Here is a 115,343-nt window from a genome sequence, read left to right on the forward strand (position 1 = left end):
GCACGGTGTGGATCCTGGACGGCCTCGAAGTGACGACGGTCGGCAACATCGCGAGCCGGCTGTCGGAGGAGGGCTCCGGTCTGGCCATCACCTCCGCGCAGGTCACGGGAATCGCCGCCGCCCTCTACGTGGCGGGTGCCTGCTCGGGCGCGCTCTTCTTCGGATGGCTCACCGACCGGTTCGGCCGCAAGAAGCTGTTCATGGTGACGCTCGCGGTGTACCTCTGCGCGACGGCGATGACAGGCCTGTCCTTCAGCGCGTGGTGGTTCTTCCTCTTCCGCTTCCTCACCGGCTTCGGTATCGGCGGGGAGTACGCGGCCATCAACTCCGCGATCGACGAACTGATCCCCTCGAAGTACCGGGGCCGGGTCGACCTCATCATCAACGGCAGTTACTGGCTGGGCGCGGTCGGCGGGGCGCTGCTGTCGATCGTCATGCTGAACACGGACTACTTCCCGAAGGACCTCGGCTGGCGGCTCACCTTCGCCCTCGGCGTCGTCTTCGGCCTCGTCATCCTGCTTGTACGACGGCACGTACCGGAAAGCCCGCGCTGGCAGTTCATCCACGGGCACGGCGAGGACGCCGACCGGCTCGTCGGCTCCGTGGAGCGGGAGATCGAGAAGGAGAAGAACGAGAAGCTCCCGCCCCCGGCCGGTGAGATCACGATCCACGAGCGCAAGAGCATCGGCTTCGGACTCATCGCGAAGACCGTCTTCCGCAGCTACCCCAAACGCGCGGTGCTCGGACTCTCCCTGTTCATCGGGCAGGCGTTCCTCTACAACGCGATCACCTTCGGCTTCGGAGCCATCCTCACCACGTTCTTCGACGTCGAGAGCGGCCACACCGGGTACTACTTCGCGGTGATCGCGGCGGGCAACTTCATCGGCCCGCTCCTGCTCGGCAAGCTGTTCGACACGATCGGCCGGCGCGTCATGATCGCCGGTACGTACATCCTGCCGGGCATCCTGCTGTTCATCACGGCCTGGCTCTTCGACCGGGGCTCACTCACCGCCAACACTCTCACCGCGTGCTGGTGCGTCGTGCTGTTCTTCGCCTCGGCCGGGGCGAGCAGCGCCTACCTGACGGTCTCCGAGGTCTTCCCGATGGAGACCAGGGCCATGGCCATCGCCTTCTTCTACGCGATCGGTACGGCGGTCGGCGGGATCAGCGGCCCCCTCATCTTCGCCGACCTCACCGAGTCGGGCGTCCCTGGCGACACCGCTCTCGCCTTCTGCATCGGCGCGGGTCTGATGTGCGCGGCGGGTGTCGTCGCGGCGTTCCTCGCGGTGGACGCGGAACAGCGCTCCCTGGAGGACATCGCCGAACCCCTTTCCCAGACGGAGAAGAGTGGCGGCCCGTCCCCTGCGGGAGGTGCGCCGGGGTGAGGCGCGGGGCCGGACCGGAGGCGGCCCCCGGCGCCTTCGGCAGCGGGAAGGGCGCCCAGCGGTGCGGCCAGGGGCTCCGGGCCGCCTCCGGTGCGCGTAACCACCGCGTCCGCGTCCAGCCGGGAGCCCGCGCCGGAATCCGGTTGGCGGACCACGGCGACCGCTGCTACGTTCCCGGAGGCCGTGCGAGAGAACGAGGAGGTGGTACCCGTGAACGCAGTATCGACATGGGTGCTCCCTCCGGGGTCACGGCCGGACGGCAGGTCGTCCGGGAGCGCCGCTCTGAGCACTCCCGAAAGGCATGACCATGCAGTTCACTTCCGAACAGCGCCTCGACGACGGCGTCCTCGCACGCGAATTCACCCTCGGCGAGATCCCCGGCACCCTGTGGACGCCTGAGTCCGCCGCACCGGCTCCGCTGATCCTGATGGCCCACAACAACGGTCTGCCCAAGGCGGAACCCCGGCTCGTGGCCCGGGCCCGCTTCACCGCGCGGTGCGGTTACGCGGTGGCTGCCATCGACGCCGCCGGGTGCGGCGGCCGGCCCCGTTCCGCCGCCGACGAGCGGGCCCGCGCCGAGCTGCGCCGGGCGATGCGGGCCGGGGAGCCGCTCGACGGGATCTTCGAGTCCTTCATCGGCCCGCTGGTCGAGAAGGCTGTCCCGGAATGGCGGACCACCCTGGACGCCCTCCTCTCACTGCCCGGGGTCGGCGGCCCGGTCGGGTACTCCGGGTGGATGGCTCTCGGTATCCGGCTGGCGGCGGTCGAGCCGCGTATCGCGGCCGCCGGTTTCTTCGCCGGGGGGTACGTGCCCCGCGCCCAGTGCGAGGAGGCCCGGCAGATCACCGTTCCGCTGCTGATGCTGCTGCAGTGGGACGACGAAGGGAACCCCCGTCAGCGGGCCCTGGACCTGTTCGACGCCTTCGACAGCAGGGAGAAGACGCTGCACGCCAACACGGGCGGCCACACCGGCACCCCGTGGTTCGAGGTGGAGGACGCGAACCGGTTCTTCGGCCGGCACCTGAAGTGAGTCCTCGGCCGGGACCCGGAGCTGGTCTTCGCCCGGGATCCGGGGCGGGACCGGGCCGTAAGGCCGGCAGCGGACGGTGAGCGGCGCCGGGCGAGGTGCTGCTCGCCCGGGACGGGTCCCGGCTCCGCTCGGTCCGGTTCTCCGCACCGCGGGCCTCTGCCGAACCGGCGGGGGGCCGCGGTGCCCGATCGCGGGGACCGGGTTCCCGCGAGGGCGCCCACCCCGCTGTGCGACTGCACAAGGGACGGAGGTGACTGCCCGTCAGGTCCCGGCCGGTCTCGCTGTGGTCCGTGCCGTGGACGCAGAGCCGTGCCGGTCCTCGGGGGCGGTTTCCCTCCGGCAGGCCCTTGCCGGTGTCGTACCGTGACGGCTGACGTTCTTTGCCCAAGGGGTGCGAGAGTATGCGGACCGGAGCAGGGTGAGGGCGGCACGGGCCGACCCCTGGAGTCCGTCCGTACTGCCTGGGAGAGTCATGACAAGCAGGTTCACCGAGCTGGCCGTCGACTGCCACGACCCGGAGGGACTCGCGGCCTTCTGGTGCGCGGTCCTGGACTTCAAGGTGATCGACCGGGACGAGGGAGCGGTGGAGATCGGCTCCTGGGTGCCGGCCGTCGAGGATGTCCGGGCCCGTCAGATGCCGCCCACCCTGCTGTTCATCCAGGTGCCCGAGGACAAGGCCGTGAAGAACCGGCTTCACCTCGACATCAGCCCGATCGACGGCAGCACCGAGGACGAGGTGGCCAGACTGCTCGGCCTCGGTGCCACCAGGGCGGACGTGGGCCAGGGGCCGGGCCGGAGCTGGGTGGTCATGGCGGACCCGGAGGGCAACGAGTTCTGCGTCCTTCGCACCCTGGCGCCGTAGGACCGGGGCGCGGTTCTCCGGTGAGCCGGCCGGTGCGTTCCGGGCTGCTCGCAAGCGTCTGACCGGACAGGCCGTGGAGGGGCCCGGTAACGGGTCCTCGCCACCGCCCCGGCCAGGTGGCCCCGGGCCGCTCCCGTGCCGCCGCAGGACCGGGGCACACGCATCACGCGGGCGCGACACGCACGGCAGCCGGTGCCGGCGCTCCCTGCGCCCGCCCCGCCGGCTTCCGCTCCCGGCGTCCCGTCGGCGGCACGGAAGCCGTAGCCCGGTGCGGCCGGGACTCCCGAGAGCGCTCGCGCGCCGCCCGATCCGGCCGAACCTCAACGCCCGCGGACATGGGGCGGCCCACGCGACACCTCCCTGACCGGCGCCGCCCCGGACGGAACGGTGCCGCGCCACCATGGGCAAGACCCTCGTCCGCCGTACCGTCCCGTCGCCGCCAGGGCGGAGTCCGCCGGGGCCGAGAAGCTCGCGGCCGGGATCAAGGAGGCGCAGGACCCGGAGACGGGGCCCCGTCGGCTTGGCCGGTCTCGTGGGGTGAGGGGGTGCCCTCCGAGGGGGCCGCGGACCACCCCGCGCACGGCATGGGCGGCATGATGGCGGCGGAGGACGTGGACGGCCTGGGAAAGGCGTCCGGCAAGGCGTTCGGCACCGCCTTCACGCAGATGAGGACCGGGCACCACAAGGGTGCGGTGGAGATGGCGAAGAGGGAGAAGGCCGACGGCGCCCCTCCGGCGCCAAGAAGACGGCGGGTGCCGCCATCGCCTCCCGGACGGCCGGGACCACCCGGAAGAACAGCCTCCTCGGCAAGAGCTGACCCGCCTGCCATCAGGGCCGTACGTGCGGGCCTGCGTGTACGGCCCTGTCGTGTCCCCTTCCTCTCCTCCCTCTCCTCATCCTCGCGGAATACCCCAGGGGGGTATATGGTTTCCGGTGTGGACCTCGCAGAGGCGGATCACTCCGGACGGACAAGGGGATGACGGTCATGGATCACAGCGCACACCACGCCGGCACCACGCACGACCACGACGCGCACCGGACACCCGGAGCCCACGGCGGCCACCACATGGGCGGGGTCACGTGGAGGACCGCCATGAAGGCGACGCTGCACTGCCTGACCGGGTGCGCCATCGGTGAGATCCTCGGCATGGCGATCGGCACGGCCCTGCTGTGGGGCAACGTCCCGACCATGATTCTGGCCATCGTGCTGGCCTTCGTGTTCGGCTACTCGCTGACCCTGTTCGCGGTCCGTAAGGCGGGCTTGGGCCTCAAGGCCGCGATCAAGGTGGCGCTGGCCGCCGACACCGTCTCCATCGTCGTCATGGAACTGGTCGACAACGGGATCATCGCCCTGGTCCCCGGGGCGATGGACGCGCACCTGGACGAGGCCCTGTTCTGGACGTCCCTGCTGGGGGGTTTCGTGATCGCCTTCCTGCTGACGACCCCGGTGAACAAGTGGATGATCGGCCGCGGCAAGGGTCACGCGGTCGTCCACGCCTACCACTGACTCCGAGCGGTTGAAGCTGCCCGGCTGCCCTGCTGCCCGGCCGTCCGAGCCGATGTGCCGCCCGCGTTAACGCGTTGCCAACTAGTTTGCTAGGGCGGACAGTTGGGAAGCATGCGCTGCGTTGCGTCTGGAGGGCAGCAGAGATGAGAGTGACACTGTCCGTCGATGTCGGGGACAAAGACGTGGACGGAGCCCACGACGACCTCTACCAATGGCTCCGTCAGGACCCGGACCTGCGTGCGTTCGTCCGCCGTGAGTATCCCGCCGCCCCGCCGGACGGGGCCATGGGCGCCCTGGGGGAGCTGATCTCGCTGCTGCTGGCCCCCGGCGGTCCGACGGCGGCCGTGGGCGCGGCCGTCGTGGTGTGGCTCCAGGGACGCCGGGGCAGCCAGACGGTCACCCTCACCCTGCCGGACGGCACCCAGGTCGTGGTCTCCTCCGAGAAGGTGCGCGGGCTGACCGCCGAAGGCACCAGCGAGCTGGCCGAGCGGGTCGCCGCGGCGCTCCGGCAGGAGCGGGACCCCCGCCCGGTGCCGGGAACGCGCGGGGCGGAAGGGCCGGAGGAGGCGCAGGACGCCCGGGATGCAGAGAGGGCCCGGGAGGCAGAAGGGGACCGGGGCGCGGAGCGGGCCCGAGAGCCGGAGGGGTCCCAGGGGGCAGGTGGAATCCGGATGCCGGGAGGCGCCCCGCAGGGCACGGGGCGCGCCGGCCCGTCCGGAGAAGCGGGCTGACCGTGTTACCGGGAGACGCGAAGGACCTGCCGGCGAGAGCGGATCTGACGGCACCCGGCTGCCACGCGCTGGTGGTCGGGGCAGCCGCTCACCCGGGAGAACTGCTGCCCGCTCTGCCGTCCGCTCTCCGGTCGGCCCAGGACGTGGCCGAGACCCTCAGTACGGTGTGCGGCATGGGCGACCGGGTCACGCTGCTGACCGATCCGGCCTCGCCGGGCGACGTCCTGGAAGCGCTGACGACGGTCATCGCCCGGGCCGAGCCCACCGAGCAGCGGTACGAGCGCGGAACCGTCCTCCTCTACTTCGTCGGGCACGGGCTGCGAGGGCCCGGCCGACAGCTGTACCTGGCCACGGCGAGGACCAGGTCCCTGACCGACACGGCGCACTCCGTCCCCTACACGGAGATCGAGCGCTACCTGAGCGACGCCGCCGCCGACCCGGTGGTGATCCTCGACTGCTGTTTCGCCGGGAACGCCCAGGAGCCCGCCCGGCCGGCCGCCGCCGACCCGTTCGCCGGTGCCCGGCCCACCGGCAGCTACCTGCTCGCCTCGGCGATGCGCAACGCCTTGGCGTACGCCCCGCCGGACGCGGAGCACACCCTCTTCAGCGGCCACCTGCTCGCCCTGCTGAGGGAAGGCGATGCCGGCGGCCCGAAGTGGCTGACGCTGGGCGGCGTCTACCGGCTGCTCGACCAGCGGCTCCAGGGCAGCGCCGCCCGCCCCTACGGCGGTGGTACCGCGCGCATGAGCGAGCTGGCCCTCACCGTGAACCGGCGGTACGAGCCGCTGCCGGACCCGCACACCGCGCAGCGGGCGGCCGACGTCCCGGACCCCGACGCCGTCTGCCCCTACCCCGGCATCCTCCCCTTCCTCCCCGAGCAGCACCGGCTCTTCTTCGGCCGTGAGGAACTGACCCGGGAACTGCTGCACCGCGTCCGGCAGGCGCGACCCGGCGAACCGGTGGTCCTGGTGGGACCGTCGGGAGTCGGCAAGTCCTCACTCCTGAGGGCAGGGCTCGCCGTGGTCGCGGAACAGGCAGGTCTCGGTCCTGTGCGACTGGTGCCGGCGCCGGGTGACAGACCCTTCCGCAGGCTCACCGAGGAGTGGGCGGCGGCGGTGGGCAGGACGCCTTCCGACGTCGTACGGGATCTGGAGCGCGCGCGCTTCAGCCGGCCCGCGGAGCCGGGGGACGGGACCGGGGCCGGGCGGGCGCCGGGGCTCCTCGTCATCGACCAGCTCGAGGAGTACTTCACGCTCTGCCAGGACGAGGCCGAACGCGGGCGGTTCGCCGCCGCCCTCACCGCGGGAGCGGACGAGGAGCAGAGCGCGGGCGCGGCGGCGGGTCCGCGTATCGTCCTGGCGCTGCGTGCCGACTACTACGGCGATGCCCTGAGCGACCCCCGTCTGGCATCCGTCGTGCGGGCCGGCCACTTCGCCGTGCCCGCGCTGACCGACGAGGAGGTGGAGGCCGCGATCGTGCGCCCGGCGGAGCACGCCGGCCTGCGCTGGGAGGAAGGCGTCCCACAGCTCCTGCGGCGCGATGTGAACGAGGAGCGGCGCACCACGGGCGACGCGGCGGCGCTGCCCTTCCTCGCCTACGCCCTGCCCGAGATCTGGCTGAGGCGCCGTGGGCCGACTCTGACGTACGCCGGGTACGCGGCCGTCGGAGGCATACGGGGCGCGGTGGCCACGGCCGCCGACAGGATCCACGATTCCCTCGACGACACCGGCCGTGCGGCTCTGCGGAGCCTCCTGCTGGCCATGGTCCACGTCGCCGACGGCGAGGGGCGGCTGGTCCGCCGCCGGGTGCTCCCCGTGGAGTCGGCCGGGAAGGAGGACCTGCTGCGCCGGCTCGCGGACGCCCGTCTGGTCGTCGTGGACGAGGAGGGCGGGGCGCAGCTCGGCCACGACTCGCTGCTGCACGCGTGGTCGAGGCTGAGCGGCTGGATCGACGAGGTACGGGACGATCTGCTGAGGCTCCGCCGGCTGACGGCGGCGGCGGAGGGCTGGGCCGAGGCCGGACGGAAACCGAGCGGCCTCTACGGGGGCGATGCCCTGGAGGAGGCGAAGAAGCTCACCGCGGAGCACATCCGGCGGGACGGCCGGGTCCCGCCCGCCCGGGGCACCCGGCTGCTTCAGGGGCCGGTCCGGAAAAAGCAACCGGTCCGGAGAGAGCGGCCGGCCCGGGGAGACGTACCGGCGCGGGCGGCCCGGCACATGGACGCCGGTGGTCCGGCCGGTGCGGCCGCGTCCACCGTGGTCCGCGTACCCGTTCCCCCGGTGGTGGGGGAGTTCGTCACCGCGAGTGACCACGCGCAGCGCCGAAGACGCCTCGTCACACGTGCGTGGATCGCGTCCCTCTCGGTCCTGGCCCTGGTGGCGGTGTCCCTCTTCGGGTGGGCCGCCCATGAGAACGAGCAGGCGGAAAGCCGGGAGAAGACCCTGATCGCCAGGGAGCTGGCCGCCCGGGCCGGCGCCCTGCGGGAGCGCGACCCGCAGACCGCGCTCCGCCTGAGCCTGGCCGCCTACCGTACGGCCGTGATCCCCGAGACCCGTTCCAGCCTCTACGCTTCCTCGACGACCGTCACACCGGCCCACCTCGTGCCCGCGAAGCAGTATCGCGAGGCCGTTCTCGGCCTTGCCTACAGCCCGGACGGGAAGGTCCTGGCCGCGAGCCACCGGGAAAGGGAATCCGGCGGCGGCCGGGTCCAGTTGTGGGATGTGTCCGTGCCGACCAGGCCGGCCGAAGCGGGCCGGTTCGAGCTGAAAAGCAGTCCGGTCGTCGCTTTCCATCCGCGCTCACGGATCCTCGCCGCGCAGTCGGCGGACGAACTGACGCTGTGGGACACCGCGGACCCGCGGGAACCGAGACAGCTCGCCCTGGTGCGGCTCGCCCCCCTGCAGACGTACACGCTGGCCTTCAGCAAGGACGGCCGGACCCTCGCGGCGGGCAGCGGGAAGGGACTGCTGCGGCTGTGGGACGTGGGCGACCCCGCCCGGCCCACCCTGCGAGAGCAGCGGACGGTCGCCACGTCGCCCCTGATCTCCCTGGCCTTCACCCGGGACGGGGACCACCTGATCACAGGCAACAGCAACGGCGACGGGGACGCGGAGGGCGAGCAGCCCGCCCAGGTACAGCTGTGGGACGTCGGCGACCCGGACCGGCCCGTGCTGCGGGACACCGAACGGGCCGAGACGGTCATGGCGGTGGCCGCCCACCCCCGCCGTGACCTGGTGGTCGCGACCGGCGGATACGGGAAGGTCGCCTGGTGGGAAGTGAGGGACGGGCGGGAACTGCGACGTGTGGAGGCGGAGGAGTACAGGGACACCTGGGGTGACGACAACGGCGGCATACCGTCCCTGGCCTTCAGCGCGGACGGCAGGTTCCTGGCGGGAGCCGACCGCGACAACGGCGTCAAACGGATCGACGCCACCAGGAAGACGGCGGAACTGGTGGACGGTCTGCCCGGTGTGACGCTGCCGGTGGGCGAACCGTCCCAGTCGGTCGCCTACAGCCCGGACAGCAGGTATCTGGCGGTCGGCGAAGTCGGCGGAGAGGTGCGCCTGTGGCCCGACCGGCCCTGGGCGCCTGCGCTGAAGGGCGGTGTCCACCTCATGCCCCAGGCGGGCACCAGCGCCTTCAGCGCCGACGGCAGGCTGGTCCTCACCTCGCAGTACGAAGGCGAGGGCCGCACGACGAGCGTGTGGGACGTCAGCGACATCGAGGCGCCGAAGATCCGGTACACCCTGCCGGAGGGATGGGAGGCCAAGTTCTTCCTGACGCGCCGCGAGAAGCCGGTGTTCCTGGCCCACCACTGGGCCGGAGGGCTGGAGCACACCCTCCAGATCTGGCAGCTGGAGCCGGGCGGGGCCGTGAGGAAAGGGGCCGGCATCCGGTTCACCGCCGACAACCCGAGCATCGCCGTGAGCCCTGACGGCATGCTCCTCGCGGTGGGCTCGGACGAGGAACCCGTCACCACGCTGTGGGACCTCGGCGACCCGGCAAAACCCGTGCGCCGAGGTGCCGTCGAGGTGAGGGCGAGCAGTGCGCTCGGGAGCTCGGGAAGCCTCTGGTTCGCCGGAGAACAGTCCCTGGCGACGACGGAGGGAGGCCGGCACATCAGGTTCTGGGACGTCTCCGACCCCTCCCGCCCCCGCAAGGGCGGACGCATCAAGGACGCGGCGTCGATGGCCGGCGCGATGTACCACGGCGCGTCCCGGCTGCTCGTCACCGAGGCGGTGGGGGACGAGGTCAGGCTCTGGGACCTCTCCCGGCCCGCGCATCCCGTCAAGGGCGGTGTGCTTCCGGCCGCACCCGAAGGCTACTTCCCCATGGGCAAGGGACGACTGGCGACGGCACTGGCCGACGGGAGCGTCGAGTTCTGGGACGTCTCCGATCCGGCGCACCCCAGGAGGACAGGCCACGACCTCCTGTTCGACCATGCGGTCGGTTCGATCGACATGGCCTTCGACGGCCGCCACGTGGTGACGAGCGGGCCCTATCGTCTGTGGTCCATAGGGAAGGACGGGCGGTGGAACACCCCCGAACTCTTCACGCTGGAGAACGCGCAAACGGTGCACGTGCCGCCCGGGGCATCGCCCGGGGGCTCGCGCTGGCTGGCCGTCACCACGCACGACACCACCGGCATGACGCCGGAGACGACCTACGTACTCGACTTCGACACCGACGGTCTCTACGAGGACCTGTGCGCCTCCTACCCCTCAAGCGTCTTTGAGGAACGGTGGCGTCAGATGCTCCCGCACCTGACCTACCGTGAGTCCTGCGCCTGAAGGCCCGCACCGGGCCGGACCCGACGGCCACCACCGCGCCGGGCGGGGACCACCGGCACCCGCACGCCTCGTGACGGGACGTCCGGCGTCAGCGCCGTCGGTGTCCGTGCCGCCGGTGTCCGTGCCGCCGGTGTCCGTGCCCGTGAGGGGAAAGTCCGCGAAGTCCCTTCGGAACAGGCCCTTCGTTCCTATGATCGATTCTGCCTCCCGGACGTCCGGGAGACCGACAGGAGGAGGGGCTGTGTCGGACATGTCGAGACGCAAGCTGCTGGGGTACACGGGGACGGCCGCGGCGGGGGCCGTGTTCGCTTCCGCCGCTTCCGCCGAGGCCGCGGAGACGGGCACGGACACGGACGAAGCCCGCACCACGGCGACCGAGTTCATGCACGGAACCGATTTCTGGGCCAGCGCGAGTATGGCCGAGAGCGACCTGATGATGGAGATGAGCTTCAAGCTCCGCGTCGACCAGCCGAACGGCTACCCGTCCGCCCAGCACATCACGCCCCTTGAGGTGGCCCAGGCGCTGTCCGCCCTGGCGCAGTCCAAGGGCTGGCCGCCGCTCACCTTCTACGGCACGCCGCCCCCCGTCGCGGTGAACTGACGTCAGGCACGCCCGGCCGCCCGCACCTCCGGTCCCGAACGGTGACTCGGACCGCGCCGCTCACCTGGGCATGGGCCGGAAGTGAAGGCGGCCTTCGCCCGGCCCTCCGCTCCCCGCAGGGATACGGAACCGGCCGGAGGCCGCTGACAGGAGTGCGGTGTACCGCGAGGCCCGGCGCGGAGCGGCCCCGGAAGCACCACACTTCCGGGGCCGGTCCCACACGTGCTCGTCCGCCCGGCGGGAGAAGCCCAAAGGCGGCCCGAGGGCCCGGATCCGGCCCGGTCCGCACGCTCTTCGACCCTCCGCACGAGAGGCGCGGGCCCCGGCACGGCAGCGGTGGCTTCGGCTGCGTACACCGCCCCCACCGACGGCAGCGCCCCGCCGGCCCCGGCCGGCCCGGCACGGGCAGCCCGTCCGCCTGCGGGGCGGACGACCCGGCCATGGCCCCCGGCCCGGAGCCGCGCGGAGCCCCCGGCCCCCTCGGCCCGCACCGTTCCCTCGACCGCCCGGCAGGCCGGAGGGCGGGCCGGAGGGCGGGCGGTCCCGGCCGGGCAGGAACGACCGGACGCCGGGACCGGACGCACCCGCTCCGCCGACAGGCCGGCGCGGTCAGCCCAGCAGACGGCCGAAGTGGACCGCGGAGGGGGCCACGCCCAGGCTCGCCTCGCCGAAGGAGACACTGCCCCGGGCCACCGGGCCCGCGCTGCCGCCCTTGAACAGCCATACGCCGCCCTGACCGGCGTTCTCGTCCGGAGCGGCCACGGCGAGGGTCGCCGGCACGCCCTCGGCGGCACTCACGACGTGGACCTCGCCACCGAACGCGTCACCGTTCTCGTCGACGCCGGGGACGTCCGCCGTCGACTGGCCGATCACCCGGGTTCCGGTGCCGGTGACGCCCGAGGCGCGCCCCTTGAACACCAGCACCCCTCCGGCGTCCTTCGCCCCGCCCACGTCCTCGCCCGGCAGGCCGACGACGACCTCGCCGTAGCCGTCACCGTCCAGGTCCCCGACCGCCGCACTCGCCCCCATCCTGTCGCCGATCTCGTCGGCACCGGGCACCCCGGCCGTGCTCTGGGTGATCCAGGACGGCTTCAGCGCGGTGTTCTGCCCCTTGGGACCTCCGTAGGCGACCGCCACCGCGCCGCCCTTGCTCGGGAAGTCGACGTCGCTGTCCATGCCGGTGGGCTGCCGGGTGAAGACCAGGTCCGGGTAGGCGTCCCCGTTGACCGAGCCGACGGTCACCGTGGAGTGGGTGAGGTAGGTCCCCGGGGCGGCGAGGATCTGAGTCTCCGTGAAGCCCGTGCCGGTCGACAGGTACAGCGACGTCCCGTCGCAGTCCGGCTCGTCGCTGCAGCCGCTGCGCACCAGCAGGTCGTCCTTGCCGTCGTTGTTCATGTCGGCGGCCTGCACGCTCTCCAGGACGCTGTCGACGTCGGCGGGCACGGCCGTACGCGTGCTCCCGGCCGTCCCGTCCGCGCCGATGTCCTCGCTCAGCACGACCTCCCCGCCCCATGGGGCCCGGTCGATCCCGGCCACGTCCGTCCGGCCGTCCCCGTCGAAGTCACCGACCGCGTTCCCCGGGCCGTGGAACTCCACCGCCCGGGTCGCCGGCCCCCGCGCCCCGCCGAACAGGATGACGCTCGTGCCGTCCCCGGCCGAGGCGAGCAGGTCGGTGTATCCGTCGCCGTCGATGTCGGCGGCCGACGCCGCCCCGAAGCGGCCGTTCGCCGTGGCCGCCCCGGGCACCCCGGCCGAGTTCTGGCTGATGATCCGGTGCCGTGCCGGGCTGATGCCCTTCGCGTCACCCGGGTACACGGCTATGTACCCGGCCTTCGCGATGCCCGAGACGGTCCCCTCGGGCACCGGGACGAACAGGTCCTCGTACCCGTCCCCGTCGAAGTCGACGTGCTGCCCCGGCACGGCCGAGGACCCGGCGGCCGCGGCCGTGCCGGAGAAGGTGAGCGGCGCGGCGGCCGCGAGCGCCACGAAGGCCGCTGACGCGGTACGGAATCTGCGGATCTGCATGGTTCATCCCTCTGGGGTGCGAAGCGGTGAGTGGAACAGTGGCCGGCGGGGTGCCCGGACCGCCGCAGCCGTTCCCGCCGGCCGTCGCCCCCGCTCTCCAAGGAAGACGGCCGGCACGGCACAAGGTTGCGCCGGACGCCCGGGAACAAGGCCGCCGTGCCGGTGCGGAGGGCCCGGCACGGCCCTCGACCACGCCGGCAGCACCGCCGGAGCCACCGCCGCGAGCGTGAACACCGCCGACGGCGGCAGCGCCTCGCGGTGGGCCCGTCGGCGAAGAGCCTGGCGAGGACGCTGCCGGCCGGGACCAGCTCCCGGCCCGCCGCCACCCCCTGCCCGGTCCGAGCCGCCACCACCCCGGAAAGCGCCCGACGCGGGCCGGGCCGCCACCCGGCCCTCCACCAGAGCGGCTTCGCAGGGGTCACCTCCCGGCCTCCGGCCAGGTCCGGCCGGTGGCCGTACAGCCCGGAGGCGAAGGCACCGTCGTACCGTGGGGTGCAGAGGGGGCGGGGTGCAGAGGGGCCAGCCCGTCTCCCGGCCGGGCGAAGCGTATCCGGGCCGGCGGGCGGGACGGGCGGCCCGGACAGCCGTCGCCGACGTACGGATCGCAGCCCTCGGCCTCCCCGGACACGGTGGACGGCCGTGTCCGGGGAGGCCCGGCCGCGCACCGGTACGGGCACACCACCGGCGGCCAGGGACGTGAGGAGGGAGACGCGTGTGGGGCTCTCACCGCACGGAGGCGGGGGAAGGACCGTGCCGCGGTGGTCGCGGCACGCGGGCGCCGGCCCCGGAGGGGCACATATCGGCGCCACCACGACGGGCCGTGCCGAGGCCGGCCGCGAGGGCGTTAAGGAGAGTGTGAGATGTCGTATCCGGAACCGCGGTACACCGACGGCGAAGGCGAGATCAGTGCCACCTACCGGCCCGCAGGCACCCCGCCGGACCTGCTGCCCCGCGGCGGCGGAAGCACCCACTACCTGGCGACGTCCGAGACGACGCACGGGGAGTTCGGGCTGTACCGGATCAACATGGGTCCCCGGGCGGGCGGACCCGCCACCCACTTCCACCGGACGATATCGGAATCGTTCTTCATCCTGGACGGCACGGTGCGCATCTACGACGGGGAGCGCTGGACGGACGCCGCCGAGGATGACTTCGTGTATGTGCCCCAGGGCGGCCTGCACGCCTTCCGCAACGACTCGGACGCGCCGGCGTCGATGCTGCTGCTGTTCACCCCGGGTGCTCCACGCGAGGAGTACTTCGAGAAGGTGGCGAAGGTCTCCGACTGGCCGGAGAAGCAGCGGGCCGAGTTCTTCTTCCGGCACGACACGTACTGGACCGGCTGAGGGCCGGGGCGCGGACTCCGCCGGGGCGAGGTCTTCGGGCCGGGTCCGGAGGTCCCGGCCACTCCTCGCCTGCGATCACTCTCGGTTACTATGCTCACTTCATGCCGGAGGCCGGCAGTAAGGGGCGCGGCACCATCGACGGTCTGTTCGGGGAGCGCGGGAGATCGGCTTGCTGGCCGAAACTCCCCAGATTCTCCCCAGCGCTTTTGGCCCGTGTTCCCGGCCCCTAAGCTCCGGAGAAGTCTTCCGTGGATTGCAAGGTTAAAGAGATGGGTGGCCTGGGAAAGTGTTGGAAGAGGTCGTAGCGACCCGCTATGTCACGCCTCTGCGTGAAGGTGGATCGCTCCCCGGGATCGTCGAGGCCGACGACCTGGGCACGTACGTCATGAAGTTCACCGGAGCGGGGCAGGGGCGCAAGACCCTGGTCGCGGAGGTCATCTGCGGGGAGCTGGGCAGGAGGCTGGGGCTGCGGATCCCGGAACTGGTGACCATCCAGCTCGACCCGGTGATCGGTCTCGCCGAGCCGGACCAGGAGGTGCAGGAGCTCCTGAAGGCGAGTGCCGGACTGAACCTCGGGATGGACTACCTGCCCGGCTCGCTCGGTTTCGACCCGCTCGCCTACGAGGTCGGGCCCGAGGAGGCCGGCCGGATCGTCTGGTTCGACGCGCTGATCAACAACGTCGACCGCTCCTGGCGCAACCCCAACATGCTGGTCTGGCACGGCGACTGCTGGCTGATCGACCACGGCGCCACCATGATCTGGCACCACAACTGGCCGGGGGCCGAAGCCTCCGCGGCGAAGCCGTACAACGCGTCCGACCACGTGCTGGCCCCCTTCGGCCCGGACATCGCCGCCGCGGCCGCGGAGCTGGCCCCGCTCGTCACCGAGGAACTGCTCACCGAGGTGGCCGCCGAGGTGCCGGACGCCTGGCTGGCGGACGAGCCCGGTTTCGGGACGACGGACGAACTGCGCCGCGCCTACGTAGCGCCCCTGCTGTCCCGCGCCGCGGGCATCCACGAGCGCGTCGTCATGGAGGCGCCGACGAGGACGCGCCCCTCGCAGGCCCCCGGGTGGCTCACCGAGCACCTCGCCCCCTGGCCCCACCCGACGAAGCAGGACCGCGCCGCGCAGGCGCACACCGGTCCCGCCACAGAGGAGGCCGGCCGATGAGCGGACGCGACGTCTTCGAGTACGCGGTGCTGCGTGTGGTGCCCCGTGTCGAGCGCGGCGAGTGCTTCAACGCCGGAGTCCTCGTCTACTGCCGGGCCAGGTCCTTCGTCGCCGCGCGGACGCACCTCGACGAGCGCAAGCTGCTGGCGCTCGACCCCGCCGCCGACGTGGTCGGGGTACGGGCGGCCCTCCGCGCGGTCGAGGGGGTCTGCGGCGGGGGCGACGCCGCGGGCCAGGCCGCCGGTGACGACGCGGGACGGCGGTTCCGCTGGCTGATCGCGCCGCGCTCCACGGTGGTCCAGCCCGGCGCCGTGCACAGCGGTCTCACCGCGGATCCGGAAGCCGAGATCGGCCGTCTGCTCGACCTCCTGGTGCACTGATCCCCTCCGGCGCCGCCCTCCCCGGACCGCGGGACGGCGGCGCCGCGCGGTGTGACATGCGTCCGTGCCTCCGTGGCCCGTTGACACCGGGTGCCAGGGCTTCTAGCGTCTCGTCTGCTGAAGGTACTAAGCGGTTGCTCAGTTATCGGGAACTTCCTGACGTCCGCTGAGCCGCGATCCAAGGGCGAGGAGAACCAAGCATGTCCACCACCGAGCAGCGCGTCGCCATCGTGACGGGAGCGGCACGGGGCATCGGCGCCGCCACCGCCGTACGTCTGGCGGCCGAGGGCCGTGCCGTCGCCGTACTCGACCTCGACGAGGCGGCGTGCAAGGAGACCGTCGAGAAGATCACCGCCGCCGGGGGCACCGCCCTCGCCGTCGGCTGCGATGTGTCGGACGGTGCCCAGGTGGAGGCTGCCGTCGCGCGTGTCGCCGCCGAGCTCGGCGCCCCGACGATCCTCGTGAACAACGCGGGCGTGCTCCGCGACAACCTGCTCTTCAAGATGAGCGAGGACGACTGGGACCTCGTGATGAACGTGCATCTCAAGGGCGCGTTCCTGATGGCCAAGGCCGTCCAGTCGCACATGGTGGAGGCCAAGTTCGGCCGCATCGTCTCGCTGTCCTCCTCCTCGGCGCTCGGCAACCGCGGCCAGGCGAACTACTCCGCCGTCAAGGCCGGCCTCCAGGGCTTCACCAAGACGCTGGCCAAGGAGCTCGGCAAGTTCGGCGTCACCGCCAACGCCGTCGCGCCCGGATTCATCGTCACCGAGATGACCGCCCAGACGGCGGCCCGGGTCGGCATGGGCTTCGAGGAGTTCCAGGCCGCCGCCGCCACCCAGATCCCGGTGCAGCGGGTGGGCCGTCCCGAGGACATCGCCAACGCCATCGCCTTCTTCACCGGGGACGACGCGGGCTTCGTCTCGGGCCAGGTCATGTACGTCGCCGGCGGACCGCTCAACTGACGACCCGGGAAGGGCAACGGACATCATGACTGTGCAGGACAGTGGCAAGGTCGCGCTCATCACGGGTGCGAGCCGGGGCATCGGCTACGGGATCGCCGAGGCGCTCGTCGCCCGGGGCGACCGCGTGGTCATCACGGGCAGGGGCGAGGACGCCCTCAAGGAGGCGGTCGGGAAGCTCGGCTCCGACCGCGCCCTCGGCATCGCGGGCAAGGCGCACGACACGGGCCACCAGGCGGAGGCCGTCGAGAGGGCCATGGAGGCGTTCGGCCGGGTCGACTTCCTGATCAACAACGCCGGTACGAACCCGGTCTTCGGCCCGATGGCCGAACTCGACCTGAACGTCGCGCGCAAGGTCTACGAGACCAACGTGATCTCCGCGCTCGGCTTCGCCCAGCAGACGTGGAGGGCGTGGCAGAAGGAGAACGGCGGTGCGATCGTCAACATCGCCTCCGTCGCCGGGGTCTCCGCCTCGCCGTTCATCGGCGCGTACGGCATGAGCAAGGCCGCCATGGTCAACCTGACCCTCCAGCTGGCGCACGAGTTCGCACCCGTCGTACGGGTCAACGCCATCGCCCCGGCCGTGGTGAAGACCCGCTTCGCCGAGGCGCTGTACGAGGGCCGGGAGGCGGAGGCGGCGGCGGCCTACCCCCTCGCCCGGCTCGGGGTCCCCGAGGACATCGGGGGTGCCGCGGCATTCCTCACCTCCGGCCAGTCCGACTGGATCACGGGGCAGACGCTGGTGGTCGACGGCGGTATTTTCCTGAACGCGGGCGTCGCCTGAGAACGTCCTGGGACGTTTTGGCACCGATTGACTCAAGTGCCCTGCCAGGCCAGCTGGTTGGCCTGGCAGGGCGCTGCGGTATGGTCTGCCGACCCATGGCTGATCGAGGAGCGTGCACGTGTTCTACCGGGCCAGTCTGCAGGCTGCTGCAGCCCTTGCTTCCCTCTCTCTGGTGGCCGGCTGCGGCCTGTTGTCCGACAGCGGTTCGGAGACGAGCCAGCAGATATCCGTCGGGACGACCAGCTCCCCCTCGACGCTCGATCCGGCAGCGGCCTGGGACGGCTCCTGGGAGCTCATGCGGAACGTGTTCCAGACACTGGTGAGCTTCCCGACCGGTGCGACGAGCCCCGCGCCCGACGCCGCGGAGTGCGAGTTCACCGACAACACGAGCATGGCCTACCGGTGCGAGCTCCGCGGCGGCCTCAAGTTCTCCAACGGCGAGAAGCTCGACGCGGAAGCCGTGAAGTACTCCATCGACCGGATCCTCAAGATCAAGGTCAAGGGCGGCCCGGCCGGCATGCTCGGCTCTCTCGACCGGGTGGAGACCAAGGACGACAACGTCGTCGTCTTCCACCTGAACAAGGCCGACGCCACGTTCCCCTTCATCCTGGCCACCCCCGCGATGTCACTCGTCGCCCCCGGCGACTACCCGGCCGACAAGATCCGCGACGACGGGAAGGTCACCGGCTCCGGTCCCTACGTCCTGGAGTCGTACGAGGCCGGGAACAAGGCCGAACTGACGAAGAACCCGGAGTACAAGGGCTTCGCCGACCGCAAGAACGACGCGGTCACCATCCGGTACTTCAAGGACTCCGAGCCCATGGTGGAGGCCCTGAAGAACGACGAGATCGACGCCACCTACCGAGGGCTGACCGCCGAGGAGGTCGTCGCCCTCGAGGACAACAAGAAGGACAACAACGGCCTCCAGGTCGTCGAGACCGTCGGGGCCGACATCCGCTTCCTCGTCTTCCACCCCGACGACCCGGCGGCCGGCAGGCTCCCGGTCCGCAAGGCCGTCGCCCAGCTGGTGGACCGGGACGCCCTCGTCGCCAAGGTCTACCAGGGCACCGCCGAGCCGCTGTACTCCATGGTCCCCAAGGGCATCGCCGGCCACACCACCAGCTTCTTCGACACCTTCGGCGACCCGGACGCGGACAAGGCCGCGCGGATCCTCGCCGAGGCGGACATCAGCACCCCGGTCCAGATGACCCTCTGGTACACGACCGACCGCTACGGTTCCTCCACCGGGCCGGAGTTCGAGGAGCTGAAGCGCCAGCTGGAGGCGTCCGGGCTCTTCAGGATCAAGCTGAAGAGCGCTCCGTGGACGGCGTTCCAGGAGGGCTTCACCAAGGGGGAGTACCCGGCCTTCGGGCGCGGCTGGTTCCCGGACTTCCCGGACCCGGACAACTTCATCGCCCCGTTCGTCGGCCCGGACAGCGTCACCGGTACGCCCTACCTCTCCAAGGAGATCACCGAGGAACTGCTGCCGGCGTCCCGCAAGGTGAGCGACCGCGGAGCCGTCTCCAAGGAGTTCAAGCGGGCCCAGGAGGTCCTCGTCGAGGACGTACGGCTGCTGCCGCTGTGGCAGGGCAAGCTCTACGTCGCGGCGGGCGAGGACATCGGCGGCGGGGAGCGCGCGCTCGACCCGCAGACGGTTATGCAGCTGTGGGAGCTCTACCGCAAGCAGAGCTGGTAAGAGGGCCGGACGGCTCGGGCGGCGGCGTTGTCGGTGGCAGCCGGTAGGTTCTGTGAGCAAGAACCGATTGCTTACCGGAGGTTGTGGACGTGACCGACACCGACCTGCTGCCCGAGTCCTGGCGCGGCGTCCTCGGCGAAGAGCTGCAGAAGCCCTACTTCAAGGAGCTCATGGAGTTCGTCGAGGAGGAGCGGGCCAAGGGGCCGGTGTACCCGCCGCGCGACCAGGTGTTCGCCGCGCTGGAGGCGACCCCCTACGACCAGGTGAAGGTCCTGGTGCTGGGCCAGGACCCGTACCACGGTGAGGGGCAGGGGCACGGGCTCTGCTTCTCGGTGCGGCCCGGGGTCAGGACGCCTCCCTCGCTGCGCAACATCTACAAGGAGATGAACGACGAGCTCGGCCTGCCGGTCCCGGACAACGGCTACCTCATGCCGTGGGCCGAGCAGGGCGTCCTCCTCCTGAACGCGGTGCTGACCGTCCGGGGCGGCGAGGCGAACTCGCACAAGTCCAAGGGCTGGGAGAAGTTCACGGACGCGGTGATCCGCGCCGTGGCCGACCGGTCCGACCCGGCGGTCTTCGTCCTCTGGGGCAACTACGCGCAGAAGAAGCTCCCCCTGATCGACCAGGAGCGCCACGCGGTGGTGAAGGGCGCGCACCCCTCGCCGCTGTCCGCGAAGAAGTGGTTCGGCTCCCGCCCCTTCACCCAGATCAACGAGGCGGTCGCCGCACAGGGGCACGAGGCCATCGACTGGCGGATCCCCGACCTGGGCTGACCGAGGCCGCCGCGGGCCGTCCGGCCCGGACGCCCCGCGCGGCGGCCGCGGCGCCGCTCCACGCGAAGGAGCCGCCTCGCCGGGAAGGGTCCCCTCGGTCCTGGAAAGGGCCGCCTCACCAGGAGGGGGACGGCGGGGTCTTCCCGGCCCTCCCGCCGGGAGGGCACGCCGGGCCCCGCGCCTGCGGCACGATCCACCGGACAGGATCTAGCGTCGGACCGACCGGGCCCTCCGGCCCGGGCCGGACCGGCATCAGGGAGACCTCTGTCGTGGAGCAGTGGGAAGCGTCGAAGGACACCGTCCTGACCAGGATCGGCCAGGCGGTCATGCTGCTCCACGGCGGGGACCGGGAAGAGGCCCGCAACCGCTTCGGCGCCCTGTGGGCGGAGATCGGCGAGCGGGGCGACGCCCTGCACCGCTGCACCCTCGCGCACTACATGGCCGACACGCAGGACGATCCGGAGGACGAACTCGCCTGGGACCTCCGGGCACTGGCGGCGGTCCGGGCGGCGGACGGCGTACCGCGGGCCGGGCAGCGGGACATGCCCGCTGTACGGGCCTTCCTCCCCAGCCTCCACCTCGGCCTCGCGGCGGACTACCTCGCGCTGCGGCGCCTCGACGCGGCCCGGACCCATCTGGACCGGGCCTGGGAGACGGCGGGGGAGCTCGACGACAGGGACCACCGGTACGGAGCGGGCGTCCGGGCCGCCATCGGGCGCCTGGAGCGGCGGCTGGACGGGCTCGGCGCGGGGGAGTGAGGGGTCAGACGCCGGTGGCGCCGTCGATCCGTTCCCGTACGAGGTCGGCGTGGCCGTTGTGCCGCGCGTACTCCTCGATCATGTGGGTGTAGATCCAGCGCAGGCTGAACGGCTCGCCCCGCCGGCTGAGACCGGCCGACAGGGAGTCCAGCCCGAGACCGGCGACATTCGCCCTGGCCGCCTCGATCTCGGCGAGCCAGGTGGTGCGGGCCTCCTCCCAGGTGTCCTCCTCCGTCACATGGAACTCCCCGTCCGGGTCCTCGGGGGTGCCGTAGAGGGGCGGGACCTCCTCACCCGCCGGCACCTCGCGGAACCGGCCCCGCTCGTTCTCGGCGAGGTGCCGTACGAGACCGAGCAGGGTGAACTCGGACGGGGGCACCGACGCCTGCCGGAGCTGTTCGTCGCTGAGCCCCGCGCACTTCGCGGCCAGCGTCGCGCGGTGGTAGTCCGGCCGGCCCTCCAGCATCTCCCGTTCGGCGGCGTCCAGGGCGGGTGAGGTCCGTTCGTCTGTCGTCATACCGCCCATCGTCGCCCGGTACGCCGGACGGTTCAGCCGAATTGTTCACCGGGCCGCCATGCGGGGCCCGACGCGGCTCGTGGGCTCCCGGCCGTGCTCCTGCGCGGCGCACGTATGCTGCCGGGACCAAGGACGGGCAGATACCGCGGCGATGGGACGGACCGGCCGCGGCGAGGTGACAGGGAGACGTTCGTGAAGGTCGGCTGCATCGGGCTCGGCGACATCGCACGCAAGGCGTACCTGCCGGTACTGACGGCGCTGCCGGGCGTCGAACTGCATCTGCAGACCCGTACCCCGGCCACCCTGTCGGCCGTCGCCGACGCCCACCGCATCCCCGCCGCGCAGCGCCACACGGACCTGGACTCGCTGCTCGCGGCCGGTCCGGACGCGGTCTTCGTCCACGCCCCGACCTCGGCGCACCCGGAGATCGCGGGGCGCCTCCTCGACGCCGGGGTCCCCACCTACGTCGACAAGCCGCTCGCCTACGAACTCGCGGAATCGGAACGGCTGGTGGCCCTCGCCCAGGAGCGCGGCACCGCGCTCGCCGTCGGCTTCAACCGGCGGCTCGCCCCGGCGTACGCCCAGTGCGCCGGACGGCCGCGCGATCTGATCCTCATGCAGAAGAACCGCGTCGGGCTGCCCGAGGACCCGCGGACCATGGTCCTGGACGATTTCATCCATGTCGTCGACACCCTGCGCTTCCTCGCACCCGGCCCGGTGACGGACACCGCCGTCAGGGCGCGGATCACCGACGGCCTGATGCACCACGTGGTGCTCCAGCTGTCCGGTGACGGCTTCACCGCCATCGGGACCATGAACCGGCGGAGCGGCTCGGCGGAGGAGATCCTCGAGGTCTCCGGCCAGGACACCAAGCGGCAGGTGCTCAACCTCTCGGACGTCGTCGACCACGAGGGCCCGACCACCGTGCGGCGGCGCGGCGACTGGGTGCCGGTCGCACGGCAGCGCGGTATCGAACAGTGCGTGCTCCGCTTCCTGGAGGCGGTACGGGCGGGCGAGGCCCTCGACGCCCAGGACGCGCTGGAGACCCACCGGTTGTGCGAGCGGGTGCTCCAGGAAGCACGGGAACAGGCTTCCTGACCCGGGTCCGCTTTCCGGTACGGGAGGCGGTGCCCGGGAGCCGGCGGGCACCGCCGCCCGATGCGTGATCGTGATCCACGGGTGTACAACCCCGTGCGGAATCCGGCTGTCTGAAAGTCGCCGGACGGTGAGCGTCCGGCGGCTTTCGGCACGGAGATGGGGGATCAGGTGGGGAAGAAGCTCTGGAGAGCTGTCGTGGCCGGTGGTGCGGCGGCGGTGTTCACGGGTGTGTCCGCGGTGCCGGCCGGGGCGGCCGAGGGCGGCGTCTCGTTCACCCGTGTCCAGGTGAACGGCGGCAAGCCGATCGTGATCGGGGTGTCGAAGGAGGTCGCGGCGCCCGCCTCCTTCCGGATGGCGACCACCCGTAAGTGGAAGTGGCCTGCGGTGTTCCTGTACCGCGACGGTGCGGACGACCGGCTCTGGCACGCAATCGAGACGAGCGACTGCATCACGGTGGCCTCGGGCGTGTGCGACTTCAAGGAGACGATGTACTTCGACCCGAGCGTATGGGACATGCGCAACAGCGAGGCCGGAGCCTGGAAGGTCGCGGCCGAGGTGTACTTCCAGGGCGGTGGCGGTGACGTCGACGGCGAGGGCCTCACGGTCCACGTCAAGCGCAACTCCCGCCTGACCGTGAACGCCTCGCCCGAACCGGTGTCCAAGGGCAAGACCATCACCGTGACCGGAAAGGTCGCGCGGGCCGACTGGGAGACCAGGAAGTACGCCTCCTACGGAGGCCGCCTGGTGAGCCTGCAGTTCAAGCCCACCGGGGCCGCCCCCTACACCACGGTGAAGAAGGTGTACGCGAACGGCTCGGGTGATCTCAGGACGACCGTGAAGGCGTCCAGGACGGGCACGTGGCGCTGGGTGTACTACGGCAACACCACCACCGGGCCGTCGACTTCATCCGGGGACAACGTCGTGGTGAAGTGAGTCCCCCGGGCTGCCCCTCCGCCTGACCGGCATGCGGCTCCTTTGTCCCGCCGCCGGTCCCGTGGCCCCGCCGCCGGTCCCGTGGCCCCGGCACCGTTCCCGTGGCTCCGCCACCGGGCTTGCGGCCTTCGGCCCGGCATGACTTCCCTGCCGGACCGGAGGCCCGCCCTCGCGGCCGGACGCCCGCTCACGGCTCCCGCCGCGGACTTCCGAGCCGCCGCAGCCCCGCCCGGCCCAGGTATCCGGCCAGGACCGCCAGGGCGCCGTACACCGGCCAGGCGCCCAGCCGGACGTAGAGCGTGGTGCCCACGGCGAGCGGTACGTCGTAGACCAGTGCCCGGCTCGCGCCGGTGCCGATCCGCGGCCCCACCCGGCCGCCCCGCGGGCCGTACACCGCGCTCACCCCCGTGAGGGTGGCGTGCACCATCGGGCGTCCGCTCTCGGCCGCCCGCAGAGCCCCGAGCGAGGCGTGCTGGGCCGGAGCCCAGCTGTGCTGGAAGGTCGAGGTGGAGGACTGGGCGACCAGCACCTGGGCCCCGTCCAGGACCAGCCGTCTGCTCATGTCGGGGAACGCCGTCTCGAAACAGACCAGCGGCCCGATCCGCAGCCCGTCCGCGTCCGGCAGGTCCATCACCACCGGGGTGTCACCGCGCAGCCGGTCCTCGCCCGCGGCCTTGCCCACCGAGGTCGCCCAGCCGAGCACGGAACGGGCCGGGACGTACTCACCGAACGGGACCAGGCGCATCTTGTCGTACCGGTCCCCGGTCGGACCGTCGGGCCCCACCAGGACCGCGGACTTGAAGATGCCGCTGCGGTCCGGGGCGTCGGTGCGCCGGGCGTCCATGTTCACCAGGATGTCCGCACCGACCTCGCGGGAGAGCGCGGCGAGCCGGCCCGTGGTGGCCGGGCTGCGCGTCAGGTCCACACCGACACTGCTCTCGCCCCACACCACCAGGTCGATGTCCTCACCCGTCCCACGGCCCTCACCCGCCTGGAACGTCCCGTCCGACTCACCGCTCCCGTCCGCCCCGTCCGTGAGGGAGCGGGTCAGCTCCTCACTCCGGGCGAACCGGCGTTCGACGCTGCCGGGGCCGCTGATCACACCGGGCTGCACCACCGCGATCCTGGCCGTACCGGCGGTCGACGGTGCGGGTGCCCAGACCTGGACGGCGGCCACACCCACCGCGCACGCGGCCAGGCACGCGACGGCGGCCGTACGCGCCGCAGGCCGGGTGAGCAGCAGGGCGACGGCGGTGTTCACCGCCACCACGAGCAGGCTGACCAGCCACACACCCCCCACCGACGCGGTGCGCAGGCCGGGCCCGGACTGCCACTGGCTCGCCCCCAGCAGGCCCCACGGGCCGCCGAGCCCCTCCCACGAGCGGATCAGTTCGATCATCAGCCAGCCGGACGGTACGACCGCCACGGCGGCCACCGCGCGGGACGGCGCGGGCGTCCCCCCGAGCGCCCGGGACACCAGCAGGCCCCAGGGGGCCCACAACAGACCGAGCAGGGCCGCGAGCACCAGGATGAACACGTGCAGGCTCGGCATCAGCCAGTGGTGCACGGCCAGTATGAAACCCGTACCGCCGAGCCATCCGTCCAGAGCCGCCCGGCGCCCCGTGTCCGCCGACGCGATCAGCAGCAGCCAGGGCACCAGCGCCACGTACGCGAGCCACCACAGCGAGGGCGCGGGGAAGGCCAGGGCCGGGAGGGCGCCCGCGATCAGGGCGCCGGCGCAGCGTCCCGCGCGTACCCGCCGCAGCCGGCCGCCCGGCACCGCCGGGGCGGCCCCGGCACCACCGGCGGACCGGTCCCCCCTGAGCCGCCCGAACCACATCGGCATGTCATGCCCTCCTTGGAGCTCCGGGCAGAAGGGGCGCCCGGCTCGTGGTGTCCGGACACCCCTTCCGTCCGGAGCTCCTGCCCCTGCGGACCGGCCCGGCCGGCCCGTGCGGTGGACCGTCCCGCGCCCCGGTGCGCGGGACGGGGACGCGGGCGCCCGGAGGGCGTGCCGCACAGGCCCGCAGGGCCCGTCAGCAGGGCACGACGGCCACCGGACCCAGGGCGTGCGTCACCGTCGTCTGGGCCACCGGCGAGAGCCCCAGCCCCAGGGACTCGCCCCCCTTGCGCCGCCCGACGACGGTGAGCGCGGCCGTGGCCGACGCGGTGACCAGGGTGCGCGACGCCGAGCCGTTCACCGGCTCGCGGACGACCTCCACCCCGGGGTACTTCCCGGTCCAGCCCGCGGTGAGTTCGGCGAGCGTGCGCTCCGCCACCTCCGCGGCTGCCTTGCGGTCGACGAAGGGCCCGCCGGCCAGGATCGAGGAGAACATCGTCCAGCCGTGCACGATCCGCAACCGGGAGCCCGGCCTCGCGGCGGCGGCCTCGAAGGCGAACTCCAGCACCGCCTCGCTGCTCTCGTCCGCGGCCACCCCCACCGCGATGTCCGGGAACGTCTCGGCGGCCTCCGCCTCGTCCTCGTCGGTCCGGCCGCTGTGCACGACGACCACCGGGCACTCCGCCATCGACGCGGTCGCCAGACTGTTCGAGCCGATCAGCAGCGAACGGAAACCGCCGAGCCCCCGTGAGCCGACGACCACCATCGACGCGTCGCGGCTGAGCGAGGTCAGCGCGGCCGAGGGGAAGTCCAGCGGTGCCAGCGTGGAGGTGGGCAGGCCGGGGGCGTGGCCGGAGGCACGCACGAGCGCCTGGGCGAGCAGCTCCTGCGCCTCCGCCAGCTGCACCTCCTCGTCCGTACGGGAGGTGAGCGGCCGGACGTTCACGATCAGGAGCGGCAGCCCGCGCCGGACGGCCTCGTGAGTGGCCCAGTCGAGCGCCTCCCAGCTGTGCGACGAACCGTCGACGGCGGCGATCACGGGAAGGTCGTGGGCGGTCATACGTGCCTCCAGGTGGCGGCGGGGAGAACTTCCGGGCTCGGCCCGGCCCGCCCGCGGGCGAACGGCCGGACGGGACACCACGATTATCCCTCCCGGGTCCGCCGAAGGCCGGGCGCCCCGCCCCACGGCGCGGCCCCTGCCCCACGGCGCGGCCCCTGCCCCACGGTGCGGTCCTCGCCCCGCGGTGCGGTCCTGTCCCGCGGTGCGGCCCCCGCTCCGCGGTGCGGTCCTCGCCCCACGGCGCGGCCCCCGCCCTCCCGGCCCCGGTGACGCCGCCCCTCTCGCCGGCCGCGGCCTTGTGGGATCTCCTCACCGGTCCCGGCCGCCCTCTGTGCAGACCCCGTAACCCCGCCCGATCGTCCGGTGTGACACCCGGGAAACGGGCGTTCCGTACGGTCACCGGACCAGCGTTTCCCACGAGAGGCCGCCGATGACCGAGCCGGATCCGCAGCCGGGCGCCACCACCCAGGTCCGCACGGTCTGCTCGTACTGCGGGGTCGGCTGCGGGATCGTGCTCGACGTCGGCACGGACCCCGGGGGACGGCAGAGGGTCCTCAGGGCCACCGGCGACAAGGCCCACCCGGCGAACGCCGGCCGCCTCTGCACCAAAGGCGCGACCGGCGCGGAGATGCTGGCGGCCCCCGGCCGTCTGACGTCCGCGCTGGTCCGCGACGACCGCAGCGCGGAGCCCGTACCGCGTCCGACCGGGGACGCCGTCAGGGAGACGGCACGCCGGCTGCGGGCGATCGTCGACGAACACGGCCCCGACGCACTAGCCCTCTACGTCTCGGGCCAGATGACCCTGGAGGCGCAGTACCTGGCCAACAAACTGGCCAAGGGTTTCGTCCGCACCAGCTGGATCGAGTCCAACTCCCGGCTCTGCATGGCCAGTGCGGGCAGCGGCTACAAACTCTCACTCGGCGCCGACGGCCCGCCGGGATCGTACGACGACTTCGAGCACGCCGACACCTTCCTGGTCATCGGTTCGAACATGGCCGACTGCCACCCGGTCCTGTTCCTGAAACTCATGGAGCGGGTCAAGGCGGGTGCCCGGCTCATCGTCGTCGACCCCCGGCGCACCGCGACCGCGGACAAGGCGGGGCTCTTCCTCCGGATACGCCCCGGGACGGACCTGGCCCTGCTCAACGGCCTGCTGCACCTGCTCGTCGAGAACGGCCACACCGACCCGGACTTCATCGCGGAACACACCGAGGGCTGGGAGGCGATGCCGGCGTTCCTCCAGGACTACCCGCCGGACACCGTCGCCCGGATCACCGGTATCCCGGAGGCGGACATCCGCGAGGCCGCCCGCTGGATCGGCGAGGCCGGTGACTGGACGAGCTGCTGGACCATGGGGCTCAACCAGAGCACCCACGGCACCTGGAACACCAACGCCCTGATCAACCTGCATCTGGCGACCGGTGCCATCTGCCGCCCCGGCAGCGGCCCGTTCTCCCTCACCGGCCAGCCCAACGCCATGGGCGGCCGCGAGATGGGCTACATGGGCCCCGGCCTGCCCGGCCAGCGAGCCCTGCCCGACGACGAGGACCGGGCCTTCACCGAAGACCTGTGGGGACTGGCACCGGGGACCCTGCGCACCGACACGGCCGGAGCCGGAACCGTCGACATGTTCCGCCGCATGGCAGACGGCGAGATCAAGGCATGCTGGATCATCTGCACCAACCCCGTGGCCTCGGTGGCCAACCGCCGGACGGCCATCGAAGGACTGGAGGCGGCGGAATTCGTCGTCACCCAGGACGTGTTCGCCGACACCGAGACCAACGCGTACGCCGACGTGGCCCTGCCCGCCGCGCTCTGGGCCGAGGCCGAAGGCGTCCTGGTCAACTCGGAACGCAACCTCACCCTGAGCCGGCGCGCCGTCGACCCGCCGGGGGAGGCGTGGCCGGACTGGCGGATCATCGCCGGGATCGCCCGTGAGATGGGGTACGAGGAGGCGTTCGACTACAGCTCGGCCGAGGAGGTCTTCGAGGAGATCAGGCAGTTCCACAACCCGCGTACCGGCTACGACCTGCGTGGCGTCACCTACGAGCGGCTGCGCCGGGGCCCGGTCCAGTGGCCGAGCGCCGCCCCCGACGGACCCGCCCGCAACCCCGTCCGCCACCTCAACGACGGTGTCAGCCGCCCCCTGACCCTGCGGCCCGACGGCAGCGTGCCCCGGCTGGCCTTCCCCACGCCGAGCGGACGCGCCGTGTTCTTCGCCCGCCCGCACCTGCCCCCGGCCGAGATGCCCGACGACGGCTTCCCCTTCACACTCAACACCGGGCGCCTCCAGCACCAGTGGCACACCCTCACCAGAACCGGAAAGATCGCCAGGCTCAACAAGCTGAACCCCGGGCCCTTCGTCGAACTGCACCCCGAGGACGCGCGGCGGCTCGGCATCGGCGACGGCGACGGCGTCGAGGTCGCGTCCCGGCGGGGCCGGGCCGTGCTGCCGGCCGTGGTGAGCGACCGGGTCCGGCCGGGGGACTGCTTCGCCCCCTTCCACTGGAACGACCTCTTCGGCGAGTACCTCGGCGTCAACGCCGTGACCAACGACGCGGTCGATCCGATCTCCCTCCAGCCGGAGTTCAAGGTGTGCGCCGTGACCCTGGCGAAGGTCGCCGCCGTCACCCCCGCCGCCGCGGGGCCCCACGGCCCGGCCGCCGCCGCGGGGACCCACGGTCCGGCCGCCGTCGTCGTCCCGGCGGGTCCCCCCGCGCCCGCGTCCGTACCCGCGTCCCTGCCGGCGCCCGTGCTCGCGCTCGCGGGTGTGCTCGGTGTCGCGGACACCGCTCCGCCCGTACTGGCCGGCCACGAACGCCGGTACCTGGCCGGGTTCCTCGCCGCACTGGTCCCACCGGTCGCCGGGGTGCCCGTCCTCCCGGACCACGCGCCCCTCACCCCGGAGAACGCCCTGTGGGTCAACGGGATGCTGGCCGGCATGTACTCCCGTACAGCCGGCGGCACCCCGGACGGGAGGACCCCCGCCGTCGCCGCACCCGACCCGGTCCCGGGACGGCAGGTGGTGGTGCTGTGGGCCTCGCAGACCGGGAACGCCGAGGAGATCGCCACCGCGGCGGCACAGCGGCTCACCGCACGGGGCCGGCCGGCGACCCTCCTCGGCATGGACGACAGCCCGCTCGACGGGCTGCCGCACACGGCCGACCTGCTGGTCGTCACCAGCACCTTCGGCGACGGGGACGCGCCGGACAACGGCGCCGGCTTCTGGGCCTCCCTCAACACCCCCGGCACACCCCGGCTGGAAGGGGTGCGCTACGCCGTCCTGGCCCTCGGGGACTCCTCCTACGACGACTTCTGCGGCCACGGCCGGAGACTCGACGAACGCTTCGGGGAACTCGGCGCGGTACGCCTGGTCCCGCGCACCGACTGCGAGCCCGACTACGAGGAACCTGCCGGACAGTGGCTCGAACAGGTCCTCGCGGCACTGGACGGCCCCGGTGACCGGGCCGCCGCCCCGCGTGTGCCGGGCCCCGCCGGAACCGTACGGGACCGCGAGGCCCCGGCCACCGCCGGCGGCGTCCCGGCCACCGCCTCCCGTACCTCACCCGCCGGCGGCCGGCTCGTCGGCAACCGGCTGCTGAGCCTTCCGGGCGCCGTCAAGGAGGTGCGCCGGTTCACCTTCGACACCCACGACAGTCCCGTCCCCCTGCTCTACGGGGCGGGGGACGCACTCGGCGTGATCCCGCTCAACTGCCCCGACCTCGTCCAGGAATGGCTGGCCGTCACCGGCCTGGACGCCGAAGCGCCGGTCGAACTCCCCGGCCCGGGGACGGTACCGCTCGGCGAGGCGCTCCTGCGGCACCTGGACATCACCAGGATCACCCCCGACCTGCTCCGCCTGGTCGCCGAGCGCACCCGGGACGGCCGTACGCTCAGGAAGCTGCTGCGCCCGGACAACAAGGGCGAACTCGCCCAGTGGACCTGGGGCCGCCAGGCGGTCGACGTCCTGGCCGAGCACTCCGTGCGCGCCACCGCCACCGAGTGGACGGCCGCCCTGAACCGTCTGCGGCCCCGCTTCTACTCCGTCTCCTCCAGCCCGCTGACCGACCCCGGCCGGGTCGGGCTCACCGTCTCCGTGGTCCGGTACGAGAACCGGCACGGCCGCATCCGCAAGGGCGTGGCCTCCACCTTCCTGGCCGACGCCGAACCCGGCAGCCCCGTCCCGCTCTTCGTGCAGCGCGCCCCGCACTTCGCACCGCCCGCCGACCCCGCCGCCCCGATGGTGATGGTCGGGCCCGGCACCGGGGTCGCCCCTTTCATCGGCTTCCTCGACGAACGGCGCGCCCTCGGGCACCGGGGCGCCAACTGGCTCTTCTTCGGCGAACAGCGCGAAGCCACCGACTTCTACTACCGCGAGGAACTGGAGTCCCTGCGGCAGGACGGCGTACTCACCAGACTGGACACCGCGTTCTCCCGTGACCAGCGGGCCAAGGTCTACGTCCAGGACCGCATGCGTGAGCACGGCGCCCACCTGTGGAGCTGGCTCCGGGAAGGCGCCCACTTCTACGTGTGCGGCGACGCCTCCCGTATGGCGAAGGACGTGGACACCGCCCTGCGTGACATCGCCGTCGCCCACGGAGGGCTGGGGGAGGAGGCGGCGGCCGCCTATGTGAAGCAGCTCGCCGCCGACAGACGCTACGTACGTGACGTGTACTGACGCCGAGACCCGTGCGGACCGGGCCGGTACGGCCGTTCGCCATCCGGGGGCGGCGCTCCCGGCCGACTCCCGGCTCCCGGCGGCCGGGAGCCCTGGGGGGCCGCCGCCGGGCCCGTGTCAGTTCCCGGCCGCCGCCGCGAACGCCGGCAGATAGGCCGACTCATGGCCTTCCGCCGTCGGGTGCACGTTCGTGGAACTGATCCACGCGTCGCTCGTGCAGATCTCGTGCCCGGCGAACGCGGGCCTGCCGTCCACGAAGGTGAACCCGGCGGCCTCGGCACGGCCCGCGATCGTCTCGTTGAGCAGGTCGGACCCCTGGTTGACCGCCGTCCGCTTGGCGGAGCCGAGCCCGCCGAGGCACAGACCGCCCTCCTTGTAGAGGTACGGGTAGCCGATGACGACGACCTCGGCCCTCGGGGCACGGGCCCGGACGGTGGCGTACAGGCGGTCGAGCTCGGCGGGCAGTTCACCGGTCACGTACTCCCCGGCCTCCGCCAGGGCGCGTTCGCAGGCCGACGTGGTGGAGAGCCGGCAGCTGAGCATGGTGGAGGCGAAACCGGAGTCGTTGCCGCCGATGCTGAGGCTCACCAGTGTGGTGTCGGCGTCCAGTTCGTCCACCTGGTCGCTCAGGACGTCCGGAACGGTCGCGCCGCCGCAGGCCGCGAAGGTGAAGGAGGCGGGATCGTTGGCCTCGGCCCACAGCGCGGGATAGGCGTTGCGGCTCCGGGTGCAGGGCAGGTCCGAGTAGTCACCGGCGCCGGTTCCGGAGGCGTACGAGTCGCCGAGGGCCACGTAGTTCACCCCCGCGGCCGCCGGCACCGGGACCGAGGCGAGCGCGAGGACCAGCAGAGCGGCACCGGCCGTACGGGACACGGACATGGGGACCTCCCGGGAGGAATGGGGAAGGGAGCGGGGGCGCACGGACACCGGGGAACCGGCCCGCGCACCCCCCAACGTCCCTCCCCGGCACCCTCCGCGTCATCGGCGAAATGGCCTGACACCGGACACGGACGGCCCGCCCCGCCGGAGGACGGGTCCGGGGAGGGGCCGGGGCCGACGGGCCGACCGTCGCGGTGTCACGCCCGCCTGAGCCGCGAGAACAGCCCCCGGTGCGCCCAGCCCACCCGGCGCAGGCCCATCACCACGCAGCAGCCGGCCGTGCCGAGGGCGAGGGCGGCCGCGCCGGGCGCAGAGGGCAGGGAGTCCATCACGGCGGCACCGGTCACCACGGTGACGATTCCGTCGAACTGCCAGGCCACCAGGAGGAGTCCGGAGAGGTCACCGAACGGGGTGACGATCGGGAGGAGCAGCCCGAGCGGCAGCTGTGTCTTCATCTCCCGCAGGAACCTGGCGCCCAGCACCAGCACCACCAGACCCGTGACCAAGAGGAACGCCTCCACCGGCTGCTCGGCGGCGAGCGGCCACCGGGCCAGGAGCACCAGGCCGCCTCCCAGGGCCGTCCCGGCCGTGACGGCGACGGCGGGCCAGGCCAGGGTGCGGGCGAACACCCCGCCCCACCACTCGCCGAGCAGCGGGGCCAGGGTCAGCTCGTCACGCAGGCCCCGCCACGTCTCGCCCACCCATCCCGACCCCAGGTACACACAGACCGCTCCCGTCAGACACGCGAGCAGAGCCGGGCCCCCTTCCGGCCCGGTGGCCCCGAGTACAGCCAAGGCTCCCCCGGCGGGCAGGGACACCACGGCCCCGGCCGCCCGGCCGCGCGTGCGCAGCGCGCGCGCCGCTCCCTGGGCGAGGTGTCCCCGGAGCCGACCGTCCGGCCGGAACAGCGCCGAGGTGAGGCCGCGCGGCTCCGGCCGGTACAGGTCGAGAGCGTGGTGCAGCGTGCCCGTCCACGCGTAGGCGAGGGCTTCGAAGGCACGGGCCGACTCACGTGCGAGCCGGGGCAGGCCGACCGTCCGGATCGATCTGAAGGCGACCCGGCCGAGTACCCCGGCAGCCGCCGCCAGCACACCGGCGAGCAGCCACAGACCGCCCCCGCCGTCCGGGTCCGCGCGGCTCACCGCCGCCACGGTCAGCGCCGCGATGCCCGCGCCGGCGGCGAGCACGAGGTTGTCGGCCACGGCCCGGACCTGGCCCCACAGCCAAGCCACCGCGGCGAGGGCGCCCAGTCCCACCGCGGCCGCGAGGCCCGGCAGGGCCGTCTCCAGGTGGTCGAACAGGTCGGTCACGAGGTAGACCGCCGCGCACACCGGCACCAGCACCGCCGTGCCCGCGCACGCGAGACGGCGCCGCGTGACCGCGCCGAGGTAGCTCGTCGGGGGCATGTCCGTGGACATGTACACATGCAGCAGGAACGGCTGGAGCACCAGCGGTCCCCAGAACCCGCCGGCGAGCTGGGCACCCCAGCAGACCACCACCGTGAGCGCGCAGCCCACGGCCGTCGCCGCGGGGGGAGACCCTACGGGGACGAGAGCGGGCGACGTACCCGCGGCGTGCACGATCGGCACCAGGTAGAAGACACCGAAGAGAGAGACGAGATAGAGGGTGTACGTGTGACTCCGTACCGGGGAACGGCCGCCCCGGCGGGCGTAGCGGTGCCGCACCGCCTGGACGCGCGCCCTGGTGCCGGGGAGGGGCGCAGCGGCACTCCTCGTCGTCATCCCAACTCCACCCGGCCGTCGCACGCCTCCACCAGGGCGGCCTCGTGGGTGGCGACCAGGAACGCCGTGCCCTGCTCCGCCCGTTCGGCGATGAGCCCGGCCACCAGACCGACACGGTGATCATCGAGGTGCCGCTCGGGCTCGTCGAGGAGGGCGGCCCTTGCCGGGCGGACGAACGTCAGAGCCAGGCTGAACAGTTGCAACTGGCCGGACGAGACCTGGTGGGGGAAGCGTTCCACGAACGGTGACAACCCCAGCCGTTCGATGATCCCTTCGGCACGTCCAGCGGTGTCGGACGTGTTGCCGTACCAGGAGGCGGCGACCAGGGACACCTGTTCGCGCAGCGTCATGTCACGGGCGATGGGGACCGGCTCGACGAGCGAGGCCAGGACACGCCGGTGCGAGGGCCTGGCCATGTCGGCGGGCTCGCCCCCTATCGAGCACGAACCGCCGGTCAGGCTCCGGCTGCCCAGGAAGGCGCGCAGCAGCGTGGTCTTCCCCGAGCCGTTGCCACCGGTGACGCACCAGAACCCGCCCGGCGCCACCGCGAACGTCGTGGGCGCGAGCAGCGTGGTGCCCCCCACCGCGACGGTCGCCCCGTCGGCCGCGAGTACGGGAACTCCGGTCGTCCTCACGGCCATCGCCGGCACCGGGCTCCGGGTCCGGGCGACCGCTGTTCCCTACCCATGCGGTTCACTCACGAGGACGCCTTTCTTCGGCTTCTCCATGACCACCATCATGGCGCTCTGTGGGGCCGGACCTGTCCTCGGCCTCCGCACGCCCCCCGCCGAGCACCGCACCGGACCGGTGACGCGCCTCGACGCACGTACGGTCCAGGCGGGCGCGGGCCCCGGCCCGTGCCGTAGGCGGTCTCCAGTTCGCTTCCGGCTCCTCCCTTCTGGCCTCCGTATCCGGGGGCCGGTCCGTAGCCGTGTGGGACGCGGCCGACGGGAAACCCGCGCTCGTCCGCCGGACCACCGATCTCAAGGCGCGCGTGCGCGCCGTCGTTCTGTTCCGGTACGGCGATATCCTCGTCGCAGCCACCGAGGAGTTGAGGTTTTAGGTCTTCTCGGTGGAGATCCCAGTGGGCGAGACCCAGCTCCTACCCGGGGTGGAGTGGGTGCGCTCAATTGCCAGAACGGGCGACGGCACCGTGATCGCAGGCTGCGATCACGGTGCCGTCCGCGTCCGGACCGTGGGGAGGAGCTGGCTCAGGACCCTGGCCGGCGGCTCCAACACCGCGTGGTCCACGCAGTTCGCGGTCGGCGGACGCACCGCCGTGGTCGGTGAGGGGGCCGGTGGCGTCGACGTCAGCGACACCACCGGCCGCGACGGTCAGTCGGAAGCTGCCGGCGGCCCATGCACGGCTTTCGAGCTGACGACAGGCGAGGTACTGGTGGGCAGTGCGGCCGGGGGCGTGACCCTGAGGATCATGGATACGTGAGCGAGAACCGAAGGGCTTGGACACCATGACAGAGAAGACCTCCCGTGGCTCGGGCGATGTGGCCGGCGCGCCGGTCATTCTGAGCAACGAGCCCGGCTCGTTCGCCTGGGGCGTTCTGGCCAAGCGCCACCCCGCGCTCATCCGACAGGTACGAGACGCCTTCCCGTACAGTCGCCGACAGCACGAGGCCCTCGACGCCCTGCTGGACGAGATCACCAACGGCGTGATCGAGCCGCTGGGTCCCTCGGAGCACGACTACGAGCGCTGGACGGACTGGGGGCGGGAGTACGTTGGACGCTCGTGGTACGACGCCCCGTTCCTGTGGGCGGAGAGCTACTTCTACCGCAGGCTGCTCGGTGCGGTCGGGTACTTCGGCAGCGGGCCGTGGCAGGGAGTGGATCCCTTCGCGCCGTTCAAGCAGGCCGAACTGCGAGGTGAGGCGGTGGAGGAGGAGCTGCGGGCCCTGGACGCGTTCGCGAGCGTTCCATCTCATGAGCGGGCAACGGCGCTGCTGCACGCCTCGCTCTGGGGCAACCGCGCGGACCTCGGCTTCAGCATCTCGGCGGGGGAGCCGGGAACAAGTGACGCCGTGGCCTCTGCGCTGGTCGCCGACGACAGCGCCACGCTGTGGCAGCTCCTGCCCGCCGACACCTCGGCCACCGTAGCCGTGGTGGCCGACAACGCGGGACGTGAACTGATTCCCGACCTCGTTCTCATCGACCACCTCCTCGAACACGGGAATGCCGGGCGGGTCGTGCTGCACGTCAAGCCCTACCCGTACTACGTCTCCGACGCGATGACGGCGGACGTGGTCGACTGCCTTCGGCGCCTCACCCAGGCGCCCGGCGAAGCCGGCCGGATCGGCGGCCGACTCTGGAAGGCCATGGCGGTCGGAACCCTGGAGGTCCGCACCCACCCGTTCTTCTGCGCTCCGCTGCCCTACGAGGAGATGCCCGAGGACCTTCGCGGCGAGTTCGCGAGCGCCACGCTCACCGTCCTGAAGGGCGATCTCAACTACCGCCGCCTCGTGGGCGACCAGCTGCGGCACCCCACGGCGCCCTTCGCCGATCTCACCGCGTACTTTCCAGGGGCCGTCGTGACGCTCCGGACCCTGAAGTCCGACGTCACCGTCGGCCTGGAGCAGGAGACCGTGGATGCTCTCGAACTGGACGGGGAAGCCTGGCGTACGAGTGGGACGCACGCGCTGATTCAGGTGCGGCGGTAGGGAGTCTTCGTGACGACCGAGGCCCAGAGACCAGTCGCCGCTGCCGTCGTCGTTCAGGGCGAGCGAGTCCTGTTCGTGCGCCGACGTGTGGCGGAAGGCACACTCTCATGGCAGTTTCCGGCCGGGGAGATCGAACCCGAGGAGACTCCACGGGAAGCCGCAGCGCGTGAGACCGAGGAAGAGACCGGGCTCCTGGTGGTGCCACAGAGTGTGCTGGGACAACGGGTGCACCCCATGACAGGCCGGGAGATCCACTACATCGCATGCCGCCCCGTCGGCGGCCGGGCGGTCGTGGCAAGTGCTGATGAGGTGGCAGGCCTGGCCTGGGCCACGTACGGCGAGATCCCGCAGTACGTGCCGTACGGGCTGTTCGAGCCGGTGCAGGACTACCTCGAGGGGGCTCTGCTCCCGTGAACTCCGTCGGGTCAGCATTCCGGAGGCGTGAGGTGCGCGTTGTCGTTGTCGGGGCTGGGGCGGCAGGGCTCACCAACGCCGTCGTGCTCGCCGAGGCTGGAGCCTCGGCGCACGTGATCGCCGAGCAGGTGCCGGACGCCTCGCCGGCGGCCGGGGCGATGTGAGGACCGTACCCGGGTCGAGCCGAGGGGCAAGGCCGACCAGTGGGGACGACGGTCCTTGGAGGTCTTCCGCCGGCTTGCAGAGGACCCTTCGGTGGGGGGTCAGGCTCACCAGCGGTACCGAGGCGTCCCGCACGGCCGAGTCACCACCTGACTGGGCCACCACTCCGCCTGCCTTCCGACCGTGCGAGCCGGCCGAACTGCCGACCGGGTTCTCGGTTGGCTACCGGTTCACCGTGCCACTGATCGACACGTCCACTTGCCTTGGCTACCTCTTGCGCCGGCTCGATCCTCCTGGAGGAACAGCCGAGCGGCGACTCCTGGCCTCGCTCGGGACGCCGTCCCGGCCCCTGTGATCGTCAACTGTGCGGGCCCCGGTGCCAAGAAGCCGGTCCCGGAGTCTGATCTTCGGCCCATCCGCGACCAGCACGTCGTTGTCACCGGCCCCGGGCTGATCGGGTTCTTCTCCCCCGAGGACACCGGCCTCTCCCCAGACCTGCTGTGCTTCTGTCCCCACGGTGACCCAGTCGTCCTGGGCGGCACTGCCATCGACGGCGAATCCGATCCCGTCTCCGAAGACAAAGCGGCGGCCGGCATTCTGGCCCGCTGCGTCGAGGGCGACCCTCGCCTTGCCGAGGCCCACTTTCTGGAGCACCGGGCCGGTGTCCGGCCGACCCGGGGTTGTAAAACGTTCGGTGTAACTCCCGATCGCGGAAAATGCATCGATGAGCAATAACGTGACCGAGGCCGAGACTGTCGAGCTGTATGAGGCGGTGTCGTCGAAGTCCATGGACGACCGGCTGATCGACGAACCCGTGGGCCGGGCTCAGGCCGAGGGCCTGCAGTTGACCGGCGAAGGCGGCTGCTCCAGCAGCTGACGAAGCGGCTACTGGAGTCCGTTTTCGCGGGCGAGATCACCGACCACCGCTGCGATCAGGCGCTGGAAAACGCTGGACCGTGCTACCTGTACGCCCCCGGTTCAGCCGCCGGACTCGCCCGCGTGCGGGCTCAGCACACCGGCTCCCACCAGCACGAACAGCAGGATGCCGAGCAGGATCCGGTAGATCACGAACGGCATGAAGCTCTTGGTGGTGATGAACTTCATGAACCACGCGATGACCGCGTATCCGACCGCGAAGGCGATGACCGTGGCGAAGATCGTCGGTCCCCAGGACACATGCCCCTCACCGGCGTCCTTCAGCTCGAAGACACCCGAGGCCAGCACCGCCGGAACGGCCAGCAGGAAGGAGTAACGGGCGGCCGCCTCACGGGTGTAGCCCATGAGCAGACCACCGCTGATCGTGGCCCCCGAGCGGGAGACGCCCGGGATCAGGGCCATCGCCTGGCAGAAACCGAAGATCAGGCCGTCCCTGACGCCCAGTTCCTTCAGCGACTTCCGCTCCCGGATCGCGCGGTGCCTGCCGCCCGCCTCGTCGCGGGCCGCGAGGCGGTCGGCGACACCGAGCACGACGCCCATGCCGATCAGCGTGGTGGCGATCAGCCGCAGATCCCGGAACGGACCCTCGATCTGGTCCTTGAACGTCACCCCGAGCACCCCGATGGGAATCGACCCGATGATGACCAGCCAGCCCATCTTCGCGTCGTGGTCACCACGCATCGAACGGTCGGTCAGCGACCGGAACCACGCCGAGAGGATCCTGCCGATGTCCTTGCGGAAGTAGATCAGGACCGCGGCCTCGGTGCCGATCTGCGTGATGGCGGTGAACGCCGCCCCAGGGTCCTGCCAGCCGGCGAACGCGGCGGTCAGCCGCAGATGCGCACTGGAGGAGATCGGCAGGAACTCGGTCAGTCCCTGAACGAGGCCCAGGACGAATGATTCGAACCAGCTCATGGGGCGTCGGCCATCCCGGAGGTGTTCGTGCAACGGCCGACGGACACGAAGCCCGTCAGCGGTGTGCGGATCTGGTCAGAAAAGAGGACAGGACGGCATGGTCCCGGACATCCTCTGTCGGTCGCGCGCAGCGTATCGCCTGGAGATGAACAGAACCCGTCTGCCCCCGGCTACGCGGCCGGGTCGCCGGCCGCCGCCAGCCGGTGGCGCCTGCGCCAGGCGACCAGAGCCGCGCCGGCTCCCGACAGCACGATGAAACCCATCGCGGCCAGGAACACCGGAGACGTCGGCGAGGACGCCTCACTGCCCGCCACGACGTACGCCGCCGTGTTCGGGACCGAGCCGATACCGGTCGCCAGCAGGAACGGCGGGCAGCCCATCCGGGACGTCGCGGCACAGTAGTTGGCCGCGGCGAACGGTACCCCCGGGAAGAGCCGCAGGGCGAGCATCGAACGGAAGCCGTGCCGGCTCAGCAGCCCGTCGGCCGCCTTCAGGTACTTACCGCGCAGCAGCGTACGCAGGGCGTCCTGGCCGAGCACCCGGCCCAGCATGAAGGAGACACCGGCCCCCAGCACCGTGCCCGCTATCGCCGCCGCAAGCCCCGCCTGCGTACCGAACAGCGCTCCGGCGGCCAGGTTCAGCAGCGGACGCGGCACGAACGCCACGGTGCACACGCCGTAGGCGAGGGCGAACAGCGCCACCGCGGCCGAGCCGGTGAGCTGGGGTGGCCAGCCGGACGCCAGCAGCCGCTGTGGTTCGAACAGCAGCATCGTGACGGCGGCGGCCAGCAACACGGCCACCAACAGGGAGAACCGGGACCACGGGGAGAGCAGCAGCCGGGTGCAGCGCACTGCCAGGCCGCCGGCGGGCCGGGCGGCGGGGACGGGCTCGAACATTTGGGGAGAGTAACCGAAACAGGTGTGTGATCGCCGTAATGCGCACCGCATGAACGCCCCGGCGCAGCCCGCCCCGCCGTACCGGACAGCGCGCTCGTCGACACCGTGCCGCACCGCCTGCGGCTTCGTCGAAAGCACCCGGCAGCGGCTGCCACCGCTCTCCGTGCGCGAGGCGACCAAGAGGACATCGGCTGAACCGCCCTGCCGGGCCGTCATCCAAAACCGTTCGACACCGGTGCGGTCCCCGGACATGATCTGACACATGTTCCGGCACACCTTCCTCGCAGCGCGGTCCGCAGTCGCGGACGCGCCGAAGGCTGCCGTGAACCCCGCGACCACCGCGGCAGCGGCCGCGATCACGGCAGCGGCCGGCGCGGCGTCCGCCGCTGCCGCCGCGCCCGCAGGCGGCGCCCGAAGCTGACCCTCCCCCGACAGTCCGGCGGACCCCGCAAGGGGAGGGTCGGCAGGGCCCCGGGGTCCACACACCCAGCTTCGGAACCGAGGAACGAGCCATGTCCAAGACGGCATACGTACGCACCAAGCCGCACCTCAACATCGGCACCATGGGTCACGTCGACCACGGCAAGACCACCCTGACGGCCGCCATCACCAAGGTCCTGAGCGACCGCGGCACCGGCGCCTTCGTCCCGTTCGACCGCATCGACCGGGCGCCGGAGGAGGCGCGGCGGGGCATCACCATCAACATCGCGCATGTCGAGTACGAGACCGACACCCGTCACTACGCGCACGTCGACATGCCCGGACACGCCGACTACATCAAGAACATGGTGACCGGCGCGGCGCAGCTCGACGGGGCGATCCTGGTCGTGTCCGCGCTCGACGGGATCATGCCGCAGACCGCCGAGCACGTGCTGCTGGCCCGTCAGGTCGGCGTCGACCACATCGTGGTGGCCCTGAACAAGGCCGACGCGGGCGACCCCGAGCTGACCGACCTGGTCGAGCTGGAGGTCCGCGAGCTGCTGTCCGCACACGGCTACGGTGGCGACACCGTGCCCGTCGTGCGGGTCTCCGGCCTCGGCGCGCTGGAGGGCGACCCCCGCTGGACGGCGGCCGTCGAAGGACTGCTGGACGCCGTCGACACCTACGTACCGATGCCGGTGCGCTACACCGACGCGCCGTTCCTGCTGTCCGTGGAGAACGTGCTCACCATCACCGGCCGCGGCACCGTCGTGACCGGAGCCGTCGAGCGCGGCACCGTCCGGGCCGGCGACCGGGTGGTGGTGCACGGTGCGGACACCGAGACGGTCGTCACCGGTCTGGAGACCTTCGGCAAGCCGATGGAGTCGGCCGAGGCCGGTGACAACGTCGCACTGCTGCTGCGCGGGGTCGAGCGCGACCGGGTCCGCCGCGGCCATGTGGTGGCGGCCCCCGGGAGCGTCACACCGAGCCGCCGGTTCACCGCGCAGGTGTACGTGCTGTCGGCGGCGGAGGGCGGCCGCACCACACCGGTCGCCACCGGTTACCGGCCGCAGTTCTACATCCGTACGGCGGACGTCGTCGGGGACGTGGACCTCGGCGGGACGGCGGTCGCGCGCCCCGGCGACACGGTCACCATGACCGTCGAGCTCGGCCGGGACGTCCCTCTGGAGGCCGGGCTGGGCTTCGCGATCCGTGAGGGCGGCCGGACCGTCGGCGCCGGCACGGTCACGGAGCTGCTCTGACGGGGCGTCACCACACAGCGGGCCCGTTCCCCGGTGCCACCGGGGAACGGGCCCGCGCGTCCGGAACACCCCCGGGCACAGGGAACAATGGGGGTGTGAACGAGTCGATACCCGTCATCCGCGCCACCGACCACGGCACCGCACGGCTGCTGCCCGACGTGGACCGCGAGCGGGCCTGGCTGCTCACCGTCGACGACGCCCCCCAGTCCTACGTCGACCTCGACGAACCGGGGCACCTGGAGTTCGAGTACGCCCGGCGCCTCGCCCACGTCGTGGACACGGCGGCGCCCGCGGGGGACCCGCTGGACGTCCTGCACCTCGGCGGCGGGGCGCTCACACTGCCCCGGTACGTCGCCGCCACCCGCCCCGGTTCCCGGCAGGAGGTCGCCGAGGCGGACGGCGGCCTGATCGAACTCGTCGGCGAACACCTGCCGCTGCCGGAGCGGGCGGCGATCACCGTGCACGCCGCCGACGCCCGCGACTGGCTGGAACAGGCGCCGGACGGCTCGGCCGACCTGCTCGTCGCCGACGTCTTCGGCGGGGCCCGGGTGCCGGCACGGCTGACGTCCGTCGACTACGCGCGAACCGCCGCACGTGTCCTGCGGAAAGGAGGGATCTACGCCGCCAACCTCGCCGACGCGGCCCCCTTCGCCTTCCTGCGCACCCAGCTGGCCAATTTCGCCGAGGTGTTCGACGACCTGGCCCTGATCGCCGAGCCGGCCGTCCTGCGCGGCAGACGCTTCGGCAACATCGTCCTCCTCGCCGCACACCTCCCCCTCGACACCGCGCCGCTGACCCGGCTCTGCGCTGCCGACGCCTTCCCCGCCCGGGTGGCGCACGGTGACGCGCTCACCCGGCTGAGGGCCGGCGCGCGGCCCGTGCGGGACGAGGACGCCGTCCCCTCACCCGAGCCGCCCGACGGCGCCTTCTGCCTCGGCTGATCCCGGAACGGGCCGCGGCACGGCGACGGGGGCCCCGGACGGCGCCGGATGCCCGGGGCCGCGGCGCGTCAGATTGCGTACGTCGGGCACGAACAGCACACCCGCGGTGACCACCAGGATCAGCGCGGCGCACCCCCACAGCGCCTGGCTGCGGCCGACGAGCGACTCCACCGGCCCGGCGGCCGCGGTGGCCAGCGGGACCATGGCGACCGAGCCGAACCAGTCGTACGCCGACACCCGCGACAGCTTGTCCTCCGGGATCTCCTGGTGCAGCGCCGTCATCCAGGAGACGCCGAACACCTCGATCGAGATCCCGGTCACGAACATCACCCCGCACAGCACGGCGGCCGGCACCGGAACGGCGAGACTCGCGGACGGAAGGGCCAGCGGGAACACGCACAGGGTCCCCGCCAGCAGCAGCCTGCGGGGCTTCCAGCGCATCATCAGCAGCGCGCCGAGCAGTGTGCCGACCCCGAACGCGGCGAGGGCGAAGCCCCAGGGCCGGGCACCGCCGAGTTCGTCCCGGGCGACCAGGGGCCCGTATACCGCCTCGGCGGCTCCGACGACGGCCACGACCACGGAGAACTGGAGCACGACCGCCCAGAGCCAGGGCCGGCCCGCGACCTCCCGCCAGCCCTCCCGCAGATCGGCGAGCAGGCCCGCGCCGGGCACGCGCCCGGGGATGTGGCTCACGTCGAGGAAGGCCCGCAGCGCGCCCGCGACGGCGAACGCCGCCGCGTCGACCGCCAGGACCCAGCCCGGGTCCATGGCCGCGATCATCGCCCCGCCGAGCGCCGCCCCGCCGATGGCGGCCCCGTGCATCGACATGCGGAAGAAGGCGAAGGCCTTGGCGGCCTGCTCGCCGTCGACGCTGGACAGCAGCATGCCCTCGGCCGCCGGGTTGAAGAAGGCCTGCCCGGTGCCGCACAGGGCGGTCAGCAGCATCATCTGCCAGAGCCGGGCGTCACCGGTCAGGACCAGCCACGCGAACACCGCCTGCGAGACGCAGTTCAGGGCGTTGGCCGCCACCATCACCCGGTGGCGTGGCAGCCGGTCGGCCACCGCACCACCGATCAGCAGGAAGAGCACGAGCGGCGCGGTGCGGGCGGCCGCGACCAGCCCCACATCGCCCGCGTCACCGCCCGACTCCAGAACCGCGAACGCCGCCGCGATCAGTGCTCCGTGGGTGCCCAGACCCGTGATGATCGCGGCGGCGGTCAGCAGACCGTAATTGCGGCCGGCGCGCGGAGTGCGGGTGCCGTCGGTGGGGGAGGGTTTCGCGGATCTCACCAGGGGACTATCGCCGCCAGGGCCCCGCCGTGCCAAACGGGACGGACCGAGGGGGCCGCGCCGGCCGGACCGCGACCGGCCCCCGTCGGGTCAGGACGTGCTCTCCGCCAGGCGTACCGTGCTGAGGATCTTCTGGATCGTGGTGTCCGGGAGCTCGTCGTCCACCCCGGCCGCGGCGTACAGGATCCAGGACGCGTACTCGCCCTTGGCGTTCTTGAAGCCGAAGGAGATCGCCTTGCCGTCGGTGTCGCACTTGTTCTTCTTGGCCAGCTCACCGGCGGTGGCGGTCGCGACGCTGCCGGACAGACCCGACTTCGTGGTGTACGGCTCGGCCTTGCCGACCTTGACCTTCCCCTTGGCGTCCTCCTGGGCGTAGGCGGCCCACACCCAGGTCTCGGCGTTGGCCACCGCGACCTCGTCGGTGCTCTTCGCCCCCTGCGCGCCCTTGGTCCCGACCCCCGCCAGACCGGTGTCCTCCTTGGAGCCGTCCTTGTCGACGTCGTCCACGCACCACTTGCTCTTGTAGTAAGCCGGTGCGGAGAACACGACGGCCGGCTTCCCCGTCGGGTTCTTGGCGTCCTCGAAACCGGAGAGCATCCCGGTCCCGGCGACCTCCCAGTCACCCGGTACGTCGAACTGCGTGCCCCACTTGGGGTTCGTCACGACCTTCCAGCCGGGGACGGTCGGCTCGGCGTCCTCGCCGCCCCGCGGGTTCGCGGCGGGGGAGGAGGGGGCGCTCTCGGACGGCTCCGCGGACGGCGACGCCTTCTTGCCGTCCGCGTGGTCCGAGCCTCCCCCGGCGTCGTCCTTGCCCAGGACGACGACACCGGTCACCACGGCGGCGACGACGACCGCGGTCGCGGCGACGACCGCCACGATCGCGGTCTTCTTCCTGTCGTCCGGCGGCCGCGGCCCACCGGGCGGGCCCGGCGCGGCGTACTGCGTCACCGTGGGCTGCTGGTACGGGTTGGGCTGCGGGTACCCCGGCTGCCCCTGCGGATACCCGGGCTGTCCCTGCGGGTACCCGGACTGTCCGGGCTGCCCCTGCTGGTACCCCGGCTGCTGGTACGGGTTCGGCTGCTGGTACCCCGGCTGCTGGTACGGATTCGGATTCTGGTCCTGCGGGTTCTGCTCGCCCCCGGGCGGCTGCTGTCCTGGCCACATGGCCAGTAACCATAGAGGGGCGGGGGCTGGTACTGCTACGGCCGCCCCCCCCGCGCGGACGGCCGGGGAGCGGGCCGGGGCCGGCGGTGCGGCGGAGGGCCGGGGACGGCCGGGGAACGGGGAGGAGGGGATGGCCAAGGAACCCTACTCACAAGTAACATCCCGGCATGAGCACTGAAGAGATGACGGTCGGCGAGATGCTGACCGCGAGCGTCCCGATGGTCCGCACCCTGAAGCTGGAATACCTGGAGACGACCGCGGAGCGGGCCGTCCTCGCGCTTCCGGACCAGCCCGAGTACCGCAACCACGTGGGGGGACCGCACGCCGGTGCGATGTTCACCCTGGCCGAGTCCGCGAGCGGTGCGATCGTCATCGCCGCTTTCGGTGACCAGATGTCCAGGGCGGTCCCGCTCCCCGTCACCACGGAGATGGCCTTCAAGAAGATCGCCAAGGGCCCTCTGACCGCGACCGCCACCCTGGGCCGGCCGGTGGCCGACGTCGTCGCCGAACTGGACGAGGGCAAGCGGCCGGAGTTCCCGGTGGGCGTCGAGATACGCCGCGAGGACGGCGCTGTGACCAGCGAGATGACCGTCGTCTGGACCCTCCGCCCCCACAGCTGACCCGGCGGGAAGCGGCACCGCGACCGGGTCCGGGCTCCCTCGCGCGGGGGCCGGAAACGGGTGCCGCGCGAGGGCGCGGCGCCGTCCGCGGCCACGGGACGGGTAGGCTGCCCGCCGTGCACCACGCGTGGTGCACGGCAGCACATGTCTCACGGGAGGAACCGGCCTTGCACGTCCAGGAGTGGCTCGAGACCGTACCGGCGGTCAGCATCTACCTCCTGGTGGGGATCGTCATCGGGCTGGAGAGTCTGGGCATCCCGCTGCCGGGCGAGATCATCCTCGTCAGCTCCGCGCTCCTCGCCTCCCAGCACGGCGACATCGACCCGGTGGTCCTCGGTGCCTGCGCTTCGGCGGGGGCGGTGATCGGCGACTCCATCGGTTACGCCATCGGCCGGAAGGGCGGGCGCCCGCTGCTGGCCTGGCTCGGCGGCAAGTTCCCCAGACACTTCGGCCCCGCACAGATCGCCATGGCCGAGCGCTCCTTCGAGAAGTGGGGCATGTGGGCCGTGTTCTTCGGCCGCTTCGTCGCCCTGCTGCGGATCTTCGCCGGCCCGCTGGCCGGTGTGCTGCGCATGCCGTACTGGAAGTTCCTGACCGCCAACGTGCTCGGCGGGATCCTCTGGGCCGGCGGGACCACGGCCGTCATCTACTCGGTGGGTGTCGTCGCCGAGGCGTGGCTCAAGCGCTTCTCGTGGCTGGGGCTGCTGCTCGCCGTACTCATCGGCCTGGCGTCGATGCTGGTGCTGAGGAACCGGGCGAAGAAGGCGGGGGAAGGAACGGCGCCCGACTCGTCGCCGTCGCCCTCTCCGTCCCAGCCGCCCCAGCCGGGCGCGGTGGCCGCGGGCGACTGAGCCGGGGGCCGGGGAGCCGGGAGCTGCGGCGCGGGGGCCGTGGTGCGGGCCACCAGGGTCTGTGCCCCGGGGCCCGTGGTCCGGAGGCGCGGGGTCCCGGGGCCCGGGGACGGTCCGTCCGCACCGGCCGGCGGTCAGGCTCCGTGCGCCTCGCGGTGTGCTTTCGCCAGCTCCACGTAGCCCGCCGCGTTGAACGCGATGCCCTCGCGCTCCTCCGCCGTGAGCTCCCGCTTGACCCTGGCCGGCACCCCGGCGACGAGTGACCCCGGCGGCACCTGCATGCCCTGCGGTACCAGCGCCTGTGCGGCGATGAGCGAACCGGCTCCGATGCGCGCTCCGTTGAGCACCGTGGCCCCCATGCCGACCAGCACGTCGTCCTCGATCACACAGCCGTGCAGGACGGCGTTGTGGCCGACCGACACCCGCGCGCCCACGGACAGCGGGAAGCCGGGGTCGGTGTGCACGCTGCAGTTGTCCTGGATGTTGCTGTCCGGTCCGAGCGAGATCGGCCCGCAGTCGGCCCTGAGCACCGCCTGGTACCAGACGCTCGAACCGGAAGCCAGGGACACCTCACCGATCACGACGGCGGTCGGTGCCACGAACGCGTCCGCGTCGACGGCCGGTTCCTTGCCGCCGATGCCGGTGATCAACGCCTTCTCTGCCATCGCCTGCTCCTTCGTCACCGGGTGGCAGCGCTGTCCTGCCTGGGTTCCCTGGATCAGAGGAACCGTAAGCGACCGCCTCCGGGGCCCAGGGGCCAGGGTCCAGGAGGCGGGGTGTGGCGGGTGAGGTGTGGGGTGAACATCACAGTCTGTGCCGGGGATCGGCCCGGTCCCGGCCTATTACGGTGATCGGGTGCCGAAGAACAGAAACACGTTCTCATCCTTTGCCCCCTGGCGGCGTCGGCTCCTGTCCCGGGCCGTCCACCGGGGCTGGGCGTGGGTGCAGGCGACCGGCGCGGTCACCGCGCAGCACCCGGGGCGGTTGCGGTTCCGCCGTATCGGCACGGGAACCCGCCTCGCCTTCCCGCAGGGCACCGTGTTCGGGGAACCGTGGATCGAACTCGGCGACCACTGCATCATCGGTGAGCAGGTGACGCTCACCGCGGGCCTGATGCCCGATCTGGACCTGGGGACCGAGCCGATCCTGACCCTGGGGGACGGCGTCGTCCTGGGCCGCGGCAGCCACATCGTGGCCGACACCACCGTCACGATCGGCTCGCAGACGTACTGCGGACCGTACGTCTACGTCACCTCCACCAACCACAGCTACGACGATCCGCACGAGCCCGTCGGCAAGCAGTGGCCGCGGATGGAGCCGGTGGCGATCGGTCCGGGCTGCTGGATAGGGACGGGCGCGGTGATACTCCCCGGAGCCAGACTCGGCCGCAACGTGGTGGTCGCCGCCGGTGCCGTCGTCCGCGGGACGGTACCCGACCACGCCGTGGTGGCGGGGGCACCCGCCCGGGTCGTGCGGAGCTGGGACCCGGAGAAGGGGTGGCAACCGCCGCTGCGCACACCGGCTCCGGTGCCGATCCCCGACGGGGTCACCCCCGAGCAACTGCTGGCCGTGGCGGATCTGCCGGAACACCTGCACGGGCGGACCGGCTGACCTCGCGTCACCGACGGCCCGGCACCGGCATGGACCGGGCGGCCCGGCACCGGCATGGACCGGGTCTGACCCGAGGGCCTGATCCAGGGGCCGGCCGCAGGCCGGACCGGAACCGGTCCGGTCCGTGGTGCCTGCCCGGGTGCGTATGCACCGGTGCGTCCGCCCGGACGCGTATGTGCCCGGGTGCACGGCGTCCGGGCATGTGCCGCCGGGGTCCGGGCCCCCTGCACCGCGAGCGTGCCCTCAGGGCCGGCGGCGGTGGGATCCGAGCCATACCGTGGCGAAATCCACGGCGGCGCGCAGCCGGAACAGCCGGCACCGGGCCGCGGCCACCTGGCCGGTACGCACGGCTCCGGCGCCGGCTCCTGCCACGTCCGTGTGCTCGAAGGCGTGGCCCAAGGCCGCGAAGTCACCGTCGTCGAGCTCGATGTCCTCGTACTCCCACCACTGGCGCCGCCCCTGCCGGGTCACCACGCAGCGGTACCGGCGGCGGGGCGGGTCGGGCAGGCGGTACTCGGCGAGGTGGAACGCCGTACAGGTGTCGAACCCCGTGCCCAGCAACAGGACCTGGGCATCGGCCTCGTACAGCCGGGCCAGGGGGGAGTCCTCGCCGAGATGGCAGTCGGGGCGGTGACCGGCCGTCAGCCTCGCCGCCTCCCGGCCGACCGCGGCGAACGAGGTCTGCGGGTGCGCACTGCGCAGGGCACCGGGCAGAAGCCGCACCGTCTCGGCGAGCAGACCCATGCCGTGGGCGGGCGACGCCGCCCGGTCGAACGGAGGCATCGCCGCCCGCACCGCCGCCCGCGCCCCCTCGTCCAGCCCGCGCACCCGGTCCAGATAGGAGCGTGAGGTGTCGGAGTTCTCCGGGGTGAAGGCCGGAACGACCAGGGTGCCGTCCGCTCCGACCGCCTGGGTGAGCGCGTCCGCCATCGCACCGGCGTCCGTTCCCGCCGCACGCATCGAGGCGTGCACGAGCAGCACACCGCCCCGCTCCACCCCCAGCTCGGACAACCGGGCGGTGATGGGCCCACCCTTGACGAGGCGCTGTGTCACAGCGGACATTGTCCCTGCCCGGAGGCGGGAGCGGTACCACGCCTTCGCGCAGGGGGAGCGCTCCTCAGCCGGTGAGCCTGGGTATTTCGATGGCCGGGCAGCGGTCCATCACCATGTCCAGTCCGGCGGCGCGCGTCCGTTCGTACGCCGCCTCGTCGAGCACGCCCAGCTGGAACCAGACCGCCTTCGCGCCGGCCGCCACCGCCTCGTCCGCGACGCTGCCCGCGAGCTCGCTGTTGACGAAGACATCGACCACATCGACCGGGAAGGGGATGTCGGCCAGCGAGGCGTACCCCTGCTCCCCGTGCACCGGCAGGGCCTTCGGGTGCACGGGGACGACCTTCTTGCCGAAGCGCTGCAGGACCTCCGCGACTCCGTACGCCGCCCGTGAGCGGTTGTCGGACAGGCCGACCACGGCCCAGGTGTCGCCGGTGTCCTGAAGAATCCTGCGGATCGTCTCATCGTCTGCGTACATGCCTGGTCAACGGAGCGCGGCCGCCGACCATTCCCCACGGGAGAGTGAACACGGACGGATGGAAGGTGACGGCGGCGGGCGGCATAGGGTGGCGGGATGCAGGAGCAGTACCTGACCGTCGCCCGCGCGGGCGTGCACGAGACCGAGATCAACCGGTCCCGCTTCCTCTGCGCACTGGCCCCCGCCGCCACCGAGGAGGAGGCGCAGGCCTTCGTCGCGCGCGTCCGCGCGGAACACCCCACCGCCACCCACAACTGCTTCGCGTACGTGATCGGCGCGGGCGCCTCCGTGCAGAAGGCCAGCGACGACGGGGAACCGGGCGGGACCGCCGGGGTGCCCATGCTGCAGATGCTGCTGCGCCGGGAGGTGCGGTACGCGGTCGCCGTGGTGACCCGCTACTACGGTGGGATCAAGCTCGGCGCGGGCGGGCTCATCCGCGCCTACGGGGGAGCGGTCGGTGAGGCGCTCGACGCGCTGGGCACCATCACCCGGCGGCGGTTCAGGCTGGCCACCGTCACGGTGGACCACCAGCGCGCCGGCAAGCTGGAGAACGATCTGCGGGCCACCGGCCATACCGTGCGCGACGTGCGGTACGCGGAACTGGTGACCTTCGAGATCGGTCTGCCCGATGCCGACGTGGAGGGCTTCAGGGCCTGGCTGGCCGATGCCACCGCGGGCGCGGCGGTCTTCGAACCGGGCGGGGAGGCGTACGGCGACGCCTGAGGCCCACGCGGCCGCGGCCGGCCCCTGTCCACCGGGCCCGTCCGTCCCGGTCGGAGCGCCGGTGCGGAACAGGGGGAACGGGACGGCCCCCGGGCCCCGGCGGATATCGTAGGGGCGCCGGACCGCCGTCCCGGTGCACGTGACGGTCGCCGGTTCGTGCTGGTTCCGGGAGCAGGGTGAGGGGAAAATGCGGGTCGGAGCGTTGCTTTGAGGATCCTGCACACCTCCGACTGGCACCTGGGACGGTCCTTCCACCGGGTCCCCCTGCTCGACGCGCAGGCCGCCTACCTCGACCACCTCGTGGAGACGGTGGCCCGGCGGGAGGCCGACGCGGTCGTCGTCGCCGGTGACGTGTACGACCGCGCGGTGCCGTCGCTGGCCGCCGTGCGGCTCTTCGACGACGCGCTGCACCGGCTCGCGGCCGCCGGTGTGCCGACCGTGATGATCTCCGGCAACCACGACTCTGCCCGCAGGCTCGGCGTCGGCGCCGGACTCATCGCACGGGCCGGGATCCATCTGCGCACCGACCCGGCGGACTGCGCCATGCCCGTCGTCCTGCCGGACGCCCACGGGGACGTGGCCTTCTACGGGCTCCCCTACCTGGAGCCCGCGCTGGTCCGGGACACCCTCGGCGCGACCGGGACCGGACACGAAGCAGTCCTCACCGCGGCCATGGACCGGGTACGGGCCGATCTCGCGGGCCGCCCCGCCGGCACCCGCTCCGTCGTCCTGGCCCACGCGTTCGTGGCGGGCGGGGAGCCCAGCGACAGCGAACGCGACATCACCGTCGGCGGGGTCGCGGCCGTCCCCGCCGGGGTCTTCGACGGCGTCGACTACGTGGCGCTCGGGCATCTGCACGGCTGCCAGACGGTCACCGACCGGGTGCGCTACTCCGGCTCGCCGCTCGCCTACTCCTTCTCCGAGCACGTCCACCGCAAGAGCATGTGGCTCGTCGACCTCGGACCCGCCGGGGAACTCGCGGCCGAGCGCGTCGACTGCCCGGTCCCGCGCCCCCTCGCCCGGCTGCGCGGCCGCCTCGGCACGCTGCTGGAGGACCCGGCCCTGGAGAAGCACCGGGAGGCGTGGGTCGAGGCCACCCTCACCGACCCCGTCCGGCCCGAGGAGCCGATGGCCCGGCTCACCGCACGTTTCCCGCACACCCTCGCCCTGGTCCTCGAACCCGAACGGTCCCCCGAGGACCCCCTCGCCTCCTACGCGCAGCGGCTCGGCGGACGTGACGACCAGCAGATCGCGGAGGACTTCGTGGCGCACGTGCGCGGCGGAAGCGGCCCCAGCGAACAGGAGCGGACCGTGCTGCGGTCGGCCCTCGACGACGTACGGGTGAACGACTCGGTGAACGAGGTGCCCCGTTGAGGCTCCACAAGCTCACCGTCACCGCGTTCGGGCCCTTCGGCACGACCCAGGAGGTCGACTTCGACACGCTGTCGTCGGCCGGGCTCTTCCTGCTCCACGGGCCGACCGGCGCGGGCAAGACCAGTGTCCTGGACGCCGTCTGCTACGCCCTGTACGGAACGGTGCCCGGCGCCCGGCAGAGCCCCGGCACCACCCTGCGCAGTGACCACGCACCCGCGGACCTGCCCACCGAGGTGCGCCTGGAGCTGACCGTCGGAGGCCGCCGCCTCGACGTGACCCGGCGGCCCGCCCAGCCGCGCCCCAAGAAGAGGGGCGGAGGCTTCACCACGGAGAAGGCGCAGAGCTGGTTGCGCGAACACCGTCCCGAGGACGGCTGGCGGGCCCTCAGCCGCTCCCACCAGGAGATAGGGGAGGAGATCTCCCAGCTCATCGGGATGAGCCGGGACCAGTTCTGCCAGGTGGTGCTGCTGCCGCAGGGGGACTTCGCCCGTTTCCTGCGCGCGGACGCCGAAGCGCGGGGCAAGCTGCTCGGCAGGCTGTTCGACACCCGTAGGTTCGCGGCCGTGGAGGAGCGGCTCGCCGAACTGCGCCGCGGGGCCGAGGCGCGGGTGAGAGCGGCCGACGAGCAGATCCTCGCCCTGGCCCAGCGCATCGCCCAGGCGGCCGGACCGGCGGCCGCGGACACCGCGTTCCCCGAGGACCGGGCCGGTGAACCAGGGCTGGCCGAGGGAGTGCTCGCCTGGGCCGCCGTCGCCCGCGCCGGTGCCCGCGAACGCCTCGGCATCGCCCGCTCGGCACTGGCCGCCGCCCGGACGCGGCACACCTCGGCCCTGCGCGCCCTCGAAGCCGAACGTGAACTGGCCCGGCTCCAGCAACGCCACGAGGAGACCCGCCGAAGGGCCGCCGGCCTGGAGGAGCGCCGTGCGGAGCGGGACCGCTGCCACCAGCGGCTCGCGCACGCCCGGAAGGCCGACCTGGTCGCGCCCGCACTCGAACTGCGTGACGCGGCCGAACAGGCCCACCGTGCGGCGGGCGCCGCCCGCGAGCACACCCGGGCCCTCCTTCCCCCCGGACTGGCCGACGCGGGTGCCGAACAGCTGGCGGTACGGGAACGGGAGCTCAGGGCCCGGCTGGGCACGCTCGACGCGGCCCGCCGGGCCGAGCGCCGCAGCAAGGAGATCGACACCGAACGCGTCGGTCTCGAACGGCAGTCCAGGGCCGATGACGAACTGATCCGGGAGGCCGACGACTGGCTGGCCGGCTGGGACACCGTGCGGGCGGAACTGCGCCGCCGCGTCGAGACGGCGCAGGACGCCGCGACCCGTGCGGAGCAGCTCGCCGGGCAGCTCGCCCCCGCGCGCAGAAGGCTGGAAGCCGCCCGCAGGCGCGACGCACTGACCGGGCAGGTGGAACGCGCCGCGGCGGACCTGACCGCCGCCCGCGAGGACGCCGTACGGGCCCACGAGAACTGGCTGGGGCTCCGCGAACTGCGGTTGCGGGGCATCGCCGCCGAACTGGCCGCCCGGCTCGTCGACGGTCAGGCGTGCACCGTGTGCGGCTCCGCCGATCACCCCGAGCCCGCCCGCGCGGACGAAGGACACGTGGACCGGGCCACCGAGGAGGCGGCGCTTGCCACGCACCGGAGAGCGGACGACGCCCGGGGGGCGGCGGAACGGACACTGGACGTACTGCGCGAACGCCTGGCCAGGGCACGGGACGAGGTGGCCGAGGCGGGTACCGGGGAAGCCGGGGGCACCGGGGCGGTGAGCGCGGCCGATCCGGCCGGTACCGGCGGCCGGACAGCGGGCCGGGCGGGGTCCCGTCCGGCCCCGGGAGAACAGCCGGGTGCCGAACGGCCACACGGTGAAGCGACGCACGGTGAACAGACACGTGGCGAACAGGCATGCCGCGAACGGGTATGCGACGAACGGGCGGACGGCAGTGGTGCCGCCACGGTGACCGTCCCCGAACTCGAGGCCGCCGTCGCACGGCTGACCCGGGAACACGCCGAGGCCCACCGGCTGGCGGCCGGCACGCACACGGCCAGGGAAGCGCTGGCCGCGGCGGAACGCGAGCACCTGGAGCGGCTGGAGGACCGGCAGCAGGCCGAGCGCCGGGCCGCCGGACGGATCTCGCACCGCGAAGCGCTCGACCGGGAGCAGGGCGCACTGGAGGACGAGCTGGCGCGGGCCCGAGGAGAATCGGAGTCGGTGGCCGCCCACGCCGCCCTGCTCGAACGGAGGGCCGCGCTGCTCGCCGACGCGGCGGAGGCGCTGCGCGCCGAACAACGGGCGGCCCGGCAGCGCAAGGAGGCCGACGGGCGGCTTGCCGACGCGGCCTTCCGCGCGGGCTTCGACACCCCGCAGGACGCCGCCGCGGCGCTCCTGGACAGCGCCGCCCAGCGCGAACTCCAGCGCGAGGCCGACGCCTGGCAGGCTGAGGCGGCCGCCGTCGCGGAACGGCTCGCGGAGGCGGACGCCGCCGCGGCGGCCGAACAGCCGCCGGCCGCCCCGGACGTCGCGCAAGCCGCGTACGACCTGGCTGAGCGGCGGCTGCGCGAACACATGACCGCGCTCGCCACCGCCCAGGAGCGCTGCACCGAACTCGACAGGCTCTCTCGCCGTACGACGGACGAGGTGCGCGCGCTGGGGCCGCTGCGCCAGGAACACACCCGGGTGGCCCGTCTCGCCGGACTGACCGCGGGAACCTCGGCCGACAACGAACGCAAGATGCGGCTGGAGGCCTATGTGCTGGCCGCCCGCCTCGAACAGGTGGCCGCCGCGGCGACGGCCCGCCTCCAGCGGATGTCCTCGGGCCGCTACACCCTGGTCCACTCCGACGCGCGGACCGGGAGCCGCCGGGCCGGGCTCGGCCTGCACGTCGTCGACTCCTGGACGGGCCGCGAACGCGACACGGCGACCCTGTCCGGCGGGGAGACGTTCTTCGCCTCACTGGCCCTGGCGCTCGGCCTCGCCGACGTCGTGACGGACGAGACGGGCGGGGTGCGCCTGGACACGCTCTTCATCGACGAGGGCTTCGGCAGCCTGGACGACCAGACCCTGGACGAGGTCCTCGACGTCCTGGACTCCCTGCGGGAACGCGACCGGAGCGTCGGTATCGTCAGTCACGTCCCCGACCTGCGCCGCCGGATCCCCGCCCAGCTCGAGGTGGTGAAGGAGCGGGACGGCTCGGTGGTACGCCACCGGGTCGCCGGCCAGGTCAGCGGCTGATCGCACGCCGGGGGAGCGGAGAGCTGTACACCACGCTGGTGGTCACGGAGCCCAGCCCTCCGATGCGCCCCGTCACCTCCTCCAGATGACGCATCGACCGGGCGGTCACCTTCAGGATGAAGCAGTCGTCCCCGGTCACATGGTGCGCCTCGATGATCTCCGGTGTGCTGTCCACCAGATCGTGGAACGGCTTGTAGTTGCCGGTCGGATAGCGCAGCCGCACCAGGGCCAGGATCGGCAGCCCCAGCCGCTCCGGGTCGACCACCGCGGCGTAACCGCTGATCACCCCTGCCTCCTCCAGCCGGCGCACCCGCTCGGTCACCGCGCTCGGGGACATCGCGACGGCGCGCGCCAGTTCCGCGAAAGTGGCACGTCCGTCGCGTTGCAGGACATCCAGGATGCGCCAGTCGGTGGCGTCCGGGGAATAGTCGGTCATGGGAACAGACAACAGGGAAAACAGCGCCGGATCAAGCGATGTGGCGTGGATCTCGACTTCCGGGCCGGGTTCGACGGCCATAGATTTTCGGCCATGAACTCACAGCCCCTTGCCGCAGACTCCCAGCCCACTGCCACGGCCCCCCAGCCCTCTGCCACGGACCCCCGGCCCCTTGCCACGGACCCCCGGCTTCTCGCCGTGGACTCCCCCGCGGCGCAGCCCCCCAGCGAGCGGCCCGTCTCCCCGCGTCCCCTCACCGCGCGGCCTGCCGCCGGCCCGTCTTCGACGCCGTCCGCCGCCACCGGCCCGTCCACCGCCGGCAACCCGGTGCTGCGTGTCCCCCCGGCTGATCCGGCGGTGGCCGCCGCGTACTTCAGCGCGTCGCTCGCGTTCCACGCCGACGTCTCCGACGTGGCGGGCGTCCTGGCCGGCGGGGACGAACCCGGGTTCGTCGTCGTGGACTCCCGCTCCACCGCCGCCTGGGAGCAGGGGCACGTCCCCGGCGCGGTGCACCTGCCGACCGCCCTCGTCGCCGAGCAGGCCGCAGCCCTCCTCGACCCCGCGGTCCCCGTGATCACCTACTGCTGGGGGCCGGGCTGCAACGGGGCGACCCGCTCGGCGCTCGCCCTCGCCGGACTGGGCTACCAGGTCAAGGAGATGCTCGGCGGCTTCGAGTACTGGGTGCGCGAAGGTTTCGGTTTCGAGTCGCGGCACGGACGCGAGCGCCGCGTCCCCGACCCGCTCACCGCACCGGAGGACGCCGAGGACTGCGGCTGCTGAAACCGGTGGCCGGACCCCGTCACCGCGCGGGGAGGGCGGCGAACACGGCGTGCCCGTCCTCCCCGGCGGGCAGGCCGCTGACCTGCCCGTCGCCCACCTCCACCACCCGCCAGACCCCGTCCTCGCGCAGCGCCAGATCGGTCGTCACCCAGCGGCACCCGAGACGCCGTACGGCCTCGCCCACGGCGTCGAGCGGCGGGGACGGCAGCCGGTCCGGCGTGCCGGGGTGGGCGGTCACCGCCACCGGCACGCCGTCCACCCACCACACCCGCGCCTCGCCTTCCGCCGCGAAGGGTTCGTACGCGCGCAGGACGAGGCCCCCGGCCAGGGAGTCCTCCTGCAGTTCGAGGAACCGCGTGACGACGGCGGCGAGCCGGCCGGTGTCGGTGAGCTCCGGCACGAAGCAGGCCTCGTGCCACTCGTGCGCACGGGACTTCACGAAGTCCTTCACCACGCCCGGCCCCGCCCCCAGTGGCCCGGCGAGCCGGGCCAGTGAGACGGCGTCGGGCGGACCGGCCCCGGGCGCCAGGCCGCACCACACACTGCGCGGAGTCAGTCCGGCGAACACCGCGTACCAGCCGGGGAGTTCATGGGCGGTGCGATAAGCGGCGGCCCTCGTGGACAGGGAGCAGCCCCGTGCGGCCAGCGCCCGCTCCAGTTCCCCGTAACGCTCCGCCTGAACCATCCAGCCCCGGTACCAGTACGGCCCCGAGGCCGCGGGCACCCCGGCGACGGCCGCCTCGGCCTCCCCGGCCGTCAGCGCGTCGTGATCGACCAGGACGACCCGGCCGCCGGCACCGCGGACAGCGGCGGCCTCCCGCGCGAACTGCGGGTCGGGGCGGCCCGGCCGCAGAGGGTCGGAGCAGAAGAGGAAGGACGCCGGGGCCACGGGACACTCATTCGGTGGGCAGGTGGGCAGGTGGGCAGGTGGGCAGGTGGGCAGGTGGGCAGGCGGCGGGCGGCGGGGTGCACCGACCGGACGGGCGGACGCGCCGGACGGGCGTACCGGCCGGGCGGGTGAGGCGGACACGCGCCCCGCCCCGCCCGGGAGGTCACAGCCGCGACAGCTCGTCCACCAGATCGTCCAGCCCCAGCGATCCCTGCGACAGGGCGGCCATGTGCCAGGCCTTCAGGTCGAACGCGTCACCGTGCGCCTTGCGGGCGTTCTCCCGGCCCAGCAGCCAGGCACGCTCACCCAGCTTGTAACCGATGGCCTGGCCCGGCATCGACAGGTAACGGGTCAGCTCGCTCTCCACGAAGTCGGCCGGCCGGCCGCTGTGGTTGCCGAAGAACTCCTGAGCGAGCTCCGGCGTCCAGCGCTCACCGGGATGGAACGGGGAATCCCCCGGGATCTCCAGTTCCAGGTGCATGCCGATGTCCACGATCACCCGGCAGGCACGCATCATCTGCGCGTCCAGATAGCCGATCCTGCGCTCCGCGTCGGGCAGGAAACCCAGCTCGTCCATCAGCCGTTCCGCGTACAGCGCCCAGCCCTCGGCGTTGGCGCTGACGTGGCCGATCGACGCCTGGTAGCGCGACAGGCTGTCCGCGACGTGCGTCCACTGCGCGATCTGCAGATGATGGCCCGGCACCCCCTCGTGGTACCAGGTCGACACCAGGTCGTACACCGGGAAACGGGTCTCCCCCATGGTGGGGAGCCAGGTCCGGCCGGGGCGCGAGAAGTCCTCGGAGGGACCGGTGTAGTACGGTGCCGCCGCCCCGCCCGCCGGGGCGATCCGGGATTCCACCTTCCGCACCCGCTCGGCGAGTTCGAAGTGCGTGCCGTCCAGCGCCTCGATGGCCTCGTCCATCAGGCCCTGCAGCCACTCACGGACCTCCTCCACCCCCTCGATGTGCTTCCCGTGCACATCGAGGTGGGCGAGCGCCTCCCACGGGCCCGCCCCGGGCAGGATCTTCTCGGCCTCGGTCCTCATCTCGGCCAGCAGGCGGTGGTACTCGGACCAGCCGTACGCGTACGCCTCGTCCAGATCCAGATCCGTACCGTTGAACTGGCGTGACCAGCGGGCGTACCTCTCACGGCCCACCGTGTCGGGAGCGCCCTCGACCGCCGGGGCGTACACCTCGCGCATCCAGTCCCGCAGCGCCAGGAGACCTGCGGTGGCCTCCGCTGCGGCGGCGTCCAGCTCCGGGCGCAGCGACTGGGGGCCGGCGGCCACGAACTCCTGGAAGAACCCGCGCCCGCCCTCCTCGCCGTCCGCCCAGACACCCAGCTGCCCGATGAACGTGGCGGTGGGGCGCGGACCGCCGTGGAGCTTGCGTTCCAGACCGAGCTCCAGCGAGGCGCGGTACCCCTCCAGTGCGGCGGGGACCGCCCGGAGACGGTCCGCGACCGCCGCCCAGTCCTCGTCGGTCGCGGTCGGTGTGGCCGTGAACACGTCCCGCACGTTGTGCGCGGGGGAGTGGATGTTGGACACGGCGCGCAGGCCCTCGTCGGCCTCGTGGACGGCGAGTTCGGCGGTCAGCCGCTCCCGGAGCAGCCGTGCGCAGCGCCGCTCCTCCTCGGAGTCCGCACCGGGCGTCCGCTCCGCGGCGTCGAGCTCCGTGAGGGTGCGGCGGATCAGCCCGGCCATGGCTTCCTGTCCCGCGGGCGAGAAATCGGGCAGCCGACGAGAGCTTTCCGCGACACCAAGATAGGTACCGGTGATCGGGTCTAGTTCGATGAATGCGTCGACGTAGGCGTCGGCGACCTGGCGTGGCAGTGCGCTGCTCGTTGTGTCTGACATACGGACATCCTCGTACGGAGAACGGCCCCGCGTCACCGGTTTGCGGTGCACGGCCCCGCGGACCTGCGGCGGGAACGGCCGCCGGACCGGGGTGACGTGGCGTCAGTTCCCGGCGGGGCCGCCGTCGGCCTCCGCCGCGCGTCCTGCGGACCCGGCGCGGCCGGCGTCCGGCGCCCCCTCGTGGACCGGGGGCAGCAGCGGGCCGCAGTCCCACTGCTGGAAGATCAGCCGGGTCTCCACCCGCGCGACCTCCCGGCGGGAGGTGAACTCGTCGAGCACCAGACGCTGCAGGTCCCCGGGGCCGGCGACCGCCACATGCACCAGGTAGTCGTCCGGCCCGGTGAGATGGAACAGCGCGCGCGACTGGGGCAGGGCCCGGACCCGCTCGACGAACGGACCGATCAGCTCCCGGCGGTGCGGGCGTACCTGCACCAGCAGCAGGGCTTCCAGCCCCCTCCCCAGCCGTGCCGGATCCAGCCTCAGCTGATGCCCGAGGATCACACCGCAACGGCGCAGCCTCGCCACCCGGTCGAGGCAGGTGGACGGAGCCACCCCCACCTCGGCGGCGAGGTCCCGGTACGTCCTCCGCGCATCGTTCTGCAGGAGCCGCAGAATGTGCAGATCCACCGGGTCCAGAGCGACAGAATCGGGCATGCGGCGAACGTTACACGGGAATTCACCGCATCAGGCCGGTCACTGTTCAGAGTGGCGGCATGGACGCAGAAGCCTCTTCACCGGTCTCCCCCGCACCCATCAGGTCCAGGGCGTTCGCCACCGAGGCGGTGCACGCCGGACGCGACGACCTCGCCTCTCTCGGCCTGCACGCCGCACCGATCGACCTGTCCACCACCTACCCCTCCTACGACTCCCGGGCGGAGGCGGAGCGTATCGACGCCTTCGCCGCCACCGGGGCCCGGCCCGACGGGCCGCCGGTGTACGCCCGGCTGGACAATCCCACCACCGCCCGTTTCGAGACCGCGCTCGCCCGGCTCGAAGGGACCGGATCCGCCGTCGCGTTCGCCAGCGGGATGGCCGCGCTCACCGCGGTGCTGCTGGCCCGCGCCGGCGCGGGACTGCGCCACGTGGTCGCGGTACGCCCGCTGTACGGATGCAGCGACCACCTGCTCGGCGCGGGGCTCCTCGGGACCGAGGTGACCTGGACCGACCCGGCCGGCGTCTTCGACGCGCTCCGCCCCGACACCGGGCTCGTGATGATCGAGACGCCCGCCAACCCCACCCTGGCCGAGATCGACATCCAGGCGGTGGCGCACTCCTGCGGGACCGTACCGCTGCTCGTCGACAACACCTTCGCCACACCGGTGCTCCAGCGGCCGGCCGGGCACGGCGCGAGGATCGTGCTGCACAGCGCGACCAAGTACCTCGGCGGGCACGGGGACGTGATGGGCGGGGTCGTCGCCTGCGACGAGGAGTTCGCCGCGACACTGCGCCAGGTCCGCTTCGCCACCGGCGGGGTGCTGCACCCCCTGGCCGGATACCTGCTGCTGCGCGGTCTGTCCACGCTCTCCGTCCGCGTACGGGCCGCGTCGGCCACGGCCGCCGAGCTCGCCCGCCGGCTCACGGCCGACCCCCGGGTCGCCCGGGTGCACTATCCCCGGCTCGGCGGGGCGATGGTCTCCTTCGAGGTGCACGGAGACCCGCACCGGGTGATCGCGGGGGTCGGCCTCGTCACACCCGCCGTGAGCCTGGGCAGTGTGGACACCCTGATCCAGCACCCCGCCTCCATCAGCCACCGCATCGTGGACGAGGGGGACCGGCGGGCCGCCGGTGTCGGCGACCGCCTGCTGCGGATGTCGGTCGGACTGGAGGACGTCGAGGACCTCTGGGCCGACCTGGACCAGGCGCTCAGCGCCGAAGCCGCGGGCTCTCCTCCGGCGGCCCGTACCCGGACGGCGCCCCGCCGGCAGGAGCCTGCCGGGCAGGAGAGGCAGCGAGCCGGGCGGTGACGACCAGCGTGCCCTCCTCGATCTGGTAGTCGAGGGGCAGCGAGAGCGCGCGCATCGCCGCGACCATCCCCGTGTTGTGCGCCTGGGTCACGGCGTACACGCTCTCGCAGCCCGCCTCGCCGGCCAGGGCCACCAGCCGGGCCAGCAGCTCGGAGCCGATGCCGCGCCGCTGCCAGTCGTCCTCGACGAGGAGGGCGACCTCCGTCTCGTCGCCGTCCCAGAGCAGGTGCCCCAGCGCCACCAGCCTGCCCGACGCCGTCTGCACGGCGAGCGTCCGGCCGAACCGCGGGCTGAGCAGGTGGTCCAGATAGCGGTCCGCGTCGCGCACCGGACCGTGGTAACGCAGGCCCAGCGTGCGCTCCGAGCAGCGCTCGTGCATGGCCCGCGCGGCGGCCAGGTCACCGCTGCCGGCCCGCCGTACCGTTATCTCGTCGCCCTCCGGGAGGGTGAACGCGTCCTCACGGCGCGGCACCCGCGGGCCGAGCCGCGCGTCGAGCTCCACCAGCGCACGGGCACGGGCGAACTCGGCCGGGGTGAACGGGAGGTACGGGCGCTCCACGGTGATCGTGCCGCCCGAGGGGTCGCACAGCCTCATCACGGTGTCCTCCAGCACCCCTTCCACCGGCGCGTTCTCCCCTGCCGCCCGCCCCGACGGGGGCCGGGCGGGCACCGAGCGGATGGTGCACCGGCCGAGGAGCCGGCGCAGCGCGAGCGGGAGCTCGGCCGCGTCCAGGGCCGTGCGGGTGGCGAGGGAGAGGACCCGGGTCGGGGTGTCCACCAGATCGTGCGCGTCCGCGCGCTCGATCCAGGTGGACGTCCCGCCCGCGGCCGACACCTCCTGGGCGAGCCGCCGCGCCGGCAGGGACTCCGGGGCCCGCAGCAGGAACTCGTCGACGGTCCCCTCGGCCAGCGGGTGGGTCTGCAGGGTCAGGATGTCGATCCGGTGCCTGGCCAGAGCGGTGCACAGGACCGCCAGGGCTCCGGGGGCGTCCCGTACCGTCGTACGCATCCGCCACAGCACGGTGGGGCCGGGCACAGCGCTGCCACCGTCCGCCGACGGCCCCCCGCCGGCCCCGGCGGGACCGGTATCGGAAGCAGGGGGCGGGGCGTGGCTGTGCCGCCGTGCCCACCATGTGTGGAAAGCCGCCGTGGCGACCAGGGCGACCGCCGAGGCGATCAGCAGGTACGGGCCGTCGGGCTGGTGCCCGATCAGGTTCGCGATGGCGTCGGCCACCGCGACCGCCGTGAACAGGGCGGCCAGCTCGATCACGTCCCGCCGCCAGTGGTGCGGGCGGCGGGCACTCTTCGCGGACGTCACATCAGTCATGCCTTCACTGTGACCGAACGGTGTTGCCTGATCACGAACGCATTGTGACCGATGGGTTACGGGTGCATCTGGTCGGCTATCGGCACCTTTTGCCCCCACCGCCTCCGCCGCCCCGTGCCGCCTCCGGCCTCCCCGGTCCCTTGTCCTCCCTGCGGCCTTCGGCGCGCCCGTCCCCGGGCGTCACTGCCCCACCCGCCCCGGTTGCAGGACCTTGCTGAACAGCACCGTGCCGCCCTGCGCGCGCAGCCGCACCGTCAGCTCCCCGCTCGCACCGTCGATGTCGACCTGGCCGAACAGCTGCGGCGACTCCATCGGCGACACGTTCGCCCGCTCCGGGGCCTTGACGAACACCCGGTCGGGTCCGAACGTGCCGTCGAGCGCGTTGGCGGGGAACTGCCCGGCCGCCAGGGGCCCCGAGACGAACTCCCAGAACGGCGCGAAGTCCTTGAACGCCGCGCTTTCGGGCAGGTAGTGCTGAGCCGAGGTGTGGTGCACGTCGGCCGTCAGCCAGACGGTTCCGGTGATCCTCCGGTGCTTGATGTGGCGCAGCAGTTCGGCGATCTGGAGCTCCCGCCCCAGCGGCGCGCCCGGGTCGCCCTGCGCGATCGCCTCGAAGTCCGCGGCGCCGTCGGGGACCACCAGGCCCAGCGGCATGTCCGAGGCGATCACCTTCCACACCGCGCGCGACCGGGACAGCTCCCGCTTGAGCCAGTCCAGCTGCTCGGCCCCGAGGATGCCGGTGGTGCCGTCGGCCTGCCGGCCGGGGGAGTTGGCGTCACGGAAGGAGCGCATGTCCAGCACGAACACGTCGAGCAGGGGGCCGTGCCGTACGACGCGGTGCATGCGCCGCTGCCGGGGCGCCCCCCGGAGCGTGGACACCGGGAAGTACTCGGTGAACGCCCGCACCGAACGGGCGGCCAGCAGGTCCACGTTCTTCTCCGTGTACCGGGGGTCGTCCAGGATCTGCCCGGGGTACCAGTTGTTCCGGACCTCGTGGTCGTCCCACTGGACCACCGAGGGAACCTGCGCGTTGAACGCGCGCAGGTTCTCGTCGAGCAGGTTGTACCGGAAGTTGCCGCGGTACTCGTCCAGCGTCTCGGCGACCTTCGACTTCTCCGGCGTCGTGACGTTCCGCCAGACCCGCCCGTCCGGCAGGGTGACACGGGGCTCGATCACCCCGTCCGCGTAGATGTTGTCCCCGCTGCACAGGAAGAAGTCCGGGTCCAGGCGGCGCATCTCGTCGTACACGCGGTAGCCCCCGATGTCCGGGTTGATGCCCCAGCCCTGCCCCGCGATGTCGCCCGACCAGAGGAAGCGCACGTCGTCACGGCGCCGGGCCGGGGCGGTGCGGAACGTGCCGTACACCGGGGCGCTCGTACGCCGGGGGTCGTGCGGATCGGCCAGGACGACGCGGTAGTGGACCTGTTCACCGGCGGGCAGTCCGTGCAGGGGCGTGATTCCGGTGAAGTCCGTACCGGCGCCGAGCAGGGGGCCGTGCCACGGGCGGGCACGCCGGAAGGAATCCGTCGCCGAGGTCTCCACCAGCATCCGGGCCGGGCGGTCCGAGCGTACCCAGACGAGCGCCGACGAGGACGTCACATCACCCGCCTGCACACCCCACCGGGCGCCCGGCCTCCCGGAGAGCGCGAAGGCCGGTGCCGCGCCGGCGAGCCCCGGGACGGCCGTCGCGGCCGAGGCGAGCAGCGAACCGCGCAGCACCGTGCGACGGGCCGGGGCCGGTATGCGAGGGCGGTAGGACATGGGGGCGCCTCCAGGGACGACGGGACAGGCGGGGCAGACGGACTGCCAGGACCGCGCGCGGGGTGGTGAGGACGGCTGATCGCCGGTCCATGCCTAACGGCCGGGAACGGCCGGGACGCCAACACGGGGTGAACACATCCCGCCGGAGCCGCCGGTCCGCGGATTTCACCGGTCCGTGGATGCCGCCGGTCCGTGGATCCGCCGGCCGGGGGCCACCGGTCCGCGGCCCCGGCAGCCGGCGGGCCCGGGGCATCCGCCGGAACGCGTCCACGGCCCGCGCGTCCACGGCCCGCACGTTCACGGTTTGCGCGGTGGCGGCGGGGCGAAGGCGGTGGGGGCACCGGGGAGACACGGAAGGGCGAGGGCCCCTCCCGCCGTACCGGCGGACCGGGCCAGGACGGTCACGCTCACACCGGAGGCCGTCCGGTACCGGAAGCGGGCGGGCTCACGGGCGGACGGCGGAGGCGAGCAGGCGGACACCGCGGAGGATGTCGGCCGGTGGCAGATGCGCGTAACCGAAGACCAGCGTCACCCCTCCGTCCGCCACGGCGCCGGCCGTACCCGGCGCGCCCGCCTCCCCCGTTTCTCCCGCGGTACCCGCCGTACCGCCCGGCGCGGCGGACGCCGTCGCCCCGTAACAGCTCAGCGGCCGCACCGCGACGCCTCCGGCCTCCGCCCGCCGGAGGACCTCCTCCTGCGGGCCGAGCCCTTCGGGAAGCCGGGCGATGATGTGCAGCCCGGCGGCTATGCCGCTCACCTCGGTCCCCGGGAGGTGTTCGGCCAGGGCGGCGGTCAGGACGTCCCTGCGCTCGCGGTAGACGCGCTGGCAGCGCCTCAGCTGACGGTCGTAGGCGCCCCGCCGGACGAGGTCCGCGAGTACCGCCTGGTCGATCGCCGGATTCCCGAGGTCCATCGTCCGCTTCCGGGCGACGATCTCCTCGGTCATCGAGGCCGGGGCGACGAGCCAGCCCAGCCGCAGTCCCGGGGCGAGCGACTTGCTCACCGACCCGGCGTACACGACGTGTTCCGGATCGAGGCCCTGCAACGCCCCCACCGGCGCCCGGTCGTAGCGGAAGTCACCGTCGTAGTCGTCCTCCAGGATCACACCGGAGGTGCTGCGCGCCCACGCGAGCAGACGGCCCCGGCGCCCGGCGGAGTAGGCGATCCCGGTGGGGAACTGATGCGCGGGGGTGGTGACCAGGGCGCGCACGCCGGAACGCGTCAGTGGCTCCGGGACGAGCCCCTCGCCGTCGAGGGGGAGCGCGACCGTCCGCAGTCCGGCCGAGGCGAACAGGGAGGTGTGCTCGGGGCTCCCCGGATCCTCCACCCCGACCGCGTCCACACCCCGGCCCCGCAGCACGGACCCGAACAGGGTCGCCGCCTGCGCCACACCCGAGCAGACCACCAGCCGCTCCGGATCGGCCACCACCCCCCGGCGGCGGGCCAGCAGCGCGGCCAGGGCCTCGCGCAGCTCCGGCAGGCCCCGCGGGTCCGGGTAACCGAGAGAACCGTGCGACAGCCGGGCCAGCGCCGCACGCTGAGCGGCCGCCCAGGCGGCACGCGGGAACAAGGACAGATCAGGGGTGCCGGGCCGGAAGTCCACGAGTGCCACGGGCGCCCGCGGCGCCGGGTTCCGCGCAGCCTCCCGTACCGGCGGCCGGACCGCGTCACTCACCCAGGTCCCCGCGCCCCGTCCGCTCCGCAGATAGCCCTCGGCCGTCAACTGCTCGTACGCCTCGGTCACCAGGCCGCGTGACACGCCCAGATCGGTGGCGAGTTCACGGCTGGCCGGCAGCCGGGTACCGGCCGGGAGCCGCCCCGAACGCACCGCCTCCCGCAAGGCCGACCGGAGTGCCCGCCCACGCCCGCGCACCGGAGAGGAAGCGGCCGGCAGCAGCAGCTCCCAAGCCGGCCGGGACGGGACGCGGCCCTCCGGCACGCCGTCGTCAGCGGGCGGATTGGTCCCCGAAAGCCTCATGGAAGTGGACCTTAAACCGGACCGCTCCCGGACCTAGCGTCGCCCTCATGAACCACACCCCCGCACGCGCGGCGCTGCCCGCGGCCCTCGCCTGCGTCCTGGTCGGCGCCTCCTTCACCGCGAACAGCGTCCTCGGCGACTACCCCTACGCAGGCGGTCAGGCACTGCGGTACGGACTCGCGGCCCTCCTCCTCCTGCCCCTCCTGCGCAGCGGTGACGGCTCGGGGCCCGCCCTCCTGCGCACGCTCACCGCGCGGCAGTGGGGACGCCTCGCCGCGCTCGCCGCCACCGGGATGGTCGGCTTCAACCTCGCCGTCCTGGCCGCCGAACGGTCGGCCGAACCGGCGGTGCCGGGAGTGTTCGTGGGCTGCGCCCCCATCGTCGTGGGGGCCCTCGTCCCGCTCCTGGAGGGCCGCCGCCCCTCGCGTACCGTCCTGTACGCCGCCGCTCTGGTCGCCGCCGGCGCGTTCACCGTGCAGGGCTGGGGCAGGACCGATCCGGCCGGTATCGGCTACTCGGTGGGCGCGCTCGCCGGAGAGGTGTGCTTCGCGGTGCTGGCCGTGCCCGTACTGAGGGCGCTGGGTCCGAAACTGCTGACCGCGACCGTCTGCGCCGTCGCCGCCGCGGAATCCGCGCTCCTGGGGCTGCTGCTCGACGGCCACGCCTTCCTGCGGGTGCCCACCGCTCAGGAGACGCTCGCCCTGCTGTGGCAGGCGGCCGTGGTCACGGTGGTCGGCTTCGTCTGCTGGTACAGCGGGATGCGTCGGATCGGCGCCGAACGGGCCACCCTCTTCTCCGGTCTGATCCCCGTCTCGGCCGCGCTCACCGCGCCCCTGGTCGGAACCGGGACGTACGGACCCGGCCAGGCGGCCGGGAGCCTCCTGGTGGGAGCGGGGGTGGTCCTGGGGACGGGTGTGCTGACCCGCGGCCGGACAACGGGGCCCGGGGCGGACACCGGTGACAGGGCGGGCACCGGTGGCGGGACGGACACCGGCGACAGGACAGGCACCGGCGACGGATACGGCCCGGGGCCCCGGCACCGGAACCGGAACACCCTCCGCCCGGCCGCCCGGCGTGCGTACGGGGCGGGTACCGGAAGTGACCGCCCGTCACACACCTCCTGACGGCGGGACCGCCCGCCGCGTGGTCCGCCACGAGACCCGGAGGGACGGTGGGACCCGGGACCGGAGGGGCGGGGAGTCCCGGGGCCGCGGAGGCGGCGGTGCCTTCCTCCCGGGGCGACTGCCCCGGAGCCAGCCGGAGTTGCGGCGCACCGGCGATTCCCGCTGGACACGGTCCGGCGAGTGGGCTGGGATGGGGCGGTGACCGCCGACACCGTGACCGATCTTTTCGAGGAGAACCGGGCCGTCCTCATCGGGGTCGCCTACCGCATGCTGGGCCGCACGGCCGACGCGGAAGACGTGGTCCAGGAGGCGTGGCTGCGCTGGTCGGCGGCGGACCGCGGCCGGGTGAGGGAGCCGCGCGCCTTCCTCGTACGCGTCACCACCCGACTGGCCATCGACCGGCTGCGGCATGTGCGGGCCCGCCGGGAGGCATACGTCGGCGACTGGCTGCCCGAGCCCATGGCCACCGCGTTCGGGCCCACCGCCCCCGACACCGAGGAACAGGCCGTGCTGGCCGACTCGGTGTCCATGGCCGTTCTGATCGTCCTGGAATCCCTCTCCCCGCTCGAACGCGCGGTCTTCGTCCTGCGCGAGGCGTTCGGCTTCCCGTACGCGGAGATCGCCGCGACGCTCGAACGGTCCGAAGCCGCGGTACGGCAACTCGCCGCCCGCGCCAAACGCCACGTGGAGGAGCGCAGGCCGCGGTACGACGTCGACCCCGGGCTGCGCCGTGACCTCACCGAACGGTTCCTGGCCGCCGCCGAGGGCGGAGACCTCGGCCAACTCCTCACCCTGCTCGCTCCCGACGCCAGACTGATCGCCGACAGCGGCGGCAAGGCGAAGGCGCCACGACGGGTCATCGAGACCGCCGCCAAGGTGGGCCGGTTCCTCGCCGCCGTGGCCCAGGACCGGCCGACGGGCACGGAGAGCAGGTTCACGGAGATCAACGGAGGCCCCGCTCTGGTGCTCTTTGCCGGCGACAGGGTCGACACGGTCTTCCAGGTCGACATCGCGGGAGGCGTCGTCCAGAGCGTCTATGTCATCCGCAATCCCGACAAGTTCGCGGGACTCTCCCTTCTCTGAGCGGGGTGCCCGTGTCCCCGGCCGCCGGGGGAGGGCGACGCGGGGCGCTTCGGCGAGGAGCTGGTTCCCTTCCGGCCGGGAGGGAACCAGCTCCATGGTCGTTTTATTCGTAATCGCAAGCCTTTGACGGCTTCTGTGGCTCCTTCGCCTTCCCGGCGCCCTCCGGAGCGCGGGACCGGGCATGTCCGGAGCGGGGGCGGGAGCCGCCCGGGGCCACCACCCCGCGAACGTCCTGTGAACGCTGTGCGGCAGTGGACCGTTTCCTTCCGCTACCGGGTGAGGATTGGTCTTGACCAAGGTGGTGGCCCGCCCTAAGGTCGTCACGTTAAGGCAAGAACCTTTAATAAATAACATCGCGGAATGACACCGGGCGATTGCGGAGGACAGGGTGGGGACCACGCAGCTGGAAGCGGTACAGGAGCCGAAGTACTGGCACCTCAAGACCGTGCTCAGTGAGGCGCTTGACTCGGACTTCGCCGTCGGCGAGATCCTGCCCAACGAGCGTGAGCTGGCGGCCCGATTCGGTGTCGCCAGGGCTACGCTGCGACAGGCTCTGGAACAGCTCGAACTGGAGGGCAGGCTCCAGCGGCGACGTGGTGTCGGCACGACCGTCGCCCCGCCGCGGGTAGGCGTCGCCGTGGCCACGGCGCAGCACGACTGGGCGGACGGCGGGAGCGCGGGCGAGGCATGGCAGCCCGTCGAGTGCACCGACGCCCCCGCGCCGGCGGCGGTGGCCGCTGTCCTCTCCGTCGGCACGGACGAAACGGTGCATGTGGTGCGCCGTATCCGTGTCGCCCACGGGCAGACCGTGGCGGCCGAACTCCTCTACGTGCCGGCGGCCTCCGTGCCCGGCCTCCCCGCGGTCGGCATGCCGTCCGGGCCCGCCCGGGCGCGGAACGTCCTGCAGGAGCTGTACCGCCTGGGTCTCGACGGGCAGGATCGTTCCGTCGAACTCGGGTCCGCACGGGTGGACGACGCCAAGGAGCTCGACCGGCTTCCCGGCGCCCCGGTGCTCGTCGTCACGACACGCTACTTCGCGGCCTCCGGTACGGCGGCCGTCTCCGTGGCCACCTACCGGGCGGACACCTGCCGCCTCACCTTCGGTGACTCCGGTGCTCTGGAGATCAGCCACGAGGAGCAGACCCGGCAGGCTTCCTGACGCCCTGTCGGCGGACAGGGGCTCTCTCGCGGAACCTCCGTGCCATGGACGGCACGGGCCCGGCGGCAGAGGAACCGCTCCCGGGTGTACGCGCCTGCCCGCGCGCGAACTCAGCGGCGGGCCGTCACCGTTGCCTCCACCGCGAAGAGCTGTTCCTCGACATGGTCGAGGGCCAGCCGGAGGGCCCCCGTGGCGACCGCGGCCTCACCCAGCATGGAGAGGGTCACCCGGGGCGGCCGCAGACAGTACCGCGCCAGCTCGTCGCGGAGCGGGCCCAGGACCCCGTCGAGGCCCGCGGCCCAGCCCCCGACCACCACGACCTCGGGATCGAGCGCCAGGACCAGGGCCGCCACATCGTGCACCAGCCGCTGGATGAACCGTTCGACGGCGGCCTGCGCGCCGGCGTCACCGTGCTTCGCCTTGGCGAAGACGGCGGCCACGGCCTGCTCGTCGAGAGGGTCCAGCGGGGTGTCCGTCGTGGAGAGCAGATGCTCGGGAGTGACCTCCCTGCCGAGCAGGTGGAGCGCCCCGATCTCGCCTGCCGCGCCACCGAAACCCCGGTGCAGACGGCCGCCGATCAACGAACCGGCGCCGGGGCTCAGCCCCGCCAGCACGAAGACGATGTCGTCGGAATCGGTGGCTGCCCCTTTCCAGTGTTCGGCCACGGCGGCCGCGTTGGCGTCGTTCTCCACCAGCACGGGACACCGGAAGGACCGGCGCAGCCGCTCCCCGAGCGGCAGGCCCGTCCAGTCCGGCAGAGCCGTCCCCAGCCGTACCGTCCCGTCCGCCTCGACGATCCCCGGGCTGCCCACGCCCACCGCGCGCAGGCTGCTGCGGGCCACCCCGGTGCGCCGCAGCACATCGGCGATCACCGCTCTGACCTGGTCGAGCCGGTCGTCCGCCGGCGCGCTCTCGGAGACCTCCCGGGCGCCGGCGCCGACGATCCGGCCGTCCAGTCCGGACAGCAGAGCCGACACACGGTGCGAACCGATCTCGATCCCCAGCAGGTACCCGGCCTCGGCGCGGAACCTGAAGCGCCGGGCGGGCCGCCCCTGGCGCCGGGCCGCGCTGTCGTCGGGCAGTGCCTCCACGACCAGCCCCGCCTCGAAGAGCCCTTCGACCACGCCTTCGACCGTGGGACGGGAGAGCCCTGTGATACGGGTGAGATCGGTGAGGGTTGGCGACTGCGCCCCTCGCAGGGCGTGCAGCACCACCGCGGAATTGATCCGCCGCAGCAGAGACGGGTCCCCACCGGTCAGCCTGCCCACGGTGTGTCCTCCCAGGTCGCGCACGTGTCTGCGGATCGTACTCGTTGCCGGGAAGCGCGGCGAGAGACCTCGGTAACCGGTATGGAGCGGTGACCTGAGCCGGCCCGTCCACGGGGTTCCGGCCGCCTGTGCCGCGCCGCCGGAACGGCCTCGGAAGCGGCCTCGGCCCGGGGCGCGACACCCTTCGGAGGCGGCCCTGGGCCCATGCCGGTTCCGGTCCTCCGCGCGCGGACGGTCCGGACGCGGGACCGGCCGCCTCACCGGGCCGGCCCTCCTCGCCGGACCAGGTGCCCCGCAGGGCCAGACGTCCTACCGGAACAGACGTCTCACCGGGGGGTCTCCTGCTCCACGGCGGCCCGGAGGCGGGCGTACTCGTCCGCCATCGTTTCCACCGTCCAGTGGGCGTTGAGACCGCTCGGGTTGGGAAGCACCCAGACCCGGGCGCCCCCGACGGTCCGCTCCTGCGGCCCGATCCGGGCGCGGCGTTCACCGAAGGCCGCGCGGTAGGCGGTCACGCCGACGACCGCCAGCCACCGGGGGCCGGCGCGTCGGACCTTCGCCTCCAGGGCCCGCCCTCCCTCGACGTACTCCTTTGTGCTCAGCTCGTCGGCCCGGGCCGTCGCCCTGGCCACGACGTTGGTGATGCCCAGCCCGAACACCGGCAGCTCCCCTTGTTCCGCCGGGCGCAGCCGCCTCGGAGTGAAGCCGGACCGGTGCAGCACCGGCCAGAAGCGGTTGCCGGGATGGGCGAAGTGGTGGCCCGTGGCCGCGCTCATCAGACTCGGATTGATTCCGCAGAACAAGACACGCAGGCCGCCCGCGAGCACGTCGGGTACGACGCGGTCGCGGGCGGCCTGGAGTTCCTCAGGGGTCATCGGGCGTCAGCGGCGGGGTGCCGTCACAGGATGGACCCCGGCGTGTAACCGGCGGCCTCGGGGTGCTGTCCGGCGATCTCCTCGATCCTGGAGACCACGGAGGCGACCTGGTCACCAGCCGCACCGGTGAAGGAGAGCTTGTCGGCCATCAAGGCGTCCAGCTGGGCCCGGTCGAGGGGGATGCGCTCGTCGGCGGCCAGCTTGTCCAGCAGCTCGTTGCGCTCGGCACCCTGTTCCCGCATGGCCAGCGCCGAGGCCACCGCGTTCTCCTTGATGGCCTCGTGCGCGACCTCACGGCCCACACCGGCGCGCACCGCGCCCATCAGGACCTTGGTCGTGGCGAGGAAGGGCAGATAGCGGTCCAGCTCACGCGCCACGACGGCGGGGAACGCACCGAACTCGTCGAGGACGGTGAGGAAGGTCTCCAGCAGGCCGTCGAACGCGAAGAACGCGTCCGGCAGAGCCACCCGGCGGACCACGGAACAGGACACGTCGCCCTCGTTCCACTGGTCACCCGCCAGCTCACCCGTCATCGACGCGTAGCCGCGCAGGATCACCATCAGGCCGTTCACACGCTCACAGGAACGGGTGTTCATCTTGTGCGGCATCGCCGACGACCCGACCTGGCCCGGCTTGAAGCCCTCGGTGACCAGCTCGTGCCCGGCCATCAGCCGGATCGTCTTGGCGATCGACGAGGGTGCCGCGGCCAGCTGAACCAGCGCCGTCACCACGTCGTAGTCGAGAGAACGGGGGTAGACCTGGCCGACGGAGGTGAAGGCGTGGGCGAAGCCGAGGTGTGCGGCGATGCGCTGCTCCAGGTCCGCGAGCTTGTCCGCGTCGCCACCGAGCAGGTCCAGCATGTCCTGGGCCGTACCGACCGGGCCCTTGATGCCGCGCAGGGGGTAGCGGCCCAGCAGGTCTTCGAGCCGCCCGTACGCCACCAGCAGTTCGTCGGCGGCCGTCGCGAACCGCTTGCCCAGCGTGGTGGCCTGCGCGGCCACGTTGTGGGAACGGCCCGCGAGGACCAGCTCACGGTACTCGGCGGACAGCTTCCCCAGACGCGCCAGGACCGCCACCGTACGGTCACGCATCAGTTCGAGCGAGAGGCGGATCTGCAGCTGCTCGACGTTCTCGGTGAGGTCGCGGGAGGTCATTCCCTTGTGGACCTGCTCATGGCCCGCGAGCGCGTTGAACTCCTCGATCCGGGCCTTCACGTCGTGCCGCGTGATCTTCTCGCGCTCGGCGATCGAGGCGAGGTCGACCTGGTCGACCACCCGCTCGTAATCGGCCAGGGCGGCGTCGGGAACCTCGATCCCGAGGTCCTTCTGAGCACGCAGCACCGCCAGCCACAGCCGGCGTTCCAGCTTCACCTTCTGCTCGGGGGACCAGAGGACGGCCAGCTCCGTGGAGGCATAGCGGCCGGCCAGGACATTGGGGATGCGAGGCTTCGCAGACACAGCAGTCACGTGTCCGGATTCTACTGGCGGTTTCTGCAGGTCCACGCCGCGGGCCGGACTGTGGTTTCCTACAGGACCCGGGCCCGGCGGTCGCGGACGGGACCGCGCCGCGCGGCCACGGGCACGGCGGTCAGCCGTCGACGCGCCGCCAGCCGGTCACCGGGCCGGGGGCCGACGGGTCCGCGGGGGTGATCCAGAACGCCTTCCCGAGCGCCGCGTCGAACTGGGCCCCGGCCCGTCCGTCGCCGGACGACCGGCCGGTGAGGCGCCGGCCGATCCACGGCAGCAGGTGCTGCCGCGCGAACCGCACGTCCTCGGCCCGCCGCCTCGCCCAGCGTGCCGGCGGGGCCGCGGGCACGGGCGTGCGCCAGCCGTCGTCCTCCGCCGGCAGCCCGAGCGTCTGCCAGACCGCCTCCGCGACTCTGCGGTGCCCGTCCGCCGTGAGGTGGAGCCGGTCCACGTCCCACATCCGCGGATCACCCAGCGAGGGCGCGCCGTAGAGGTCCGCCACCAGGGCGCCGTGCCGCGCCGCGAGGTCGTCCACCAGGGAGAAGAGCTCCTCCATCCGCGGGCGGAAGCGTTCGAGCACCGGACCGCTGCGGCCGGGGCTCCGCATCAGGACGAGCGTCTTGCACGCGGGCGCGAGGCGCTCGACGGCCTCCTCCAGCCGGCCGCGCACCATGCCCATGTCGCACTTCGGGCGCAGGGTGTCGTTGAGGCCGCCGACGAGTGTGATCACGTCCGGTTCCATCGCGGCGGCGACGGGCACCTGTTCCTCGACGATCTGGCCGATGAGCTTTCCGCGTACGGCGAGGTTGGCGTAGCGGAACCCCGGTGTCCGGCCCGCGAGCCGGGCGGCCAGGACATCCGCCCAGCCGCGGTACGAACCGTCGGGCAGAAGGTCCGACATGCCCTCGGTGAAGGAGTCGCCGACCGCGACAAGACTGGTGTAGGAGGCATTCAGTTCCATGGCGGTGCGATCGTACCGCCATGGCGCGGTGCCGGCCGGCACTCGCCGCCCGCCCGCCCGGTGGAGGCGGGAGGCGGGTGCCGGCCGGCCCGTCAGCGGGTCCCGGGCCTCCCCACCAGTTCCCGCAGCACGTCCTCCATCGTGACCAGCCCGGCCAGCCGCTTGTCGTCGTCGAGTACCGCCGCCAGGTGCGTACGGCTCCGCCGCAACGCCGTCAGCACGTCGTCCAGCGGGGCGGAGGCGCGGACCCGGGCGATCGGCCGCAGCGCGGAGACCGGGAACGGCACGTCCCGGGGGGCGGCGTCCAGGGCGTCCTTGACGTGGAGGTAACCGAGGATCCGATGCGTGCCGTCCATCACGGGGAACCGGGAGAAACCGCTCTCGGACGACAGCCGTTCCAGCTCCTCCGGTGTCGTGCCGGCCCGGGTGGACACCACCTGGTCGACCGGCAGCAGCACGTCCCGTACCGGCCTGCGCCCCAGTTCCAGCGCGTGCCGCAGCCGCTCGGCGGAGCGGTCGTCGACGAGCCCGGCCTCCCCGGCGTCCTCGACGAGCCGTGCCAGCTCGTCGTCGGAGAAGGTCGCGGAGACCTCGTCCTTGGTCTCCACCCGCAGCAGGGTGAGCAGGGCGTTGGCGAAGGCGTTGACGGCGAAGATCACCGGACGCAGCGCGCGGGACAGGGCGACCAGCGGCGGACCGAGCAGCAGCGCCGTACGCGCCGGTTCGGCCAGCGCGATGTTCTTCGGCACCATCTCGCCGAGCAGCATGTGCAGATACGTCGCCACCGTCAGGGCGATGACGAACGAGATCGGGTGGACCGCGCCGTGCGGCACACCCACCGCGTCGAACAGCGGCTCCAGCAGATGCGCGATGGCCGGTTCCGCCACGATGCCCAGGACCAGGGTGCAGAGGGTGATGCCGAGCTGCGCGGCCGCCAGCAGCGCCGACACGTGTTCGAGCCCCCAGATGACGCTGCGCGCCCGCCGGTTGCCCGCCTCGGCCTCGGGCTCGATCTGACTGCGGCGTACCGAGATCAGAGCGAACTCCGCGCCGACGAAGAAGGCGTTGACGACCAGGGTCAGCAGACCGATGAAGAGCTGGAGAGCGATCACTGTTCCTCCTCCGCGGGCCCGTCGGTCCCCGCGGGCGGCGCGTGCAGCAGCAGCCGTGCCGCGCGGCGGCCCGAGGCGTCCACCACATCGATGCGCCAGCCGTCCAGCTCGACCGTGTCGCCGACGGCCGGGATGCGTCCGACCTCGGTGGCGACGAGTCCGGCCAGGGTTTCGTAGGGGCCGTCCGGCACCCGGAGCCCCACGCTGCGGAGCTGGTCGGTGCGGGCCGCGCCGTCGGCCGACCACAGGGAGCGCCCGTCCGCGTCCTCACCGACGGGCGCGAGATCGGGTGTCTCGTGCGGATCGTGTTCGTCCCGCACCTCTCCGACGACCTCCTCGACGATGTCCTCCAGGGTCACGACGCCCGCCGTCCCGCCGTACTCGTCGATGACGACGGCCATGGCCAGCTTGCCCGACAGCCGGTCCAGCAGCTGGTCCACCGCCAGCGTCTCGGGTACGAGCAGAGGCTCACGGAGCATCTGCGACACCGGCTTGCGGGGGCGTTCGGCGGCGGGTACCGCCAGGACGTCCTTGATGTGGGCCACGCCGACGACGGTGTCCAGACTTCCCCGGTACACCGGGAAGCGGGACAGGCCGGTGGCCCGGGTGGCGTTGGCGACGTCCTCCGCGGTGGCCTGCACATCCAGTGCCGTGACCTGGACCCGGGGCGTCATGACGTTCTCGGCCGTCAGATCCGCGAGTTTGAGGGTGCGCACGAACAGTTCGGCCGTGTCGGCCTCCAGCGCCCCTTCCTTCGCGGAGTGCCTGGCCAGCGCCACCAGCTCCTGGGGGCTGCGGGCCGAGGCCAGTTCCTCCGCCGGTTCCAGCCCGAAGCGGCGCACGATGCGGTTGGCGGTGCTGTTGAGGTGACCGATGAAGGGGCGGAAGACGGCGGTGAACACCCGCTGCGGCGTGGCCACCGTCCTGGCGACGGCCAGCGGGGACGAGATGGCCCAGTTCTTGGGCACCAGCTCGCCGACCACCATCAGGACGACGGTGGACAGGGCCGTGCCGATCACCAGCGCCAGGGAGGAGGCCACACCGGGCGGCAGGCCCGTCGCCTCCACCGGGCCCCGGATCAGCGCGGTGATGGACGGCTCGGAGAGCATGCCGACCACCAGGTTGGTGACGGTGATGCCGAGCTGCGCCCCGGAGAGCTGGAACGTGAGGCTGCGTACGGCCTTGAGGGCCCCGGCCGCGCCCCGCTCGCCCCGATCCGCGGCTCGTTCGAGCTCGCTCCGCTCGACGGTCGTCAGGGAGAACTCGGCGGCCACGAACGCGCCGCAGGCCACGGAGAGGAGCAGGGCCGCGAGGAGCAGGAGTACTTCCGTCAACGGTTCACCTCCGTCCCACGGCCGGGCAGGGGCGGATGGTTCGCGTGTCGCCGGTGGTACCGGCTGCCGGAAGGCTCGCCCATGGGCGGAGGCTCACACCTTTCGAAGGGTCGGACAGCGGGACGTGTGTGCCGGGCGGGCCGCGGGGTGCGGGACGCCGGGACCGGCGCGGTGGATGACATCCCATCACACCGGCCGGTCGCCGAAAGGCCCGCGAACCGCCGACCGGAACCGTACGTTCCGGCTACAGCGGCTTCACCCAGCGGCGCCAGTGGTCCTCCCGGTGATAGCCGACAGCCGCCCAGGCACCGTGTGCCCGCTCGTTGGCCTCCAGAACCATGGCGTCGACGCGGCGCCCGCCCAGCGCCTCGAAGCGCCGTTCCGCGGCCTCCAGCAGGGCGGTGGCGACACCCTGCCGGCGGCAGCCGGGGTGTACGGCCAGCCGGTAGGCGGAGCAGCGCCACCCGTCGAAACCGGCGATCACGGTGCCCACCAGCCGGCTGTCACGTTCCGCGAGCAGCAGGGATTCGGGGTCCCTGGCCAGGAGGCGGGCGACTCCGTCGGGGTCGTCGCTGATGCTGGTTCCCTCGGCCGCCTCCTGCCAGAACCGCAGGACGGGCTCGATGTCGGTGTGGACGGCGTACCGGATGCGGAGATCACTCATCGCGCGAGCCAAACACGGTGCCGCCCCTCGCGGCGAATCGTTTCCGCGATCCGGACCGCGGCCCCGCGCGATCAGACCCGGCCCGGAACCCGGACCCGGGCGACCCGGCCCGTACCCGGGCGACGGCCTCCCGGTGTACCGGGCGCGATCCCGCCCCCTTGCCCGTGCTAGCGCCCGCGCGCTAGCGTGAAGGCGTGCCCAAGACACAGCTGAACGTCCGAGTGGACGAGGCCACCGCCGAGGCGGCGCGGCAGCGCGCCCTGCAGCGGGGGGTGAGCGTGAACCGCTACATAGAGGACCTCGTCAGGCGGGACGCGGGTGAGATGGGACACACCTTCGTCGAGGCCGCGGCCGATTTCATGAAGCAGTACGAGACGGTGTTCGCCGAAGAGTTCGGCGCGGAACGCAAAGGCGCCCGTTGAACCTGCGGATCGACCTCTCCTGGCTGCTGATGGTGGCCGAGCACAAGACGCCCGGTGATCCGCAGGTCGTCGACTGGGGAGCGCTCGTCGCCGCCGTGAGCAGGCACGAGGCGGAGATCTTCGGCAGCCCTGTGTACAGCGATCCGCACTCCCGGGCGGCCGCACTCCTCCAGCTCCTCCTGCACGTTCCCGCGCTCGAACACTCCAACGCCATGTTCGCGTCCGCCGTCGCCTACGGGTACCTGATCGCCTCGGGGGAAAAAATCACCACCTCTCCCGAACAGGTGCGCGACCTGGCCCGGCTGGTGAAGGAAGGCAAGGCGGACGTCCGGGGCATCGCCGAGGAACTGCGCGGCTGGAGCCTGTGAGCCCCCGTCCCGCCGCCCGGCCCGCCTGACCCGCAGCCGCCCGCCGGGCCCCTCGGCCCGTACCGCCGTGTGCCGGCCGGGCCCGGCCGGCACACCACACCGGGCACACAGGGCGGGGCCGGTGACCGAGGGCCGCTCTCCGGAACGCGCCGCCCGCGCCCCGTCCCCGTCACGGCCGCCCCGGGGCCCGGTGCTCCCGTACCGCCCGCCGGTTCCCGCTCAGCCGGCCGGCCGGTGCCCGCCGAGGGCGGGGGCCAGCCAGCCCGCCGCCCGGGCACGGAACACGGCCGGCCCGAGCGAGCCCGCACCGGCCGGGACGACGCCCAGCAGCGGGGCCCCCGCCGACACCGGCAGATCCTCGATGTTGCACCGCGACGCCAGATCCGGGTCCGGGGGCATGCTGCCCACCACCACCCCCGGGCAGTCCAGGCCCCGGGCCCGCAGCGCCTCCGTGGTCAGCGCGGTCGCGTTGAGGGTGCCGAGCCCGGCCGGGGCCACGACCAGCACCGGCGCGCCCAGGAGACGGGCGGCGTCCGCGAGGGTGGAGCCGTCCTCGTCGAAACGCACGAGCAGCCCGCCCGCGCCCTCGACCAGCACCAGATCGTGCTCCGTCGCCAGCTTCTGCGCCGCCTCGGCGATCTCGTACGGGCGCACGGGCGGCAGGCCCGCGCGGCGGGCCGCCGTGGCGGGGGCCAGGGGCTCCGGGAAACGGGCCAGCTCCACCGGTGTGACATGGGCACCCGCCAGCCGCGCCACCTCGGCGGCGTCACCGGGCTCCCCGGGGGCCAGCCCCGTCTGGGCGGGCTTGAGCACCGCGACCCGACGGTCACCGAAGGCCGCCGCCACCGCCGCGGTCACCACCGTCTTGCCGATCTCGGTGCCCGTACCGGACACCACCATCACCGTCATCTCAGCCTTCCTCCGCTGCCGCGCACACGGCCCGGCAGATCCGTGCCACGTCGTCGTCGCAGGTCACATAGGGCGGCATCGTGTACACCAGGTCGCGGAAGGGCCGCAGCCACACGCCCTCGCGGACCGCGGCCCGGGTCGCCACGGCCATGTCCACCTCGTGGTCGAGCTGGACGACGCCGATCGCGCCCAGCACCCGCACGTCCCGCACCCCGGGCAGGGCCGCCGCCCCGGCGAGGCCGCGCTCCAGACCGGAACCGATCCGCTTCACCTCGCCCTCCCAGTCCTGGCCGAGCAGCAGGTCCACCGACGCGCCGGCCACCGCGCAGGCGAGCGGGTTGCCCATGAACGTCGGCCCATGCGCCAGCACCGGCACCTCGCCGCCGGCGATGCCCTCGGCCACCCGCGAGGTGCACAGTGTCGCCGCCAGCGTCAGATAGCCGCCGGTCAGCGCCTTGCCGACACACATCACATCGGGGGACACGCCCGCGTGCTCCGCCGCGAACAGCTTGCCCGTGCGGCCGAAACCGGTGGCGATCTCGTCGAACACCAGCAGGACGCCGTGCTCGTCGCACGCCTCGCGGAGCACCCGCAGATACGCCGGTGAATGGAAGCGCATCCCGCCGGCGCCCTGTACGACCGGCTCCACGACCACCGCGGCCAGCTCCTGGGCGTGTTCGGCGATCATGGCGCGCAGATGCCCGGCGTACGCCTCCTCGGGCTCCGCGCCGAAGCCGTCCGGCGGGGCGTCCGCGAAGACCTGGCGGGGCAGGACGCCCGACCACAGCTCGTGCATCCCGCCCTCGGGGTCGCACACCGACATCGGCTGCCAGGTGTCCCCGTGGTACCCGCCGCGCCAGGTCAGCAGCCGCTGCTTGGCCGGCCTGCCCAGCGAACGCCAGTACTGCAGGCACATCTTGACCGCCACCTCGACGGAGACCGACCCCGAGTCGGCGAGGAAGACGTGCCGCAGCGGCTCCGGGGTGATCTCCACCAGGCGGGCGGCCAGCCGGACCGCCGGTTCATGGGTGAGCCCCCCGAACATCACATGGCTCATCCGGTCCAGCTGGCCGCGGGCCGCGCCGTCGAGCACCGGATGGCCGTAACCGTGCACCGCCGACCACCAGGACGACATGCCGTCCACCAACTCGTGCCGCCCGTGGGCGGGTTCGGCCAGCCGGAGCCGTACCCCGGACGCGGACTCCACGATCAGGGGCTCCTGACGGCCCGGCATGGGACCGTAGGGGTGCCAGACGTGGGCCCGGTCCAGGGAACGGAGTTCGGCCGGGGAGAGCCGGGGCGCCGAGGACGGCGCGGCGGACACCGGTGACGGGGAGAGCGGATCAGGCATTGGGCGCGAGGTCCGTACCGGCGCCCCTGCGGCGTACCGCCACCAGGTCGGTACGTGCCGTCGGGGCCTCCCGTGCCGGCTCGTCCGCGGTGGCCCGTGACGGCTCGCCGCAGGGGGCGCAGCCGCCCTCGTGCGCACCGCACCCTTCCTGGGACGGCACGCGGTGGCCGGGCAGCGTCGTGGTGTCCGCCCCCTCCACCTCGAACCCGGCGTCCGCGATCATGTCGAGGTCGCTCCGGCCGGCCTGGCCCTCACTCGTCAGGTAGTCGCCCAGGAAGACGGAGTTGGCCAGGTGCAGGGCGAGCGGCTGGAGCGTCCGCAGATGGACCTCGCGCCCGCCGGCCAGCCGCACCTCGACGTCCGGGCAGACGAAGCGGACCATGGCCAGGATCCGCAGGCAGCGCTGCGGTGTCAGGTGCCAGTCCCCGGCGAGCGGAGTGCCCTCCATCGGGATCAGGAAGTTCACCGGCACGGAGTCCGGGTCCAGTTCACGCAGCGAGAACACGACGTCCACCAGGTCGGCGTCGCTCTCGCCCATACCGGCGATCAGCCCGGAGCACGCGGACAGCCCGGCGGCCTGCGCGCGCTGCACGGTGTCCACCCGGTCCTCGTAGGTGTGCGTGGTGGTGATGTCGCCGTAAGTGGCCTCGGAGGTGTTCAGGTTGTGGTTGTACGCGTCGGCGCCCGCCGACCGCAGCCGCTCCGCCTGGCCCTCGGAGAGCAGACCGAGGCAGGCGCACACCTCGACGTCCTCGTGCGCGTCCTTGATCGCCTCGATGGTCTTCGACACCCGGTCCACGTCCCGGTCGGTCGGGCCGCGGCCGCTGGCCACCAGGCACACGCGCTTCGCGCCCCCGGCCACCCCTGCCGAGGCGGCCTTCGCGGCCTCGTCCGCCTTCAGCCAGGTGTACTTGAGGATCCCGGCCGTGGAACCCAGCCGCTGGGAGCAGTACGAGCAGTCCTCGGGACACAGGCCCGATTTCAGATTCACCAGGTAGTTGAGCTTCACGCGCCGCCCGAACCACTGACGGCGCACCTTCCCGGCCGCGGCCACCACATCGAGCAGTTCGTCGTCGGAGGTCGCCAGTACGGCGAGCGCTTCTTCACGGGTCGGCAGTTCGCGCCGCAGCCCCTTGTCCACCAGCGTGCTCAGCAGGTCCATGGGCCCGATCCTGGCGTACCGCACGGCCATCGGCCAAGGAGGAACCGGACAGGAGAGTCAGGTGCCGGTGTGTGTATTGCCACACCCTGACCCGCTCCGGACCCGACTAGGGTCTGTGCGCTGCCTACAAAAGGGACCCAGCCATGTCCTACGCCCCGCCCGACCCCTTCGGCTGGATCGACGACGAGGCCGGCCGCCGTGCCGCCGCCGGCCTCGTCAGAAGCCTCCGCCCACGGCCCGCCGAGCCGGACCTGCTCGACCTCGCGAGCAACGACTACCTCGGCCTGACCCGCCACCCGGAGGTCACCGCGGCGGCCGCCGAGGCGGCCCTGCGCTGGGGCGCGGGGGCGACCGGCTCACGGCTGGTCACCGGCTCCACCACCCTGCACGCCGAACTCGAGGACGCACTCGCCGCGTTCTGCGGCTTCGAGGCCGCGCTGGTCTTCTCGTCCGGGTACGCGGCCAACCTCGCCGCCCTGACCGCGCTCGGCGCACCGGGCGGGCTGATCGTCTCCGACGCGGGCAACCACGCCTCGATCGTGGACGGCTGCCGGCTCTCCCGGGCCGCCACCGCGGTCGTCCCCCACGCGGACCCGGACGCCGTACGCAAGGCACTCGACGGGCACACCGGGCGGGCCCTGGCCGTCACCGACTCGGTGTTCTCGGTGGACGGCGACGCCGCGCCACTGGCCGGACTGGCCGCAGCCTGCCGGGAGTCGGGCGCCGTCCTGCTCGTCGACGACGCGCACGGACTGGGCGTCCTCGGCGAAGGCGGACGCGGAGCGCTTGCCGCCGCCGGTCTCGCCGGCGCGCCGGACACCGTCGCCACCCTCACCCTCTCCAAGTCGCTCGGCAGCCAGGGCGGGGCGGTCCTCGGGCCCGCCCGGGTCATCACCCACCTCGTCAACACCGCCCGTACGTTCATCTTCGACACCGGGCTGGCGCCCGCGGCCGCCGGTGCCGCGCTCGGTGCCCTGCGGCTGCTGCGCCGGGAGCCGGAACGGGCGGGCCGGGCGCGTGAGGCCGCCGCCGCGCTGTACGGGGGCCTCACCGCCGCCGGACTCACCGCGGTACGCCCCGACGCGGCCGTCGTCTCGGTGCGCGCCCCGTCCGCGGAGGACGCGGTGCGCTGGGCCGCGGACTGCCGTACGGCGGGAGTGGCCGTGGGCTGTTTCCGGCCGCCGTCCGTGCCGGACGGCGTCTCCCGGCTGCGCCTCACCGCCCGCGCCGACCTCACGGACCGGCAGATCACCGTCGCCGTGTCCACCCTCGTGTCCGCCGCGCCGCCCCGCGCGTGATCCCGCCACCGGGCCGCCGGGAGGGGCACGGGCCGCGCCGCCTCCCCGTTAGGCTGTGTGGCGCACATGGGTGACCGAGCGAGGAGGACAGGGCGGTGAGCACCGAGGAGCCGCTGTCACGGATGCCTCAGATGCGGCTCGACGAGCTGCTGGAGGAACTCCAGGCGCGTATCAACGCCGCGCGGGGCACCCGCGACCGCGTACACAGCCTGCTGGAGGCCGTCGTCTCGGTGGGACGCGAGCTGGACCTCTCGCAGGTGCTGCGCCGGATCGTCGAGGCCGCCGCCCTGCTGGTCGACGCCCAGTACGCGGCGCTGGGGGTGATCGGCCCCGGGGGCGAGGGCCTCTCGCAGTTCCTGACCGTCGGGGTCACCGAGGAGGAGAAGCGGCGGATCGGGCCGCTGCCCGCCGGGCACGGACTGCTGGGCGAGCTCATACGCAACCCCGAGCCGCTGCGGCTCACGGACCTCGGCGGCCATCCGGCGTCGTACGGCTTCCCGCCCCACCACCCGCCGATGCACACGTTCCTCGGCGTACCGATCCGGGTGCGGGACGAGGTGTTCGGCAACCTGTACCTCACCGACAAACGGGGCGGCCAGGACTTCGACGCCGAGGACGAATCGGTGATCACCACCCTGTCGGTGGCCGCCGGTGTGGCGATCGACAACGCCCGGCTGTACGAGGCGTCCCGGGTCCAGCAGCGCTGGCTCCAGGCCAACACCGAGGTCACCAACAGCCTGCTGTCCGGCAGCCCCCGCCTGGACGTCCTGGAGCTGATCGCCCGCCGCGCCCAGGAGATCACCCGCGCCCGCCTCGCGGATGTGTCGGTGCCGGTCCCCGGCACCGGGAACCTCGTGGTCGAACTGGCCCTGGGGGCGGGCGCGGAAGCCCGGCGCGGCGTGGTGGAACAGGCCGGCGACACCCTGTCCGGCGCCGCCTGCGACAGGGGCACGCCGGTGACCACACCGGGCCTCACGGACGACAGCCGCTGGAAGGGAGAGGTCCGGGGGGACGAGCCGCTGGGACCGGCCGTCGCCGTTCCGCTGGGCAACGCGGCCGAGGGCGTCCGCGGTGTGCTGCTGCTGGCACGGGCCGTCGGGGAGTCCCCGTTCAGCGAGGAGGAGCTCGCGCCGCTGCTCGCCTTCGCGGGGCAGGCCACGGTGGCCCTGGAACTGGCCGAGCGACGGCGTGACGCCGAACAGCTCGCACTGCTGGAGGACCGGGACAGGATCGCCCGCGACCTGCACGACCTCGCCATCCAGCGGCTGTTCGCCACCGGGCTCACCCTGCAGAGCGCCGGACGCCTCGTCGAGCACGGCGGAGCCGCCGAACGCATCTCCCGTGCGGTGGGGGACCTCGACGAAACCATCAAGATCATCCGCTCCACCATCTTCGGACTCCGGGTACGGGACGAGGAGGCGGGCTCCAGCCTGCGTGCCCGTGCCGCCCGCGCGGTCGGCGAGGCCGCGGCCGCCCTCGGTTTCCCGCCGCGCCTGAGCATGGAGGGCCTGCTCGACACGGACGTGCCCCCGCAGGTCGCCGACCATGTGATGGCCGCGCTCGGGGAGACGCTCAGCAACGCCGCCCGGCACGCGCGGGCGACCCGGGTCGAGGTGTCGCTCCGTGCGACGGCCGACGAGATCGTCCTCACCGTGACCGACGACGGCGTCGGCATCCCGGACGGCGGCCGGCGCAGCGGACTGCGCAACCTCGCCGAGCGCGCCGCCGGGGTGGGGGGCCGCAGCGCGGTGGAACGTCCGGACGGCGGGGGGAGCCGGATCGTCTGGTGCGCGCCGCTCGCCCCGGCCCCCGCCCTGTCGTGACGTCCGTGCCGGGCCGCCCTGTGGTGACGTCCGCGCCGTGACGTCCGTGCCGGGCCGTCCGCGCCGTGACGTCCGCGCCGGCGGGCCGCGTGTCTCCGGGCGGTGGCGGTCACCGTCCGGAGACACGCGGCCCCCGACGACGGCGGTCACGTCGTGAGCCGGGTGCCCGACACGATGTCCGGCCGGATGCGCAGCGCGCCGGTCATCGCCGGATGCGCCACCCAGGGCAGCAGGGACGACTCGTAATGGGCCAGCTCCGCCGCGTCGGTGACCCGGTACGCGTATCCGGTGACCACCACGCTCCACCCCAGATGGGTTTCCGGGTCGATCACGTCCGCCTCGTACGCCACGACGACACCGTCGGTGTCGTGGGGCGAGACGATCGACGCGACCGAGGCGCCGTCGTGCACCCGGACGACGATGTGCTCCTCCTCCATGAAATGGTTGACCGGCCGGACCGCCGGCAGGGCGTTCCTGGTGAAGACGATGCGCCCCAGGGACACCGTCCCCAGCAGGCGCAGCGCCTCGGCGCGGTCGATGGGCGCCGTACGCCGGGGAGCCACCGGGCGGGGACGACGGTCCACCGTCAGCCGCATGCCGTCGTCCTGCATCGGTCCACCTTCGTCGCGAGCGTTCGGGGCAGAGGTTCCGGGACGGGATCCTCACCCCCCGGTACCCCCACGTTCCGTCAGCCGGCGTCCGCACACCAGGGCCGAACGGACCTTTCCGGCCCGGTCCCGGCCGGCCCGGCCGGACACGTCCCGGATCAGGGCCGTTCGGCCCTGGTGCGCGGAGGCCCGCGCGGGCAGCATGCCCCAGGGTCCTCCCCGGGGGACACGATCAGTGGATACGGAGTGTGAGATGACGGACAACGGTGACGGCACGACCGGCGGGAAGCCGGTCAGGGTCTTCCTCCTCGACGACCACGAAGTGGTCCGGCGCGGGGTGCACGACCTGCTGGACGCCGAACCGGATCTCGACGTGGTCGGCGAGGCCGGTACGGCGGAGCAGGCCCTGGTCCGGGTGCCCGCGCTCCGCCCCGACGTGGCGGTGCTCGACGTACGGCTGCCGGACGGCGACGGGGTGAGCGTCTGCCGCGAACTGCGCTCCCGGATGCCCGGCCTCGCCTGCCTGATGCTGACGTCCTTCGACGACGAGGAGGCGCTCCTCGACGCGATCATGGCCGGGGCCGCCGGGTACGTCCTCAAGCAGATCACCGGCACCGACCTGGTGACCGCCGTACGGACGGTGGCCTCCGGCCGGTCCATGCTCGACCCGGGAGCCGCGGGCCGTGTGATGGCCCGGCTGCGCGGCGGCCCTCCCGAGGAGAAGGAACCCCGGGGGATCGCCGGCCTGACCGAGCGCGAGCGCGACATCCTCGCCCTGGTGGGGGAAGGGCTGACCAACCGTCAGATAGGGCAGCGGCTGTACCTCGCGGAGAAGACCGTCAAGAACAACATCTCCCGGCTGCTGGCCAAGCTGGGGGTGGAGCGCCGGGTCCAGGCGGCCGTCATCGCCACCCAGGCCCTGGCGGCCCCCGCCGGCCAGGACGGCCGGCCCCCGGCGCGGGAGGACCGCCCGCGGTACTGACCGGCCGGGCCCGGCACCGCGGCCGGCCACCGGGGGCCGGTACGCCCCCGTGCCCGGCGGGCCCTCAGACCGTCCGTGCCCGGCGGGCCGCGCCCGCCACCACCGCCTCGGCCGCGCGCACCCCGCTCTCGATGCAGCGGGGGACGCCCACCCCGTCGTAGGCGGCTCCGCACACCGCCAGCGTGCCCGGCCCGGCGAGCTGCTCCCGCACCCGCGCGACGCGGCCGTCGTGGCCGACCGTGTACTGGGGGATCCCGCCGGGCCACCGGGTGACGAGGCTGTGGAGCGGACGGGCCGTCAGGCCGGTCGCCTCGGCGAGCTCCCCCGCCGACCGGGCCACCAGCTCCTCGTCGGACAGCCGTACGGCGGTGTCCTCCCCGTGCCGGCCCACCGAGAGGCGGACCACGACGTGGTCGGGGGCGTAACGCGCCTGCCACCTCCACTTGTTGTCGAAGAAGGTGGCCGCCTTGACCAGGCGTCCGTCCGCCGGCGGGACCAGGAACCCGCTGCCGCGCAGGGCTCCGCGCACCTCCTGCCGCTCGAACACCAGGGTGACGACCGCCAGGTCCGCGTACTCGACCGTGCGCAGCCCGGCGGCGGCCTCGGGGACCTCGCCGGCCAGCAGCCGGGCGGCGGCCGGCGCCGGTACGGCGAGCACCACCGCGTCGGCGTCGCACCGCCGGTCGCCCAGGGCGTCCCGCACCGTCAGACTCCAGCCCTGTTCCGCGCGGCGCAGGGCGCGGACCGCCGTGCCCGTACGGATGTCCGCCCCGGCCGCCCGGCAGGCCCTGGCCACCGGGAGGGACAGCCGCCCCAGGCCGCCCCGCAGGCCGCGGAAGGGCGGCGGGGCGGGCCGGGACGCCGGGGTCCGGGAGGACCGGCCCTCCCGCTCCCGCAGCCGGCGGACGGCCGCGAGCAGGGTGTCCTCCTCCCGGGCGGCCGCGAACAGCCCCGGCAGCGCGGCCCGCAGCGAGATGCGGTCGGCGCGCCCGGCGTAGACACCGCCGAGCACGGGCTCGACCAGCCGGTCGACCACCTCCCGGCCCATCCGGGCGGCCACGTACCCGCCCAGGGAGATGTCCTCGCCGATCTCCGTGCGGGGCAGCTCCCGGTCCGCGCAGGCCCGGGCGAGGCCGGCGGGGGACAGCACGCCGGACGCCGCCAGAACGCCGAGATCGCCCGGGATGCCCATGAGGTGCCCCTCGGGCAGGTGGCGCAGCGCACCGCCGGTCCACAGCGCCGCCTGTGTGGTCAGCGGCGGTTCCAGCTCGTGCACCAGACCCGCCGCGCCGACCAGTTCGAGGGCCGCGTCGCCCTGGAGGTGGAACGCCTCGGCGCCGAGGTCCACCACGACACCGCCGGTCTCGGCCCGCCGCAGCTTGCCGCCGAGCCGGTCCGCGGACTCCAGCAGGGTCACCCGGGCCCGGGGGCCCGCGTCCCCGGTCACCCCGGTGAGCCGGGCGGCGGCGCTCAGCCCGGCGATGCCGCCGCCCACCACGACGACGTGCGGTAGGGGACCCTCCGGCCGGTGCCCCGGGGACGCGGACGGACGCGTGGGGCCGGGACGCGGTGCGGTGGATGTGCTCATCGTTCTCACTGCCTTTCCGAGGGAGCCCGGCGGGCCGGGCACGTACGAGGGGTCACGACGGCCGGGTACGTACGAGGGGTCATGACGGGCGGGCGGGGCCGAGGGGCCGCGCGGCGGCCGACCGCCTGACACGGGTGAGGGTGAACGCCAGGGCCGCCGCCGCGACCGCCACCAGCAGGAGCAGCCCGGGGGAGTAGGTACCGGAGGAGCTGAAGAGGACGCCCATGGCCAGCGGGGGGACGAAACCGCCCAGCCCGCCCGCCGCTCCGACGACCCCCGTGACCGCGCCGACCCCGCTCGGGGGAGCCGTCCGCGCCACCAGGGCGAAGGTCGCCCCGCTGCCCGCGCCGAGGGCGGCCGCCAGGCAGAGGAAGGCCAGGGTGCCCACCGGGGCGAGGGGCGGCGTCATGGACTGCACCGCCGCGCCGGCCACCACGGCCGCCAGGGACGCCCCGAGCACCTTGACCGGGCCCACCCGGTCCGACAGCCACCCGCCGAGCGGCCGGGCGGCCACCGCCAGCAGCACGAAACCGGCCGTGCGGTGGGCGGCGTCCGCCTGCCCGAGGCCGTACCCGGTCCTCAGATACGTCGGCAGGTAGACCGAGAAGGCCACGTACCCGCCGAAGGTCACCGCGTAGAGGGCCGAGGCATGCCAGGTGAAGGGCGTCCTGAGCGTCCCGGTCAGCCGCCGGGCCGGCGGACGGCCCGGCGCGGTGCGGCCGGGTGCCTCCCGCATGAGCACGGCGGCCAGCACCGCGTAGACGGCGAGGGCCCCCGCGGCGAGCAGGAACGGCCCGGCGGTGCCGTACCCGTCGGCCAGCCCGACCGTGGTGAGCGCGCTGACCGCCGTACCGCCCATGCCGGCGCCGAAGACGCCGACGGCCAGCCCCCTTCGCTCCGGCGGGAACCAGGCGTTGACGTAGGGCACCCCGACGGCGAACGCGGTCCCGCCGATCCCCAGGAAGAAGCCGCCCACCAGCAGCGCGCCGAGCGAGGAGTGCCCGGCCAGGCCCAGGTACAGCACCGGCACGGTCGTCGCCAGCGACACCAGGGGGAACATCACCCGCCCGCCGAAGCGGTCGGTCAGCGCCCCCACCGGGATCCGGCCCAGCGAACCCACCACCACCGGCACCGCGACCAGCAGGGACTGCTCGAACGAGGTGAGCGAGAGGTCCTGTCCGAAGCGCGGGCCCAGCGGGCTCAGCAGCGCCCAGGCCCAGAAGTTGACGGCGAACCCCAGCGTGGCCAGGGCCAGCATCAGCCACGGACTGCCGGGGGAGCCGGGCGCGGGGGACGGGACGGACGGCGCGGTGCCGGCTGCTTCAGGCGGGCGCATCATGTACCTCTCGCTCGGTTCGTCACGAGAGGGCCGCCCGGAGGCCGGGGTCCCCGCTTCCCGGCGGCTCCCCTCGGCACCAGACTCCCCGCAGCCGTGAGCGCCGGGAGGGGGCCGTTCGTCCCGCCGCCACCGCCGACCGGCCGCTGTCCCGGGGCCGGGCGGGACCCGTGCCCGGGGCACGACGGAGCCCGGCCCCCGCGGGGCGGGGACCGGGCTCTGCGGGGGCCGGGCTCTGCGGCGGCCGGGCGGGGGGAGCGTCTACGCGGTGGCGTCCGCCAGCCAGAGGTCGGGGCCGAAGACCTCGTAGCGGATGTCGCGGGCCGGGACGCCGGCCGCGAGCAGCTGCTCCCGGACGCGGCGCATGAACGGGAGCGCGCCGCACAGGTAGACACGTGCGTCCCCGGGCAGTTCCAGACCGTCGAGGTCCATCCGGCCGGAGCGGGAACCGGGCTCGGCCTCCGCCCGCTCCTCGTACCAGAACGTGTACCGGGCATCGGCCAGTTCGTCGACGAGCCGGTGGGTGTCGGAGCGCAGCGCGTGCCGGTCGGGGGACCGGTCGGCGTGCAGGACGGTGACCCGCCGGGTGGAGGAGGTGGCCGCCAGATGCTCCAGCATGCCCACCATCGGGGTGCAGCCGATCCCGGCGGAGACGAGGACCACGGGCCTCTCGCTCCCGTCGAGCACCACGTCCCCGAAGGGGGCCGAGAGGGTGAGTTCGTGCCCCACGTGCACGGCGGTGTGCAGCAGGGTGGACACCTCGCCGTCCGGGGTGCCGCCTCCCGAGATCCGCTTGACCGTGATCCGCCGGGTCCCGTCCCCGGGAGCGGACGACAGGCTGTACTGCCGGAGCTGGTGGACGCCGTCGGGCATCCTCACCCGCACGCTGACGTACTGTCCGGCGCGCGCCTCGGGAGCGGGGAGCCCGTCCGCGGGGCGCAGCAGGAACGAGACGGTGTCGGAGGTCTCGTGGTGGCGTCCCACCACGGTCCACTGCCGCCAGGGATGCCCGGGGCGCACCTGGGCCTCCAGGCAGAGGCGGGACTCCTGGGCGATGAGGGCCCCGGCCATCAGCCAGTAGACCTCGTCCCAGGCGGCGGCGACCTCGGGGGTCACCACGTCGCCGAGTACGTCCGCGATGGCGCCGAAGAGGTACTTGTGCACGATCGCGTACTGGTCCTCGGTGACCCCGACCGCCACGTGCTTGTGGGCGATCCGCCCGAGCACGGCGTCCGGACGGGTCCCCGGCTCGGCGAGCAGGGTCCCCGCGAAGGCGGCTATGGAGCCGGCGAGCGCCCTGCGCTGGACACCGGCGGCCTGGTTGCCGCGGTTGAAGAGCCCGTCCAGCAGTCCGGGGTGCCCGGCGAACATCGTCGCGTAGAAGCGTGTGGCGATCTCGTCCAGCGCCCCGCCCACGGCAGGCAGGGTGGCCCGGATGACCGAGGCCGATTCCGTGGAAAGCATGGCACTCCCGAAAAGCGAGGATGAGGGCCGCTGCGATGCGCGGCCGGATCCGGTCTATCAGCCGGTGCGGCCGTGTCCGGCCCGTTCCCCGGGATCAGGGACCAAGGTCCCTGGTCCCGGGGACCTCCGGGGCCTCATGCCGCCCGGTGGCGGAGGACCGTACGGCCCCGTGCGGTACACCAGGTAGGGGCGGCGCAGATAACCGACGGGGGCGCTCCAGACGTGGACGAGCCGGGTGAAAGGCCAGAGGGCGAAGAGCAGGCAGGCGCTGAGGGCGTGCAGCTGGAAGAGCAGCGGGGCCCCGGCGACCGCCTCCGGCTGCGGCTGGAGCGTGAACAGCCCCCGGAACCACACGGAGACCGTCGAGCGGTAGTCGTACCCGCCGCCGGCGACGTTGTGCACCCCTGTGGCGGCGATCCCCAGCAGCACGGTCGCGGCGAGCAGCGGGAAGAGCAGCTTGTCGCTGCGGCTGGTGCCGGCGCGGACGCGCCGGGCCAGCAGACGGCGCGCGCAGAGCATGCCCAGCCCGGTGACCATGGCCAGCCCCGCTACCGTGCCGAGGCCCACCGCCGCGGTGTGGTAGGCGTGTTCACCGATGCCCACGGCCCGGGTCCAGGACGACGGCACGGCGAGGCCGACGACGTGCCCGCCGATCACCGCGAAGGCCCCGAGATGGAAGAGCGGGCCGCCCCAGCGGAGTCCGCGGTGCTCCAGCAGCTGGCTCGTGTGGCTCGTCCAGCCGAACTGGTCCCTGCGGTAACGCCAGACGTGCCCCGCCACGAAGACGGCCAGGCAGACGTAGGGGACGGCGACCCACAGCAGCAGGTCACCGCCGCCCACGGAGGAGGCCGGGGCCTGGGAGGTGTTCACCGGTGCGCCTCCGCACCGGCGGCGGGGCCCCGGGAGGGCGGCACGGGCCCGCCGGTCCGGCCCGGCGGGACGAGGGGCCCCGCCTGCCCCGGGGGCCCGGGGAGGTCCGCCGGACCGGGGGGCACGAAGGCGTCGGGCGGCGCGAAACCGCCCCCGTCGTACGTGTCACGGCCGACGTCCTCGACGGGCGGGCCCTCGGCGGCCAGCCGGGCCACGGCCTCCCGCTCCGCGGCGGTGGCCGGCGGCAGCAGGGCGAGCAGTGAGGCCATGAGGTGGCGGTAGGGCGAGCCGATGCCGTCCAGCGCGTGGTGGATGAGCTCCAGCCCGCGCCGGTGCCGCCGCAGCGGTGCCTCCCCGGTACGGGGACCGGCCAGCGCGGCGAACTCCAGGGCGACCGGCAGATGGTCGGGGAGCTCCCCGGCCGCGCACTCCCAGCCCGCCGCCCGGTAGGTCCTCGACAGGGTGAGAAGGGCCGCACCACGCCGCCGGGTGTCCCCGTGCAGGTAGTACGTCAGGTACAGGCTGCTGCTGCGCCGGAGGTCGAAGACCTCGACGTAGTGCGTCTCCAGCTCCTCTGCGGTCCGGCCCGCGAACCAGGTGGTGAACGTGCGCAGTTCCGCGGCGGCCCGGGACGGCGGAAGGGACCGCGCCGCGCCGGCCAGCGCCAGGCGCGCCGCGGTCAGTTCGGCGTCCGGGTACTGGAACAGCAGGGACAGCAGCCGCAGATGGCGGGCGCGTTCCGCGGCGGCCTCGGGGCCGGACGGCCGGCGCCGTGCGGCCGCCGGGCTGATCCGGGCCGGGTGAACGGTCATGCGGGACCTCCAGCAGGACGGTCGGGCGCCTGGTGGCGGCGCCGCGAGGTGGGCAGGCCGAGCATCACGGGACGGCCCCCGGGGCCGCCGCCGGAGGTCTCCACCGGGCAGCGGCTCTCCAGCGCTCCGAGCGCGGCGGCGTCCTCCCGGTGGGCGGCCGGGACGACATAGCGGTCGGCGTACCGGGCGACCGCCAGCAGCCGGTGCATGTCCTCGGCCAGGGCGGGGGTGAGACCCGCCGCCGCGAGGACGTCCGGATCACCCTCCCCGCCCAGCGTCCGGGCCCGCATATGGGTGCGCAGGGCGGTCAGCTTCATCAGCACCCCGGCGACCACGCCGGTGTCACCGGCGGCGAACAGGTTCGCCAGGTAGTCCAGCGGGATACGGAGCCGGGTCACCGCCGCGAACACGTGGTCCGGGTCCCCGGCGTCGCCGCCCGCCTCGCCCACGGCGTCCAGCACCGGCGACAGCGGGGGGATGTACCAGACCATGGGCAGGGTGCGGTACTCAGGGTGCAGCGGCAGCGCCACCCGGTACCGGCTGACCAGCGCGTACACCGGTGAGCGGCGGGCGGCGTCGAGCCAGTCCTCCGGGATGCCGCAGGCGCGGGCCGCGGCGCGGACCCCGGGGTCCGCGGGGTCCAGGAAGACGTCACGCTGCGCGTCCAGCAGGTCCTTCTCGTCCGGGACCGACGCCGCCTGTCCGACCCGGTCGGCGTCGTAGAGCAGAAGGCCGAGATACCGCAACCGTCCCACACAGGTCTCCGAACAGACGGTGGGCCGGCCGGCCTCCACCCGGGGGAAGCAGAACGTGCACTTCTCCGCCTTGCCGGTGGCGTGGTTGACGTAGACCTTCTTGTACGGGCAGGCGGTGACGCACATCCGCCAGCCGCGGCAGCGGTCCTGGTCCACCAGGACGATGCCGTCCTCGGCCCGCTTGTACATCGCCCCGGACGGGCAGGCCGACACACAGGCCGGGTTGAGGCAGTGCTCGCACAGACGCGGCAGATGGAACATGAACGTCTGCTCGAACTCGAAGCGGACCTTCTCCGCCAGCTCCCCGCCGAGATTGGGGTCTCCGCCCCCGTGCTCGGGCGCCCCGCCCAGCCCGTCCTCCCAGTTGGGCCCCCAGGTGATCGGGGCGGGCCGGCCGGTGAGGGCCGAGCGGGGCCGGGCGACCGGCACGTCCTGCCCGGCGGGCGCGGTGACCAGGCTGTCGTAGTCGTAGGTGACCGGCTCGTAGTAGTCGTCGATGGACGGCAGGTCGGGATTGGAGAACAGGGAGGCCAGCCGCTTCAGCCGGCCGCCCGAGCGCAGCACGAGGCGGCCGCGCCCGTCGAGCGTCCAGCCGCCCTTCCAGCGGTCCTGGTCCTCGTGGCGCCGGGGGTAGCCCTGCCCCGGCTTGGTCTCGACGTTGTTGAACCAGGCGTACTCCACACCCGTACGGTTGGTCCAGGTCTGTTTGCAGGTGACGGAGCAGGTGTGGCAGCCGATGCACTTGTCGAGGTTCATCACCATCGCCACCTGGGCCATGACGCGCATCAGTAGTCCACCTCCTGGGAGCGGCGACGGATGACGGTGACCTCGTCGCGCTGGTTGCCGGTGGGGCCGTAGTAGTTGAAGGCGTAGGTGAACTGGGCGTAACCGCCGATGAGATGGGACGGTTTCAGCAGCAGCCGGGTCAGCGCGTTGTGGGTGCCGCCCCGCCGGCCGCCGAGCTCGGCCTTCGGCACGTTCACCGTGCGGTCCTTGGCGTGGTACATGTACACCGTGCCCCCGGGCATCCGGTGGGTGACCACCGCACGGGCGACCACCACCCCGTTGCGGTTGTACGCCTCCACCCACTCGTTGTCCCGGACGCCGATCCGGTCCGCGTCCGCCGTGCTCATCCAGATGACCGGCCCGCCGCGCGACAGGGCCAGCATGTGGGCGTTGTCCTGGTACCCGGAGTGGATGGACCACTTGGAGTGCGGAGTGAGGTAGCGGACCGTCACCTCGGCCCGCCCCGCCTCGTGGAGGCGCTCGTCGCCGTAGTGCCGGGCGGTGTTCAGCGGCGGCCTGAACACCGGCAGCTGCTCACCGAGTTCGGCCATCCAGTCGTGGTCGACGAAGAAGTGCTGACGGCCGGTGAGGGTGTGCCAGGGCTTGCGGTGCTCGACGTTGACGACGAACGGCGAGTAGCGCCGGCCGCCCGTCTCGCTGCCCGACCACTCGTAGGACGTGATGACCTGGCGCGGCTGCACACGGGTGTCGGCGAAGCTGATCCGCTCGCCCGCCCGCTCGGCGGAGAGGTGCGCGAGCCGGGTGCCGGTCCGCCGCTCCAGCGCCTCGAAACCCGCCGTGGCCAGGCGGCCGTTGGTGGTGCCGGACAGGGCGAGGATCGCCTCGCACATGTCCGTGGCCGTGGCCAGCGACGGGCGTCCGTCCGCCGCGCCCCCGCGCACCGTGCCGTTGGTGTGCCGCAGCCGCTCCAGCTCCTCGTCCGGGTGGACCGTCACCCCCTTGGTGGTGGTGCCGAGACGGTCGAGCAGCGGTCCGACGGCGCGCATCCGGTCGGCCACCGCCGGGTAGTCCCGCTCCACCGCCACCAGCCGGGGCATGGTCCGGCCCGGGACCGGTTCGCACTGCCCGGCCTTCCAGTCGAGCACCACCCCGCCGGGCTGGGCGAGTTCGTCGGGCGTGTCGTGCTGGAGGGGAACGGCGAGCACATCGGTACACGTACCGAGATGCTCCTCGGCCAGCTCGCTGAAACGGTCGGCGACGGCCAGGAAGGTGTCGTAGTCGGTCCTCGCCTGCCAGGGCGGCGGGATCGCCGGGGTGAAGGCGTGGACGAAGGGGTGCATGTCCGTGCTGGACAGGTCGTCCTTCTCGTACCAGGTGGCGGCCGGCAGCACCACGTCGGAGAACAGCCCCGTGGACGTCATCCGGAAGTCCGAGGTGACCAGCAGGTCCAGCTTTCCTTCAGGCGCCTCGTCCCGCCAGACGACCTCCTCGGGACGCCCTTCGGGGGGTGTCTCCTCGGAGCGTACGGAGGCGTCGGCACCCAGCAGATGGCGCAGGAAGTACTCGTTGCCCTTGCCGGACGAGCCCAGCAGATTGGCCCGCCACACGGTGAGGACCCGGGGGAAGTTCGCCGGGTCGTCCGGGTCCTCGGCAGCGAACCTCAGCCTGCCGGAGGTGAGTTCGTCCACCACGTGCTCCTCGACGCTCCGCCCCGCGGCCGCCGCCTCGTCGGCGAGATCCAGCGGGTTGCGGCCGAAGCCGGGATGCCCCGGGGTCCAGCCCATCCGGACCGCCTGCGCCAGCGCGTCCGCCGCGCTCCGCCCGCGGAAGCGGCCCTCGCCCAGCGGGGAGGCCAGCTCGTCCGGGCCGAAGGCCTCGTAACGCCACTGGCCGGTGTTCAGGTACCAGTAGGAGGTGGCCGCCATGTGCCGGGTGGGCCGCTGCCAGTCGAAGGCGAACGCCAGGTGCTGCAGACCGGTGACCGGACGGACCTTCTCCTGGCCGACGTAGTGGGCCCAGCCGCCGCCGTTGACACCCTGGCAGCCGGTCATCGTGGTGAGCGCCAGGAACGCCCGGTAGATCGTGTCGGAGTGGAACCAGTGGTTGGTCCCCGCCCCCATGGCGATCATCGACCGGCCCTCGGTGCGCTCCGCGTTCCGGGCGAACTCCCGGGCGATCCTGGCGGCCTGCGCGGCCGGCACCGAGGTGATGGCCTCCTGCCAGGCGGGGGTGTTCGGCTGGGACGCGTCGTCGTAGGAGGACGGCCAGCTGCCCGGGAGCCCGGCCCGGTGCACCCCGTACTGGGCCAGCATCAGATCGAAGACCGTCGTGACCGTGCGCCCGGCGATCCGGCGCACCGGCACCCCGCGCACCATCACCGAACCCCCCTCGGTCGGGCCCTCGTCGAAGCGCGGCAGCGCCACCGCCACCGTGTCCCCGTCCCCCTCCAACAGGCTCAGCACCGGCTCCACGTCACCGAGTCCGAGGTTCCAGCGGCCTTCGCCCTCCTCGCCCCAGCGGAACCCGAGGGAGCCGCCGGGGACCACCGGCTCCCCGCTCGCACCGTCCAGGAGCACGGTCTTGAACCGCGCGTTCTCACCCGTGTCACCGAGGTCCGCCGCGGTGAGGAAACGATCCGGCACCAGGGACGCGTCCTCGCCGCCGCGCCCGGGCCCCTCCCCGGACCGCTCCCGGAGCGTCACCAGGAACGGGGCGTCGGTGAAGCGGCGCAGATAGTTCTCGAAGTACGGGGTGGAGCGGTCGACCAGGAACTCCCGCAGGACGACATGGCCCATCGCCATCGCCAGTGCCCCGTCGGTCCCGGGGTGGGGAGCCATCCACTCGTCGGCGTGCTTGACGTTGTCGGCGTAGTCCGGGCTCACCGCGACGACCTTGGTGCCGTTGTAGCGGGCCTCGGTGAGGAAATGCGCGTCCGGGGTGCGGGTGACGGGGATGTTGGACCCCCACATGATCAGATAACCCGCGTTCCACCAGTCCGCGGCCTCCGGCACGTCCGTCTGGTCGCCGAACACCTGCGGAGAGGCCACGGGCAGATCGGCGTACCAGTCGTAGAAGGACAGCACCGTGCCGCCGATCAGCGAGAGGAACCGGGTTCCGGCCGCGTACGAGGCCATCGACATCGCGGGGATCGGGGAGAACCCGGCCACCCGGTCCGGCCCGAAGGCCTTGACGGTGTGCACATGGGCCGCGGCGATCAGCTCGGACACCTCGTCCCAGCCGGCCCGCACCAGCCCGCCCTTGCCCCGGGCCCGCTTGTAGGCACGTGCCCTGGCGGGGTCCCCGGTGATCTCGGCCCACGCCGCGACCGGGTCCCCCAGCCGCCGGCGGGCCTCCCGCCAGAGCTTCAGCAGCGCCCCTCGCACATAGGGGTACCGGACGCGGCCGGGGGAGTAGGTGTACCAGGAGAACGAGGCGCCGCGCGGGCAGCCCCGGGGCTCGTACCCGGGGCAGTCCGGGCCGGTCGAGGGGTAGTCGGTCGCCTGGTGCTCCCAGGTGATGAACCCGTCCTTGACGTAGACCATCCAGGAGCAGGAACCCGTGCAGTTGACCCCGTGCGTGGAGCGCACCACCGTGTCATGGGCGTAGCGGTCGCGGTAGAACCCCTCCCACGCCGGATCACCCTTCTCGAAGACGGCGCGCCCGTCCGCGGACACCTCACGGCGTGTCAGCAGCCGTCGCCCTGCGAGGACCCATGCCTGTTCACCGCGGACATCCGCGGCACCGGTGTCTTCGTCGTCCATGCACAGCACGCTAGGGCGGCCGCACACCCCGGCCCCGGGGCGGAACGGCCCCCGGGCCCTACCGTCCGGCCCCCGGACCCGGGCGCTTCCCGGGACCAGTGGTACCCGCACCGGGGCCGGCCGGCCCGGCCGGGGGCGTGGGACGGGCCGCGGGCGGCGGCCTAAGACCCCCCGGGCCCCCGGACGGTCCCGCCTGCCGCGGACCGTCCGGGGGCCCGGAGGCCGGGACGGTACGCGGCGGCGCGGCGGTGCCCGGCCGGTGCCTCAGCGGACCCTTCCGTACAGGACCTTGCTCGTCCAGATCTTCTCCAGACGGACCACGGTCCCCGTCTTCGGCGCATGCCAGATCTTGCCCGAGCCCGCGTAGATCCCCACGTGGTAGACACCGCTACCGGAATGAAAGAAGACCAGGTCACCGCGTTGCCGCTGTGACCTGGTGATGTGGCGTGTCTTGTTGTACTGCTGCTGGGCGGTGCGTGGGAGTTTCTTGCCGGCCTTCTTGTACGAATAGAGGGTCAGGCCCGAGCAGTCGAACCGGTGGGGGCCCGTGGCCCCCCATCTGTAGGGAGAACCCTTCTTCGAGGCGGCGACCTTGAGCGCCTTCGTCGAATGGGCCGCCGCTTCGGCCTCGTTCACCATGCCGGGGGCCAGCATGGTCGTACCGACGGCGAAAGTGAGGGCCGAAGCGGTACCGACCCGGGCGAACAGAGACGGGACATGAACCTGCGCAGTCATGCGCAACCCTTCGTCAGCCGCCTGTGAAGGATGACCTGTCGGGTTCGGGCTGGCGAAGTTGCCCGGCCGCACACGGCGGCTTCACCCCAAGGACCGTCCGGACATCCGGCCGGCCCGTTCTGCTCGGGTCCTCCACTCCTGCCGATCCACTCGTGTCGACCAGTCGTCCGGTGCGGCGGCAGGACTCGGCGTCCGCCCGGACCGCCCCGCCGCGGTGGCGGGGGCTTGTCGTCCCAGGGATCTTTACGCACAGTCCGCCGGATTTCCGAGCGGTGACATCCTGTTGTGAGAGTGGTCACGAATGATCCGTTCGGGTGGCCGGGCCCGGCCGGCGGGCCGCGCGACGACGGCCGACCAGCCCCGTACCAGCGGCGGAACCCGTTGTTCCGCTCAGCACCCGCGCGTGATGCGCAAGTTGGCCCGTCCCTCGTGCGGGGGGACCGTCTACGCCGAACGAGCGAGCAAAACCGATCAGCTCGTCGGGCGTGTCGTGACGGGTGCCGGAAGGCGGAGGACACGGCGGAACCGGGCGGGGGTCAGCCCGCTTCACCGGGCGGCAGCGTGATCCGGCCCGCACGCCGCTCCCCGTCCAGCACCCGCAGGGCACGGGTGAGCGTGGCGGAATGGATGCGGCTCTCGCCCCGTTCGTGCATGAGCGTGAGCGCCTCCCGCAGGGCGACGGCATGGGAGGCCAGCGCCTGGGCCGCCCGGAGTGCGCCGTAGGTGTCGCTGCCGCGAGCCGGGTTGATCCGGCCGAGCTGATCGAGCACCTCCAGGTAGCGGTCGACGAACTCGGCCTCGGCGCGGGTCAGGGCGGGCAGCGGCGGGAGCCGGGGGGAGAGCATCGGCGCATCACCTCGCGGGGTGCGGCGGCCGGGACGGGACGCGGCTCTCGACGACGTGGTCCACCAGGCCGTACGCCTGGGCGGCACGGGCGTCGAAGACGGTGTCCCGCTCGATCCCCGCGTCGATCTCCTCGGGGGAGCGGCCCGTGTACCGGGCCAGCATCCCCGTGAGGACCTCACGCCGGCGCGTCAACTCGCGCGCCTCGATCCCGAGGTCGGAGGGCCGGCCCCACACCGGCTCCTCCAGGGAGGGCTGCCGGATGACCACCCGGGCGCCGGGCAGCACATGCCGGCGCCCCGGCGTCCCCGCCGCGAGCAGTACGGCCGCACCCGCCCCGGCCTGGCCGAGGCAGAAGGTCTCCACGTCGCAGGAGAGGTACCGCATGGTGTCGTGGACGGCCGTCATCGCGTCGAAGGAGCCGCCGGCCGAGTTGATGTACAGCGAGACGGGCCGGCCGGGATCGGCGTGCTCCAGATACATGAACTGCGCGATCAGGTCGGTGGCCGCGGTCCCGTCCACCGGGGTGCCGAGGAAGACGATCCGCTCGGACAGCAGTTTCGACCAGGGGTCCAGGGTCCGGGTCCCGGTCGCGGTGCGTTCGGTGAACTCGGGCAGTACGTAGCGGGCGGCGGGACTGGACACGGCGATGCCTCTCCTCGGACCACAGCGGATGCTCCGTACGTACAAAATGTACAGGACGTACAGGAGGTTAAGATGGGAGCATGGCCTACGAGATTCCGGTGACGCAAGCCAGGGCAGAGCTCGCCGAACTGATCAACCGCGTCGTCTACGGAGGTGAACGCGTGGTCGTGACACGGCACGGGAAGCCTCTGGTGGCTCTGGTGTCCGCCGCTGACCTGCGGCGACTGGAGGACGAGGAGACGGCGGCCGAGGAGCAGGTGATCAGCTCGGTGTCCCTGCTGGGCTCGGTCGCGTCCGCTCCGGGCGAACAAGGCCGCTTCGGCCTCGCCGCCGAGCACCGCAGCCCTCACGACCGGGACCACTGACGGGACGGGGGGCCGGCCGGGCCTTTCGCGGAGCCATGACCGCGCCGTATACGACGCGCTCCGGCCGCGGTGCGGGCGGGCCGGCCCCGTCGCCGTACCGGTGGACCTCGGAGGCGCCCTCCCGCGCCCCGAAGGCGTGCCGCAGCCGGCCGGCGGCGGGTGCGGTGCCGGCCGGTCCCCGTCGGCAGGCCGTGCGGCGCGCGCCGCCGCCCACTCCCGGCGTGCTGCTCGGCCGGGTCCTGCGAAGGGTGTCCACCGGGAGGACCCACGGCCCGGAGCGGCGCACCCGCACGGCACTGGTCGCCGCTCCGGGTACGGGCCGGGACGGTGCGCGAGGACTGTCCGGCCGGGACCCTGGCGGAGGTACACGCCGGCGCGAGGGCCGACCGGACGGATCCGGCCGGCGCCTGCCGGGCGGCCGGTCCGACGGGCGCCGCCGCCCCGCGGACGCCGCCGCCCGCACCATGACCGCCGCCGCCCGCGGATTCGTCGCCCAGGAGGCGCTGTCCGGCGGGGCCGGGCCCGGCGCCCCGGGGAACGGGCTGCGCGGCCTGATGTCCACGGGGTCGCGCGAGCTCAGTTAACGTGCCCGAAAAACTTCCTAACGCGCCGGAAAAACTTCCGCCCTAACGTGCGTCATCCGGTCGCGGAATCCTCTTCATCGTTCAACGGACCGTTGGAGGCGGGTGGGGTCCCGCCATGCCCGGAGCCGGTACCGGACGGACGACGAAGAGGGTGGAAGCGTGCAACTGACTCCGCACGAACAGGAACGCCTGCTCATCCACGTGGCGGCCGACGTCGCCGGGAAGCGCAGGGCACGCGGGCTGAGGCTCAATCACCCCGAGGCCGTCGCCCTGATCACCTCGCACCTGCTCGAAGGCGCCCGGGACGGCCGCACCGTCGCCGAACTGATGGTCTCAGGGCGCACCGTGCTCACCCGTGCCGACGTCATGGAGGGCGTTCCCGAGATGATCCACGACGTCCAGGTCGAGGCGACCTTCCCCGACGGCACCAAGCTGGTCACCGTCCACGAGCCGATCGTCTGACGGGGGAGAGCGCCGATGATTCCCGGAGAGATCCTGTACGCGGACGCCCCGGTACCGCTCAACGAGGGACGCCCCGTCACCCGCCTCACCGTCCTCAACGCCGCCGACCGGCCCGTCCAGGTCGGCTCCCACTACCACTTCGCCGAGGCCAACCCCGGCCTCGACTTCGACCGTGCCGCCGCCCGCGGACTGCGGCTGGACATCGCGGCGGGCACCGCCGTCCGCTTCGAACCGGGCATCCCGGTCGACGTCGCACTCGTCCCGCTCGCGGGCCTGCGCACCGTCCCCGGCCTGCGCGGCGAGACCGGAGGCCCCCTCGATGCCTGAACTCCCCCGCCCCGTGTACGCGGACCTGTTCGGGCCCACCACCGGTGACCGCGTACGCCTGGCCGACACCGGACTGCTCGTCGAGATCGAGGAGGACCGCTGCGGCGGCCCCGGCCGGGCCGGTGACGAGGCCGTGTTCGGTGGGGGCAAGGTGATCCGCGAGTCGATGGGCCAGGCACGCACCACCCGGGCGGAAGGCGCGCCCGACACCGTGATCACCGGAGCCGTCGTCATCGACCACTGGGGTGTCGTCAAGGCCGACATCGGGATCCGGGACGGCCGGATCACCGGCATCGGCAAGGCCGGGAACCCCGACACGATGGACGGGGTCCACCCGGACCTGGTGATCGGGCCGGAGACCGAGATCATCGCCGGCAACGGCAAGTTCCTCACCGCCGGCGCCATCGACGCGCACGTCCACTTCATCACGCCCGCCCTGGTCCACCAGGCCCTGGCGTCGGGCATCACCACACTCGTCGGCGGCGGCACCGGGCCCTCGGAAGGCACCAAGGCCACCACGGTGACCCCCGGGCCCTGGCACCTCGCCCGGATGTTCCGGGCACTGGACGACAGCCCGGTCAACATCGGTCTGCTCGGCAAGGGCAGCACCATGTCCCGCGACGCCCTGTACTCCCAGCTGCGCGGCGGAGCGCTGGGGTTCAAGATCCACGAGGACTGGGGCGCCACCCCCGCGGTGATCGACGCCTGCCTCGGGGTCTGCGAGGAGACCGGCGCCCAGCTCGCGATCCACACGGACACGCTCAACGAGGCCGGATTCGTCGCCGACACGCTGGCCGCCGTCGCCGGGCGCACCATCCACGCCTACCACACCGAAGGGGCGGGCGGCGGGCACGCCCCCGACATCATCGGTGTGGTCTCGCAGCCGCACGTGCTGCCGAGCTCCACCAACCCGACCCGGCCGCACACCGTCAACACCGTCGAGGAACACCTCGACATGCTGATGGTCTGCCACCACCTGAACCCGGCCGTCCCCGAGGACCTGGCGTTCGCCGAGTCACGGATCAGACCCACCACCATCGCCGCCGAGGACATCCTCCACGACCTGGGCGCCATCTCGATCATCTCCTCCGACTCCCAGGCGATGGGGCGCATAGGCGAGGTCGTCCTGCGCACCTGGCAGACCGCCCATGTGATGAAGCGGCGCCGCGGCTCCCTGCCCGGCGACACCCGGGCGGACAACCACCGGGTCCGCCGCTATGTCGCCAAATACACCATCAACCCGGCCGTGGCCCAGGGGCTGGACAGGGAGATCGGCTCGGTCGAACCGGGAAAGCTGGCCGACCTCGTGCTGTGGGACCCGGCCTTCTTCGGCGTCAAACCGCAGACCGTGATCAAGGGCGGCCAGATCGCCTACGCGCAGATGGGCGACGCCAACGCGTCGATCCCCACCCCGCAGCCCGTGATGCCCCGTCCGATGTTCGGCGCCGTCGGCCGGGCACCGGCCGCCAACTCCGTCAACTTCACCTCCGAGGCCGCCCTGGAGGACGGGCTGCCCGAACGCCTCGGCCTGGGAAAGGAGTTCGTACCCATCACCGGCACCCGGGGCGTCACCAAGGCCGACATGCGGGAGAACGACGCGCTGCCCCGGGTCGAGGTCGACCCCGACAGCTTCGCCGTCACCATCGACGGTGAGCCGGTCGAACCCGCTCCCGCGGCCGAACTGCCCATGGCCCAGCGCTACTTCCTCTTCTGAGAAGGGGGAGCGAACCCATGACGACCCGAGCCGCACTGCTCGTCCTGGCCGACGGCCGGTTCCCCGCCGGCGGCCACGCCCACTCCGGCGGCGCCGAGCCGGCCGTCGAGGCGGGACGTATCCGCGACGCGCAGGACCTGGCCGGCTTCTGCCTGGGCCGCCTGAACACCACCGGCCTCACCTCGGCGGCCCTGGCCGCGGCGGCGGCCCACGGCCTCGACCCGCTCGCCCTCGACGAGGCCGCCGACGCCCGGACCCCCTCGCCGGCGCTGCGGGCCGTCGCCCGCAGGCTCGGCCGGCAGCTGATGCGCGCGGCCCGGGCCACCTGGCCCGGCCCCGGACTGGACGCGCTCGCCGCCGCCCGGCCCCGGGGCGCCCACCAGCCGGTCGTCCTCGGCCTCACCGCGCGCGCGGCCGGCCTCGGCCCGCAGGACGCCGCACACTGCGCGGCGTACGAGGTGGTCAGCGGCCCCGCCACCGCGGCGGTCCGGCTGCTCTCCCTGGACCCCTTCGAGGCCGCCGCCGTCCTCGCCCGGCTGGCCCCCGAGCTCGACCGGGTCGCCGCCGAGGCGGCCGCCGCGGCACGGCAGGGCATCGACGCGCTGCCCGCCTCCTCGGCCCCCCTGCTCGACATCACCGCCGAGGCCCACGCGGCCTGGCCCGTACGCCTGTTCGCGTCCTGAGCGCCACCACCGCCCACCCCCGGAGCCGCACCCGTGCATCTCGACCACACCCCTCACGCCCCCGCCGCCGTCAGCGCCGACGCCCGGCGCCCCGACGGAACCCGGCGCGCCCTGCGGATCGGCCTCGGCGGACCGGTCGGCTCCGGCAAGACCGCCACCGTCGCCGCCCTCTGCCGGGCCCTGCGCGACCGGCTGTCCATCGCCGTCGTCACCAACGACATCTACACCCGGGAGGACGCCGCGTTCCTGCTCCGCAACGCCGTCCTGCCACCGGAACGCATCCAGGCCGTGGAGACCGGCGCCTGCCCCCACACCGCCATCCGCGACGACATCTCCGCCAACCTCGAAGCCGTCGAGGATCTGGAGGACGCGGTGGGCCCGCTCGACCTCATCCTGGTCGAGTCCGGCGGCGACAACCTCACCGCGACCTTCTCCAAGGGGCTCGTCGACGCACAGGTCTTCGTGATCGACGTCGCCGGCGGCGACGACATCCCCCGCAAGGGCGGCCCCGGTGTCACCACCGCGGACCTCCTCGTCGTCAACAAGACCGACCTCGCCCCCTACGTCGGATCCGACCTGGACCGGATGGCCCGCGACGCCGCCGCCCAGCGCGGCGCACTCCCCGTCGTCTTCACCTCGCTGACCTCCGCCGAAGGCGTCGCACCCGTCGCCGACTGGGTGCGCGGCCGGCTCGCCGACTGGACCGCATGAGCGTCCAGGCCACCGCCCGTATCACCGCGGCCTCCGGCCGCCACGGCACCACGGTGCTCCCCGTGCTGGAGAGCGGCGGACCGCTCGCCGTGCGCCGCACCCGGGCTGCCCGGCCGGATTGGGCCCGGGTCACCATGGTCGGTGCGATGAGCGCACCGCTGAACGGCGACCGTCTCGCCGTCGAGGTCCGCGCCGGGGCGGCGGCACGGCTGACGGTCGGCTCCGCCGCCGCCACCGTCGCCCTGCCGGGCCCCGGCCCCGGCGCGGACCCCGCCACGTACGACATCCTGCTGGAGGCGGGGGAGGGGGCCGAACTCCACTGGCTGCCGGAACAGACCGTCTCGGCCCACCGCAGCGTCCTCACGACGACCACCAGGGCCGAACTGGCCGCCACCGCGCGCCTGGTGCTGCGCGAGGAACAGATCCTCGGCCGGTACGGCGAACCCGCCGGCACCCTCACCGGCCGGCTGACCGTCCGCCGCGCGGGCAGACCACTGCTCGACCAACAGCTGGCCTACGGGCCGGGGGCGCCCGGCGGATGGGACGCGGGAGCGGTCCTCGGCGGCCACAGCGCCGTAGGCCAGCTGCTGGTCGTCGACCCGGACTTCGAGGCCGGCCCGCCGGAACCGGCCCTCCTCGGGCCCACCGCGGCCCTCACCCCGCTGGCCGGCCCCGCGGTCCTGGTCACCGCGCTGGCCGCCGACGCGCGGCTGCTCCGCGAACTGCTGGACGAGGCCCTGGAGAGACTGACCGGCCACCGGTGACAGCGGCGAAGCCCCGCTGCGGACAAGCCGCCCCGGCACACCGCCCCGGGCGGGCCTCCCAGTACAAGGGCCTCCCGGCACAAGGGCCTTCCGTGCAAGTCCTCTTGACGGGTCCTCACCGCAGGGAGGTCCGCTCAGCGGGACAGGGCGCACCGGTTATTGGTTCGGTAAAGAACACGTGTGCGCCCTGTTCCCGGGAACCCCATGGACGGAAAGATCCTCTGACGCACGGACAACGAAGCCGCCGCACAGCGGCGCGCACGCAGGGGGAGGTTCCATCGTGAGACGCACAGTGATGCTCGGCTCGGCCGGCACTCTGATCGCGGGCACCCTGATAGCGGGGGCGATAGCCGCACCGACCGCCGTCGCCGACGGCGGTCACCACGCGGGCCCGGAGGCGCGCGGGGTACAGATCGCCGCCGCCAGGGCCGCGAAGGCCGGGATCGACTGGAACGAGTGCCCGGCCGACTGGGGGCTCGCCGCCCCCATCCAGTGCGGCTGGGTGACCGTACCGCTCGACTACGCACGGCCCGACGGCAAGAAGATCAAGCTCGCCGTCGACCGGCACGTCAGCACCGGCACGGAGCAGGAGCGCCAAGGGGCACTCGTCTACAACCCCGGGGGCCCCGGCGGTTCCGGGATGGCGTTCCCCCGGCGCATCGTCACCAAGAACCCGCTCTGGGCGAACACCGCGAAGGCATACGACTTCGTCGGCTTCGACCCGCGCGGGGTCGGCCACTCCGCGCCGATCTCCTGTGCCGACCCCCAGGAGTACGTCAAGGCGCCCAAGGCCGACCCGGTCCCCGACAGCGAGGCCGACAAGCGGGCCCAGCGCAAACTGGCCGCCGAGTACGCCGACGGCTGTGCCGAGCGCAGCGGTGACATGCTGCCGCACATGACGACCCCGAACACCGCCCGGGACCTCGACGTGATCCGTGCGGCGCTGGGCGAGAAGAAGCTCAACTTCCTCGGCGTCTCCTACGGCACCTACCTGGGCGCGGTCTACGGCACGCTCTTCCCCTCCCACGTGCGCCGCATGGTCGTCGACAGCGTCGTCAACCCGGACAGGGACAACATCTGGTACCAGGCGAACCTCAACCAGGACATCGCCTTCCAGACCCGCTGGGACGACTGGAAGGCATGGGTCGCGAAGAACGACTCCACCTACCACATCGGTGACACCCCGGAGAAGGTCGAGCAGGCCTGGCTGACCCTGCGCGCCGCCGCCAAGAAGAATCCCCTCGGCGGCGTCGTCGGGCCCGCCGAACTCATCGGCTTCTTCCAGAGCGCGCCGTACTACGACTCCGCCTGGGCGTCCGTCGCCCGGACCTGGAGCGCCTACCGGGCCGGCGACACCCAGGCGCTGATCGACGCCGCCGCCCCCGACCTGTCGGACACCGCGGGGAACGCCTCCTCCGAGAACAGCAACGCCGTCTACACCGCGGTCGAGTGCGCGGACGCCAAGTGGCCCACCAGCTGGCGGAAGTGGGACAGGGACAACACCCGCCTGCACCGGTCCTACCCCTTCATGACCTGGGCGAACGCCTGGATGAACCTCCCCTGTGCCACCTGGTCGGCGAAGCAGCAAACGCCCCTGGAGGTCAGGACGGGCAAGGGGCTGCCCCCGGTCCTGATCGTGCAGTCCACGCGGGACGCGGCGACCCCGTACGAGGGCGCCGTAGAACTGCACAAGCGGTTCAAGGGCTCGCGCCTCATCACCGAGAAGGACGCCGGGTCGCACGGGGTGACCGGGCTGGTCAACCCCTGCGTCAACGAGCGGGTGGACACCTACCTCCTCACCGGGAAGACCGACCGGAGCGATGTGACGTGCGCCCCGCACGCCACCCCGAAGCCGTGAGCACCGCCTGATCCTCGGGTGCGGGCGGGCCGGGCTTCGCCCGCCCGCACCCCGGGGGTTCTCAGCGGACGCGTATCCCGTCGTACCGCTCCAGCCAGGCGTCCTCCGCGGGATAGTCGAACAGCCCCGGGCCGTAGTTCCGCAGCATCTTGGGGAAACCCTCCCTCCAGTCCCGGTCACGGAGCTCCGAGGCGAGCCACTCCACCGTCGCCGGAAGGGAGTCCGCGTATGCGGTCACCGGCCGGTAACCCAGCTCACGTTTTGCCGCGGTCATGTCGAGGACGACAGGATGCGCGAGTGTCCACGGCGTCTCCCCGACACCGCCCTCCGGCGGGCCGTCCATCAGCACCGTCTCCGTCTCCACCCCCAGCACCCCGTCGATCAGGGCTGCGATCCCTGCGACCGTCGGCGCTTCGGGATCACCGGCGTTGAGCACCCGGGCCCCCGGATGCAGTGCGGCCAGCCGGATCAGCTCGGCGACGTTGGACACATGGACCGGATGGAACCTGCTCCTCCCGCCGAACGCCAGCACCCGCCTCCGTCGCCCGTCCAGCACCCGCTTGACGAAGTACAGCTCACGCGGTGTGCGGCAGTACTCCCCGTGGACCGCGCCCGCCCGCAGCAGCGTGACCGGGAGGCTGTCACCGGCCGCGAGCAGCTCCCGCTCCAGCAGCACCTTCCGCGTCGCGTACGTCGACCCGCCCGGCGCCACCGTGCGCTGCGACTCCGGGACCGGGTCCGGGTAGCGCGGCGCGCCGTCCGGCTCCTCCTGGGTGTCGAAACCCCGCCCCCGGTCGTCCTCGTACACCGCGGCGCTGGAGATCACGACCACCGAACCCGCCCGCCCGGCCAGCCCGGTCAGCTGCGCGGCGTGCTCACCGCCGAACGCCACCATGTCGACCAGGACGTCGCAGCCGTCGCCGATCACGGAGGCCAGGGCCCCGTCCTCGTCGCGGTCCAGCGCCACCGTCCGTACGTCTCCCTGCCATGTCCGGTCCCGGCCGCCTCCGCGCGACGCCGCCGTCACGTCCCAGCCGTCCCCGGCCAGCGCCCGCACCGCGGCCCGGCCGATCTGCCCGGTGGCACCCAGCACACATACCCGTCCTCTGCTCATGTCTGAACGCTAGGACGCCCGGGGGCCGGAAACCAGGAAGATCTGCCGCCGGCAGATTCCGCGCTCAGCTGTGCGGACGCGGGAACTTCCTGGACTGTTCGGCCTGCGCCGCCTTCACATCGGCCGCGTAGGCGTCCACGTACTCCTGGCCGGACAGGCCGAGGATCGCGTACATGATCTCGTCGGTGACCGCGCGGATCGCCGCCTTCTGGTCCTCCATGCCGGCATAGCGCGAGAAGTCCAGCGGCTCCCCGAAGCGGATCGTGACCCGTCTGATCCGGGGGACGACCTTCCCCGGAGGCTGGATCTCGAAGGTGCCGACCATGGCGCACGGAACCACCGGCACCCCCGCCTTGACCGCCATGACCGCGACCCCGACCTTGCCCTTGTACAGACGCCCGTCGTGCGAGCGGGTGCCCTCGGGATAGATGCCGAGCAGCTCCCCCTTCCTCAGCACCCCCAGCCCCTCACGGATCGCCGCCTGCCCGGCGTCCCGCCCCGACCGGTCGACCGGGATCTGCCCGATGCTGTGGAAGAAGGCGGCGGTCAGCTTGCCCTTGATGCCGGGCCCGGTGAAGTACTCGGCCTTCGCGAGGAACGTGATGCGGCGCTTCAGCATGGCCGGCATCAGGAAGTGGTCGGAGAACGACAGATGGTTCCCCGCGACGATGGCGGCCCCCTCGTCCGGAATGTGTTCGAGCCCCTCGATGCGGGGCCGGAACGCCAACCGGAGCAAAGGCCCCAGAATGACATGTTTCAGGATGTGATAGAACACGGTCGCTCCCTCGCTCTGCCGGATCGGGCTGAGGGTCGCGTATGTGACGGGACATCGGGAAACCTGAGCGTTCTCGCCCCCACCGCTCCTCCACCTCGGCGCCCGATCGTAGCCCGCCGTCCGCGTCCGCCGAAGCGGCACGGCGCTCCACCCCGGTGCCGGGGCGGCCGCGAGGGCAGCGGAGGAGGCCCGGGCCGCCGGGTCCCGGAGGGCGGACGGTGAGGACCGCGGACGACGTCCGCCCCGCGGCGCGGTCCCCGCGGGGCGTGCCGTGCCGGGGCCCGAGCCCCCGGGCCGGGAGCCGCAGGGCCCGGGATCCGCCGGGGGCGGGCCCCGGCCGCGGTGTGCCCGCCCCGCCCGGAAACCGCCCGGCTCAGGTGTCCCGGGCGCCCAGCATCCCCAGGGTGGCCAGCCCCAGCACGATCCAGGCGAACCAGAGCCAGCCGTTGCTCCCCAGCGCCACCGTGTACGCGGTCACCACCACCAGCGCCCCGACGGTGAGCACTCCCATGGTCTTCGTGGATCCGGGCATGAGCGCACGCTCCTCACCGGCCGCACGGCCGTCCTGCCCATGGTCACCCCGACGGGGCCCCCGCCGCTACTGTCCGCGGGCCTGCAAAGAGGCGAGGTACGCGTTGTAGGCGTTCAGCTCCTTGTCGCCGTCCCGGTCGGCCGCACGGTCCGAGCGCCTGGCCGTCCGCTGCTCGGAGCGGTACCACTGGAAGACCAGCGCGATCAGCACCAGCACGGACGGGATCTCGCTGAACGCCCAGGCGATACCGCCCGCAGCGGACTGGTCACCCAGCGCGTCGATACCCAGTGAGGCCGGAGGGTTGCTGTAGGCGTCCACCATCGGCTGGCTCGCCATCATCAGGGCGATACCGAAGAACGCGTGGAAGGGCATGCCCGCGAAGAGCTCCAGCATCCGCATCACGTAACCGGGCCGGTGCGGCCCCGGGTCGACGCCCATGATCGGCCAGAAGAACACCAGGCCCACCGCGAGGAAGTGCACCATCATCGCGATGTGGCCCGCCGTCGAGCCCATCAGGAAGTCGAACAGAGGGGTGAAGTACAGCCCGTACAGGCTCGCGATGAACAGCGGGATCGTGAAGACCGGATGCGTGATGATCCGCATGTAGTGGCTGTGCAGCAGCATCAGCAGCAGCTCGCGGGGGCCCTTGCGGCCCCGGCCGGCGACCGGCAGCGCCCGCAGCGCCAGGGTGACCGGCGCACCCAGCAGCAGCAGGATCGGCGACAGCATGCTGATGACCATGTGCTGCACCATGTGCACGCTGAACATGACCATGCCGTAGTTGTTGAGGCCGGTGCACATCACCAGGGCGACGCTCAGCACGCCCACCACGAACAGGACGGTCCGGTGGACCGGCCAGGCGTCGCCCCTCCTGCGCAGCCGTGCCACCGCGTACCCGTACAGGACGAGCGCGGCGACACAGCCGGTCAGGAAGAACGGGTCCGCGGAGAATTCGAGCCCACGCCCCAGCGTGAACGGCGGCAGATCCATGGTCGCGCCGTGTCCACTGTGGTCCATCTGTTCACTCCCGCCGGGGACGTCCCCGATTCGTGCCGGTTGTCCGGACCAGAGTAGAACCGCCCCCGGACGCGGACGCGGCCGGGGGCAGGGGAGCGGGGACCGTGTCGGTCAGAGCACGCACTGGGCCTCGGCGTAGCGCTCGGCCGGGACCGTCTTCAGGGTCTCGACCGCCGCGCCCAGCGGCACCATCGTGATGTCCGTACCGCGCAGCGCCGTCAGCATGCCGAACTCACCGCGGTGCGCCGCCTCCACCGCGTGCCATCCGAACCGGGTGGCCAGCACCCGGTCGTACGCGGTCGGGGTGCCGCCGCGCTGGACGTGGCCCAGGATCACCGGCCGGGCCTCCTTGCCCAGGCGGTGCTCCAGCTCACCGGAGAGCTGTGTGGCCACACCGGCGAACCGCTCGTGGCCGTAGACGTCCGTGGTGCCCTGGGCGAACTCCATCGTGCCCTCACGCGGCTTGGCGCCCTCCGCGACGACCACGATCGCGAACTTCTTGCCGTCCGAGAAACGCTGTCCCACGAGCGCGGTCAGCTCGTCGATGTCGAAGGGCCGCTCGGGTACGACGATCGCGTGCGCGCCGGCCGCCATGCCCGAGTGCAGGGCGATCCAGCCGGTGTGGCGGCCCATGACCTCGACGATCAGCACCCGCTGGTGCGACTCCGCCGTCGTCTTCAGCCGGTCCAGGGCCTCCGTGGCGACCCCGACGGCCGTGTCGAAGCCGAAGGTGACGTCGGTCGAGGCGATATCGTTGTCGATCGTCTTGGGGACACCCACGATGGGCAGACCCGCCTCGGAGAGCAGATGGGCCGCCTTCAGCGTGCCCTCGCCGCCGATCGGGATGATCGCGTCCAGACCCAGGTCGGCGACATGGCCCTTCGCCCGCTCCACCCCGTCACGCAGATGCGCCGGCTGGACCCGGGAAGAGCCGAGGATGGTGCCGCCGCGGGCGAGGATGCCGCCCACCGCGTCGAGGTCCAGTTTGCGGTAGTCGCACTCGAGGAGGCCCTTCCAGCCGTCGTGGAAGCCGATGACCTCGTCGCCGTGGTCGACCACCGCGCGGTGCACGACGGAACGGATGACGGCGTTGAGGCCGGGGCAGTCGCCGCCGGAGGTGAGTACACCAATTCGCATTGCCCGGGAAACCTTTGCAACGTGGGCCGACGACCGGACCACGTCGTCCGGTTGGATCCCGCCACCCTACCGGCGCAAGGTGTACCTGCCGAACCAGCCGTCCGACTGCTGGACGTCCACCAGCCGTCCACGGAACCCCGCGCGGACGGACAGCCCGTCAGGAGGGCGTGCCCGCAAGGGCTCCGGACTCCCCTTTCGTCCGGAGCCCCGGGAGAGTGCGACGGCCGGTGGACGTACCGGGCGGAAAGGACCGCCCGCGTCAGGCGGGCTGGGTCGCCGACGCGATCCGCTCGGCCCGCAGCGCCTCGTACCAGCGGTCGTCGCAGGGCGGCAGCGCGTTCACGTCGAGGGCCAGCTTCAGCAGGTGGTCGGCGATCAGCGGGTTGCGCGCCAGCACCGGACCGTGCATGTAGGTGCCGAACACCGTGTCGCTGTACGCGCCCTCGGTACCGTCCCCGGTGCCGTTGCCCCGGCCGATCCGGGTCCGGGCGAAGGGCTTGGCCGCCGGGCCGAGGTGGGTGACGCCCTGGTGGTTCTCGAACCCGGTCAGCGGCGGCAGCCCGAGCGCCGGGTCGATGTCCCCGAGCACGTCACCGACGCACCGGGCGCCCTCGCCGCGGGTGGAGACGACGTCGAGCAGCCCGAGACCGGGCTCGCGTTCACCGAGGTCGTTGACGAACTCGTGGCCGAGGATCTGGTAGCCCGCGCAGACCGAGAAGATGATCGCCCCGTTGGACGCGGCCCGGTGCAGCCCGCCGTCCCGGCGCAGCCGCTCCGCGGCCAGCCGCTGGGGCCGGTCCTCACCGCCCCCGATCAGGTAGATGTCACCCGAGGTCGGGATGGCCTGGTCGCTGCGTACGTCGACGCGGTGCACGTCCAGGCCGCGCTGACGGGCCCGGCGCTCCACCACGAGCGCGTTGCCCTGGTCGCCGTAGGTGCTGAGGAGGTCGGGGTAGACCCACACCAGCCGCAGGCCGTTGTTGCTCATGCTTCGTCCTCTCATGTAGCCGGCGCGGGGGTCAGTTGCCGACACGGCGGCGCAGATCCTGGAAGGCGGTGTAATTGGCGATGACCTCGATGCGGCCCGGCGGAGCCATCTGGACGGCCTCGTCCAGCGTCTCGCAGACACGGAAGTCCAGTCCGGCGACCTCCAGGCGGACCGCCAGGTCCAGCTTGCGGTCACCGAGCACGAAGATCGGGTGGCCCTGGAGCTGGGGGTAGTCCACATCCCACAGCCAGGAGGTGTCCGTGCCGTCGGCGCCCCGGGCGTTGACGGACAGGATCACCGGGGTGGGCGGCGGGTCGATCAGGGAGAACGTCTCCAGCCAGCCGGCGGGGTTCTTCGCCAGCAGGAGCCGTAGCTCGCGGTTCAGATAGGTGATCACGTCGTAGCGGCCGGCCACGGCCTGCACCTGGTACATCCGCTCCAGGGCGACCTGCGGCGGCACCCCGAAGACCGCGGCGACGGCCGCCGAGCTGGTGGCGTTCGCCTTGTTGGCGCGGCCCGGCAGCTGGAGGTGGATCGGCCACGCGGAACCGTGCGGGTCCAGGACGTAGTCACCGTTGAGCGCCCAGCTCGGCGCGGGGCGGCGGAAACCGCACTGACCGCAGAACCAGTCGTCACCGGGGCGCTGCATCACACCGCCGCAGGACGGGCAGGACCAGGCGTCGTCCTTCCACGCCTGCCCCGCGGCGACCCACACCACATTGGGCGAGGAGGACGCGGCCCAGACGACCAGCGGGTCGTCGGCGTTGGCCACGATCACGGCCTTCGAGCCGGACAGGCCCTCGCGCCACGTCTCGGCCAGCATCCGGGTCTCCGCGGCGCGGTCCAGCTGGTCGCGGGAGAGGTTCAGCAGGGCGATCACCTTCGGCGTGGTGTCACGCGCCACACCGGCCAGGTACTTCTCGTCGACCTCGATCACGCCGTACTGCGCGTCCGAGCCGCCCGCCAGGGCGGAGGTGATCCCCGCCGGCATGTTGGCGCCCAGCGCGTTCGACACGACGGGCCCCGCGGCCCCCAGGGCCTCCGCGATCAGCCGTGTGGTGGTCGTCTTGCCGTTCGTCGCGGACACCAGGACCACGTCCAGGTGCTGTGCCAGCCGCCCCAGCAGGTCGGGGTCGAGCTTGAGCGCCACCCGGCCGCCGATCACCGATCCGCTGCCGCGCCCCGCAGCGCGCGACACCGCCGCCGCGGCCTTGCCCGCCGTCACGGCGAGCTTGGCCCGCGGCGACAACGGCTCCGTGTTGCCTGCCATCGTCCTAGATCCTCCTTGCGTGAGTCCGCGTCCCAGCCTATCGATGTCCAGCACCGCGACCGCACCACGGCACCACGGCGAACGCGGAGGTCACATGGAACGTACGCTGCTCCCCATGCGAAAACGCCCGATCCCCGGCAGTTCCGGGCTGGTCCGTCCGCTGAGTCTGTTCAGGGACCCGGTGCTGCACGGCCCGTGCGACGAGGTCACCGATTTCGGCCCGTCCCTCGCCGGACTTGTCGAGGACATGTTCGCCACGATGTACGCGGCGAACGGCGTCGGGCTCGCCGCCAACCAGATCGGCGTCCCGCTCCGGGTCTTCGTCTACGACTGTCCGGACGACGAGGAACGCAGGCATCTCGGCCACATCGTCAATCCGGTGCTGGTGGAGGCGGACGGCATCACCGTACGCGGTCCCGAGGGGTGCCTGTCGCTGCCGGGCCTCGAAGCGGGCACCCCGCGCTTCGACCACGCGGTGGTCGAGGGTGTGACGGCGGCGGGCGAGCCGCTGCGGGTCACCGGCACCGGCTGGTTCGCCCGCTGCCTCCAGCACGAGTGCGACCACCTGGAGGGCATGGTCTACCCGGACCGGCTGACCGGACTGCGTCACCGGCGGGTGATGCGCGCGGCCCGGCGTGCGCCCTGGGCCCGAGAGGGCTGACGCGGGGGCGACGGGCCCCTCGGGAGGCAGCCGGGGAGGGGCCCGGCGGGCCCCGGGCCGTGCGGTCTCAGAAGGCCGGGCCGTCCGGCAGGTCGCCCGCCTCGGCCAGCCGGCCCCAGAGCAGGTCCGCCAGGCTGCGGACCAACTGCTCGCGCGAGCACGGGCGGTCGCCCAGCCACCAGTCGCCGGCCGCGTGCATCATGCCGACGATGCCGTGGCCCCAGATGCGGGCCGTCCGGTCGCCCTCCGGGCCCAGGTCGACACGTTCGGCGATCACCTTGCCGAGTTCCTCGCCCAGCCTGCGCAGCAGCGGTGCCGAATGGCGGCCGACGTCGAAGCCCTGCTCGGAGGAGGCCGCCGCGTCGTCGGACGGGTGCATCAGGAAGCGGTAGACCTGGGGCCGGGCCTCGATCGCCGCCAGGTAGGTGTCCAGCGTCGCCTCGACGCGCTCGCGCCGCCGGGCCGGCGCGTCCAGCGCGGCCCGCAGCGCGCTCAGCAGCGCGTCGGTGTGGCGCTTGGCGAGCGCGCGGTACAGGCCGCCCTTGTCACCGAAGTGCCGGTAGAGGATCGGTTTGGTGATCCCGGCCTCGGCCGCGATCGCGTTCATCGACGCCTGCGGTCCGTCCCTGAGCACCACCCGGTCCGCGGCCTCCAGCAGTTCCCGGCGCCGCTGCTCGGCCGCCGTCCGCTGCCTCTCGGCACCTCGTGTGGTCTCGGTGTCCATGCCCTGTCTCCCCGCCCCGGCCGGCTGCACTGCGATCTCCTGACGTCCGGGAAACGTAACACCCTGTGGTGGGCGGCGCGGATCCGCAGCTGACCGGTTGACAGAGGCTACTTGCTGGTAACAGACTGTTGTTACCGCAGGTAACACACGGTGCCGTCCCGAAGGGCATGGAGGGAAACATGGCCGAGTTCACGCTCGATCTCAACGAGGACCAGAAGCAGGTCCGTGACTGGCTGCACGGATTCGCCGCGGACGTGATCCGCCCGGCCGCTGCCGAATGGGACGAGCGTGAGGAAACGCCCTGGCCCGTCATCCAGGAGGCCGCCAAGGTCGGGATCTACTCCCTCGACTTCTACGCCCAGCAGTTCTTCGACCCTACGGGTCTCGGCATACCCATGGCCATGGAGGAACTGTTCTGGGGCGACGCCGGTATCGCCCTGTCCATCGTCGGTACCGGCCTGGCGGCCGTCGGCGTCCTCGCCAACGGCACCGAGGAGCAGATCGGCACCTGGATCCCGCAGATGTACGGCGACCCGGACGACGTGAAGGTCGCCGCCTTCTGCTCCTCCGAGCCCGACGCGGGCTCGGACGTGG

The 115,343-nt window shown here is 73.0% G+C and carries 102 protein-coding genes, 1 pseudogene and 1 riboswitch (2 of these 104 cut by a window edge); of the genes and pseudogenes, 53 read left to right on the forward strand and 50 right to left on the reverse strand.

From position 1 onward, the window contains the following. The 8 genes from CP967_RS29845 to CP967_RS29875 form a co-directional block, all read left to right on the forward strand. Positions 1–1,385, forward strand: partial view of an MFS transporter gene (locus CP967_RS29845; RefSeq protein WP_229888260.1) — the 3' portion only. Its footprint begins 241 nt before the window's first position; the window shows 1,385 of its 1,626 coding nt (coding positions 242–1,626); its start codon lies off the left edge, out of view; its stop codon occupies positions 1,383–1,385. A 307-nt stretch (positions 1,386–1,692) separates the two neighbouring features. Further along, a complete protein-coding gene (locus tag CP967_RS29850) occupies positions 1,693–2,415 on the forward strand; it encodes a dienelactone hydrolase family protein (protein ID WP_150490946.1) in 723 nt (240 codons plus the stop codon). 472 nt (positions 2,416–2,887) lie between these two features. Further along, the gene (locus CP967_RS29855; protein WP_150490947.1) at positions 2,888–3,277 is read left to right on the forward strand and encodes a VOC family protein; all 390 of its coding nucleotides are present in this window, start codon (positions 2,888–2,890) and stop codon (positions 3,275–3,277) included. A gap of 335 nt (positions 3,278–3,612) precedes the next feature. Next, complete coding sequence (locus CP967_RS35500) at positions 3,613–4,257, forward strand: DUF305 domain-containing protein (RefSeq protein ID WP_150490948.1); 645 nt, start codon at positions 3,613–3,615, stop codon at positions 4,255–4,257. A gap of 5 nt (positions 4,258–4,262) precedes the next feature. Then, positions 4,263–4,784 (forward strand): DUF4396 domain-containing protein, encoded by a 522-nt coding sequence (locus CP967_RS29865; RefSeq protein ID WP_150490949.1) that lies wholly within the window; start codon positions 4,263–4,265, stop codon positions 4,782–4,784. Between the two features lie 143 nt (positions 4,785–4,927). Continuing rightward, positions 4,928–5,515 (forward strand): effector-associated constant component EACC1, encoded by a 588-nt coding sequence (locus CP967_RS34170; RefSeq protein ID WP_167535457.1) that lies wholly within the window; start codon positions 4,928–4,930, stop codon positions 5,513–5,515. Between the two features lie 2 nt (positions 5,516–5,517). Next, on the forward strand, positions 5,518–10,305 hold the full coding sequence (locus CP967_RS29870; RefSeq protein WP_167535458.1) for a caspase, EACC1-associated type: 4,788 nt from the start codon (positions 5,518–5,520) through the stop codon (positions 10,303–10,305). Between the two features lie 250 nt (positions 10,306–10,555). Beyond that, positions 10,556–10,906 (forward strand): hypothetical protein, encoded by a 351-nt coding sequence (locus CP967_RS29875; protein WP_229888261.1) that lies wholly within the window; start codon positions 10,556–10,558, stop codon positions 10,904–10,906. 609 nt (positions 10,907–11,515) lie between these two features. On the opposite strand, the gene CP967_RS29880 is transcribed toward CP967_RS29875, so the two are convergent. Continuing rightward, entirely contained in the window at positions 11,516–12,931 is a 1,416-nt protein-coding gene (locus CP967_RS29880) for an FG-GAP and VCBS repeat-containing protein (RefSeq protein WP_150490952.1), read from the reverse strand. A gap of 860 nt (positions 12,932–13,791) precedes the next feature. Between CP967_RS29880 and CP967_RS29890 the strand changes: the two genes are divergently transcribed. The 8 genes from CP967_RS29890 (at position 13,792) to CP967_RS29925 (ending at position 20,795) form a co-directional block, all read left to right on the forward strand. Beyond that, on the forward strand, positions 13,792–14,274 hold the full coding sequence (locus tag CP967_RS29890) for a cupin domain-containing protein (protein ID WP_150490953.1): 483 nt from the start codon (positions 13,792–13,794) through the stop codon (positions 14,272–14,274). A 286-nt stretch (positions 14,275–14,560) separates the two neighbouring features. Further along, positions 14,561–15,445 carry a HipA family kinase gene (locus tag CP967_RS29895; RefSeq protein WP_190175033.1) on the forward strand — a complete coding sequence of 295 codons (885 nt, stop codon included), beginning with the start codon at positions 14,561–14,563 and terminating at the stop codon, positions 15,443–15,445. Next, complete coding sequence (locus tag CP967_RS29900; RefSeq protein WP_150490955.1) at positions 15,442–15,825, forward strand: DUF3037 domain-containing protein; 384 nt, start codon at positions 15,442–15,444, stop codon at positions 15,823–15,825. The genes CP967_RS29895 and CP967_RS29900 overlap by 4 nt, the downstream gene beginning before the upstream one ends. Positions 15,826–16,025: 200 nt before the next feature. Beyond that, positions 16,026–16,787 (forward strand): 3-oxoacyl-ACP reductase FabG, encoded by a 762-nt coding sequence (gene fabG / locus CP967_RS29905; RefSeq protein WP_150490956.1) that lies wholly within the window; start codon positions 16,026–16,028, stop codon positions 16,785–16,787. 25 nt (positions 16,788–16,812) lie between these two features. Beyond that, entirely contained in the window at positions 16,813–17,568 is a 756-nt protein-coding gene (locus tag CP967_RS29910; RefSeq protein WP_150490957.1) for an SDR family oxidoreductase, read from the forward strand. Between the two features lie 118 nt (positions 17,569–17,686). After that, positions 17,687–19,264, forward strand: coding sequence for an ABC transporter substrate-binding protein (locus tag CP967_RS29915; protein ID WP_150490958.1), 1,578 nt, complete (start codon positions 17,687–17,689; stop codon positions 19,262–19,264). 89 nt (positions 19,265–19,353) lie between these two features. Then, positions 19,354–20,037, forward strand: coding sequence for a uracil-DNA glycosylase (gene ung, locus CP967_RS29920; RefSeq protein WP_150490959.1), 684 nt, complete (start codon positions 19,354–19,356; stop codon positions 20,035–20,037). Positions 20,038–20,306: 269 nt separating this feature from the next. Then, entirely contained in the window at positions 20,307–20,795 is a 489-nt protein-coding gene (locus CP967_RS29925) for a hypothetical protein (RefSeq protein WP_150490960.1), read from the forward strand. A gap of 4 nt (positions 20,796–20,799) precedes the next feature. Here CP967_RS29925 and CP967_RS29930 read toward each other — a convergent pair whose 3' ends face one another. Next, positions 20,800–21,312, reverse strand: a complete 513-nt coding sequence (locus tag CP967_RS29930) for a DinB family protein (RefSeq protein WP_150490961.1) — start codon at positions 21,310–21,312, stop codon at positions 20,800–20,802. A gap of 192 nt (positions 21,313–21,504) precedes the next feature. Here CP967_RS29930 and CP967_RS29935 point away from each other — a divergent pair, with 192 nt between their 5' ends. Together CP967_RS29935 and CP967_RS29940 are read left to right on the forward strand one after the other, a co-directional pair. After that, entirely contained in the window at positions 21,505–22,410 is a 906-nt protein-coding gene (locus tag CP967_RS29935) for a Gfo/Idh/MocA family protein (RefSeq protein WP_150490962.1), read from the forward strand. Between the two features lie 168 nt (positions 22,411–22,578). Then, the gene (locus CP967_RS29940; RefSeq protein WP_167535459.1) at positions 22,579–23,343 is read left to right on the forward strand and encodes a hypothetical protein; all 765 of its coding nucleotides are present in this window, start codon (positions 22,579–22,581) and stop codon (positions 23,341–23,343) included. Positions 23,344–23,530: 187 nt separating this feature from the next. On the opposite strand, the gene lnt is transcribed toward CP967_RS29940, so the two are convergent. Both lnt and CP967_RS29950 read right to left on the reverse strand, forming a co-directional pair. Continuing rightward, positions 23,531–25,189, reverse strand: a complete 1,659-nt coding sequence (gene lnt, locus CP967_RS29945) for an apolipoprotein N-acyltransferase (RefSeq protein WP_150490964.1) — start codon at positions 25,187–25,189, stop codon at positions 23,531–23,533. 190 nt (positions 25,190–25,379) lie between these two features. Then, complete coding sequence (locus tag CP967_RS29950) at positions 25,380–26,243, reverse strand: universal stress protein (RefSeq protein ID WP_150490965.1); 864 nt, start codon at positions 26,241–26,243, stop codon at positions 25,380–25,382. 430 nt (positions 26,244–26,673) lie between these two features. Here CP967_RS29950 and CP967_RS29955 point away from each other — a divergent pair, with 430 nt between their 5' ends. Continuing rightward, positions 26,674–30,921 carry a bifunctional nitrate reductase/sulfite reductase flavoprotein subunit alpha gene (locus CP967_RS29955; protein ID WP_150490966.1) on the forward strand — a complete coding sequence of 1,416 codons (4,248 nt, stop codon included), beginning with the start codon at positions 26,674–26,676 and terminating at the stop codon, positions 30,919–30,921. Positions 30,922–31,038: 117 nt separating this feature from the next. On the opposite strand, the gene CP967_RS29960 is transcribed toward CP967_RS29955, so the two are convergent. The 3 genes from CP967_RS29960 to CP967_RS29970 form a co-directional block, all read right to left on the reverse strand. Beyond that, positions 31,039–31,800 carry an SGNH/GDSL hydrolase family protein gene (locus CP967_RS29960; RefSeq protein WP_150490967.1) on the reverse strand — a complete coding sequence of 254 codons (762 nt, stop codon included), beginning with the start codon at positions 31,798–31,800 and terminating at the stop codon, positions 31,039–31,041. A 197-nt stretch (positions 31,801–31,997) separates the two neighbouring features. Then, entirely contained in the window at positions 31,998–33,542 is a 1,545-nt protein-coding gene (locus tag CP967_RS29965; protein WP_150490968.1) for a hypothetical protein, read from the reverse strand. Next, positions 33,539–34,183: an ABC transporter ATP-binding protein gene (locus CP967_RS29970; RefSeq protein ID WP_150490969.1), complete on the reverse strand. Its 645-nt coding sequence runs from the start codon at positions 34,181–34,183 to the stop codon at positions 33,539–33,541. Before CP967_RS29970 ends, CP967_RS29965 begins: the two co-directional genes overlap by 4 nt. Positions 34,184–34,626: 443 nt before the next feature. Here CP967_RS29970 and CP967_RS29975 point away from each other — a divergent pair, with 443 nt between their 5' ends. The 6 genes and pseudogenes from CP967_RS29975 to CP967_RS29995 all read left to right on the forward strand — a co-directional run. After that, positions 34,627–34,986 (forward strand): hypothetical protein, encoded by a 360-nt coding sequence (locus CP967_RS29975; protein ID WP_150490970.1) that lies wholly within the window; start codon positions 34,627–34,629, stop codon positions 34,984–34,986. A 25-nt stretch (positions 34,987–35,011) separates the two neighbouring features. Continuing rightward, a complete protein-coding gene (locus CP967_RS29980) occupies positions 35,012–36,211 on the forward strand; it encodes a damage-control phosphatase ARMT1 family protein (protein ID WP_150490971.1) in 1,200 nt (399 codons plus the stop codon). 9 nt (positions 36,212–36,220) lie between these two features. Next, positions 36,221–36,625, forward strand: a complete 405-nt coding sequence (locus tag CP967_RS29985; protein ID WP_150490972.1) for an NUDIX hydrolase — start codon at positions 36,221–36,223, stop codon at positions 36,623–36,625. Between the two features lie 32 nt (positions 36,626–36,657). Continuing rightward, complete coding sequence (locus CP967_RS35285; RefSeq protein ID WP_308436092.1) at positions 36,658–36,789, forward strand: FAD-dependent monooxygenase; 132 nt, start codon at positions 36,658–36,660, stop codon at positions 36,787–36,789. Positions 36,790–37,138: 349 nt separating this feature from the next. Continuing rightward, positions 37,139–37,522 carry an FAD-dependent oxidoreductase gene (locus CP967_RS35540; RefSeq protein WP_308436093.1) on the forward strand — a complete coding sequence of 128 codons (384 nt, stop codon included), beginning with the start codon at positions 37,139–37,141 and terminating at the stop codon, positions 37,520–37,522. After that, a pseudogene (locus CP967_RS29995) lies at positions 37,512–37,711 on the forward strand (IS256 family transposase); the annotation flags it as partial. The gene CP967_RS35540 and the pseudogene CP967_RS29995, both read left to right, overlap by 11 nt. A gap of 54 nt (positions 37,712–37,765) precedes the next feature. On the opposite strand, the gene CP967_RS30000 reads toward CP967_RS29995, so the two are convergent. After that, on the reverse strand, positions 37,766–38,638 hold the full coding sequence (locus tag CP967_RS30000; RefSeq protein WP_150490973.1) for an undecaprenyl-diphosphate phosphatase: 873 nt from the start codon (positions 38,636–38,638) through the stop codon (positions 37,766–37,768). Positions 38,639–38,808: 170 nt separating this feature from the next. After that, positions 38,809–39,534, reverse strand: a complete 726-nt coding sequence (locus tag CP967_RS30005) for a TVP38/TMEM64 family protein (protein ID WP_150490974.1) — start codon at positions 39,532–39,534, stop codon at positions 38,809–38,811. Between the two features lie 512 nt (positions 39,535–40,046). Between CP967_RS30005 and tuf the strand changes: the two genes are divergently transcribed. Together tuf and CP967_RS30015 are read left to right on the forward strand one after the other, a co-directional pair. Continuing rightward, positions 40,047–41,216, forward strand: a complete 1,170-nt coding sequence (gene tuf / locus CP967_RS30010) for an elongation factor Tu (protein ID WP_150490975.1) — start codon at positions 40,047–40,049, stop codon at positions 41,214–41,216. A gap of 95 nt (positions 41,217–41,311) precedes the next feature. Then, positions 41,312–42,157, forward strand: coding sequence for a spermidine synthase (locus tag CP967_RS30015; protein ID WP_150490976.1), 846 nt, complete (start codon positions 41,312–41,314; stop codon positions 42,155–42,157). Here CP967_RS30015 and CP967_RS30020 read toward each other — a convergent pair. Together CP967_RS30020 and CP967_RS30025 are read right to left on the reverse strand one after the other, a co-directional pair. Then, positions 42,119–43,447 carry an MFS transporter gene (locus tag CP967_RS30020; protein WP_150490977.1) on the reverse strand — a complete coding sequence of 443 codons (1,329 nt, stop codon included), beginning with the start codon at positions 43,445–43,447 and terminating at the stop codon, positions 42,119–42,121. The two genes, CP967_RS30015 and CP967_RS30020, sit on opposite strands and share 39 nt — an antisense overlap. A 90-nt stretch (positions 43,448–43,537) precedes the next feature. Then, positions 43,538–44,611 carry a DUF8017 domain-containing protein gene (locus CP967_RS30025; RefSeq protein ID WP_150490978.1) on the reverse strand — a complete coding sequence of 358 codons (1,074 nt, stop codon included), beginning with the start codon at positions 44,609–44,611 and terminating at the stop codon, positions 43,538–43,540. Positions 44,612–44,793: 182 nt separating this feature from the next. On the opposite strand from CP967_RS30025, the gene CP967_RS30030 reads away from it, so the two are divergent. Both CP967_RS30030 and CP967_RS30035 read left to right on the forward strand, forming a co-directional pair. After that, a complete protein-coding gene (locus CP967_RS30030) occupies positions 44,794–45,231 on the forward strand; it encodes a DUF4442 domain-containing protein (protein ID WP_150492109.1) in 438 nt (145 codons plus the stop codon). 167 nt (positions 45,232–45,398) lie between these two features. Beyond that, entirely contained in the window at positions 45,399–46,082 is a 684-nt protein-coding gene (locus CP967_RS30035) for a DedA family protein (RefSeq protein WP_150490979.1), read from the forward strand. A 134-nt stretch (positions 46,083–46,216) separates the two neighbouring features. On the opposite strand, the gene CP967_RS30040 is transcribed toward CP967_RS30035, so the two are convergent. Then, positions 46,217–46,747, reverse strand: a complete 531-nt coding sequence (locus tag CP967_RS30040) for a gamma carbonic anhydrase family protein (protein WP_150490980.1) — start codon at positions 46,745–46,747, stop codon at positions 46,217–46,219. 190 nt (positions 46,748–46,937) lie between these two features. On the opposite strand from CP967_RS30040, the gene CP967_RS30045 reads away from it, so the two are divergent. Further along, on the forward strand, positions 46,938–47,693 hold the full coding sequence (locus CP967_RS30045; protein ID WP_150490981.1) for an acyltransferase: 756 nt from the start codon (positions 46,938–46,940) through the stop codon (positions 47,691–47,693). 243 nt (positions 47,694–47,936) lie between these two features. On the opposite strand, the gene CP967_RS30050 is transcribed toward CP967_RS30045, so the two are convergent. Beyond that, positions 47,937–48,755, reverse strand: coding sequence for an AAC(3) family N-acetyltransferase (locus CP967_RS30050; RefSeq protein ID WP_150490982.1), 819 nt, complete (start codon positions 48,753–48,755; stop codon positions 47,937–47,939). 55 nt (positions 48,756–48,810) lie between these two features. Beyond that, positions 48,811–49,221, reverse strand: a complete 411-nt coding sequence (locus CP967_RS30055; protein ID WP_150490983.1) for a CoA-binding protein — start codon at positions 49,219–49,221, stop codon at positions 48,811–48,813. Positions 49,222–49,317: 96 nt separating this feature from the next. On the opposite strand from CP967_RS30055, the gene CP967_RS30060 reads away from it, so the two are divergent. From CP967_RS30060 to CP967_RS30070, 3 genes are all read left to right on the forward strand, one after another. Next, positions 49,318–49,944: a YigZ family protein gene (locus tag CP967_RS30060; RefSeq protein WP_150490984.1), complete on the forward strand. Its 627-nt coding sequence runs from the start codon at positions 49,318–49,320 to the stop codon at positions 49,942–49,944. 207 nt (positions 49,945–50,151) lie between these two features. Then, positions 50,152–51,318: an exonuclease SbcCD subunit D gene (locus CP967_RS30065; RefSeq protein WP_150490985.1), complete on the forward strand. Its 1,167-nt coding sequence runs from the start codon at positions 50,152–50,154 to the stop codon at positions 51,316–51,318. Continuing rightward, positions 51,315–54,548 (forward strand): AAA family ATPase, encoded by a 3,234-nt coding sequence (locus CP967_RS30070; RefSeq protein ID WP_150490986.1) that lies wholly within the window; start codon positions 51,315–51,317, stop codon positions 54,546–54,548. Before CP967_RS30065 ends, CP967_RS30070 begins: the two co-directional genes overlap by 4 nt. Here the strand turns inward: CP967_RS30070 and CP967_RS30075 are convergent. Further along, the gene (locus CP967_RS30075; protein ID WP_150490987.1) at positions 54,538–54,984 is read right to left on the reverse strand and encodes an Lrp/AsnC family transcriptional regulator; all 447 of its coding nucleotides are present in this window, start codon (positions 54,982–54,984) and stop codon (positions 54,538–54,540) included. The genes CP967_RS30070 and CP967_RS30075 overlap by 11 nt on opposite strands. 327 nt (positions 54,985–55,311) lie before the next feature. On the opposite strand from CP967_RS30075, the gene CP967_RS30080 reads away from it, so the two are divergent. Further along, complete coding sequence (locus CP967_RS30080) at positions 55,312–55,764, forward strand: rhodanese-like domain-containing protein (RefSeq protein ID WP_150492110.1); 453 nt, start codon at positions 55,312–55,314, stop codon at positions 55,762–55,764. Between the two features lie 19 nt (positions 55,765–55,783). Here the strand turns inward: CP967_RS30080 and CP967_RS30085 are convergent, their stop codons facing one another. The 3 genes from CP967_RS30085 to CP967_RS30095 form a co-directional block, all read right to left on the reverse strand. After that, complete coding sequence (locus CP967_RS30085; protein ID WP_150490988.1) at positions 55,784–56,653, reverse strand: ATP-grasp domain-containing protein; 870 nt, start codon at positions 56,651–56,653, stop codon at positions 55,784–55,786. A 163-nt stretch (positions 56,654–56,816) separates the two neighbouring features. Next, entirely contained in the window at positions 56,817–58,508 is a 1,692-nt protein-coding gene (locus CP967_RS30090) for a DUF885 domain-containing protein (RefSeq protein ID WP_150490989.1), read from the reverse strand. Positions 58,509–58,610: 102 nt separating this feature from the next. Beyond that, complete coding sequence (locus CP967_RS30095) at positions 58,611–59,162, reverse strand: Lrp/AsnC family transcriptional regulator (RefSeq protein ID WP_229888263.1); 552 nt, start codon at positions 59,160–59,162, stop codon at positions 58,611–58,613. A gap of 59 nt (positions 59,163–59,221) precedes the next feature. On the opposite strand from CP967_RS30095, the gene CP967_RS30100 reads away from it, so the two are divergent. Next, positions 59,222–60,472 (forward strand): trans-sulfuration enzyme family protein, encoded by a 1,251-nt coding sequence (locus CP967_RS30100; protein WP_150490990.1) that lies wholly within the window; start codon positions 59,222–59,224, stop codon positions 60,470–60,472. On the opposite strand, the gene CP967_RS30105 is transcribed toward CP967_RS30100, so the two are convergent. The 3 genes from CP967_RS30105 to pdxR form a co-directional block, all read right to left on the reverse strand. Beyond that, entirely contained in the window at positions 60,372–61,799 is a 1,428-nt protein-coding gene (locus CP967_RS30105) for a GNAT family N-acetyltransferase (protein WP_150490991.1), read from the reverse strand. The two genes, CP967_RS30100 and CP967_RS30105, sit on opposite strands and share 101 nt — an antisense overlap. Positions 61,800–61,979: 180 nt before the next feature. Continuing rightward, a complete protein-coding gene (locus tag CP967_RS30110) occupies positions 61,980–63,560 on the reverse strand; it encodes an alkaline phosphatase D family protein (RefSeq protein WP_150490992.1) in 1,581 nt (526 codons plus the stop codon). Between the two features lie 445 nt (positions 63,561–64,005). Beyond that, entirely contained in the window at positions 64,006–65,538 is a 1,533-nt protein-coding gene (gene pdxR, locus CP967_RS30115) for a MocR-like pyridoxine biosynthesis transcription factor PdxR (protein ID WP_150490993.1), read from the reverse strand. 47 nt (positions 65,539–65,585) lie between these two features. Here pdxR and CP967_RS30120 point away from each other — a divergent pair, with 47 nt between their 5' ends. The 3 genes from CP967_RS30120 (at position 65,586) to CP967_RS30130 (ending at position 68,904) form a co-directional block, all read left to right on the forward strand. Beyond that, a complete protein-coding gene (locus CP967_RS30120) occupies positions 65,586–66,662 on the forward strand; it encodes a DMT family transporter (RefSeq protein WP_229888264.1) in 1,077 nt (358 codons plus the stop codon). Positions 66,663–66,860: 198 nt separating this feature from the next. Further along, positions 66,861–67,745 carry an RNA polymerase sigma factor SigJ gene (sigJ, locus tag CP967_RS30125; protein WP_150490994.1) on the forward strand — a complete coding sequence of 295 codons (885 nt, stop codon included), beginning with the start codon at positions 66,861–66,863 and terminating at the stop codon, positions 67,743–67,745. 388 nt (positions 67,746–68,133) lie between these two features. Next, entirely contained in the window at positions 68,134–68,904 is a 771-nt protein-coding gene (locus tag CP967_RS30130; protein ID WP_150490995.1) for a GntR family transcriptional regulator, read from the forward strand. A gap of 110 nt (positions 68,905–69,014) precedes the next feature. Here CP967_RS30130 and CP967_RS30135 read toward each other — a convergent pair whose 3' ends face one another. The 7 genes from CP967_RS30135 to CP967_RS30165 all read right to left on the reverse strand — a co-directional run bounded on the left by CP967_RS30135 (position 69,015) and on the right by CP967_RS30165 (position 76,584). Beyond that, the gene (locus CP967_RS30135; protein WP_150492111.1) at positions 69,015–70,172 is read right to left on the reverse strand and encodes an ROK family protein; all 1,158 of its coding nucleotides are present in this window, start codon (positions 70,170–70,172) and stop codon (positions 69,015–69,017) included. Between the two features lie 326 nt (positions 70,173–70,498). Further along, entirely contained in the window at positions 70,499–71,047 is a 549-nt protein-coding gene (gene mug, locus CP967_RS30140; RefSeq protein WP_150490996.1) for a G/U mismatch-specific DNA glycosylase, read from the reverse strand. A gap of 23 nt (positions 71,048–71,070) precedes the next feature. Further along, on the reverse strand, positions 71,071–72,513 hold the full coding sequence (gene purB, locus CP967_RS30145) for an adenylosuccinate lyase (protein ID WP_190175034.1): 1,443 nt from the start codon (positions 72,511–72,513) through the stop codon (positions 71,071–71,073). Between the two features lie 121 nt (positions 72,514–72,634). Continuing rightward, positions 72,635–73,474 carry an SGNH/GDSL hydrolase family protein gene (locus tag CP967_RS30150; protein WP_150490997.1) on the reverse strand — a complete coding sequence of 280 codons (840 nt, stop codon included), beginning with the start codon at positions 73,472–73,474 and terminating at the stop codon, positions 72,635–72,637. A gap of 92 nt (positions 73,475–73,566) precedes the next feature. Next, a complete protein-coding gene (locus CP967_RS30155) occupies positions 73,567–74,586 on the reverse strand; it encodes a hemolysin family protein (RefSeq protein ID WP_150490998.1) in 1,020 nt (339 codons plus the stop codon). After that, positions 74,583–75,920: a hemolysin family protein gene (locus tag CP967_RS30160; protein ID WP_150490999.1), complete on the reverse strand. Its 1,338-nt coding sequence runs from the start codon at positions 75,918–75,920 to the stop codon at positions 74,583–74,585. Before CP967_RS30160 ends, CP967_RS30155 begins: the two co-directional genes overlap by 4 nt. 244 nt (positions 75,921–76,164) lie before the next feature. Then, positions 76,165–76,584 carry a GNAT family N-acetyltransferase gene (locus CP967_RS30165; protein WP_150491000.1) on the reverse strand — a complete coding sequence of 140 codons (420 nt, stop codon included), beginning with the start codon at positions 76,582–76,584 and terminating at the stop codon, positions 76,165–76,167. Between the two features lie 194 nt (positions 76,585–76,778). On the opposite strand from CP967_RS30165, the gene CP967_RS30170 reads away from it, so the two are divergent. Further along, positions 76,779–77,006, forward strand: coding sequence for an antitoxin (locus CP967_RS30170; RefSeq protein WP_150491001.1), 228 nt, complete (start codon positions 76,779–76,781; stop codon positions 77,004–77,006). Further along, positions 77,003–77,374 (forward strand): fic family toxin-antitoxin system, toxin component, encoded by a 372-nt coding sequence (locus CP967_RS30175; RefSeq protein ID WP_150491002.1) that lies wholly within the window; start codon positions 77,003–77,005, stop codon positions 77,372–77,374. The genes CP967_RS30170 and CP967_RS30175 overlap by 4 nt, the downstream gene beginning before the upstream one ends. 219 nt (positions 77,375–77,593) lie before the next feature. On the opposite strand, the gene bioD is transcribed toward CP967_RS30175, so the two are convergent. From bioD to bioB, 3 genes are read right to left on the reverse strand one after another with little or no spacing between them, the layout of a single operon-like run. Further along, complete coding sequence (gene bioD / locus CP967_RS30185; RefSeq protein WP_150491003.1) at positions 77,594–78,283, reverse strand: dethiobiotin synthase; 690 nt, start codon at positions 78,281–78,283, stop codon at positions 77,594–77,596. A 1-nt stretch (position 78,284) separates the two neighbouring features. Beyond that, entirely contained in the window at positions 78,285–79,634 is a 1,350-nt protein-coding gene (locus tag CP967_RS30190) for an adenosylmethionine--8-amino-7-oxononanoate transaminase (RefSeq protein ID WP_150491004.1), read from the reverse strand. Continuing rightward, the gene (gene bioB, locus CP967_RS30195) at positions 79,627–80,796 is read right to left on the reverse strand and encodes a biotin synthase BioB (protein ID WP_150491005.1); all 1,170 of its coding nucleotides are present in this window, start codon (positions 80,794–80,796) and stop codon (positions 79,627–79,629) included. The genes CP967_RS30190 and bioB overlap by 8 nt, the downstream gene beginning before the upstream one ends. Before the next feature lie 143 nt (positions 80,797–80,939). Between bioB and CP967_RS30200 the strand changes: the two genes are divergently transcribed. Together CP967_RS30200 and CP967_RS30205 are read left to right on the forward strand one after the other, a co-directional pair. Further along, entirely contained in the window at positions 80,940–82,094 is a 1,155-nt protein-coding gene (locus CP967_RS30200) for an 8-amino-7-oxononanoate synthase (RefSeq protein ID WP_150491006.1), read from the forward strand. Between the two features lie 95 nt (positions 82,095–82,189). Then, complete coding sequence (locus tag CP967_RS30205) at positions 82,190–83,917, forward strand: sensor histidine kinase (RefSeq protein WP_280116541.1); 1,728 nt, start codon at positions 82,190–82,192, stop codon at positions 83,915–83,917. A 146-nt stretch (positions 83,918–84,063) separates the two neighbouring features. Here CP967_RS30205 and CP967_RS30210 read toward each other — a convergent pair whose 3' ends face one another. After that, entirely contained in the window at positions 84,064–84,528 is a 465-nt protein-coding gene (locus tag CP967_RS30210; RefSeq protein ID WP_150491007.1) for a pyridoxamine 5'-phosphate oxidase family protein, read from the reverse strand. Positions 84,529–84,778: 250 nt separating this feature from the next. On the opposite strand from CP967_RS30210, the gene CP967_RS30215 reads away from it, so the two are divergent. After that, entirely contained in the window at positions 84,779–85,507 is a 729-nt protein-coding gene (locus CP967_RS30215; protein ID WP_150491008.1) for a response regulator, read from the forward strand. A gap of 64 nt (positions 85,508–85,571) precedes the next feature. Here the strand turns inward: CP967_RS30215 and hemG are convergent, their stop codons facing one another. From hemG to CP967_RS30265, 10 genes are all read right to left on the reverse strand, one after another. Continuing rightward, a complete protein-coding gene (gene hemG / locus CP967_RS30220; protein WP_150491009.1) occupies positions 85,572–87,095 on the reverse strand; it encodes a protoporphyrinogen oxidase in 1,524 nt (507 codons plus the stop codon). A 79-nt stretch (positions 87,096–87,174) separates the two neighbouring features. Beyond that, positions 87,175–88,431 (reverse strand): MFS transporter, encoded by a 1,257-nt coding sequence (locus CP967_RS30225; RefSeq protein WP_373300347.1) that lies wholly within the window; start codon positions 88,429–88,431, stop codon positions 87,175–87,177. Between the two features lie 261 nt (positions 88,432–88,692). Then, entirely contained in the window at positions 88,693–89,895 is a 1,203-nt protein-coding gene (locus CP967_RS30230; protein ID WP_150491010.1) for a globin domain-containing protein, read from the reverse strand. A gap of 57 nt (positions 89,896–89,952) precedes the next feature. Continuing rightward, positions 89,953–90,765 carry a respiratory nitrate reductase subunit gamma gene (narI, locus tag CP967_RS30235; RefSeq protein ID WP_150491011.1) on the reverse strand — a complete coding sequence of 271 codons (813 nt, stop codon included), beginning with the start codon at positions 90,763–90,765 and terminating at the stop codon, positions 89,953–89,955. Further along, the gene (gene narJ / locus CP967_RS30240; protein ID WP_150491012.1) at positions 90,762–91,577 is read right to left on the reverse strand and encodes a nitrate reductase molybdenum cofactor assembly chaperone; all 816 of its coding nucleotides are present in this window, start codon (positions 91,575–91,577) and stop codon (positions 90,762–90,764) included. Before narJ ends, narI begins: the two co-directional genes overlap by 4 nt. Next, positions 91,574–93,118 carry a nitrate reductase subunit beta gene (narH, locus tag CP967_RS30245; RefSeq protein WP_150491013.1) on the reverse strand — a complete coding sequence of 515 codons (1,545 nt, stop codon included), beginning with the start codon at positions 93,116–93,118 and terminating at the stop codon, positions 91,574–91,576. The genes narJ and narH overlap by 4 nt, the downstream gene beginning before the upstream one ends. Next, a complete protein-coding gene (locus tag CP967_RS30250) occupies positions 93,118–96,840 on the reverse strand; it encodes a nitrate reductase subunit alpha (RefSeq protein ID WP_150491014.1) in 3,723 nt (1,240 codons plus the stop codon). Before CP967_RS30250 ends, narH begins: the two co-directional genes overlap by 1 nt. Positions 96,841–97,104: 264 nt before the next feature. Continuing rightward, positions 97,105–97,575, reverse strand: a complete 471-nt coding sequence (locus CP967_RS30255; RefSeq protein ID WP_150491015.1) for a C40 family peptidase — start codon at positions 97,573–97,575, stop codon at positions 97,105–97,107. Positions 97,576–97,578: 3 nt separating this feature from the next. Beyond that, positions 97,579–97,746, reverse strand: a riboswitch (cyclic di-AMP (ydaO/yuaA leader). A gap of 365 nt (positions 97,747–98,111) precedes the next feature. Then, positions 98,112–98,420 carry a hypothetical protein gene (locus tag CP967_RS30260; protein WP_150491016.1) on the reverse strand — a complete coding sequence of 103 codons (309 nt, stop codon included), beginning with the start codon at positions 98,418–98,420 and terminating at the stop codon, positions 98,112–98,114. 7 nt (positions 98,421–98,427) lie between these two features. Next, positions 98,428–99,063 carry an ATP-dependent Clp protease proteolytic subunit gene (locus CP967_RS30265; protein WP_150491017.1) on the reverse strand — a complete coding sequence of 212 codons (636 nt, stop codon included), beginning with the start codon at positions 99,061–99,063 and terminating at the stop codon, positions 98,428–98,430. Positions 99,064–99,143: 80 nt separating this feature from the next. On the opposite strand from CP967_RS30265, the gene CP967_RS30270 reads away from it, so the two are divergent. The 8 genes from CP967_RS30270 (at position 99,144) to CP967_RS30305 (ending at position 106,531) form a co-directional block, all read left to right on the forward strand. After that, a complete protein-coding gene (locus tag CP967_RS30270; protein WP_150491018.1) occupies positions 99,144–99,428 on the forward strand; it encodes a type II toxin-antitoxin system Phd/YefM family antitoxin in 285 nt (94 codons plus the stop codon). Between the two features lie 743 nt (positions 99,429–100,171). Further along, entirely contained in the window at positions 100,172–100,474 is a 303-nt protein-coding gene (locus tag CP967_RS30275) for an urease subunit gamma (RefSeq protein WP_150491019.1), read from the forward strand. A gap of 15 nt (positions 100,475–100,489) precedes the next feature. Beyond that, positions 100,490–100,801 (forward strand): urease subunit beta, encoded by a 312-nt coding sequence (locus tag CP967_RS30280; protein WP_150491020.1) that lies wholly within the window; start codon positions 100,490–100,492, stop codon positions 100,799–100,801. Then, a complete protein-coding gene (locus CP967_RS30285; protein WP_150491021.1) occupies positions 100,794–102,515 on the forward strand; it encodes an urease subunit alpha in 1,722 nt (573 codons plus the stop codon). The genes CP967_RS30280 and CP967_RS30285 overlap by 8 nt, the downstream gene beginning before the upstream one ends. A gap of 17 nt (positions 102,516–102,532) precedes the next feature. Further along, positions 102,533–103,198 (forward strand): urease accessory protein UreF, encoded by a 666-nt coding sequence (locus tag CP967_RS30290; RefSeq protein WP_150491022.1) that lies wholly within the window; start codon positions 102,533–102,535, stop codon positions 103,196–103,198. A gap of 33 nt (positions 103,199–103,231) precedes the next feature. Beyond that, entirely contained in the window at positions 103,232–103,909 is a 678-nt protein-coding gene (gene ureG, locus CP967_RS30295) for an urease accessory protein UreG (RefSeq protein ID WP_150491023.1), read from the forward strand. Then, positions 103,906–104,673: an urease accessory protein UreD gene (locus tag CP967_RS30300; RefSeq protein WP_150491024.1), complete on the forward strand. Its 768-nt coding sequence runs from the start codon at positions 103,906–103,908 to the stop codon at positions 104,671–104,673. The genes ureG and CP967_RS30300 overlap by 4 nt, the downstream gene beginning before the upstream one ends. Before the next feature lie 295 nt (positions 104,674–104,968). Then, a complete protein-coding gene (locus tag CP967_RS30305; protein WP_150492115.1) occupies positions 104,969–106,531 on the forward strand; it encodes an alpha/beta hydrolase in 1,563 nt (520 codons plus the stop codon). A 61-nt stretch (positions 106,532–106,592) separates the two neighbouring features. On the opposite strand, the gene CP967_RS30310 is transcribed toward CP967_RS30305, so the two are convergent. The 7 genes from CP967_RS30310 to CP967_RS30335 all read right to left on the reverse strand — a co-directional run bounded on the left by CP967_RS30310 (position 106,593) and on the right by CP967_RS30335 (position 113,364). Further along, positions 106,593–107,624: an NAD-dependent epimerase/dehydratase family protein gene (locus tag CP967_RS30310; protein ID WP_150491025.1), complete on the reverse strand. Its 1,032-nt coding sequence runs from the start codon at positions 107,622–107,624 to the stop codon at positions 106,593–106,595. 85 nt (positions 107,625–107,709) lie between these two features. Next, the gene (locus tag CP967_RS30315) at positions 107,710–108,420 is read right to left on the reverse strand and encodes a lysophospholipid acyltransferase family protein (protein ID WP_150491026.1); all 711 of its coding nucleotides are present in this window, start codon (positions 108,418–108,420) and stop codon (positions 107,710–107,712) included. A gap of 373 nt (positions 108,421–108,793) precedes the next feature. Next, positions 108,794–108,952 (reverse strand): hypothetical protein, encoded by a 159-nt coding sequence (locus CP967_RS34175; protein ID WP_167535460.1) that lies wholly within the window; start codon positions 108,950–108,952, stop codon positions 108,794–108,796. Between the two features lie 66 nt (positions 108,953–109,018). Beyond that, positions 109,019–109,969: a cytochrome c oxidase assembly protein gene (locus CP967_RS30320; RefSeq protein ID WP_150491027.1), complete on the reverse strand. Its 951-nt coding sequence runs from the start codon at positions 109,967–109,969 to the stop codon at positions 109,019–109,021. Between the two features lie 111 nt (positions 109,970–110,080). After that, the gene (locus CP967_RS30325) at positions 110,081–111,106 is read right to left on the reverse strand and encodes a 6-phosphofructokinase (protein WP_150491028.1); all 1,026 of its coding nucleotides are present in this window, start codon (positions 111,104–111,106) and stop codon (positions 110,081–110,083) included. Between the two features lie 259 nt (positions 111,107–111,365). Next, the gene (locus tag CP967_RS30330) at positions 111,366–112,094 is read right to left on the reverse strand and encodes a type 1 glutamine amidotransferase (RefSeq protein ID WP_150491029.1); all 729 of its coding nucleotides are present in this window, start codon (positions 112,092–112,094) and stop codon (positions 111,366–111,368) included. Positions 112,095–112,125: 31 nt separating this feature from the next. Next, on the reverse strand, positions 112,126–113,364 hold the full coding sequence (locus CP967_RS30335; RefSeq protein ID WP_150491030.1) for a MurT ligase domain-containing protein: 1,239 nt from the start codon (positions 113,362–113,364) through the stop codon (positions 112,126–112,128). A gap of 115 nt (positions 113,365–113,479) precedes the next feature. Between CP967_RS30335 and def the strand changes: the two genes are divergently transcribed. Beyond that, positions 113,480–114,025: a peptide deformylase gene (gene def, locus CP967_RS30340; protein ID WP_150491031.1), complete on the forward strand. Its 546-nt coding sequence runs from the start codon at positions 113,480–113,482 to the stop codon at positions 114,023–114,025. A gap of 67 nt (positions 114,026–114,092) precedes the next feature. On the opposite strand, the gene CP967_RS30345 is transcribed toward def, so the two are convergent. Further along, positions 114,093–114,749, reverse strand: coding sequence for a TetR/AcrR family transcriptional regulator (locus CP967_RS30345; RefSeq protein WP_150491032.1), 657 nt, complete (start codon positions 114,747–114,749; stop codon positions 114,093–114,095). A 179-nt stretch (positions 114,750–114,928) separates the two neighbouring features. Here CP967_RS30345 and CP967_RS30350 point away from each other — a divergent pair, with 179 nt between their 5' ends. Next, on the forward strand, positions 114,929–115,343 hold the 5' end (the start) of the coding sequence (locus CP967_RS30350; protein WP_150491033.1) for an acyl-CoA dehydrogenase family protein. The gene runs 812 nt beyond the window's last position; the window shows 415 of its 1,227 coding nt (coding positions 1–415); the start codon lies at positions 114,929–114,931; its stop codon lies off the right edge, out of view.

Source organism: Streptomyces nitrosporeus (genome assembly GCF_008704555.1).
Lineage (GTDB): Bacteria > Actinomycetota > Actinomycetes > Streptomycetales > Streptomycetaceae > Streptomyces > Streptomyces nitrosporeus.

Excerpts from the sequence above, each read along its gene's own strand:
- CP967_RS29850 (WP_150490946.1), top strand. The coding sequence starts at position 1,693 with ATGCAGTTCACTTCCGAACAGCGCCTCGACGACGGCGTCCTCGCACGC.
- CP967_RS29855 (WP_150490947.1), top strand. The coding sequence starts at position 2,888 with ATGACAAGCAGGTTCACCGAGCTGGCCGTCGACTGCCACGACCCGGAG.
- CP967_RS35500 (WP_150490948.1), top strand. The coding sequence starts at position 3,613 with ATGGGGCGGCCCACGCGACACCTCCCTGACCGGCGCCGCCCCGGACGG.
- CP967_RS29865 (WP_150490949.1), top strand. The coding sequence starts at position 4,263 with ATGGATCACAGCGCACACCACGCCGGCACCACGCACGACCACGACGCG.
- CP967_RS34170 (WP_167535457.1), top strand. The coding sequence starts at position 4,928 with ATGAGAGTGACACTGTCCGTCGATGTCGGGGACAAAGACGTGGACGGA.
- CP967_RS29875 (WP_229888261.1), top strand. The coding sequence starts at position 10,556 with ATGTCGAGACGCAAGCTGCTGGGGTACACGGGGACGGCCGCGGCGGGG.
- CP967_RS29880 (WP_150490952.1), bottom strand. The coding sequence starts at position 12,931 with ATGCAGATCCGCAGATTCCGTACCGCGTCAGCGGCCTTCGTGGCGCTC.
- CP967_RS29890 (WP_150490953.1), top strand. The coding sequence starts at position 13,792 with ATGTCGTATCCGGAACCGCGGTACACCGACGGCGAAGGCGAGATCAGT.
- CP967_RS29900 (WP_150490955.1), top strand. The coding sequence starts at position 15,442 with ATGAGCGGACGCGACGTCTTCGAGTACGCGGTGCTGCGTGTGGTGCCC.
- fabG (WP_150490956.1), top strand. The coding sequence starts at position 16,026 with ATGTCCACCACCGAGCAGCGCGTCGCCATCGTGACGGGAGCGGCACGG.
- CP967_RS29910 (WP_150490957.1), top strand. The coding sequence starts at position 16,813 with ATGACTGTGCAGGACAGTGGCAAGGTCGCGCTCATCACGGGTGCGAGC.
- CP967_RS29930 (WP_150490961.1), bottom strand. The coding sequence starts at position 21,312 with ATGACGACAGACGAACGGACCTCACCCGCCCTGGACGCCGCCGAACGG.
- lnt (WP_150490964.1), bottom strand. The coding sequence starts at position 25,189 with ATGCCGATGTGGTTCGGGCGGCTCAGGGGGGACCGGTCCGCCGGTGGT.
- CP967_RS29950 (WP_150490965.1), bottom strand. The coding sequence starts at position 26,243 with ATGACCGCCCACGACCTTCCCGTGATCGCCGCCGTCGACGGTTCGTCG.
- CP967_RS29955 (WP_150490966.1), top strand. The coding sequence starts at position 26,674 with ATGACCGAGCCGGATCCGCAGCCGGGCGCCACCACCCAGGTCCGCACG.
- CP967_RS29960 (WP_150490967.1), bottom strand. The coding sequence starts at position 31,800 with ATGTCCGTGTCCCGTACGGCCGGTGCCGCTCTGCTGGTCCTCGCGCTC.
- CP967_RS29965 (WP_150490968.1), bottom strand. The coding sequence starts at position 33,542 with ATGACGACGAGGAGTGCCGCTGCGCCCCTCCCCGGCACCAGGGCGCGC.
- CP967_RS29970 (WP_150490969.1), bottom strand. The coding sequence starts at position 34,183 with ATGGCCGTGAGGACGACCGGAGTTCCCGTACTCGCGGCCGACGGGGCG.
- CP967_RS29980 (WP_150490971.1), top strand. The coding sequence starts at position 35,012 with ATGACAGAGAAGACCTCCCGTGGCTCGGGCGATGTGGCCGGCGCGCCG.
- CP967_RS30000 (WP_150490973.1), bottom strand. The coding sequence starts at position 38,638 with ATGAGCTGGTTCGAATCATTCGTCCTGGGCCTCGTTCAGGGACTGACC.
- CP967_RS30005 (WP_150490974.1), bottom strand. The coding sequence starts at position 39,534 with ATGTTCGAGCCCGTCCCCGCCGCCCGGCCCGCCGGCGGCCTGGCAGTG.
- tuf (WP_150490975.1), top strand. The coding sequence starts at position 40,047 with ATGTCCAAGACGGCATACGTACGCACCAAGCCGCACCTCAACATCGGC.
- CP967_RS30025 (WP_150490978.1), bottom strand. The coding sequence starts at position 44,611 with ATGTGGCCAGGACAGCAGCCGCCCGGGGGCGAGCAGAACCCGCAGGAC.
- CP967_RS30030 (WP_150492109.1), top strand. The coding sequence starts at position 44,794 with ATGACGGTCGGCGAGATGCTGACCGCGAGCGTCCCGATGGTCCGCACC.
- CP967_RS30040 (WP_150490980.1), bottom strand. The coding sequence starts at position 46,747 with ATGGCAGAGAAGGCGTTGATCACCGGCATCGGCGGCAAGGAACCGGCC.
- CP967_RS30050 (WP_150490982.1), bottom strand. The coding sequence starts at position 48,755 with ATGTCCGCTGTGACACAGCGCCTCGTCAAGGGTGGGCCCATCACCGCC.
- CP967_RS30055 (WP_150490983.1), bottom strand. The coding sequence starts at position 49,221 with ATGTACGCAGACGATGAGACGATCCGCAGGATTCTTCAGGACACCGGC.
- CP967_RS30060 (WP_150490984.1), top strand. The coding sequence starts at position 49,318 with ATGCAGGAGCAGTACCTGACCGTCGCCCGCGCGGGCGTGCACGAGACC.
- CP967_RS30075 (WP_150490987.1), bottom strand. The coding sequence starts at position 54,984 with ATGACCGACTATTCCCCGGACGCCACCGACTGGCGCATCCTGGATGTC.
- CP967_RS30090 (WP_150490989.1), bottom strand. The coding sequence starts at position 58,508 with ATGTCAGACACAACGAGCAGCGCACTGCCACGCCAGGTCGCCGACGCC.
- CP967_RS30095 (WP_229888263.1), bottom strand. The coding sequence starts at position 59,162 with ATGCCCGATTCTGTCGCTCTGGACCCGGTGGATCTGCACATTCTGCGG.
- CP967_RS30100 (WP_150490990.1), top strand. The coding sequence starts at position 59,222 with ATGGACGCAGAAGCCTCTTCACCGGTCTCCCCCGCACCCATCAGGTCC.
- CP967_RS30105 (WP_150490991.1), bottom strand. The coding sequence starts at position 61,799 with ATGACTGATGTGACGTCCGCGAAGAGTGCCCGCCGCCCGCACCACTGG.
- CP967_RS30110 (WP_150490992.1), bottom strand. The coding sequence starts at position 63,560 with ATGTCCTACCGCCCTCGCATACCGGCCCCGGCCCGTCGCACGGTGCTG.
- pdxR (WP_150490993.1), bottom strand. The coding sequence starts at position 65,538 with ATGAGGCTTTCGGGGACCAATCCGCCCGCTGACGACGGCGTGCCGGAG.
- CP967_RS30120 (WP_229888264.1), top strand. The coding sequence starts at position 65,586 with ATGAACCACACCCCCGCACGCGCGGCGCTGCCCGCGGCCCTCGCCTGC.
- mug (WP_150490996.1), bottom strand. The coding sequence starts at position 71,047 with ATGACCCCTGAGGAACTCCAGGCCGCCCGCGACCGCGTCGTACCCGAC.
- CP967_RS30150 (WP_150490997.1), bottom strand. The coding sequence starts at position 73,474 with ATGGAACTGAATGCCTCCTACACCAGTCTTGTCGCGGTCGGCGACTCC.
- CP967_RS30165 (WP_150491000.1), bottom strand. The coding sequence starts at position 76,584 with ATGAGTGATCTCCGCATCCGGTACGCCGTCCACACCGACATCGAGCCC.
- bioD (WP_150491003.1), bottom strand. The coding sequence starts at position 78,283 with ATGACGGTGATGGTGGTGTCCGGTACGGGCACCGAGATCGGCAAGACG.
- CP967_RS30190 (WP_150491004.1), bottom strand. The coding sequence starts at position 79,634 with ATGCCTGATCCGCTCTCCCCGTCACCGGTGTCCGCCGCGCCGTCCTCG.
- bioB (WP_150491005.1), bottom strand. The coding sequence starts at position 80,796 with ATGGACCTGCTGAGCACGCTGGTGGACAAGGGGCTGCGGCGCGAACTG.
- CP967_RS30200 (WP_150491006.1), top strand. The coding sequence starts at position 80,940 with ATGTCCTACGCCCCGCCCGACCCCTTCGGCTGGATCGACGACGAGGCC.
- CP967_RS30210 (WP_150491007.1), bottom strand. The coding sequence starts at position 84,528 with ATGCAGGACGACGGCATGCGGCTGACGGTGGACCGTCGTCCCCGCCCG.
- CP967_RS30215 (WP_150491008.1), top strand. The coding sequence starts at position 84,779 with ATGACGGACAACGGTGACGGCACGACCGGCGGGAAGCCGGTCAGGGTC.
- hemG (WP_150491009.1), bottom strand. The coding sequence starts at position 87,095 with ATGAGCACATCCACCGCACCGCGTCCCGGCCCCACGCGTCCGTCCGCG.
- CP967_RS30225 (WP_373300347.1), bottom strand. The coding sequence starts at position 88,431 with ATGCGCCCGCCTGAAGCAGCCGGCACCGCGCCGTCCGTCCCGTCCCCC.
- CP967_RS30230 (WP_150491010.1), bottom strand. The coding sequence starts at position 89,895 with ATGCTTTCCACGGAATCGGCCTCGGTCATCCGGGCCACCCTGCCTGCC.
- narJ (WP_150491012.1), bottom strand. The coding sequence starts at position 91,577 with ATGACCGTTCACCCGGCCCGGATCAGCCCGGCGGCCGCACGGCGCCGG.
- narH (WP_150491013.1), bottom strand. The coding sequence starts at position 93,118 with ATGCGCGTCATGGCCCAGGTGGCGATGGTGATGAACCTCGACAAGTGC.
- CP967_RS30250 (WP_150491014.1), bottom strand. The coding sequence starts at position 96,840 with ATGGACGACGAAGACACCGGTGCCGCGGATGTCCGCGGTGAACAGGCA.
- CP967_RS30255 (WP_150491015.1), bottom strand. The coding sequence starts at position 97,575 with ATGACTGCGCAGGTTCATGTCCCGTCTCTGTTCGCCCGGGTCGGTACC.
- CP967_RS30260 (WP_150491016.1), bottom strand. The coding sequence starts at position 98,420 with ATGCTCTCCCCCCGGCTCCCGCCGCTGCCCGCCCTGACCCGCGCCGAG.
- CP967_RS30270 (WP_150491018.1), top strand. The coding sequence starts at position 99,144 with ATGGCCTACGAGATTCCGGTGACGCAAGCCAGGGCAGAGCTCGCCGAA.
- CP967_RS30280 (WP_150491020.1), top strand. The coding sequence starts at position 100,490 with ATGATTCCCGGAGAGATCCTGTACGCGGACGCCCCGGTACCGCTCAAC.
- CP967_RS30285 (WP_150491021.1), top strand. The coding sequence starts at position 100,794 with ATGCCTGAACTCCCCCGCCCCGTGTACGCGGACCTGTTCGGGCCCACC.
- CP967_RS30290 (WP_150491022.1), top strand. The coding sequence starts at position 102,533 with ATGACGACCCGAGCCGCACTGCTCGTCCTGGCCGACGGCCGGTTCCCC.
- CP967_RS30300 (WP_150491024.1), top strand. The coding sequence starts at position 103,906 with ATGAGCGTCCAGGCCACCGCCCGTATCACCGCGGCCTCCGGCCGCCAC.
- CP967_RS30305 (WP_150492115.1), top strand. The coding sequence starts at position 104,969 with ATGCTCGGCTCGGCCGGCACTCTGATCGCGGGCACCCTGATAGCGGGG.
- CP967_RS34175 (WP_167535460.1), bottom strand. The coding sequence starts at position 108,952 with ATGCCCGGATCCACGAAGACCATGGGAGTGCTCACCGTCGGGGCGCTG.
- CP967_RS30320 (WP_150491027.1), bottom strand. The coding sequence starts at position 109,969 with ATGGACCACAGTGGACACGGCGCGACCATGGATCTGCCGCCGTTCACG.
- CP967_RS30325 (WP_150491028.1), bottom strand. The coding sequence starts at position 111,106 with ATGCGAATTGGTGTACTCACCTCCGGCGGCGACTGCCCCGGCCTCAAC.
- CP967_RS30330 (WP_150491029.1), bottom strand. The coding sequence starts at position 112,094 with ATGAGCAACAACGGCCTGCGGCTGGTGTGGGTCTACCCCGACCTCCTC.
- CP967_RS30335 (WP_150491030.1), bottom strand. The coding sequence starts at position 113,364 with ATGGCAGGCAACACGGAGCCGTTGTCGCCGCGGGCCAAGCTCGCCGTG.
- def (WP_150491031.1), top strand. The coding sequence starts at position 113,480 with ATGCGAAAACGCCCGATCCCCGGCAGTTCCGGGCTGGTCCGTCCGCTG.
- CP967_RS30345 (WP_150491032.1), bottom strand. The coding sequence starts at position 114,749 with ATGGACACCGAGACCACACGAGGTGCCGAGAGGCAGCGGACGGCGGCC.